At 66.2% G+C, this 112504-nt stretch carries 116 protein-coding genes, 1 tRNA gene and 1 pseudogene (1 of these 118 only partly in view); 61 read left to right on the top strand and 57 right to left on the bottom strand.

The window, feature by feature from the left end; translation table 11 throughout:
* Positions 1-1030, bottom strand: partial view of a 4Fe-4S binding protein gene (locus C1A30_RS32555; RefSeq protein WP_101952318.1) — the 5' portion only. 5 nt of this gene lie to the left of the window's left edge; only the first 1030 of its 1035 coding nucleotides appear in the window; its start codon is at positions 1028-1030; its stop codon lies off the left edge, out of view.
* A 113-nt stretch (positions 1031-1143) separates the two neighbouring features.
* Here C1A30_RS32555 and C1A30_RS32550 point away from each other — a divergent pair, with 113 nt between their 5' ends.
* Positions 1144-1668 (top strand): DUF6611 family protein, encoded by a 525-nt coding sequence (locus C1A30_RS32550; RefSeq protein ID WP_101952316.1) that lies wholly within the window; start codon positions 1144-1146, stop codon positions 1666-1668.
* 194 nt (positions 1669-1862) lie between these two features.
* Positions 1863-2189: a hypothetical protein gene (locus tag C1A30_RS35480; RefSeq protein ID WP_142392696.1), complete on the top strand. Its 327-nt coding sequence runs from the start codon at positions 1863-1865 to the stop codon at positions 2187-2189.
* On the opposite strand, the gene C1A30_RS32540 is transcribed toward C1A30_RS35480, so the two are convergent.
* Positions 2186-3034: an ABC transporter permease gene (locus C1A30_RS32540; protein ID WP_101952313.1), complete on the bottom strand. Its 849-nt coding sequence runs from the start codon at positions 3032-3034 to the stop codon at positions 2186-2188. The two genes, C1A30_RS35480 and C1A30_RS32540, sit on opposite strands and share 4 nt — an antisense overlap.
* Positions 3031-3981 (bottom strand): ATP-binding cassette domain-containing protein, encoded by a 951-nt coding sequence (locus C1A30_RS32535; RefSeq protein ID WP_101952311.1) that lies wholly within the window; start codon positions 3979-3981, stop codon positions 3031-3033. The genes C1A30_RS32540 and C1A30_RS32535 overlap by 4 nt, the downstream gene beginning before the upstream one ends.
* A gap of 99 nt (positions 3982-4080) precedes the next feature.
* On the opposite strand from C1A30_RS32535, the gene C1A30_RS32530 reads away from it, so the two are divergent.
* Positions 4081-5508 (top strand): lipase maturation factor family protein, encoded by a 1428-nt coding sequence (locus C1A30_RS32530; protein ID WP_101952310.1) that lies wholly within the window; start codon positions 4081-4083, stop codon positions 5506-5508.
* A gap of 5 nt (positions 5509-5513) precedes the next feature.
* Here C1A30_RS32530 and C1A30_RS32525 read toward each other — a convergent pair whose 3' ends face one another.
* Positions 5514-7148 (bottom strand): fatty acyl-AMP ligase, encoded by a 1635-nt coding sequence (locus C1A30_RS32525; RefSeq protein ID WP_101952308.1) that lies wholly within the window; start codon positions 7146-7148, stop codon positions 5514-5516.
* A 275-nt stretch (positions 7149-7423) separates the two neighbouring features.
* Complete coding sequence (locus C1A30_RS32515; RefSeq protein WP_101952307.1) at positions 7424-8398, bottom strand: 4-(cytidine 5'-diphospho)-2-C-methyl-D-erythritol kinase; 975 nt, start codon at positions 8396-8398, stop codon at positions 7424-7426.
* A gap of 68 nt (positions 8399-8466) precedes the next feature.
* Between C1A30_RS32515 and C1A30_RS32510 the strand changes: the two genes are divergently transcribed.
* Positions 8467-9264 (top strand): serine/threonine-protein kinase, encoded by a 798-nt coding sequence (locus C1A30_RS32510; RefSeq protein WP_101952305.1) that lies wholly within the window; start codon positions 8467-8469, stop codon positions 9262-9264.
* Here C1A30_RS32510 and rsmA read toward each other — a convergent pair whose 3' ends face one another.
* From rsmA to C1A30_RS32495, 3 genes are all read right to left on the bottom strand, one after another.
* Positions 9265-10200, bottom strand: coding sequence for a 16S rRNA (adenine(1518)-N(6)/adenine(1519)-N(6))-dimethyltransferase RsmA (gene rsmA, locus C1A30_RS32505; protein ID WP_235010410.1), 936 nt, complete (start codon positions 10198-10200; stop codon positions 9265-9267). It lies immediately after the preceding gene.
* On the bottom strand, positions 10197-11324 hold the full coding sequence (locus C1A30_RS32500) for a resuscitation-promoting factor (RefSeq protein WP_101952304.1): 1128 nt from the start codon (positions 11322-11324) through the stop codon (positions 10197-10199). The genes rsmA and C1A30_RS32500 overlap by 4 nt, the downstream gene beginning before the upstream one ends.
* Positions 11325-11407: 83 nt before the next feature.
* Positions 11408-12259 (bottom strand): TatD family hydrolase, encoded by an 852-nt coding sequence (locus C1A30_RS32495; protein ID WP_101952303.1) that lies wholly within the window; start codon positions 12257-12259, stop codon positions 11408-11410.
* 24 nt (positions 12260-12283) lie between these two features.
* On the opposite strand from C1A30_RS32495, the gene metG reads away from it, so the two are divergent.
* The 5 genes from metG to C1A30_RS32470 all read left to right on the top strand — a co-directional run bounded on the left by metG (position 12284) and on the right by C1A30_RS32470 (position 18504).
* The gene (gene metG / locus C1A30_RS32490; RefSeq protein WP_101952301.1) at positions 12284-13822 is read left to right on the top strand and encodes a methionine--tRNA ligase; all 1539 of its coding nucleotides are present in this window, start codon (positions 12284-12286) and stop codon (positions 13820-13822) included.
* Between the two features lie 67 nt (positions 13823-13889).
* Positions 13890-15191, top strand: coding sequence for an NtaA/DmoA family FMN-dependent monooxygenase (locus tag C1A30_RS32485; RefSeq protein ID WP_101952299.1), 1302 nt, complete (start codon positions 13890-13892; stop codon positions 15189-15191).
* Between the two features lie 60 nt (positions 15192-15251).
* The gene (locus C1A30_RS32480) at positions 15252-16442 is read left to right on the top strand and encodes an NAD(P)/FAD-dependent oxidoreductase (RefSeq protein ID WP_101952298.1); all 1191 of its coding nucleotides are present in this window, start codon (positions 15252-15254) and stop codon (positions 16440-16442) included.
* Positions 16443-16492: 50 nt separating this feature from the next.
* Positions 16493-17608: an FAD-dependent oxidoreductase gene (locus C1A30_RS32475; RefSeq protein ID WP_235010409.1), complete on the top strand. Its 1116-nt coding sequence runs from the start codon at positions 16493-16495 to the stop codon at positions 17606-17608.
* Complete coding sequence (locus C1A30_RS32470) at positions 17608-18504, top strand: RNA polymerase sigma-70 factor (RefSeq protein ID WP_101952295.1); 897 nt, start codon at positions 17608-17610, stop codon at positions 18502-18504. The genes C1A30_RS32475 and C1A30_RS32470 overlap by 1 nt, the downstream gene beginning before the upstream one ends.
* Here the strand turns inward: C1A30_RS32470 and C1A30_RS32465 are convergent.
* Positions 18494-18967, bottom strand: a complete 474-nt coding sequence (locus C1A30_RS32465) for an Lrp/AsnC family transcriptional regulator (protein ID WP_101953053.1) — start codon at positions 18965-18967, stop codon at positions 18494-18496. The genes C1A30_RS32470 and C1A30_RS32465 overlap by 11 nt on opposite strands.
* 101 nt (positions 18968-19068) lie before the next feature.
* On the opposite strand from C1A30_RS32465, the gene C1A30_RS32460 reads away from it, so the two are divergent.
* The gene (locus tag C1A30_RS32460; RefSeq protein WP_235010302.1) at positions 19069-21354 is read left to right on the top strand and encodes a pyruvate dehydrogenase; all 2286 of its coding nucleotides are present in this window, start codon (positions 19069-19071) and stop codon (positions 21352-21354) included.
* Between the two features lie 4 nt (positions 21355-21358).
* Positions 21359-22603 carry an aminodeoxychorismate synthase component I gene (locus tag C1A30_RS32455; protein ID WP_101952293.1) on the top strand — a complete coding sequence of 415 codons (1245 nt, stop codon included), beginning with the start codon at positions 21359-21361 and terminating at the stop codon, positions 22601-22603.
* Here C1A30_RS32455 and rsmI read toward each other — a convergent pair.
* Positions 22559-23395 (bottom strand): 16S rRNA (cytidine(1402)-2'-O)-methyltransferase, encoded by an 837-nt coding sequence (gene rsmI, locus C1A30_RS32450; RefSeq protein WP_101952291.1) that lies wholly within the window; start codon positions 23393-23395, stop codon positions 22559-22561. The genes C1A30_RS32455 and rsmI overlap by 45 nt on opposite strands.
* Before the next feature lie 24 nt (positions 23396-23419).
* On the opposite strand from rsmI, the gene C1A30_RS32445 reads away from it, so the two are divergent.
* Together C1A30_RS32445 and C1A30_RS32440 are read left to right on the top strand one after the other, a co-directional pair.
* Positions 23420-24958 (top strand): dolichyl-phosphate-mannose--protein mannosyltransferase, encoded by a 1539-nt coding sequence (locus C1A30_RS32445; protein WP_101952289.1) that lies wholly within the window; start codon positions 23420-23422, stop codon positions 24956-24958.
* Between the two features lie 136 nt (positions 24959-25094).
* Positions 25095-25922, top strand: coding sequence for a hypothetical protein (locus C1A30_RS32440; RefSeq protein WP_101952287.1), 828 nt, complete (start codon positions 25095-25097; stop codon positions 25920-25922).
* On the opposite strand, the gene arcA is transcribed toward C1A30_RS32440, so the two are convergent.
* The gene (arcA, locus tag C1A30_RS32435; protein ID WP_200828488.1) at positions 25919-27151 is read right to left on the bottom strand and encodes an arginine deiminase; all 1233 of its coding nucleotides are present in this window, start codon (positions 27149-27151) and stop codon (positions 25919-25921) included. The genes C1A30_RS32440 and arcA overlap by 4 nt on opposite strands.
* On the opposite strand from arcA, the gene soxR reads away from it, so the two are divergent.
* Positions 27150-27584: a redox-sensitive transcriptional activator SoxR gene (gene soxR, locus C1A30_RS32430; RefSeq protein ID WP_101952284.1), complete on the top strand. Its 435-nt coding sequence runs from the start codon at positions 27150-27152 to the stop codon at positions 27582-27584. The genes arcA and soxR overlap by 2 nt on opposite strands.
* 32 nt (positions 27585-27616) lie before the next feature.
* Entirely contained in the window at positions 27617-28213 is a 597-nt protein-coding gene (locus tag C1A30_RS32425) for an alpha-ketoglutarate-dependent dioxygenase AlkB (protein ID WP_101952283.1), read from the top strand.
* Here the strand turns inward: C1A30_RS32425 and C1A30_RS32420 are convergent.
* Positions 28210-28878, bottom strand: coding sequence for a DUF5642 family protein (locus C1A30_RS32420; RefSeq protein ID WP_101952281.1), 669 nt, complete (start codon positions 28876-28878; stop codon positions 28210-28212). The two genes, C1A30_RS32425 and C1A30_RS32420, sit on opposite strands and share 4 nt — an antisense overlap.
* A 28-nt stretch (positions 28879-28906) precedes the next feature.
* Complete coding sequence (locus C1A30_RS32415; RefSeq protein ID WP_101952279.1) at positions 28907-29557, bottom strand: DUF5642 family protein; 651 nt, start codon at positions 29555-29557, stop codon at positions 28907-28909.
* 100 nt (positions 29558-29657) lie between these two features.
* On the opposite strand from C1A30_RS32415, the gene C1A30_RS32410 reads away from it, so the two are divergent.
* Positions 29658-29966 carry a hypothetical protein gene (locus tag C1A30_RS32410; RefSeq protein ID WP_101953051.1) on the top strand — a complete coding sequence of 103 codons (309 nt, stop codon included), beginning with the start codon at positions 29658-29660 and terminating at the stop codon, positions 29964-29966.
* Between the two features lie 97 nt (positions 29967-30063).
* Entirely contained in the window at positions 30064-30765 is a 702-nt protein-coding gene (locus C1A30_RS32405; RefSeq protein WP_101952277.1) for an LpqN/LpqT family lipoprotein, read from the top strand.
* 4 nt (positions 30766-30769) lie between these two features.
* Here the strand turns inward: C1A30_RS32405 and C1A30_RS32400 are convergent, their stop codons facing one another.
* A complete protein-coding gene (locus C1A30_RS32400) occupies positions 30770-31585 on the bottom strand; it encodes a shikimate 5-dehydrogenase (protein WP_200828487.1) in 816 nt (271 codons plus the stop codon).
* Positions 31585-32583 carry a GNAT family N-acetyltransferase gene (locus C1A30_RS32395; protein WP_101952275.1) on the bottom strand — a complete coding sequence of 333 codons (999 nt, stop codon included), beginning with the start codon at positions 32581-32583 and terminating at the stop codon, positions 31585-31587. The genes C1A30_RS32400 and C1A30_RS32395 overlap by 1 nt, the downstream gene beginning before the upstream one ends.
* Positions 32584-32749: 166 nt before the next feature.
* Between C1A30_RS32395 and C1A30_RS32390 the strand changes: the two genes are divergently transcribed.
* Genes C1A30_RS32390 through C1A30_RS32380 form a run of 3 tightly spaced genes read left to right on the top strand, consistent with a single transcriptional unit; the run spans position 32750 to position 36604 of the window.
* On the top strand, positions 32750-34489 hold the full coding sequence (locus C1A30_RS32390) for an AMP-binding protein (RefSeq protein ID WP_101952274.1): 1740 nt from the start codon (positions 32750-32752) through the stop codon (positions 34487-34489).
* 24 nt (positions 34490-34513) lie between these two features.
* On the top strand, positions 34514-35767 hold the full coding sequence (locus C1A30_RS32385) for a glycosyltransferase (RefSeq protein WP_101952273.1): 1254 nt from the start codon (positions 34514-34516) through the stop codon (positions 35765-35767).
* A gap of 51 nt (positions 35768-35818) precedes the next feature.
* Complete coding sequence (locus C1A30_RS32380; protein WP_101953050.1) at positions 35819-36604, top strand: phthiotriol/phenolphthiotriol dimycocerosates methyltransferase; 786 nt, start codon at positions 35819-35821, stop codon at positions 36602-36604.
* Positions 36605-36606: 2 nt separating this feature from the next.
* Here the strand turns inward: C1A30_RS32380 and C1A30_RS32375 are convergent, their stop codons facing one another.
* Genes C1A30_RS32375 through pks2 form a run of 13 tightly spaced genes read right to left on the bottom strand, consistent with a single transcriptional unit; the run spans position 36607 to position 58600 of the window.
* Positions 36607-38793, bottom strand: a complete 2187-nt coding sequence (locus C1A30_RS32375) for an acyltransferase family protein (protein WP_101952272.1) — start codon at positions 38791-38793, stop codon at positions 36607-36609.
* Positions 38794-38828: 35 nt separating this feature from the next.
* Positions 38829-39662 carry a glycosyltransferase family 2 protein gene (locus C1A30_RS32370; RefSeq protein ID WP_235010300.1) on the bottom strand — a complete coding sequence of 278 codons (834 nt, stop codon included), beginning with the start codon at positions 39660-39662 and terminating at the stop codon, positions 38829-38831.
* Positions 39655-40227 (bottom strand): methyltransferase domain-containing protein, encoded by a 573-nt coding sequence (locus C1A30_RS32365; protein WP_101952271.1) that lies wholly within the window; start codon positions 40225-40227, stop codon positions 39655-39657. Before C1A30_RS32365 ends, C1A30_RS32370 begins: the two co-directional genes overlap by 8 nt.
* The gene (locus tag C1A30_RS32360; protein ID WP_101952270.1) at positions 40221-41258 is read right to left on the bottom strand and encodes a polysaccharide pyruvyl transferase family protein; all 1038 of its coding nucleotides are present in this window, start codon (positions 41256-41258) and stop codon (positions 40221-40223) included. The genes C1A30_RS32365 and C1A30_RS32360 overlap by 7 nt, the downstream gene beginning before the upstream one ends.
* The gene (locus C1A30_RS32355; RefSeq protein WP_101952269.1) at positions 41255-42169 is read right to left on the bottom strand and encodes a glycosyltransferase family A protein; all 915 of its coding nucleotides are present in this window, start codon (positions 42167-42169) and stop codon (positions 41255-41257) included. Before C1A30_RS32355 ends, C1A30_RS32360 begins: the two co-directional genes overlap by 4 nt.
* 15 nt (positions 42170-42184) lie before the next feature.
* Positions 42185-42859, bottom strand: a complete 675-nt coding sequence (locus tag C1A30_RS32350; RefSeq protein ID WP_101953048.1) for an O-methyltransferase — start codon at positions 42857-42859, stop codon at positions 42185-42187.
* A gap of 1 nt (position 42860) precedes the next feature.
* Positions 42861-44465, bottom strand: a complete 1605-nt coding sequence (locus C1A30_RS32345; RefSeq protein WP_142392695.1) for a PE-PPE domain-containing protein — start codon at positions 44463-44465, stop codon at positions 42861-42863.
* Positions 44466-44481: 16 nt separating this feature from the next.
* On the bottom strand, positions 44482-45546 hold the full coding sequence (locus tag C1A30_RS32340) for a polysaccharide pyruvyl transferase family protein (RefSeq protein ID WP_101952267.1): 1065 nt from the start codon (positions 45544-45546) through the stop codon (positions 44482-44484).
* Positions 45539-46267 (bottom strand): GAP family protein, encoded by a 729-nt coding sequence (locus C1A30_RS32335; protein WP_101952266.1) that lies wholly within the window; start codon positions 46265-46267, stop codon positions 45539-45541. The genes C1A30_RS32340 and C1A30_RS32335 overlap by 8 nt, the downstream gene beginning before the upstream one ends.
* A gap of 10 nt (positions 46268-46277) precedes the next feature.
* Positions 46278-47552: a glycosyltransferase gene (locus C1A30_RS32330; RefSeq protein ID WP_101952265.1), complete on the bottom strand. Its 1275-nt coding sequence runs from the start codon at positions 47550-47552 to the stop codon at positions 46278-46280.
* The gene (locus C1A30_RS32325) at positions 47549-50782 is read right to left on the bottom strand and encodes an RND family transporter (protein WP_101952264.1); all 3234 of its coding nucleotides are present in this window, start codon (positions 50780-50782) and stop codon (positions 47549-47551) included. Before C1A30_RS32325 ends, C1A30_RS32330 begins: the two co-directional genes overlap by 4 nt.
* A gap of 59 nt (positions 50783-50841) precedes the next feature.
* Positions 50842-52287, bottom strand: a complete 1446-nt coding sequence (locus C1A30_RS32320; RefSeq protein ID WP_101952263.1) for a condensation domain-containing protein — start codon at positions 52285-52287, stop codon at positions 50842-50844.
* Between the two features lie 46 nt (positions 52288-52333).
* Positions 52334-58600, bottom strand: coding sequence for a sulfolipid-1 biosynthesis phthioceranic/hydroxyphthioceranic acid synthase (gene pks2, locus C1A30_RS32315; protein ID WP_369974196.1), 6267 nt, complete (start codon positions 58598-58600; stop codon positions 52334-52336).
* A 1173-nt stretch (positions 58601-59773) separates the two neighbouring features.
* Here pks2 and C1A30_RS35885 point away from each other — a divergent pair.
* Positions 59774-60151 (top strand): enoyl-CoA hydratase/isomerase family protein, encoded by a 378-nt coding sequence (locus C1A30_RS35885; RefSeq protein WP_200828486.1) that lies wholly within the window; start codon positions 59774-59776, stop codon positions 60149-60151.
* A 133-nt stretch (positions 60152-60284) separates the two neighbouring features.
* On the opposite strand, the gene C1A30_RS32305 is transcribed toward C1A30_RS35885, so the two are convergent.
* From C1A30_RS32305 to C1A30_RS32295, 3 genes are read right to left on the bottom strand one after another with little or no spacing between them, the layout of a single operon-like run.
* Positions 60285-60995 (bottom strand): SDR family oxidoreductase, encoded by a 711-nt coding sequence (locus C1A30_RS32305; RefSeq protein ID WP_101952261.1) that lies wholly within the window; start codon positions 60993-60995, stop codon positions 60285-60287.
* A gap of 36 nt (positions 60996-61031) precedes the next feature.
* The gene (locus C1A30_RS32300) at positions 61032-61610 is read right to left on the bottom strand and encodes a hypothetical protein (protein WP_235010299.1); all 579 of its coding nucleotides are present in this window, start codon (positions 61608-61610) and stop codon (positions 61032-61034) included.
* Positions 61603-62958, bottom strand: coding sequence for a molybdopterin-dependent oxidoreductase (locus C1A30_RS32295; protein ID WP_101952260.1), 1356 nt, complete (start codon positions 62956-62958; stop codon positions 61603-61605). Before C1A30_RS32295 ends, C1A30_RS32300 begins: the two co-directional genes overlap by 8 nt.
* Positions 62959-63135: 177 nt before the next feature.
* On the opposite strand from C1A30_RS32295, the gene C1A30_RS32290 reads away from it, so the two are divergent.
* Complete coding sequence (locus C1A30_RS32290; protein ID WP_142392694.1) at positions 63136-63357, top strand: hypothetical protein; 222 nt, start codon at positions 63136-63138, stop codon at positions 63355-63357.
* Positions 63358-63476: 119 nt separating this feature from the next.
* Positions 63477-64286 carry an LLM class F420-dependent oxidoreductase gene (locus C1A30_RS32285; RefSeq protein WP_200828485.1) on the top strand — a complete coding sequence of 270 codons (810 nt, stop codon included), beginning with the start codon at positions 63477-63479 and terminating at the stop codon, positions 64284-64286.
* Positions 64287-64302: 16 nt separating this feature from the next.
* Here the strand turns inward: C1A30_RS32285 and C1A30_RS32280 are convergent, their stop codons facing one another.
* The 10 genes from C1A30_RS32280 to C1A30_RS32235 form a co-directional block, all read right to left on the bottom strand.
* Positions 64303-65172, bottom strand: a complete 870-nt coding sequence (locus tag C1A30_RS32280; protein WP_101953047.1) for an alpha/beta fold hydrolase — start codon at positions 65170-65172, stop codon at positions 64303-64305.
* Positions 65173-65285: 113 nt separating this feature from the next.
* On the bottom strand, positions 65286-65945 hold the full coding sequence (locus tag C1A30_RS32275) for a TetR/AcrR family transcriptional regulator (protein ID WP_101952257.1): 660 nt from the start codon (positions 65943-65945) through the stop codon (positions 65286-65288).
* A 91-nt stretch (positions 65946-66036) separates the two neighbouring features.
* Positions 66037-66966 (bottom strand): LLM class F420-dependent oxidoreductase, encoded by a 930-nt coding sequence (locus tag C1A30_RS32270; RefSeq protein WP_101952256.1) that lies wholly within the window; start codon positions 66964-66966, stop codon positions 66037-66039.
* Positions 66911-68020 carry a DUF4331 family protein gene (locus tag C1A30_RS32265; RefSeq protein WP_101952255.1) on the bottom strand — a complete coding sequence of 370 codons (1110 nt, stop codon included), beginning with the start codon at positions 68018-68020 and terminating at the stop codon, positions 66911-66913. Before C1A30_RS32265 ends, C1A30_RS32270 begins: the two co-directional genes overlap by 56 nt.
* Entirely contained in the window at positions 68020-68625 is a 606-nt protein-coding gene (locus C1A30_RS32260; protein WP_101952254.1) for a GNAT family N-acetyltransferase, read from the bottom strand. Before C1A30_RS32260 ends, C1A30_RS32265 begins: the two co-directional genes overlap by 1 nt.
* Entirely contained in the window at positions 68622-69152 is a 531-nt protein-coding gene (locus C1A30_RS32255; RefSeq protein WP_235010296.1) for a cupin domain-containing protein, read from the bottom strand. The genes C1A30_RS32260 and C1A30_RS32255 overlap by 4 nt, the downstream gene beginning before the upstream one ends.
* Before the next feature lie 17 nt (positions 69153-69169).
* A complete protein-coding gene (locus tag C1A30_RS32250; protein ID WP_101952253.1) occupies positions 69170-69940 on the bottom strand; it encodes an SDR family NAD(P)-dependent oxidoreductase in 771 nt (256 codons plus the stop codon).
* Between the two features lie 23 nt (positions 69941-69963).
* Positions 69964-70344 (bottom strand): nuclear transport factor 2 family protein, encoded by a 381-nt coding sequence (locus tag C1A30_RS32245; RefSeq protein WP_101952252.1) that lies wholly within the window; start codon positions 70342-70344, stop codon positions 69964-69966.
* 122 nt (positions 70345-70466) lie between these two features.
* Positions 70467-71879, bottom strand: a complete 1413-nt coding sequence (locus tag C1A30_RS32240; protein ID WP_101952251.1) for a PLP-dependent aminotransferase family protein — start codon at positions 71877-71879, stop codon at positions 70467-70469.
* A gap of 110 nt (positions 71880-71989) precedes the next feature.
* On the bottom strand, positions 71990-72586 hold the full coding sequence (locus C1A30_RS32235; protein ID WP_200828484.1) for a flavodoxin family protein: 597 nt from the start codon (positions 72584-72586) through the stop codon (positions 71990-71992).
* Positions 72587-72861: 275 nt separating this feature from the next.
* Here C1A30_RS32235 and C1A30_RS32230 point away from each other — a divergent pair, with 275 nt between their 5' ends.
* The 11 genes and pseudogenes from C1A30_RS32230 to C1A30_RS32180 all read left to right on the top strand — a co-directional run bounded on the left by C1A30_RS32230 (position 72862) and on the right by C1A30_RS32180 (position 82248).
* Positions 72862-73173, top strand: a complete 312-nt coding sequence (locus C1A30_RS32230) for a hypothetical protein (protein ID WP_101952250.1) — start codon at positions 72862-72864, stop codon at positions 73171-73173.
* Positions 73174-73311: 138 nt separating this feature from the next.
* Positions 73312-73500, top strand: a complete 189-nt coding sequence (locus tag C1A30_RS32225; RefSeq protein WP_235010295.1) for a hypothetical protein — start codon at positions 73312-73314, stop codon at positions 73498-73500.
* A 17-nt stretch (positions 73501-73517) separates the two neighbouring features.
* A complete protein-coding gene (locus tag C1A30_RS32220) occupies positions 73518-73964 on the top strand; it encodes a cupin domain-containing protein (protein ID WP_101953044.1) in 447 nt (148 codons plus the stop codon).
* Positions 73948-74412, top strand: coding sequence for a hypothetical protein (locus tag C1A30_RS32215; RefSeq protein ID WP_101952248.1), 465 nt, complete (start codon positions 73948-73950; stop codon positions 74410-74412). Before C1A30_RS32220 ends, C1A30_RS32215 begins: the two co-directional genes overlap by 17 nt.
* Positions 74409-75158, top strand: a complete 750-nt coding sequence (locus tag C1A30_RS32210; RefSeq protein ID WP_101952247.1) for an SDR family oxidoreductase — start codon at positions 74409-74411, stop codon at positions 75156-75158. Before C1A30_RS32215 ends, C1A30_RS32210 begins: the two co-directional genes overlap by 4 nt.
* Positions 75151-75534: pseudogene (locus tag C1A30_RS36280) on the top strand (cupin domain-containing protein); the annotation flags it as partial. The gene C1A30_RS32210 and the pseudogene C1A30_RS36280, both read left to right, overlap by 8 nt.
* Before the next feature lie 648 nt (positions 75535-76182).
* Positions 76183-78468 carry a LuxR C-terminal-related transcriptional regulator gene (locus C1A30_RS32200; protein WP_101952245.1) on the top strand — a complete coding sequence of 762 codons (2286 nt, stop codon included), beginning with the start codon at positions 76183-76185 and terminating at the stop codon, positions 78466-78468.
* An 84-nt stretch (positions 78469-78552) separates the two neighbouring features.
* Complete coding sequence (locus tag C1A30_RS32195; RefSeq protein WP_101952244.1) at positions 78553-80013, top strand: NAD(P)/FAD-dependent oxidoreductase; 1461 nt, start codon at positions 78553-78555, stop codon at positions 80011-80013.
* Positions 80004-80933, top strand: coding sequence for an NADP-dependent oxidoreductase (locus C1A30_RS32190; protein WP_101952243.1), 930 nt, complete (start codon positions 80004-80006; stop codon positions 80931-80933). The genes C1A30_RS32195 and C1A30_RS32190 overlap by 10 nt, the downstream gene beginning before the upstream one ends.
* Before the next feature lie 37 nt (positions 80934-80970).
* Positions 80971-81876 carry an aldo/keto reductase gene (locus C1A30_RS32185; RefSeq protein WP_101952242.1) on the top strand — a complete coding sequence of 302 codons (906 nt, stop codon included), beginning with the start codon at positions 80971-80973 and terminating at the stop codon, positions 81874-81876.
* 27 nt (positions 81877-81903) lie between these two features.
* On the top strand, positions 81904-82248 hold the full coding sequence (locus C1A30_RS32180) for a GNAT family N-acetyltransferase (protein ID WP_101952241.1): 345 nt from the start codon (positions 81904-81906) through the stop codon (positions 82246-82248).
* On the opposite strand, the gene C1A30_RS36550 is transcribed toward C1A30_RS32180, so the two are convergent.
* Positions 82242-82469 (bottom strand): hypothetical protein, encoded by a 228-nt coding sequence (locus C1A30_RS36550; protein WP_160112812.1) that lies wholly within the window; start codon positions 82467-82469, stop codon positions 82242-82244. The two genes, C1A30_RS32180 and C1A30_RS36550, sit on opposite strands and share 7 nt — an antisense overlap.
* 98 nt (positions 82470-82567) lie before the next feature.
* Here C1A30_RS36550 and C1A30_RS32170 point away from each other — a divergent pair, with 98 nt between their 5' ends.
* From C1A30_RS32170 to C1A30_RS32090, 17 genes are all read left to right on the top strand, one after another.
* The gene (locus tag C1A30_RS32170; RefSeq protein ID WP_101952240.1) at positions 82568-83344 is read left to right on the top strand and encodes an SDR family NAD(P)-dependent oxidoreductase; all 777 of its coding nucleotides are present in this window, start codon (positions 82568-82570) and stop codon (positions 83342-83344) included.
* Between the two features lie 17 nt (positions 83345-83361).
* Entirely contained in the window at positions 83362-83841 is a 480-nt protein-coding gene (gene msrB, locus C1A30_RS32165) for a peptide-methionine (R)-S-oxide reductase MsrB (protein WP_101952239.1), read from the top strand.
* Positions 83841-84371 carry a peptide-methionine (S)-S-oxide reductase MsrA gene (msrA, locus tag C1A30_RS32160; RefSeq protein ID WP_101952238.1) on the top strand — a complete coding sequence of 177 codons (531 nt, stop codon included), beginning with the start codon at positions 83841-83843 and terminating at the stop codon, positions 84369-84371. The genes msrB and msrA overlap by 1 nt, the downstream gene beginning before the upstream one ends.
* 126 nt (positions 84372-84497) lie before the next feature.
* On the top strand, positions 84498-85604 hold the full coding sequence (gene tal, locus C1A30_RS32155; RefSeq protein WP_101952237.1) for a transaldolase: 1107 nt from the start codon (positions 84498-84500) through the stop codon (positions 85602-85604).
* 56 nt (positions 85605-85660) lie between these two features.
* Positions 85661-87322, top strand: a complete 1662-nt coding sequence (gene ctaD / locus C1A30_RS32150; RefSeq protein ID WP_101953043.1) for a cytochrome c oxidase subunit I — start codon at positions 85661-85663, stop codon at positions 87320-87322.
* Positions 87319-87831, top strand: a complete 513-nt coding sequence (locus C1A30_RS32145) for a YetF domain-containing protein (protein ID WP_369974195.1) — start codon at positions 87319-87321, stop codon at positions 87829-87831. Before ctaD ends, C1A30_RS32145 begins: the two co-directional genes overlap by 4 nt.
* Entirely contained in the window at positions 87815-88111 is a 297-nt protein-coding gene (locus tag C1A30_RS32140) for a hypothetical protein (RefSeq protein WP_101952236.1), read from the top strand. Before C1A30_RS32145 ends, C1A30_RS32140 begins: the two co-directional genes overlap by 17 nt.
* 9 nt (positions 88112-88120) lie before the next feature.
* Complete coding sequence (locus C1A30_RS32135; protein ID WP_101952235.1) at positions 88121-88720, top strand: sulfite oxidase-like oxidoreductase; 600 nt, start codon at positions 88121-88123, stop codon at positions 88718-88720.
* Between the two features lies 1 nt (position 88721).
* Positions 88722-89462 (top strand): ferredoxin reductase, encoded by a 741-nt coding sequence (locus C1A30_RS32130; protein ID WP_101952234.1) that lies wholly within the window; start codon positions 88722-88724, stop codon positions 89460-89462.
* A 17-nt stretch (positions 89463-89479) separates the two neighbouring features.
* Positions 89480-89758, top strand: a complete 279-nt coding sequence (locus C1A30_RS32125) for a DUF6510 family protein (protein ID WP_101953041.1) — start codon at positions 89480-89482, stop codon at positions 89756-89758.
* A 10-nt stretch (positions 89759-89768) separates the two neighbouring features.
* Positions 89769-90839 (top strand): sodium:calcium antiporter, encoded by a 1071-nt coding sequence (locus tag C1A30_RS32120; protein WP_101952233.1) that lies wholly within the window; start codon positions 89769-89771, stop codon positions 90837-90839.
* 81 nt (positions 90840-90920) lie between these two features.
* Positions 90921-91433, top strand: coding sequence for a YkgB family protein (locus C1A30_RS32115; protein ID WP_101952232.1), 513 nt, complete (start codon positions 90921-90923; stop codon positions 91431-91433).
* 31 nt (positions 91434-91464) lie between these two features.
* Positions 91465-92385: an NADP-dependent oxidoreductase gene (locus tag C1A30_RS32110; protein WP_101952231.1), complete on the top strand. Its 921-nt coding sequence runs from the start codon at positions 91465-91467 to the stop codon at positions 92383-92385.
* A gap of 40 nt (positions 92386-92425) precedes the next feature.
* Entirely contained in the window at positions 92426-92776 is a 351-nt protein-coding gene (locus tag C1A30_RS32105; RefSeq protein ID WP_101952230.1) for a phage holin family protein, read from the top strand.
* On the top strand, positions 92776-93072 hold the full coding sequence (usfY, locus tag C1A30_RS32100; protein WP_200828482.1) for a protein UsfY: 297 nt from the start codon (positions 92776-92778) through the stop codon (positions 93070-93072). Before C1A30_RS32105 ends, usfY begins: the two co-directional genes overlap by 1 nt.
* Positions 93073-93076: 4 nt before the next feature.
* Positions 93077-93556 carry a hypothetical protein gene (locus tag C1A30_RS32095; protein ID WP_101952229.1) on the top strand — a complete coding sequence of 160 codons (480 nt, stop codon included), beginning with the start codon at positions 93077-93079 and terminating at the stop codon, positions 93554-93556.
* A gap of 64 nt (positions 93557-93620) precedes the next feature.
* On the top strand, positions 93621-94205 hold the full coding sequence (locus C1A30_RS32090; protein ID WP_101952228.1) for a sigma-70 family RNA polymerase sigma factor: 585 nt from the start codon (positions 93621-93623) through the stop codon (positions 94203-94205).
* Positions 94206-94218: 13 nt separating this feature from the next.
* Here the strand turns inward: C1A30_RS32090 and C1A30_RS32085 are convergent, their stop codons facing one another.
* Entirely contained in the window at positions 94219-94665 is a 447-nt protein-coding gene (locus tag C1A30_RS32085; RefSeq protein ID WP_200828579.1) for a hemerythrin domain-containing protein, read from the bottom strand.
* Positions 94666-94832: 167 nt separating this feature from the next.
* Between C1A30_RS32085 and C1A30_RS32080 the strand changes: the two genes are divergently transcribed.
* From C1A30_RS32080 to C1A30_RS32065, 4 genes are read left to right on the top strand one after another with little or no spacing between them, the layout of a single operon-like run.
* Positions 94833-95279, top strand: a complete 447-nt coding sequence (locus C1A30_RS32080; protein ID WP_101952226.1) for a VOC family protein — start codon at positions 94833-94835, stop codon at positions 95277-95279.
* A 60-nt stretch (positions 95280-95339) separates the two neighbouring features.
* Positions 95340-95987: a metalloregulator ArsR/SmtB family transcription factor gene (locus C1A30_RS32075; RefSeq protein ID WP_101952225.1), complete on the top strand. Its 648-nt coding sequence runs from the start codon at positions 95340-95342 to the stop codon at positions 95985-95987.
* Positions 95984-96430, top strand: a complete 447-nt coding sequence (locus C1A30_RS32070; RefSeq protein WP_101952224.1) for a hypothetical protein — start codon at positions 95984-95986, stop codon at positions 96428-96430. Before C1A30_RS32075 ends, C1A30_RS32070 begins: the two co-directional genes overlap by 4 nt.
* A gap of 22 nt (positions 96431-96452) precedes the next feature.
* Positions 96453-96869, top strand: a complete 417-nt coding sequence (locus C1A30_RS32065) for a group III truncated hemoglobin (protein WP_101953039.1) — start codon at positions 96453-96455, stop codon at positions 96867-96869.
* Here C1A30_RS32065 and C1A30_RS32060 read toward each other — a convergent pair.
* Positions 96832-97650, bottom strand: coding sequence for an ABC transporter permease (locus C1A30_RS32060; RefSeq protein ID WP_101952223.1), 819 nt, complete (start codon positions 97648-97650; stop codon positions 96832-96834). The genes C1A30_RS32065 and C1A30_RS32060 overlap by 38 nt on opposite strands.
* Before the next feature lie 73 nt (positions 97651-97723).
* Between C1A30_RS32060 and C1A30_RS32055 the strand changes: the two genes are divergently transcribed.
* Positions 97724-98119 (top strand): nuclear transport factor 2 family protein, encoded by a 396-nt coding sequence (locus tag C1A30_RS32055; RefSeq protein WP_101953038.1) that lies wholly within the window; start codon positions 97724-97726, stop codon positions 98117-98119.
* Positions 98120-98138: 19 nt separating this feature from the next.
* Positions 98139-98831, top strand: a complete 693-nt coding sequence (locus tag C1A30_RS32050) for a YafY family protein (RefSeq protein WP_200828481.1) — start codon at positions 98139-98141, stop codon at positions 98829-98831.
* Positions 98832-98849: 18 nt separating this feature from the next.
* Here the strand turns inward: C1A30_RS32050 and C1A30_RS32045 are convergent.
* The 5 genes from C1A30_RS32045 to C1A30_RS32025 form a co-directional block, all read right to left on the bottom strand.
* Positions 98850-98925: transfer RNA gene (locus tag C1A30_RS32045), tRNA-Ala, on the bottom strand.
* Positions 98926-98972: 47 nt separating this feature from the next.
* Positions 98973-99998 carry a gephyrin-like molybdotransferase receptor GlpR gene (gene glpR / locus C1A30_RS32040; RefSeq protein WP_101952222.1) on the bottom strand — a complete coding sequence of 342 codons (1026 nt, stop codon included), beginning with the start codon at positions 99996-99998 and terminating at the stop codon, positions 98973-98975.
* Between the two features lie 156 nt (positions 99999-100154).
* On the bottom strand, positions 100155-100808 hold the full coding sequence (locus C1A30_RS32035) for a GNAT family N-acetyltransferase (protein WP_101952221.1): 654 nt from the start codon (positions 100806-100808) through the stop codon (positions 100155-100157).
* A 20-nt stretch (positions 100809-100828) separates the two neighbouring features.
* Positions 100829-102094, bottom strand: a complete 1266-nt coding sequence (gene glp, locus C1A30_RS32030; protein WP_101952220.1) for a gephyrin-like molybdotransferase Glp — start codon at positions 102092-102094, stop codon at positions 100829-100831.
* Between the two features lie 39 nt (positions 102095-102133).
* The gene (locus C1A30_RS32025; RefSeq protein WP_101952219.1) at positions 102134-103045 is read right to left on the bottom strand and encodes a UTP--glucose-1-phosphate uridylyltransferase; all 912 of its coding nucleotides are present in this window, start codon (positions 103043-103045) and stop codon (positions 102134-102136) included.
* Between the two features lie 84 nt (positions 103046-103129).
* On the opposite strand from C1A30_RS32025, the gene C1A30_RS32020 reads away from it, so the two are divergent.
* The 3 genes from C1A30_RS32020 to C1A30_RS32010 all read left to right on the top strand — a co-directional run bounded on the left by C1A30_RS32020 (position 103130) and on the right by C1A30_RS32010 (position 104857).
* Complete coding sequence (locus C1A30_RS32020; protein ID WP_101952218.1) at positions 103130-103726, top strand: 5-formyltetrahydrofolate cyclo-ligase; 597 nt, start codon at positions 103130-103132, stop codon at positions 103724-103726.
* Between the two features lie 92 nt (positions 103727-103818).
* Positions 103819-104148: an FmdB family zinc ribbon protein gene (locus C1A30_RS32015; RefSeq protein ID WP_101952217.1), complete on the top strand. Its 330-nt coding sequence runs from the start codon at positions 103819-103821 to the stop codon at positions 104146-104148.
* 67 nt (positions 104149-104215) lie between these two features.
* A complete protein-coding gene (locus C1A30_RS32010; protein WP_101952216.1) occupies positions 104216-104857 on the top strand; it encodes an SAF domain-containing protein in 642 nt (213 codons plus the stop codon).
* Here the strand turns inward: C1A30_RS32010 and C1A30_RS32005 are convergent.
* The gene (locus C1A30_RS32005; protein WP_235010294.1) at positions 104851-105051 is read right to left on the bottom strand and encodes a hypothetical protein; all 201 of its coding nucleotides are present in this window, start codon (positions 105049-105051) and stop codon (positions 104851-104853) included. The two genes, C1A30_RS32010 and C1A30_RS32005, sit on opposite strands and share 7 nt — an antisense overlap.
* 129 nt (positions 105052-105180) lie before the next feature.
* Between C1A30_RS32005 and mscL the strand changes: the two genes are divergently transcribed.
* Positions 105181-105639: a large-conductance mechanosensitive channel protein MscL gene (gene mscL, locus C1A30_RS32000; RefSeq protein ID WP_101953036.1), complete on the top strand. Its 459-nt coding sequence runs from the start codon at positions 105181-105183 to the stop codon at positions 105637-105639.
* Here mscL and C1A30_RS31995 read toward each other — a convergent pair.
* From C1A30_RS31995 to rpmF, 7 genes are all read right to left on the bottom strand, one after another.
* Complete coding sequence (locus C1A30_RS31995; protein WP_101952214.1) at positions 105636-106271, bottom strand: MspA family porin; 636 nt, start codon at positions 106269-106271, stop codon at positions 105636-105638. The genes mscL and C1A30_RS31995 overlap by 4 nt on opposite strands.
* 165 nt (positions 106272-106436) lie before the next feature.
* Entirely contained in the window at positions 106437-107072 is a 636-nt protein-coding gene (locus tag C1A30_RS31990; protein ID WP_101952213.1) for an MspA family porin, read from the bottom strand.
* Between the two features lie 709 nt (positions 107073-107781).
* Positions 107782-108276 (bottom strand): molybdenum cofactor biosynthesis protein B, encoded by a 495-nt coding sequence (locus C1A30_RS31985; RefSeq protein ID WP_067811985.1) that lies wholly within the window; start codon positions 108274-108276, stop codon positions 107782-107784.
* Positions 108277-108356: 80 nt separating this feature from the next.
* Positions 108357-109733: a S1C family serine protease gene (locus tag C1A30_RS31980; RefSeq protein WP_101952211.1), complete on the bottom strand. Its 1377-nt coding sequence runs from the start codon at positions 109731-109733 to the stop codon at positions 108357-108359.
* Between the two features lie 145 nt (positions 109734-109878).
* Positions 109879-111354: a HAMP domain-containing sensor histidine kinase gene (locus C1A30_RS31975; protein ID WP_235010293.1), complete on the bottom strand. Its 1476-nt coding sequence runs from the start codon at positions 111352-111354 to the stop codon at positions 109879-109881.
* A complete protein-coding gene (locus tag C1A30_RS31970) occupies positions 111354-112040 on the bottom strand; it encodes a response regulator transcription factor (protein ID WP_101952210.1) in 687 nt (228 codons plus the stop codon). The genes C1A30_RS31975 and C1A30_RS31970 overlap by 1 nt, the downstream gene beginning before the upstream one ends.
* A gap of 94 nt (positions 112041-112134) precedes the next feature.
* Positions 112135-112308 (bottom strand): 50S ribosomal protein L32, encoded by a 174-nt coding sequence (gene rpmF, locus C1A30_RS31965; protein ID WP_067811989.1) that lies wholly within the window; start codon positions 112306-112308, stop codon positions 112135-112137.
* Positions 112309-112504 lie beyond the last annotated feature (196 nt).

The raw sequence follows: 112504 nt of genomic DNA, 5'->3' as shown, positions 1-112504 counted from the left end.
GTCCCCGGATCCCGCTGTCGACGACCTTCACCTGCTTGTGCGGGTAACGGCGTTCGGCGTGCTCCTTGGCCGCCGAGTTCGGCAGCACGTAGAGCGTCTCCTTCTTCTCCTGCAGCGGTTTGAGCACCAGGTCCATGAAACCCTTGCGATCCTCCAGATAGGGTTCGATGACGTCCTCGCCCGCCGGGCACACCGCGAGGCAGTATGCGGCCTTGTAGTTCGCCTTGAACGACAGGCTCTGCCACATCGATGCGTTCTCGGAATCGGTCACCCGCGAACGGAAGTCGTCGGCCGACGAACTGTCGGCAATGGTCTGCGCCCAGTCGGTGAACCCGCCCATGAACTCGCGGTAGTTGTGCACCGAACAGGCGACGAAGTCGAACTGGCCATCCTTCTTGATCGCTCCGACCGGGCAGGCCACGACGCACAGCTTGCACTCCAGGCATGGCGAATAGTCAAGCGGCTCACCGTAACTGCTGATCGGGGCGGCCACCAGAATGGTGCCGAGCAGGATGAAGTTGCCGAACTTCGGGTGGATGACATTGCGGTGGATGCCCATCACGCCAAGACCGGCGGCCACCGCCACCGGCTTGTGCGCCACCACCCAGATGCGCCCGGGGTAGCGGTCCATCTCCATCGGGAACGACATCGACGGGTTGATCGCCCGGTAGCCGGCGTCCTGCAGCGCGCGGGTGATCCGGTGGGCGGCGGCGTTCATGATCTCGCCGCTGCGGTGGAACTCCTGGTTAGCCACGCTGCGCGCGGTCGAGCGGACGTTGTCGCGATTCATCTTGACGACCAGCGCGACGTAGCTCAGCGTGCCCGGTAGCGCCGCCTCGACGTGTTCGCGCTCGCCCGCCAGATCGGGGTGCTCCACGCTGGCGAAGGAGACGTCGTCGGCGCCCGCGTCGAGGCACACCCGACGCAACCAGTCCGCGTCGATGACGCCAGGCCGCTCGGTCTTGCGGGACCGCACTTTGCGCACCGTCGGATGGTCGGCGAGCCGAGCCGGGATCTTCTCCACCGTCATGTTGAGTATAGTACACAATACTCAGCTGCTGGCGTTATCAATAAATCCTTCGCACGCGTAAAGAAACTGTTCAGACCGCACATCTACGGCGCGGGCGGGGGTACACCAGAGACATGAACGGCAAGGATCTGCTACGCCGGGGATGGGTGCGGTTGCTCGACGGTGACCGCCCGTGGGGGTCGATCGAGATTCGCCCCGACCGCTTCGGAGTCACGCGATACCGCCTGGTGGTGTATCCGCCGGGGATCAGCGATGCGGAACGGCGCCGCGTCCGGATCGCCCGCGGTTGGCCACTGTGGGGCGCGCTGGTCTGGGTGTTCTGCGAGATCTGGCTCAACCAGCTGACCGAGCCGTCGACCGCGGTGTGCATCTCGACAGCGCTCTTCATCGGGCTGGGGGTGGTCACCATGATGAGAGCAGGCGATGCGCGCAGACAGGTCAGGACGATCGGCGCCATGGTGCTCGCCGGCCACCGCGATCCGGTGTCGGCGGCAGTGCACCACAAGCTGGAGAACCTCGCAGGCACGCTGCTCGAGGCCGACGAACTGCTCGCGCGCGGCGAGATCACGCCTGCGGCCCACGAGGCGATCTGGTGGCGGGTGTACGACCAGATGAGTGAGACGCACGTCACTGCCTGAGCCAGCCGGTTTCCCAAGTCACACAGCGGCTTTCGACGACTTACGTGCCGATGCTGGCGGCTGGCTGCGAACCGGCCCACGCTTTGCCGCCAGCGACCCCCACGCCTGCGCGTCGTCCCTGCGCTGACTGCTGACCCTCTGTGCCTTGTGCCGCAACGGCTTTGGCGGCGCGCTCGCGGCGATAGTGTGCAGCCATGAGATTCGAGAAACCCCGCACCGCAACACTGTTCGTCCTCACCGCCGCGGCAATAGCGTTGGCGGTGCCACTGCCCACCGACGGAGCGATAGGACCCGGCGGCGGCTGCAACCACAACGCAGGACCGAACGAACGAGGCGACGTCAGCGGCACCAGCCACGGTGCGGTCGGAGGAGGCGGCACCGAAGGCACGACCGGGTTGTCGTCCGACGACGGCTGTCCCAGCAGCCTGAGCAGCGTCAGCGGGGCACGAGGACCCGCAGGCCCCACGATCGACTCCTCAACCACCGGGCCCGACTCCCGACCGCCCTCGGGTATTGGCTAACCGCCCGTCCGGCGCGCGTAGGCGCGCAATGCGAACGGCGCGAACACGGCGGTCAGCGCCACCGACCACAGAATGGTCGCCAGTATCGGATGGTGCAGCGGCAACTGGGCGGCTTCCGGCGCAGGCCCGCCGTTACCCCAGAGTTCGCGCATCGCCTGCGCCAATGACGACACCGGGTTCCACTCAGCGATGGCACGCAGCCACGGCTGCATCGGTTCGGTCGGCGCGAATGTGTTGGCCAGGAACGTGATTGGGAACAACACGGTGAACATGACGCCGTTGACCGCCTCGACCGACCGCATCACCGAGCCAATCAGAATGCCGAACCAGATCATGGCGAAGCCGAAAACCAGGATCAGCAGGAACGCCAACGCGGCCTCGGCGACGCTGCCGCGGATGCGCCATCCGATCGCGAGTCCCGTCACCGCCATCACCACGACGCCGATCGACGAGTGCAACAAACTGGCCACGCTGCGGCCGATCAACACCGACGACCGCGAGATCGGCAGCGAGCGGAACCGGTCGATGATGCCCTTCTCGACGTCGGCCGTGATGCCCGATGCCACCACGAACGCCGTGAAGACGATGGTCTGCGCCTGAATGCCCGGCAGCAGGAACTCGCGGTAGGAGGCACCGCTGCCGGTCGCGATGGACGCGCCGAAGACGAACGCAAACAACAGCACGAACATGATGGGTTGCGCTGTCACATCGCTGAGCATCTCTGGCATGCGTTTGGTGTGAATCATGTTGCGCTTCACCATGATCCACGACTGCTGGGCGATGTTGGTGGGATGGGTGCGCGCGGGCTGCAGCTCGATGCGCGTCTGCGTGGTGGTGGCGGTCATGGGCCTACCTCTTCTTCGGTGCGGTGTCCGGTGAGCGAGAGGAACACGTCGTCAAGGCTGGTCCGCGACAGCCCGATGTCGTCGACGTCGATCTCGCTGTCTCGCAGCCAGCCCGCGACGCGGACCATGTCGGTCAGGCCGTCGGCCGCGGCGGTCAACTGGCGGGCACCGGTGTCGACGAACACCTCCGCGCCGGTCTTGGCCAGCAGCGCCTGGGCGGCGGGCAGGTCGTCGGCGTTCGAGACGGTGATGACCAGGCTGGCGTTGCCCGCCTGCTGCTTGAGCTGCAGCGGCGAGCCTTCTGCGATGATCCGGCCCTTGTCGATCACCACGATGTTGTCGGCCAACTGATCGGCCTCCTCCAGATATTGCGTGGTCAGCAGCAGCGTGGTGCCGCCCTGCACCAGCCCGCGCAGCACCTCCCACAGGTCGCTGCGGCTGCGCGGATCCAGCCCGGTGGTGGGCTCGTCGAGGAACAGCACCGGCGGCGACGCCAGCAGGCTGACCGCGAGATCCAACCGCCTGCGCATGCCGCCCGAGTACGACTTGACCACCCGGTCCGCCGCGTCGGCGATCGAAAACTGTTCCAGCAGTTGATCGCCCAGCCGCGCCAACGCCTTGCGGCGGATGCCGTACAGGCCGCCGATCATCCGGATGTTCTCGCGTCCGGTGAGCAGTTCGTCGACGGTGGCGACCTGGCCCGTGAGCCCCATGCTGCGGCGCACCTTGTCGGGTTCGCAGACCACGTCGTATCCGGCGACGCGGGCGGTGCCGCTGGTGGGCAGGGTCAGCGTGGTCATCATCCGCACCGTGGTGGTCTTGCCCGCCCCGTTGGGCCCGAGCAGCCCGAGCACGGTGCCCGGCTGCACGGTGAAGCTGACGCCGTCGACCGCGGTGCTTTCCCCGAACTTCTTGACCAGGTCAACGGCCTCGATCGCGGGTGTCATGTGACCGACGGTATCGGCGCGGCACGACACACGGCCAATGGTTTTGTTTCCATGTCTCGTTTGCCTGACTGCGGGTACAACAGAGTCAGGAGTACCCAAATGAACGCGCAGTGGTTCGTTGCCCCTGAGTACTGGCTGGCCCGGCAGGTCCTCCAGCGCGGCATTGCGGTGGTGTACCTGATCGCGTTCATCGGGGCTGTGCGACAGTTCCGTGCGCTGATCGGTGAACACGGCATGCTGCCGGTGCCGCGGTTCGTCGAGCGCGTGCCATTCCGGGTGGCGCCGAGCATCTTCCACTTCCACTATTCGGACCGGATGTTCGCCGCCGTCTGCTGGGTGGGCGCGGCGTTGTCGGCGGCGGTCGTGGCCGGGGTACTCGATGTGGTGCCGCTCTGGGCGACGATCGTCATCTGGCTGGCGCTGTGGGTGCTGTACCTGTCGATCGTCAACGTCGGGCAGCGGTGGTATGGATTCGGCTGGGAGTCACTGCTTTTGGAGGCCGGCTTCATAGCGATCTTCCTGGGCAACGACGACGTCGCGCCCCCGCTGCTGACCATCCTGCTCGCCCGCTGGCTGCTGTTCCGGGTGGAGTTCGGCGCGGGTCTGATCAAGCTGCGGGGCGACCCGTGCTGGCGGGATCTGAGCTGTCTGGACTACCACCACGAGACGCAGCCGATGCCAGGCCCGCTGAGTTGGTTCTTCCACCATCTGCCCAAACCGCTGCACCGGGTGGAGGTGGCGGGCAACCACTTCGCCCAACTGGTGGTGCCTTTCGCGCTGTTCGCACCGCAACCGGTGGCGTCCGTGGCGGGCGCGATCGTGATCGTCACCCAGTTGTGGCTGGTGTTATCGGGCAACTTCGCGTGGCTGAACTGGCTGACGATCCTGCTCGGCTTCAGCGCCATCGCGGCCCCAGGCACCCGCACGCTGCCCGACCCGCCGCTGTGGTTCGCCGCGTTGGTGGTCGCGTTCACGGTGGTGACCGTCGTGCTCAGTTTCTGGCCGGTGCGCAACATGGTGTCGAGCCACCAGCGGATGAACGCCGCATTCAATCCCATTCACCTGATCAACACCTACGGCGCGTTCGGCAGCATCGGCCGCAGGCGCCTCGAGGTGGTGATCGAGGGCACCGACGAGGCCGAGATCACCGAGCACACCGTCTGGAAGAAATACGAATTCAAGGGCAAACCCGGCGACCCGCGCCGACTGCCCCGCCAGTGGGCGCCTTACCATCTGCGGCTGGACTGGTTGATGTGGTTCGCCGCGCTGTCACCCCACTATGCGCGGGACTGGATGGGGCCGTTCATCATTCGGCTGCTACGCAACGATCCGCCGACGCTGCGGCTGCTGCGGCACAACCCGTTCCCCGAGTCGCCGCCGCACTACGTGCGCGCCCAACTGTACGAATACCGGTTCACCACTTGGCACGAACTGCGACGTGACCACGCATGGTGGCACCGCACCCTGGTCGGCGAGTTCCTGCCGCCCGTGGCGCTCGGAAAATCGCCGCGAACGACCGCAAAATGACGTAGCTAGGTGACCAGCGAGACCGAGTTGGACCGGCGCAGCTTGCCCGACGACGTCTTCGGGATGCTGCCAGGGCCGAGCACGACGACGTTGCGCGGTCGCACGTCGACCTCGCTGACCACCTCGTGCGCGACCTGATGCTCGATGCGACGCACCTCGGCCGGGTCCTGCCAGTTGTTGGACTCGACGGCGACGGCGAACGTCTCGCGGGAGTGGCCGGCGTCGAGTCGCACCGCCACGGCGCAGCCCGGCCGCACGCCCTCGACGCGCCCGGCGGCCCGCTCGATGTCGGTCGGATAGATGTTGCGGCCGGCCATGATGATCACGTCCTTGACGCGGCCGCACACGATGATGTTGCCCTCTTCGGTGATGTAGCCGAGGTCGCCGGTGTCATACCAGCCGTGCTCGTCCTGCGCGGGGATGAAACCGCCCATGGTCATGTAGCCGGGCGTCACGCACTCGCCGCGCAACTCGATCACCCCGACACCGCGCGGCGGCATCACGCTGCCGTGCTCGTCGATGACGCGGGCCTCGAGGTCGGTCAGCAGCGGGCCCAGTGAGGCCAGCCTGCGGGTGTTGCCCTTAGTCGCCGGCACGGCGCGGCGCAGCGCGGCCAGCAGATCGGCGTCCACCTCGTCGACCACCAGACCGGCACCGCACGGCGAGAACGACACCGCCAGCGTCGTCTCGGCCATGCCGTAGGCCGGCAGGATCGCATCGGGCTTCAGGCCGAACGGCTTGCCCGCGTCCAGCAGGTCCTCGACGTCGGCGGGCTCGACGGGTTCGGCACCCGACAGCGCGAACCGCAGCGTCGACAGGTCGAACTCGCCGGGCTTGGCCTGGCGGCGCAGCCGCTTGGCGAACAACGCGTAGGCGAAGTTCGGGGCCGCGGTCATCGTGCCCTTGTACTTGTCGATGAGCTTGGCCCACAGCAGGGTGTCGCGCAGGAAGTCCATCGGCGTGACCTTGACCAGCTCGGCGCCGAAGTACATCGGGATGGTCAGGAAGCCGACCATGCCCATGTCGTGGAAGCAGGGCAGCCAACTGACCATGACGTCCTTGTCGACGTCGTACTGGGCGCCGATGAACATCGCCTCGGCGTTGGAGTAGATGTTGCGGTGGGTGATCTGCACCGCCTTCGGCGATCCCGTCGAACCGGACGTCAGCTGCATCAGCGCCAGGTCGTCCTCGTCGACGTCGATCGGATCGATCGGATCGGAGGCCAGCAGGTCGGTGATCGTGAGGACCTTGATGCCCTTCTCTTCGAGCACCGGGATGGCCACCAGGAACGGCTCGGACACGATGACGGCCTTGGCCTCGATCATGGCGATCACGTTCATGGTGTCTTCGGCCCAGACCACCAGGTCGGTGCGCGGTGTGGGCTGGTGCAGCATGGTCAGGCTGGCGCCACGCATCCACAGGCCCTGCGCTGTCGGCGCGATCTCGACCGGGAACCCGGCCAGCACGCCGACGGCGTCACCGAGGCCGATACCCGCCTGCGCCAGGCCACCTGCGATGCAGCGGGCGCGCTCGTGGACCTCACCCCAGGTGTGCCGGACGGGCTCATAAGGTTCACCGGTGACCATGCCCGTCTTCGCGGTCCGGGCGTTGTGGTACATCTTCTCGGTGAATCTGCTCACGCCAACCTCCTAGTGGGTCCCAGAGCAAACCTCTGGGTGTAATGCTCCCGCTGATAGAGGGCGCTTTCGCGTAGGCGCGCACACAATTGGGGAGCGGTTAGGTCTCGAATCGGGGATATGCCTATATATCCGAACAAGCCACCACCGGGGTTACCGGTGGTCGAAAAGGTCGCGCCCGATTCCTGACCGCTAGCTTTCACCGCGGATCATCTTAAGCAACTCTTAAGTAGCCGCCAAACTGACGCGATAAATGAGGCCTGGGTCACACCTGGCGGTCACACCGACGTCGACGGCGTCGGCACCACGCGGGCGCCGTGCACCGGCCCGCTGGCCACCCGCACCGTGCGGCACACCCCGGCACCGGCGAGTTGCGCCCCGACGTCGACGGCCTGCGACGCGGTCCGGCACAGGAACGCACACGTCGGTCCCGAGCCCGACACGATGCCCGCCAGCGCACCGGCCTCTTCGCCCGCCCGCAGTGTGCGGCGCAGCCCCGGGTCCAGGCTCAACGCCGCCGGCTGCAGGTCGTTGCCGAGCAGCGGCGCCAGCTCTGCCGGGTCACCCGACGCCAGCGCGGCCAGCACCGGCTCCGGATCCTCTAGCCGCGGCGGTGCGTCGCGGCCCGCGCCCGCGGTGTCGCGCAACCGGTCGAGTTCGGCGAACACCGCGGGCGTCGACAACCCGCCGTCGGCGAACGCCAGCACCCAGTGGAACGTGCTGCGAGCCAGCACGGTGGCCAGTTCCTCGCCACGGCCGGTGCCGAGCGCGGTGCCGCCGTGCAGCGCGAACGGGACGTCGCTGCCCAACTGGGCGGCCAGCGCGTGCAGGTCGCGCCGCGGCACCCCGAGTTCCCACAGCGTGTTCATCGCGACGAGCACCCCGGCGGCGTCGGCGCTGCCGCCGGCCATGCCGCCCGCGACGGGGATCGACTTCTCGATGGAGATCGCGACGTCCGGCGCGCGGCCGACGTGGTCGGCCATCAACTCGGCGGCCCGCCACGCCAGGTTGCGCTCGTCGGCGGGCAGCGAGTCCACGCCCTCCCCCGCCATCTCGAGCGACAACACGTCGGCCGTGCTGACCGTCACCTCGTCGAGCAGCGAGACGGCATGGAAGACGGTCGTCAGCTCGTGGTAGCCGTCGTCACGACGGTCGCCGACGGACAGATACAGGTTGACCTTGCCGGGGACACGCACGGTGACCGACCCGGTGGGAACCCACTCGGATGCGGTACTTCCGTCGGACGCGGACACGGCACGACACTAACGCCGCCGCTGGCTTCCGGCAGGCGAACCCACCCAGCAAAACCTAGGCTGGACAAGTGCTGTCCCCCGGCGAATGGTACGAGGGCTACGTCGTGGACGCGGTGCTGGGCCACGGCGGATACGCGACGGTCTACCGGGCGCACGAGGCGAGGAAACCGGGCCGGGTGGTGGCATTGAAGGTTCTCGACACCCATCATCGCCAGCCGGCCCAGATCGCGCAGTTGCAGCGGGGATTCGACATCGCGAAGAGTCTCGACCACCCGCACATCATCAAGACCTACGACAGCGGACCCGGTTGGCTGGCAATCGAATTGGTCAACGGTGGCACGGTGACCAGGCTGCAGGAGTTGCCCGACCGGCTTGCCGCACTGGCCCAGATCGCCGACGCGCTCGACTACGCCCATCAGCGCGGCGTGGTGCACTGCGACGTCAAGCCCACCAATATCCTGGTTTCGCAGCCCTTTTCCGAACGCGGCGCGGTGTTGATCGATTTCGGGATCGCCCATCTGATGGCCAAGGACGTCGGCCACCGGCCCACGCACGTCGTGGCGTCGCTGCCGTACGCCGCACCGGAACTGCTGCGCGGACAGACGCCGTCGGCGGCCACCGACGAGTACGCGCTGGCGTGCACCGCGTTCGAGTTGATCACCGGCGCACCGCCGTTCACCGCGAAGACGTCCTTCGAACTGGTCGACGAACACCTGCACTCGCCGCCGCCGAAGCTGTCGCGCAAAGTCGCCTGGCTACCTCACGCGTTCGACTCGATGATGAGTAAGGCGCTGGCGAAGAACCCCGACAACCGATACGAGACGTGCTCGGAGTTCATCGCGCTGATCACCCGCGCGCTGCGGTAGCTAGACGACGCGGATTTGCGGCTGCTCGGCAGGCTGCTCCTCGACCTGCTTGACCGCCTGCTTCGGGGCCGGTTCCCACTCGTCGGACCGCTGCAGCAGCCGGACGAAGTCCGCGACCGACAGCGTCTCGCCGCGGCGTGACGGGTCGATGCTCGCCGCCAGCAGTCGGCGGGCCGACTCGTTACCCGAACCCGCCCACTCCGCGAACGCGTTGCGCGACGTCTTGCGGCGCTGAGCGAACGCCACGTCGATCAACTCGAACACCTTGCTGCGGAAGTCGGCGTCGGTGGGCCACGGGGAGACCTCGTGCCGGTCGATGCGCACCAGCCCCGAGTACACCCGCGGAATCGGCCAGAACACCGTCGGCGACACCATGCCGTAGCGCCGGACGTTGCCGAAGAAGCGAACCTTGACGCTGGGCACGCCGTAGTCCTTGCCGCCCGGTTCGGCGGCAAGCCGCTCGGCGACCTCCGCCTGCACCATCACCATGACGGTGCGGATGGACGGGAACTCGGCGAGCAGATGCAGCAGCGCCGGCACCGCGACGTTGTACGGAAGGTTGGCCACCAGCGCGGTGGGCTGTTCCTCCACTTCGTGAGCCTGCAGCGTCAGAATGTCGCGGTTGAGCACCGTCAGCCGGTTGATCTCGCTGTGGGAGTGCTCGGCGATGGTCTTCGGAAGCTGCCGGGCCAACACCGGGTCGATCTCGACGGCCGTCACCCTGGCGCCCCTGTCGAGCAGGGCCAAGGTCAGCGATCCGAGCCCGGGTCCGACCTCCAGGACGTGATCGTGACGATTTACGCCAGAGGCCGAGACGATACGGCGAACGGTGTTCGCGTCATGAACGAAATTCTGGCCGAAAGATTTACGGGGCCTGAAGTCGATCTCTTTCGCCAGGTGCCTTATCTCGGTCCGCCCGAGGAGTCGAATAGTCAGCGCGCTCCAATCCTCCCGCTACAGACGGGCCACGCTCCCCACCCTTGTCGCGCCCGAGTAACCTCAGCAATCGCGATCTGTTCTTCTCTTGTCGCCAGATCCGCCCTCGGAGCATACCTCAGACCGCCTTGACGTTCCCAGGTGTTTTGATCAAATTGAACGCCACCGTAAAATCCGTTGCCAGTGTTGATGGCCCAATTACCACCGGCTTCACATTTCGCCAGCGAATCCCAAATACCGGGATTACTTACCGGGGGAACTTCTGTACCCGGTTTTGCACCGATCCGCGTCACCCCGTCGCGGGCCGGAACGACTACGACATTGGCTACTGGCAACTTGCCGGTCTCGACGCCGTTGACGCTCGCCACCGCAAAAGTCACGTCCTGCGTTCCCGGCGTGCCGGGGTCCTCGACGACCTGTCGGCTCATGTTCATCGTGGGGTCGGGAATCTGTTTGTTTTCGGGTTCAAGCGGAATCCGCTCGGTGACCTTGTCGATGCGGATTCGGGTCACCTGGATGGACATGTTGTCGACGATCGGCGACCACGCGGGCGGCACCACGGCGTCGTTCTGCTCGAGCGGAACACCCGCCGCTTCGAGCAGTCCGGCAACGTTCGGCGCCGCGATGTGAACCGTTCGGATGACGCCAGCGTCGTTGAGCTGCACCGTTTTTGCGCTCACCACGGGCAGCGACATACCCGCCAGCGGAACACGGCTACCGCGCGACGCCGCGGCCGGCGCCTTGTCCGACATCCGCAGTTGCGCCAGCGCCTCGTCGACCGTCGACGCGGTGGTCCACACCTGTCGGCTGTTCTCGCCGTCGAGCGAGAGCTGCAGCGGCCTGCTGCGGCGCAGCACGATCGACTCGGACTGATGTACGGGCGCGTTGGCGGCCGGGTAGAGGTCGTCGCGCTCGCCGACGTTGAAGCCGTTCTCCTTGACCACGTCGATGACGCGCGACTTCATCGTGGCAACCGTGATCTCGGAGCCGTCGACGGTCAGCTTGACGGTCTTGTGTGCGGCGACGGCGAAGCCGCCTGCGAAGGTGAGCGCGAGCAGCATCGCGCCGACCAGCAGGCGAAGCATCGGCGAGCGTGCTTCGTGGAGCTTGTTCAGAGTATTCAAGTGCCTGGTGTATCCCCGGATATCGGACGGTCGCCGGCCGGAGCCGACCCCCCCGTTCGATCACAGCACGGTAACGAATCGGTCTAGGAGCGGCAACTGGTGAGCCCATAGGCTCGGACGGCGGTCGTGGTACTTGCCTGGGCAATTACTTCTGCCGGGCGGTCGACGACTTCGGCGAGCGCCCTCACTGTGTAGGGCAGGCAGTACGGCTCGTTCGGCGCTCCACGATACGGGTGCGGGGTCAAAAACGGCGCATCGGTCTCCACGAGCAGCTGGTCGGGCGGGATCAGCGGGGCGGCTTCGCGCAGCGCTTTGGCGTTTTTGAAGCTGACCGTGCCGGCCAGACTGAGCAGCCAGCCGTTGGCCACACAGGTGCGTGCCATCGCCGCATCCGACGAGAAGCAGTGGAAGATGACCGTCTCGGGCGCGCCCTCGGCGGTGAGCACGTCGAGCACCTCGCTGTCGGCATCGCGGTTGTGGATCATCAGCGGCTTGCCGGTGCGCTTGGCGAGGTCGATGTGCCAGGCGAACGCGTCGCGCTGGGCGGCGGGCGTCGCGCAGCCGTCGAGCTTGCCCGGCCAGTACATGTCCATACCGGTTTCGCCGATCGCGACGACGCGGGGATGCTCGGCCAGTCGCTCGAGGACGGCCTTGGCTTCGTCGGTGAGCGCGTCGGCCCGCGTCGGGTGCAGCGCCACCGCGGCGTAGACGCGGGCGTCCCAGTCGGCCGCCTGGGTCGCCCAGCGGGCGGCCTCCAGGTCGTCGGCGATGGTGACGACGGCCTGCACCCCGACCGCGGCCGCGCGGTCGACGATCGCCGTGACGCTCGCCGCGTCCGTGGCGCCGCAGGCGTCGAGGTGGGTGTGCGCATCGATCAGCGGGATCAGCGGTTCGGGAGCCGGGGGCTGTGCCCGCTCTGAACGCTTCGAACTCACCTGGACACAATAAGGTGAGGACAAATGAGTGAGCCGTTCTACATCACGACAGCCATCGCCTACCCCAACGGCGACCCGCACGTCGGACACGCCTACGAATACATCGCCACCGACGCGATCGCCCGGTTCAAGCGACTCGACGGTTTCGACGTGCGCTTCCTTACCGGCACCGACGTCCACGGTCTCAAGATGGCCGAGACGGCCGCGGCAGAGGGCATTCCGACCGCGGAGTTGGCCCGTCGCAATTCCGACGTGTTCCAGCGGATGCAGGAGCGGCTGAACATCTCGTTCGACCGGTTCATCCGCACCTCCGACGCCGACCATTACGAGGCGTCCAAAGAACTCTGGCGCCGGATGAACGACAACGGCGACATCTATCTCGACGCCTACCAGGGCTGGTACTCGGTGCGCGACGAGCGCTACTTCACCGAGGCCGAGACGACCGTCGGCCCTGACGGCGAGCGCATCGCCACCGAGACCGGCGCGCCGGTGCGGTGGACCGAGGAGCAGACGTACTTCTTCCGGCTCTCGGCCTACGCCGATCGGTTGCTCGCCCACTACGAGGCGCATCCGGAGTTCATCGAACCCGAGGTGCGCCGCAACGAAGTGGTCAGCTTCGTCTCCGGCGGGCTGCGCGACTTCTCGATATCGCGGACGACGTTCGACTGGGGTGTGCCGGTACCCGACCATCCCGACCACGTCATGTATGTCTGGGTCGACGCGCTGACCAACTACCTGACCGGCGTCGGCTTCCCCGACACGTCGTCGGAGCTGTTCCAGCGGTTCTGGCCTGCCGATCTGCACATGATCGGCAAGGACATCATCCGGTTCCACACGGTCTACTGGCCTGCATTTCTGATGTCGGCGGGAATCGAGTTGCCGCACAAGGTCTTTGTGCACGGATTCCTGCTCAACCGCGGCGAGAAGATGAGCAAGTCGGTGGGCAACGTGGTCGACCCGCTGAACCTGATCGACACGTTCGGCGTCGACCAGGTGCGCTACTTCTTCCTGCGCGAGGTGCCGTTCGGGCAGGACGGCAGCTACAGCGAGGACGCGATCATCGGTCGCATCAACGCCGATCTGGCCAACGAGTTGGGCAATCTGGCACAGCGCTCGTTGTCGATGGTGGCCAAGAACCTCGACGGAAAAGTGCCGCAGCCAACCGATTTCACCGCCGACGACAAGGCGCTGCTGGACGCCGCGGACGCGTTGCTGGACCGAGTGCGCAGCCAATACGACGCCACCGCAATGCATCTGGCGCTCGAGTCGATCTGGTCGGTGCTCGGCGCGGCCAACAAGTACTTCTCGGTGCAGGAGCCGTGGGTGCTGCGCAAGACTGACGAGGAGCGGTTCCGCACCGTGCTCTACACGACGCTGGAGACGGTGCGCATCGCCGCGCTGCTGAGCCAGCCGGTGATGCCCGAGTCGACGGGCAAGCTGCTCGACCTGCTCGGCGTGCTCGACGATCAACGCAGCTTCGCGGCGATCGGCACGCGGCTGACGCCAGGCACTGCGCTGCCCGCGCCTGCCGGCGTGTTCCCGCGCTACCAAGCGGAGTCATAACAAGCGCAATCTCGGCGGTACGTCGCGGCAATCTCGCAGTAACGGTCGGCGACTTGTCTTGTCACCCATGACCGACATGTTTCATCTGGGCTGGTTTCTCAACTTCGTCGCCGACGAGTGGAATGGGAACTGGGGTGACGGCGGCCGCGACTTCACCGGCGACTTCTATGTCGAGCTGGCCAAGGATCTCGAGCGCGCCAAGTTCGACTTCGTGCTGATCGAGGACAAGCTGATGGTGTCGACGGCCTACGGCGGCACGATGGAACACGATCTCAAACACGGCGTGAACCCCAAGCACGATCCGGTTCCGCTCGCCGTGTTGATGGCCAACGCCACCACCCGCCTCGGCGTGATCCCGACGATGTCGACGACGTTCTACCCGCCGTTCCTGCTGGCCCGGTTGTGCAGCACCATCGACCACATCGCGCGCGGTCGGTTCGGCTGGAACGTCGTCACCTCAGGCGAGGACCGCTCGGCGCAGAACTTCGGCATGGACAAGCTCTACGAACACGACGAGCGCTACGCGCGGGCCGCCGAGTACATGGAAGTGGTCAGCCAGCTGTGGGAGTCGTGGGAGCCCGACGCGATCGAACGGGACTACACCACAGGCACTTACGCCAATTACAAGAAGGTGCACACGATCGACTTCGAGGGCAAGTACTACAAGGTGCGCGGCCCGCTGAACACCGCACCGTCACCGCAGTACCGCCCGACCATCGCGCAGGCGGGCGCGTCACCGCCGGGACGGGCGCTGGCCGCGAAGCACGCGGACACCATCGTCGCGCCCGCCAACGGCGTCGAGGCGATGCGGGCTTACCGCGACGACATCCACGCCAGGATGACGGCCATCGGCCGCGACCCGTCGGACTGCAAGTTGCTGTTTTTGGTTTCGCCGATCGTCGCCGATACGCACGACGAGGCGGTGGCCAAGGCGCAGCGCTGGTTCACCAGCCCGGCCTACATCGAGTACATGTTGGCCGAGATCTCCTCGATCACCGAAATCGACTTCTCCCAGTTCGATCTCGACGAGCCGCTGCCGGAGGTGTGGACGAACGGCGAACGCGGCACCCTGGAGAGCTTCGTGGCAAGGGGTAAGGACAAGACGCTTCGCGAACTGGTCACCAACTCCGGCATGATCGGCGGCAACGTGCAGTTCTGCGGCACCCCCGAGGAAGTGGCCGACGAGATGGCCGAGGTGATGACGGCGGTGGGCGGCGACGGCTTCCTGATCACCAGCCCGGTGATGCGGTTGAACCGCCGCTACGTCACCGAGATCACCGACGGTCTGGTGCCCGAGTTGCAGAAGCGTGGCCTCACCCGCCGCGAGTACACCAAGACGATGCTGCGGGATCACCTGCGGGAGTTCTGAGCGTGGTGTGATTCGGGTCACGCCCTGTCACGTCGCCGCGGTCGGCGGTGTCTTGAGGGCATGACTGATCACAACGGAAACACGAAGGTCGTCGTCATCGGCGGCGGCTATGCAGGAACGCTGGCGGCCAACCATCTTCGGATGCGCGACGACGTCGACATCACGCTGGTCAACCCCCGCCCCCAGTTCGTGGAGCGGATCCGGCTGCACCAGCTCGTCGCAGGCACCCACGACGCCACCGCGGACTACGGCAGCCTCCTCGGTGAGGGCATCCACCTGGTCGTCGACACCGCCACCCGTATCGACACCGCCAACCGCACCGTGCAGTTCGCCTCCGGCCGCGCGGCGCTGGACTACGACTACGTCATCTACGCGGTAGGCAGCACGGCAGCGGTGCCCGCCTCGGTGCCCGGCGCAGCCGAATTCGCTTATCCGATAGCCGAACTGGAGCCGGCACGTCGGCTGCGTGCCGCCATCGACGAGCTGCATCCGGACGCGCCGGTGACCGTCGTCGGCGCCGGGCTGACCGGCATCGAGGCGGCCACCGAACTCGCCGAGCAGGGCCGCAAGGTCACCCTCGTCTGCGGTGGCCAGCTGGGCCCGTACCTGTCCGAAGGCGGGCGCCGCTCGATGGCCAAGGTGCTGCGCAAGCTGGGCGTCACGGTGCTCGAGGCTGACGTCGTCGCCGAGGTGCAGCCCGACGCGGTGGTGTTCGCCGACGGTGCGATCCGCCCGAGCGCCGTCACCATCTGGACGGCCGGGTTCGGGGTGCCCGGCCTGGCCGCCGACAGCGGTCTGCGCACCGACGGCGCGGGACGGTTGCTCACCGACGAGACGCTGACCAGTGTCGACGATCCGCGGATCGTCGCCGCGGGCGACTGCGCCTCCCCGTCGGGTGAGCCGCTGCGGATGAGCTGCCAGTCCGCCTCACCGCTGGGCGCGCAGGCCGCCAACACCGTGCTGAGCCGGATCGCGGGCACCGAGCCTGCGGTCATCGACCAGGCGTTCAGCGGGGCGTGCATCAGCCTTGGCCGCAAGTCCGGCATCGTGCAGGTCGCCCGCAAGGACGACACGGCGGTCAACGTCTACTTCACCGGCCGCTTCGTCGCCCCCGTCAAGGAGGCGATCTGCAAGGGCACGCTATGGGCGCTGCGCCGCGAGGCCACCAAACCGGGGTCGGCGTTCTGGTTCAAGGGCGGACGGCACGTCGAGCAGGCGGCGCTGGCACCGCAGGTGGTGAGCGAGAAGTGAGAAGGCAGCGGAACCGAGTCGTCGTGGTCGGCGGCGGTTATGCGGGGGTGATGGCCGCCAACCGGCTTGCCCCGCACGCCGTCGTGACGATGGTCAATCCGCGCGGCGCGTTCGTCGAACGGATTCGACTGCACCAACTCGTCGTCGGGAACCACGACGCGGTCGCCGATTATTCGACGGTGCTCGCCGGCGACGTCCGACTCGTCGTGGATACGGTCTCCAGCATCGACGCGCCCGCCCGCGCCGTCGAAATGGCCTCCGGCGACGTGTTGGGTTACGACTACCTGGTCTACGCCGTCGGCAGCGTCGGGGCAGTGCCCGCATCGGTACCCGGCGCGGCCGAATTCGCCTATCCGATAAGCGAATTCGAGCAGGCGCAGCGGCTCGTCAACCGGCTTGCCGACGTGCCGACCACGGCACCGGCGGTGGTGGTCGGCGGCGGGCTGACAGGCATCGAGGCCGCGGCGGAGTTCGCCGAAGCGGGCAGGCCCGTGACGATGGTGACCGATGTGCTCGGGCCGACACTCGGCGCAGGCGGCCGCCGGTCGGTGGCGAAGCGACTCGCCAAATTGGGTGTGCGCGTGGTCGAGAACACCCGCGTGACGGCCGTGGCCGCGGACCGCGTCGTGCTCGACGGCAAGACCGAACTGCCGAGCGCGGTGACGGTGTGGACGGCGGGCTTCGGCGTGCCGGGGTTGGCGGCGGCAAGCGGTCTGGCCACCGACGAACTCGGCCGACTGCTCACGTCCGAGACGCTGACCAGCGTTTCGGACCCGCGCATCGTCGGCGCAGGCGACGCAGTGTCACCGTCGCGGTTGCCCTACCGGATGAGCTGCCAGGCCGCCCTGCCACTCGGCGCACAGGCCGCCGACACCGTGTTGAGCCACATCGCGAAAGAACCGGCCGCCAAGGTGAACCATGCGATGGCCGCCCAGTGCGTCAGCCTTGGCAGGCATGCAGGCACGTTCCAGGTCAACGACAAGGACGACTCACCGCAACGGTTCTACATCGGCGGCCGTCTGGGTGCCGTGGTCAAGGAGCAGGTGTGCCGCTATACCCTGAAATGGCTTCGCGGGGAAGCCGCGAAGCCGGGCACCTATTCCTGGAAGGAATGGCCGCAACGTTCCCAGCTTGTCGCCGAGGCCGCACAGGTGGAGAGAGTCTGATGACCACGCCGGATGACGAACACGCCGAACGATTCACCGCATTGCGGCCGCTGCTGTTCACGATCGCCTACGAAATCCTTGGCAGCGCAACAGAATCCGACGACGTGCTGCAGGAAAGCTATCTGCGCTGGGCGAAGGTGGACCTGTCGACGGTGCAGGACACCAAGGCCTACCTCGCCCAGCTCGTCACCCGGCAGTCGCTCAACGCGCTGCGCGCACAGTCCCGCAGGCGCGAGGAGTACGTCGGCCCGTGGTTGCCCGAGCCGGTGATGGTCGAATCCAAGGACGCCTCGACCGATGTGGTTCTGGCCGAATCGGTTTCGATGGCGATGCTGGTAGTGCTGGAGACGTTGAGCCCCGACGAGCGGGCGGTGTTCGTGCTGCACGAGGTGTTCGGCTTCAGCCACGACGAGATCGCCGCCACCATCGGCAAGTCGACGGTCGCCGTTCGACAGATGGCCCACCGCGCCCGCTCGCATGTGCAGTCGCGGCGCAAGCGGTTCGAACCCGTCGACCCGAAGCTGTCCATGGAGATCACCACGCGGTTTTTCACCGCGGCGTCCACCGGCGACGTCGACGCGCTGCTCGAGATGCTCTCGCCGGACGTGGTCTGGACCGCCGACAGCGACGGCAAGGTCAGCGCGGCCCGACGGCCGATCGTCGGCGCCGACCGGGTGGCCCGCGTGGTCGTCGGGTTGATGCGCATTGCAGGCGGGCAGGGCCGCATCGAGCCCGCCACCTACAACAACGCCCCTGCGCTGAACCTCTACCTCGGCGACAGCTTCGAAGGCGTGATCACGGTCGAGATCGTCGACGGCAAGATCACCCACTTCTACGCCATGCGCAACCCCGAGAAGCTGGTCGGCATCACCGTGCCGCGGGAGCTCAGCCGGTAGCGCAGCGCCGAATCAGCGGGGTGAGCCGGTAGTCCACCAGTTCGCGCATGACCAGCGCGGTGTTGGTGCGCACCACCCCGTCGATGGCCAGGATCTGGCCCGCGATGCGGTACAGGTCGTCGGCGTCGGTCGCGACCACCTGCACCAGCAGATCCGTTTGCCCGCTCAGGCCCTGCACCTGGATGACTTCGGGGATGCCGTCGAGCGCGGCGGCCACCTCGTCGAGAAGACGCTGGTGCACCTGGGTCGTGACGTAGGCGGTCAGCGGATAGCCCAACGATTTGGGCGACACCCGCCGCTCATGGGAATGCAGGCGCTCGTCGAGGCGAGTCAGCCTGGCCTGCACGGTGTTTCGGGACAGACCGGTCTGCTCGGCCAGCGCGACGGTGGTGGCCCGCGGATCGTCGTTGAGCGCGAGAAGAAGCCGCGCGTCCGTCGGGTCGAGTCGACCGGGGCTGGGCATGATGCTCACTTTCCACGCTGGGTCCAATGCACTGTCTGGGCATAATGCTCTATCACATGCGTTTTGATTGCGCATTCTAGCGGTAGATGCTGCACTGAAGTGTGCAAACTGCAACATCGCTTCTGACCGAGATCGAGCGCCGGGTGCTGTGGCTGTCCACCGCGATGATCCACCACGCCAACCGGGTGCGCCCCAATCCGTCGGGCCTCAAGGTCGGCGGCCACCAGGCGTCGAGCGCATCGATGGTGACGATCATGACCGCGCTGTGGTTCAACCACCTGCAGGCAGGCGACCGGGTGTCGGTCAAGCCGCACGCATCGCCGGTGCTGCACGCGATCAACTACCTGCTCGGCGAACTGGACGAGTCGTATCTGCCTCGGCTGCGCGAATTCGGCGGCCTGCAAAGCTATCCAAGCCGCAGCAAGGACCCCGATCCCGTCGACTACTCGACGGGATCTGTCGGCATCGGCGCCACCGCCCCGATCTGGGGCGCGCTGGCGCGCCGTTACGTCGAGTCCACGCTCGGTGGTGCGGGCACCGGTCGGCAGTACTCGTTGTTGGGCGATGCCGAACTCGACGAAGGAGCGGTGTGGGAGGCGATCCTTGATCCGGCGGTCGCCGAACTCGGCGAGATCGTCTGGATCGTCGACCTCAACCGGCAGTCGCTCGACCGGGTCGTGCCGATCCTGGCCGCTGACCGCCTGCAGCAGATGTTCGGCGCGGCGGGCTGGCAAGTGCTGACCATCAAATACGGCGGACTGCTGGAGGAGTTGTTCGCCCGACCGGGTGGAGGCGCGCTGCGGGCCCGGATCGACGCCATGCCGAACCCCGAATATCAGCGCCTGCTGCGCTGCGACGCGGCTCAGCTTCGCGAGCGGCTGCCCGACGGTAGCGCTGAAATAGCAAGTCTGCTAACGGAAGTCGACGACAACACGCTGCTGGAGGCCATCCGCAACCTCGGCGGACACGACCTGAGCGCCGTCGACGACGCGTTGCGGGCCATCGACGATTCCAGGCCGACGGTCATCTTCGCGTACACCGTCAAAGGCAAGGGATTACCGATCGAAGGCCATCCACAGAACCACTCCTCGGTGCTGTCCGACGAGCAATTTCGAACGCTGGCATCGGATCTCGGCGCCGATGTGGACGCGCCGTGGACCCGCTTCCCGTCGGACAGCCCGCAGGCCGACCTGTGCGCGGCGACCGCACGCCGACTGCGTCGCCCCGACGTTGCGCTCACCGCGCCACCTGCGATCCCGACCGACATCGGCCGCACACCGTCGGGCACCGCGACCACGCAGGCCGCACTGGGCCGCGTGCTGCTCGACCTCACCCGCGAGGCGCCGGACGCCGCCCGCCGGATCGTGACCGTCAGCCCCGACGTGAGTTCGACGACGAATCTCGGCGGTTGGCTGAACAAGGTCGGCGTGTGGTCACCCGCCGAGCGCGTCGACTGGTTCGCCGACGACAGCGAGACGATCCTGCACTGGCGCGAGAAGCCGACCGGACAGCACATAGAACTCGGCATCGCCGAGACGAATCTCGTTGGCGCCCTTGGAGAGCTGGGTGCGACATGGAGCCGGTGGGGCCAGCCGCTGCTGCCCATCGGGGTACTGTACGACCCGTTCGTCGCGCGGGCGCTGGAGCCGTGGTCGTTCGGCATCTACGCGGGCGGCCAGTCGATTCTGGTCGGCACGCCGTCCGGTGTGAGCCTGGCCTCCGAGGGTGGGGCGCATCAGTCGGTCACCACGCCGTCGATCGGACTGGAGCAGCCGGGATGCCTCAGCTACGAGCCCGCCTTCGCGCTCGACGTCGAATGGATTCTGCTGGACTGTCTGGCCAAGCTCGGCAGGGCCGACGGCACGTCGTCGTATCTGCGGCTGTCCACCCGCCCGGTCGACCAGACGCTCGCCGATGTGCCGGTCGATCCCGCGGCGCGGGAGCGGCGCCGACGCCAGGCCATCGCGGGCGCCTACCCGCTTCGCCGTGTCGACGAGCCGGCCGTGACGATCGCCGCGATGGGGGCGCTGGTCACCGAGGCGCTCGCCGCCGCCGACCGTCTCACCGCGGACGGCGTGCCCGCCGACGTCGTCTGCGTCACCAGCCCAGGGCTGCTCTTCGAGGCGTTACAGGCCAGGCGTGGCCGCGGGGACGCGCCGAGTTGGATCCTCGAGCAGGCGTTCCCGGTGCGACGGGCGACGCCGCTGGTCACGGTCCTCGACGGGCACCCGCACACGCTGGAGTTCCTCACCTCGATCAACGGTGTCCGCGGCACCGCGCTCGGGGTCAGTAAGTTCGGCCAATCCGGCGGTCTGGACGACGTCTACCGGTTCCACGGCATCGACGTCGACGCCATCGTCCACGCGGCGCTGGACGTGCTTGACTGACTGCGTGCGCATCGAGCGGCTCGGCGATTTGGGCAGTGCCCCCGAGGTATTGCGCACCGTCGCCGCGGGCGCGCAGCGGTGCGGACTGCCTGCGCCTGCCGCGCTGATCGGCGACTGGTTCGGGTCGGCTGCCGTCATCGCGCCGTCGCTCGGCGCTGTTCCTGCCGACCATGTGTTCGCGGTGCCGACGGGCGACTCCGACGGGCCGGTCGGCGGCGGCTGGTTCGGCTATCTGTCGTATCCGGACCCGGGCCTCGACGGCCTCGGCCCACGCATCCCCGAAGCGGCGGGCGGCTGGTCGGACTGCGTGCTGCGACAGGACCGCGACGGCCAGTGGTGGTACGAAAGCCTTTCCGGCGCAGCGCTTTCGGAGTGGGTGTCCGATGCCGTTCAGCACCGAACGCCCGTCGGCGACTACCACATCGCATGGCAGGCAGCGGACCGCAAGGCCCACCGCCGCGGCGTGCTCGAATGTCTGGAATCCATTGCGGCGGGCGAGATCTACCAGGCGTGCGTGTGCACGCAGTTCGTCGGCCGCATCGACGGCGCGCCGATCGACTTCTTCGTCGAGGCGGCAGCGCGCACCACTCCGGCGCGGGCGGCGTATGTGGCGGGTGAGTGGGGGGCGGTGGCGTCGTTGTCGCCGGAATTGTTCCTGCGGCGCCGCGGCGAGTCGGTGACGTCGAGTCCGATCAAGGGCACGCTGCCGCGGTCGGAGGATCCTGCGGCGCTGCGGACGTCGGTCAAGGATGTCGCGGAGAACATCATGATCGTCGACCTGGTGCGCAACGATCTGGGTCGCGTCGCGATGACGGGGTCGGTGACGGTGCCGGAGTTGTTGGCGGTGCAACCGGCGCCCGGCGTGTGGCATCTGGTGTCGACGGTGAGCGCGCGCGTCGGTATCGGCGTGCCGATGGCGTCGGTGCTGGAGGCGGCGTTCCCGCCTGCGTCGGTGACAGGCACGCCGAAACTGCGCGCCCGCCAGCTGCTGCGCACCTGGGAACCGCATCGACGCGGAGTGTATTGCGGCACAGTCGGTTTGGCGTCACCGGTGGCGGGGTGCGAACTGAATGTCGCGATCCGCACGGTCGAATTCGGCGCCTGCGGCAACGCGGTGCTCGGCGTCGGCGGCGGCATCACCGCGGACTCTGATCCAGACCGCGAATGGGACGAGTGCCTGCACAAGGCGGCACCGTTCATCGGATCAGTCGCGCGAGCGCAGAACGGCGTCGTAGAGCTCACGTCGTGACGGTGAACCCGGATTGGCCTCGACAACCTGCGCGCAGGCATCCTTCACCCGCGCGCCCGCGTCGACCAGTTCGTTGACTTCGGCCACCAGCGTCGCGATGTCAGCCCTGGGCGTGGCCCCGGCAAGGACGACGGTGATCTCGCCGAGCACACCGTCGCTCGCCCAGTCCGCGAGTTCGCCGAGCGTGCCGCGGCGGATCTCCTCGTGCGTCTTGGTCAGCTCGCGGCACACGACCGCGCGGCGCTCTGGCCCCAGTGTCTCGACGGCGGCCGCTAGCGTGTCCGCGAGCCGTCGCGGGGACTCGAAGAACACACACGTGCGCGGTTCGGCGGCCAGCGCCTTGAACCACGACAGCCGGGCCGACTGCTTGCGCGGCGCGAACCCCTCGAAGCAGAACCGCTCCGACGGCAGCCCGGACACCGCCAGCGCCGTCGTCACCGCCGAAGGGCCCGGCAAGCAACTGACCGGCAGGTCCGCCTCGACGCACGCCGTCACCAGCCGGTAGCCAGGATCGTTGATCAGCGGCATGCCCGCGTCACTGACCAGCAGCACCGTCGCGCCGCTGCGAATCTCGTCGAGCAGGGCGGGCACCCGCGTCGCCTCGTTGGCGTCGTAGAGGCTGAGCACCTTGCCCGCGGGCTTGACTTCCAGCGCCAAGGCGAGCGCGCGGGCCCTGCGGGTGTCCTCGGCGGCGATCACATCGGCGCTCGCCAGCGCCTTGACCAGCCGGGCGGAGGCATCCGACGGCTGGCCCAACGGCGTGGCGGCGATAAGCAGTCGGCCGGCGCTCATTCCCCACAGCCTACGATCGCACTCGTGACAGCTACCGCCACAGAAGCGCGCGCGGTCCCCGTCATCAGTCCCGCGCCCCTGGTACCGGTTGCTGATTTCGGGCCGGTGGACCGGCTGCAGGGCTGGGCGATGACCGCCGTGGTGACCGCGTTGGCGGCGATCACGCGTTTCCTGAATCTCGGCTCGCCGACCGATGCGGGCACGCCGATCTTCGACGAGAAGCACTACGCGCCGCAGGCCTGGCAGGTGCTGCACAACCACGGCGTCGAGGACAATCCCGGCTACGGCCTGGTGGTGCATCCGCCGGTGGGCAAGCAACTGATCGCAATCGGTGAGGCGCTGTTCGGCTACAACGGGCTGGGCTGGCGGTTCTCCGGCGCGGTCTGCGGCGTGATCCTCGTGCTGCTGGTCGTGCGGATCGGGCGGCGCATCAGCCGTTCGACGTTGGTGGGCGGGATGGCAGGCCTGCTGCTGATCTGCGACGGCGTCAGCTTTGTCGCGTCGCGCACCGCGCTGCTGGACGGCTTTTTGGTGGTGTTCGTGGTGGCGGCGTTCGGCTGCTTGATCGTCGACCGCGACCAGGTGCGCGAGCGGATGCACGTCGCGCTGCTGGAAGGCCGCATCGGCGAGACGCCGTGGGGTCCGCGGCTCGGCGTGCGGTGGTGGCGTTTCGGCGCCGGTGTGCTGCTCGGATTGGCTTGTGCGACAAAGTGGTCCGGGTTGTACTTCATCGTCTTCTACGGTCTGATGACCCTGGCGTTCGACATCAATGCGCGCAGGCAGTACCGGGTGCCCCGACCGTGGGTGGGCGCGTTTCGCCGCGACCTGGGCCCGTCGCTGTATGCGTTGGTGCTGATCCCGTTCGGGGTGTACCTGGCGTCGTATGCGCCGTGGTTCGCGTCGGAGACCGCGGTGAACCGGCATGAGGTCGGCAATTCGATCGGGCCGGACAGCGTGCTGCCGCTGCCCGATGCGCTGCGCTCGCTGTGGCATTACACACATGCGGCGTACAAGTTCCACGCCGGGCTGACCAACGCCGACGGTAACCACCATCCGTGGGAGTCGAAGCCGTGGACGTGGCCGATGTCGTTGCGGCCGGTGCTGTACGCGATCGACAACCAGAACGTGCCGGGCTGCGGCGCGCAGTCGTGCGTGAAAGCCGTGATGCTGGTCGGCACGCCTGCGATGTGGTTCATCGCGGTGCCGGTGCTGGCGTGGGCGGTGTGGCGGGCGTTCGTCAAGCGCGACTGGCGCTATGCGGCGCTGCTGGTGGGCTACAACGCCGGATTCCTGCCGTGGTTCGCCGACATCGACCGGCAGATGTACTTCTTCTATGCCGCGACGATGGCGCCGTTCTTGGCGTTGATCATCGCGATGATTCTCGGCGACATCCTGCACAAACCGAATCAGAACCCGGAGCGACGTACGTTGGGCCTGATCGCGGTGTGCTGTTATCTGGCGCTGGTGATCACCAACTTCGCGTGGATGTACCCGATTCTGACGGGTCTGCCGATCTCGCAGGCGACGTGGAACATGCAGATCTGGCTGCCGTCCTGGCGATGACATGTGCTTCGCGGTGCTAGGAGCATTTTCGACACCACGGTCGTCGAGAATGAATGCCCCGGGTTTTCCACAGCCCTGGTGTCGAATTCGGCCCTAGCACGCAGAACTGTCGGTCCCCGCCGAGAGCATCGGGGCCATGTTCCCGATCGTCGGCACCGAGGCCATCGCGGCCGGTGCACTCACCCGGGGCGCGCTTCGCTGGAACTACACAGTCATGCACCCCGACGTATATCAGCACAAGACCGCGCGAAAGACGTTGTATAGCAACACATTCGGGGCCTGGCTCTGGTCGGGGCGCAAGGGCATCATCGCCGGGCGGGCCGCGGCGGCGCTGCATGGTGCGCAATGGATCGAGGACACCGCGCCGATCGAGATGATCGCCAAGCATGGCCGCCGGCAGCCCGGCGTCGTGGTCAGGGAGGAACGGATCGAGGACGACGAGGTCTGTCACGTGGGCGAGCTATTGGTGACGACACCGGCGCGGACTGCTCTGGATCTCGGCCGTCACCTTCCCCGTGATGCCGCGGTCGCACATCTCGACGCCCTCGCCGCCGCCACCAGCGTGACACTCTCCCAAGTCAGGACGCTGACTGAGCGCTATCGAGGTGCGCGTGGCATCCCGGCGGCTCGGGAAGCGATCGCTCTTATGGACCGTGGTGCGCGGTCGCCGAGGGAATCCGCGCTGCGGTTGCTGCTCATCGACGCCGGCTTGCCGAGGCCGAGCACCGCCATCAGCGTCAGCGACGAATGGTGGGAGGCCACACTCGGGATGGGCTGGGAGGAACCGAAAGTTGGCATCGATTGTGAGGAAAGCCGGAGCGGGCTGAACGCAGCTCAGGACGTCGAGTGCCATGACTTGTTTCAGCGCGCAGGTTGGTTCCACATCCGCGTGCTGCCTGCGCAGCCGCGGACGGTCACTTTGGTCCGCGTCCGCCGCGCGTTACGGTTGCGGGGCTGGCGTTAGAGCGGGTCGCGGGCGGCCGGGCACGACATGCAGCGCGGCCCACCGCGGCCGGTGCCCAACTCCGACGCCGCGATCGGTAGCACCTCGATCCCCGCATCAGCAAGCCGCGCATTGGTTTCCGTGTTGCGCTCGTATGCGCACACCACACCGGGCGCCAGCGCCAGCGTGTTGTTGCCGTCGTCCCACTGCTCGCGCTCGGCGGTCACCGGGTCCAGCCCCGTCGCGATCACCCGCAGCTTCTCGATCTGCATCGCCTTGGCGGCGGCCTCCACGAACAACTCAGCGTCGTCGATCTGCACGCCGCCCTGCCCGTCGCGGTGAATCGTGAACGCCGACAACGTGTCAACGATATTCGGATACATGACCGCCGCGTCGATGTCGACCATCGTGCACACCGTGTCCAGATGCATCTGCGCGCGCTCCTGCGCGATCGGCACCGCCAGCACCGTGTGCGCCAGGTCGTCGTCGAACAGGCTGCGCGCCAACGCTTCCGCGCCCGCGGGCGTCGTCCGCTCCCCCACTCCGACCGCGACCACGCCCGGTGCCAGCAGCAGCACGTCACCGCCCTCGACCGGCGCAGACCGCGATTCATACGCTCGTCGCACGCCGAGAAACCGCGGGTGATGCGCATAGATCAAATCCGTCAGCGACGTCTCCCGGACCCGGGCAGGCAACGCCAGCGACGTGATCGCGACTCGCGGGCCGATCCAGAACGATGAGTCGCGGGTGAACAACAGATTCGGCAGCGGGTCGATGACGAAGTCCCCGCCGTGGTGCATCCGCCGCACCAACGACAGATCCCCGCCGCTGAGCGGCAACTCGTTGAATGTCATCCCCGCCATCAGCACCCGCGCCAGCGGCGCGGCGTCCAGCGTCCGCAGATACGTCGAAAGCTCCTGCGCCAACGGCAGTCCCAGCCTGCGCGAATCGACCGCGGCCGAAATCCCGTGCATCCGCGCCGCCCCGCTGTGCGACAGCGCCTCGGTGAGCAGATCCGCCAGCAGCAGCACCTCGACCCCACGCGACGCGAGCACCTCCGCGAACGCGTCGTGCTCCTCCTGCGCCTTGGACACCCACGGCAGTCCGTCGAACAGCAGCGCGTCGTTGTTGCGCGGGGTCAGCCGCTGCAACTCGGCGCCAGGGCGGTGCAGGATGACGGTCCGCAGCGTGCCGACCTCGGAGTCGCAGCCCAACTTCACACCAAGCACCTTAACTATGGTTGAGCTCATGGAGCTGATCCACGAACTCACTCCCGGCGAGATGTCGCAGCGCAGTGGCGTCGCCGTCTCGGCACTGCACTTCTACGAACGCGAGGGCCTGATCGCCAGCAAGCGCACCAGCGGCAACCAACGTCGCTACGCGCGGGAAACACTGCGACGAGTCGCCTTCATCCGGATGTCCCAACGCCTCGGCATCCCGCTGGCCCGCATCCGCGAAGCCCTGGCCACCCTACCGACCGACCGCGTGCCGACCAGTAAGGACTGGGCCACACTCTCGGCCGGCTGGCGGCAGGACCTCGACGACCGCATCCTGCACCTGCAACGCTTGCGCGACAACTTGGCAGGCTGCATCGGCTGCGGCTGCCTCAGCCTCAAGAAATGTGCCCTGACCAACCCCGGCGACAAGCTCGCCGAGCAAGGCCCAGGAGCCGTTCGGCTGTAGCGCTCGAACGCTTGTGCGATAGAATCGCGGCCATGGAGCTGGCGCTTCAAAGCTCTCTGTTCGAGCACGCCGAACGCCGCGACCTAGGAAATGGCGCGTGGGTCGAGGTGCGCTCGGGCTGGCTCACGGATTCCGAAGGGCTGTTCGAGGAGCTGCGTGACACCATCCCGTGGCGCGCCGAGCGCAGGCAGATGTACGAACGCGTACTCGACGTGCCGCGGCTGGTCAGCTTCCACCACCTCATCGACGAACCGGTGCCGCATCCACGGCTCAAGCAGATGCGCCGCAGGCTCAACGACACCTACGGCGGTGAACTCGGCGAACCGTTCACCACAGCGGGCCTGTGCCTGTACCGCGACGGCAACGACAGCGTCGCTTGGCACGGCGACCGGATCGGCCGCAGCAGCACCGAGGACACCATGGTGGCGATCGTGAGCCTCGGCGCCACAAGGGTTTTCGCGCTACGCCCAAAGGGCGGCGGCAAATCGCTACGGTTGGCGCATCGACACGGCGACCTGCTGGTGATGGGCGGATCGTGCCAGCGCACCTGGGAGCACGCGATCCCGAAGACGACGCGCCCGGTCGGCCCGCGGATCAGTATCCAGTTCCGCCCGCACGACGTCCGCTAACTCTTGACGGCAGCCACCGCCGCGGTCAGCAGGTCCCGCGCCCGCTGCGTGTTGACCGGCGCGACCGGCTTGCCGGGCACCACCAGCGGGTTGGCCGTGACGATCACCATGAACGTGCCGAAGCTCGCGGTGTAGTTGTACAACTCACCGGTGCGCGGCTTGCCGTCGACGGTGGTCTGCACCACCCGGTGCATCCCGAGCGTGTGCACTCCGTCGATGTGCGGCGCGTCCACCACCTCGACCAGCCCGCGCACACCCGGTCCGGTGAACCCGACCTTCTGGCAGTTCTGCGCGGGGTCCTCACGTGTCACCGGTTCCGACGTCTCGACCGCGATCGCGATGAACCGGTTGCCGTCGCCCTCGGCGGTCGTGGCCGCCATGTTGCCCTTCGCGCCCGCGGGCACCACCTGCTGGCTGGCCGCCTTCCCGCAGTCCGCCGGATCGAACGTCATCCCCTGCGGCAGCGGCTGCGGCCCCAGCAGTCGAGGGTCGATACCCGTCGGGCCGACGCTGGTCACCTTGAACTCCGACCCGAAGCTCGACTTCACGTTGGCCACATGGGCGATGTCCGCATGGGAGAGATCCTGGTCTGCGGATTGTCCGGTCGCGCACGCAGTCAACAGTCCTGCGCACGCACCGACAACGATCGCCATCCGGTTCGACATCGCCGCCAATGTACCTGCAGGCACCCGGTCAACCGCGTAACGCCGACACCGTTTTCACCAGCAAGTCCGACGCGAATTGAAGGCCGAGTTGAGGATTCGGTGACCCGGGATCGCGAACCACCGTGACGAATACGACGTAGTCGCCCAGGTACGCGGTGAACGTGTCCGCGTGCGAATGGGTTTCGGTGCCGCCCTCGACGACCGTGGTCATCGACGTCGCCAGCCCGACCGTCGCCGCCCCCGCGATAGTCGGCGCCGCCACGAACCCGACCGTGCCCGTGGTGTGCCCGGCCGACGTCGTCCACTGGGCGCAATCGTTGCGCAGCGCCGGATCGAGCGACGCCGCCGACGCCGCGACCGCCGCGTAGACGATCCCGCCGGGCCCCGACGCCGACCACCCTTTGGGCGCAGCCGTGCCGGACACCGGATCGGCCAGCGCGCCGCAGGGCTGCGGATCGGCGGTCCACTGCGGGCCAAGCCCCCACAACGCGAACGGCGCCGCCCTGGCCGGCAGCGTGGCAACCTCATATCCCGCGGGCAGTGCGGCGCGCACCTGCCCGATCCGCGCCGGATCGACCGCACCGGGGGCCGTGTCCGTCGAGACGGGCGGCGCCGGCGACTGACCGCACGCCGCCAGCCAGAGTGACGTCGTCGCTGCGAGCAAGGCAAACAGCCGCACGCCCGTTGATACCACAGAGATTGCTTAGAAAAAGCCTGCAACGTCCTGTGTCCGCAAAACGAATAACAGTTACCAGGCAAACAACAGAATGGAGACTGTCATGCGCGCAGGCTGGGGTGTGACAGCAACGATCACGGCGGGCGTCATGCTCGCGTCAGCAGGAATCGCTGCGGCGGAGCCCACTCAAGTGGGCAACGCCTACCAGACGATCGCCACTCTCGAGGACGAGGGTTACGACGTCATCATCGACCGCGTCGGGAATGCACCGCTGAACCAATGTCTGGTCACCAGTGTGCGCAACCCGCAGACGCAGACTCGGACTTTCTGGGTGGACGAGGGTAAGCGGCGTCGCCTCGTCACCGTCGTCGTCAGCAGATCCATCAACGTGACGCTGAACTGTGACCTCTAGCCGTTTGCCCTACCGGCGATAACGTGTCGATTTCCCGTGCGGCGGCAGTTTGCCGACCGTAGGCTACGCCCGAGATTTCCAATCGACAGGAGACCCAATGTCACGTTCACTTCGGGCAGGCCTGATCGCCGTGGCGGCGATCGCACTCGGGGTAGGGCTATCCGGCTGCGGATCGGACACCAAATCCGAGCCGACGTCCGCAGCGGAAACGTCCACCTCCGCCGCGGAGACCACCACCAGCAAGGCAGCACCGACGACGTCGGCGCAGGCCGCTGGGCAGAACAAGACGATCGTGGACTACATCAAGGAGAACGGCATCGTCGAGAACCCCGTGCATAAGGGAGATGCCGGCGCGCCGACCATCGACCTGCCGTTCCCGCCGGGATGGGAGGACGCAGGCAACCGCACCCCGGAGTGGGCCTACGGCGCGATCCTGGCGTCGGATCCGGCGTTCGCCCAGAACCCGCCGACGATCATCGCCTTGGTGTCGAAGCTGGCAGGCAACGTCGACCCGGCCAAGATCCTGGAGTTCGCGCCGGGTGAGATCAAGAATCTGCCCGGCTACGAAGGCGCGGAAGAGGGCAGCCCGAGCACGCTCGGCGGGTTCGACGCCACGCAGATCGGCGGCACCTACACCAAAGAGGGTGTCAAGCGCGCGATCGCCCAGAAGACCGTCGTGATCCCCGGCCAGGACGGGCTGTATGTGCTGCAGCTCAACGCCGACGGCACCGAGGACCAGATGGGCGCGTTGATGGATGCGACGTCCGTGATCGACGAGCAGACGACGATCACGCCTTGACCGGTCAGGCCCGCGAAACCGCCGACGCCTCTTTGATCTGGTCGGCGGTGGGCCGCACCCCGGTGTAGCGCTCGAATTGCGCTGCGGCCTGCAGCGCGATCACTTCGGCGCCGGTGATCACCTTGACGCCTGCCGCGCGGGCGGCCTTGATCAGCGGCGTCTCGGACGGCAGCGCCACCACGTCGAAGACGACGGACGCCTTGGCGATCGTCGCGTCGTCGAACGCCTGCTCGTTTTCCTCTGGGCCGCCTGCCATTCCGATCGGCGTGACGTTGACGACGATCGGTGCGGAGCGGGTGGTGTCGGCTGTGTAGTCGTAGCCCAGCCGGTCCGCCAGTGCGCGACCGGCCTCGGCGTTGCGTGCCACGATGATGCCCGAGTGAAAACCGCTGTCGCGGAACGCGGCTCCGACCGCGTTGGCCATTCCGCCGCTGCCGCGGATCAGCACGGTGTCGTCGGGGTTCAGCCCGTGGTCGTCGATGAGTTCCTGCACCGCAAGGTAATCGGTGTTCGACGCGGTCAGTCGGCCGTTGTCGTTGACGATCGTGTTGACCGAGTGGATCGCCTGCGCGGACGGTTCCACCTCGTCGACGAGCGGTATCACCGCTTCCTTGAACGGCATCGACACGGAACACCCGCGGATACCGAGTGCGCGCACACCGCCGATCGCGGCGGCGATGTCGGTGGTGGTGAACGCCTTGTAGATGAAGTCGAGGCCGAGTTGCTCGTACAGGTGATTGTGGAACCTGGTCCCGATGTTGCTCGGCCTGCCCGCAAGCGAGATGCACAGCGTGGTGTCCTTGGACAGCGGCGGTCGCATCAGCCGATCACCTTGACGACCTGTGCGGTCATGTTGCGGATCTGCTTGGTCAACTCAGGGGTGAACGGCGGATTCGGCGCCCTCGGCACGTTGATGTCGGTGGTGACGACGCCGAGGTCGTCACGGTGCCACTCGGCGCCGAAGCGGTCCAAGATCGCCCTCATTGGGTAGTTGTCGCTGAGCACTCGTGCGGTAAAGCGTTGCACGCCATGGTAATCCGCTGCCACCGCGAGTGCGCCCATCAGGAAGGTACCGATGCCTCTGCCTTGGTACGCGTCGCCGACGATGAACGCGACTTCCGCGGTGGTGGGGTCGACCTCGTCGCGCACGAAACGCGCGTCGGCGACCACAGGCCCGTCGAAACCATCGGTCATCACCCACACGAAGTGGTGGATGTAGTCGACCTCGAACAGGTACCGCATCAGCGATTTCGTCGGGTTGCGCGGCGTCTGGAAGCGGCGGTACAGCGTCTCGCTGGAGAACTCGACCTGGCCGCTGGTGGTGCGCTCGTTGTCGCCCGGCAGCACAGGCCGAAGATGCAACTGCGTGCCGTCGCGCATCCGCACCGGGATCGGTGTGAGGTAGGCCGCCAGCCGCTGACGGCCGATGCGCAGCAACTTGTCGAGCATGCCGGGCAGTTCGAGCATCGTGGCGAACGCGTCGCGATCGCCCACCCATCCGGTCAGCGGTTCCTTCGCGATCACGGTCGCCGTGCGGGGACCGTTGCGGAGCAACGCGATCTCCCCCGCGATGAGACCCGGCTCGATCTCGGCCACGGTGTCGTGGCCGTCGACGCCCGCGTGGGTCACCTCGGCGCGTCCGGATCCGATGATCAGGAAAGAAACGGCGAGTTCGCCCTGCTGCATCAGCACCTGACCCGCCGTCGCGACCAGCGGGCGCAATTGCGCGGCCAGCGGGACGAGGTCCTCGGTGGTGCAGCCCGCAAAGACTTCCAGCGCGGCCAGTTCGTCTGCACGAACATCTGTCAGGCCCGACACCTCACGAGGCTACGGCGTGCGCCGCGCGACGAGCAACTAAAGCGCAACCGACGGGTTTGCAGGACGAATCGTCGGTTTAATTACCCAACCGTCGAAACTGCGGATAGTGTGGCGTTGCTCGAATTCATGCCTGGCGCTGGCCAGAAGGAAGGTAACGCCCACAACCATGAGAAACTTCTCACTTCCGGCTGTCATTCGCGAGCGTGCCAGCCTGCAGCCCAATGACACCGCGTTCACCTACATCGACTACGAACGCGACTGGGACGGGTTTGCTGAGACGCTCACTTGGTTGCAGTTGTACCGGCGAACGCTCAATGTTGCGCACCAGTTGAGGTTTTGCGGCACCACTGGCGACCGGGCGGTGATTCTGGCACCGCAGGGCCTCGATTACATCGTGGCGTTTCTCGGCGCCATGGAGGCGGGCCGCATCCCCGTGCCGCTTTCGCTGCCGATGGGCGGCGCCACCGACGAGCGTGTGACTTCTGTGCTGGCCGACGCGTCGCCGACAGTCGTGCTGACGACATCGGCCGTTGTCGACACCCTCGCCGGTCACGTCCGGTCGGCGGACGGGACGCCTGCGCCGACGATCATCGAGGTCGACCAACTCGACACCGCGAACGCGCCGAGTCGCCGCGTCAACGGCAACGGCGACCCCAGCATCGCCTACCTGCAGTACACGTCGGGTTCGACGCGGATGCCCGCGGGCGTCATGGTCACCAACGAGAACATCCGGGCCAACTTCGAGCAGATCTGCGCGGCCTACTTCCTGGAGTACGGCAAGGTCGCCCCGGCCGACACGACGTTCGTGTCGTGGCTGCCCTTCTATCACGACATGGGCCTGTTCGTCGGTGTCCTCATGCCGATCCTGACCGGGCGTCCTGGCGTGCTGTTCAGCCCTGCGACGTTCCTGCAGCGGCCCGCACGATGGGTTCAGTTGCTGGCCAAGAACACTCGCGCATTCTCGGCGGCCCCGAACTTCGCCTTCGACCTGGCGGTGCGGCGCACCACCGACGACGACATGGCCGGCCTCGACCTCGGCAACGTGTTGACCATCCTGAGCGGCAGCGAGCGGGTGCAGCCCGCGACCATCCGGCGGTTCACCGAGCGGTTCAACCGCTACAACCTGCGCAGCAGCATGATCCGGCCGTCGTACGGGATGGCGGAAGCCGCCGTGTATCTGGCCTCCCGCACACCGGCGCAGCCGCCCGAAGTCGTGCATTTCGACGCGGAGAAGCTGTCGGCGGGCGAGGCGATTCGCACCGACATCACCGGCGGCGCAGTGCTTTTGGCGTACGGGATGCCCGATTCGCCGCTGCTGCGGATCGTCGACCCTGAGACCGGCGCCGAATGCCCACAGGGCAAGGTCGGCGAGATCTGGGCGCACGGTGAGAACATCGCCCCCGGCTATTGGGAAAGGCCCGAGGAAACCAACCGCGCGTTCGGGGCGACGATCTCGGCCCTGTCGCCCGACACTCCCGAGAAGCCGTGGCTGCGAACCGGCGACCTGGGCTTCGTGTCGGAGAACGAGCTGTTCATCATCGGCCGCATCAAGGACCTGCTGATCGTCTACGGGCGTAACCACTCCCCCGACGACATCGAAGCGACCATCAACGAGATCACCCGGGGCCGGTGCGCGGCGATATCGGTGCCCGGCGAGCGGTCAGAACAGCTCGTCGCGATCATCGAGGTGAAGAACCGCGCCGAGTCGTTCGACGACGCGATGGAAGCCTTCGGCATGGTCAAGCGCGAAGTGACGTCGGCGATCTCGAATTCGCACGGTCTTTCCGTCGCGGATCTCGTGCTGGTTCCCCCGGGTTCGATCCCGACGACGACCAGCGGCAAGGTCAGGCGCGCAGCGTGCGTCGAGCACTACCGGCACGGGCGCTTCGCACGCCTGGATGCATAGGCCGGGCCGGTTGAGTCCGCGCCGATGAGATTCGCGCTGGCGATTCATGGCAGTCGCGGTGACGTCGAACCCGTCGCTGCGGTGGGCCAGGAGTTAGCGCGCCGGGGACACGAAGTACGGATGGCGGTGCCGCCCAACCTCGTTGGATTCGTCGAATCGGTGGGGCTTCCTGTGGTCGAGTACGGGCCCGACTCGCAGGAGTTGATCGACGACGATTTCGTGCACAACTACTGGAAGATGCAGCCGTTGCGGTTCGTGCGCGCGTTCTCCGAATACGTCAGCCGGGGTTGGCAGGAGATGAGCGCGACGCTGAAGTCGCAGGCCGATGGCGCCGATCTGGTGTTGACCGGGACGATCTATCAAGGCGTCGCCGTGAATATCGCTGAGTACTACGGCATTCCGTTGGCGGCCCTGCACTTCTTCCCGCAGCGGGCCAACGGCCACCTGATTCCGCGCGCGCCCGCTGTCCTGACCCGGTCGGCGATTTCTGCGGTGTGGTGGTGGTACTGGCGCATGACCAAGAACGCCGACGACACGCAACGCCGGGAACTCGGCCTGGCGCGGGCCGTCGACTCGTTGTCGAAACGGATCACCGACAGCGGTGCGTTGGAGATCCAGGCCTACGAGCACCTATGCTTCCCCGGCCTCGCGGCCGAATGGCAGGACCGCTGGCCGTTCATCGGTGCTCTGACGCTGCAGTTGCCGACGGCCACCGACGCCGACGTGCAGTCGTGGATTGGTCGCGGTAAACCGCCGATCTACTTCGGCTTCGGCAGCATGCCGGTGAAGTCCGCGGCGGACACCGTCGCGATGATCAGCGCGGCGTGTGCGGAACTCGGTGAGCGGGCGTTGATCTGCTCCGGGTGGGCCGATTTCGGCGACATCCCGGAATCCGACGACGTGAAGGTCGTGCCGTCGGTCAACCACGGCGCGGTCTTTCCTGCCTGCCGTGCCGTCGTCCATCACGGCGGCGCCGGTACCACCGCTGCGGGCCTGCGGGCCGGTGTGCCCACCCTGATCCTGTGGGTGACCTCGGATCAACCGGTCTGGGCCGCGCAGGTCAGTCGGTTGAAAGTCGGTCACGGGCACCGCTTTTCCAGCGTCAGCAAGAAATCGCTGGTTTCCGACCTGCGGCGGATCCTGGCACCGTCGTACGCGGAACGGGCCCGCGCGATCGCCCGTGAGATGACCACACCGGCGGCCAGCGCCGCCGCCGCCGCAGACCTGCTCGAAGAGTCTGTTCGCATGAAACCTGTCAATACAATGAGTGAGGCTTGAGTGGCTACAGCACGCCCAATTGAACTGATGAAGCAGGGATTACAGCTGCCCATGGTGCTGAAGTACCGGCTGCAATCTTCGCCGTTGATCGGGAAGATCACGACGAAGTATCTGTTGCCGTACGGCACCCGCCAGGTCGGCAACGACGTGGTCTTCTTCAACTTCGGGTACGAGGAGGACCCGCCGATGGCGCTGCCCTTGTCGGCGTCCGACGAGCCGAACCGCTACGGCATCCAGCTCTACCACAAGACGGCCAGCCAGGTTGACCTCACCGGTAAGCGGGTGCTCGAGGTCAGTTGCGGCGCAGGCGGCGGGGCGTCGTACATCGCCCGCACGTTGGGCCCGGCCTCGTACACGGGTCTGGACCTGAACCCGGCCAGCGTCGAACTCTGCCGGAAACGACACCAGGTGCCCGGCCTGGACTTCGTGCAGGGCGACGCGCAGGACCTGCCGTTCGCCGATGAGACGTTCGACGCGGTAGTCAATGTCGAAGCGTCGCACCAGTATCCGGATTTCGCACGGTTCCTCTCGGAAGTGGCTCGGGTGCTTCGGCCGGGTGGACACTTCCTCTACACCGACAACTGCCGGAATCGCTGGGTCGGGATGTGGGAGGCCGCGCTGGCCGAGGCCCCGCTGCGGCGCATCTCGGAGACCGATATCAACGCCGAGGCGTTGCGCGGGTTGAAGGAGAACACGCGGCGGGCGCAGGCACAGCTCGGCCGCAGCATGCCTGGGTTCATGGCGAACATCCTCGGGCGCGGATTCAGCGTCATGGACTGGGATTTGCGCCGCGCCGGTGGCATCTCCTACCGGTTGTACTGCTTCACCAAGGACTGAGGTCAGTTCTGCGCGAGCGCGCGGTCGGCAAGCGCCTCCAGCGCCGGTGCCAGCACCCGGGAGTACTCCAGCGTCAGGTGCCCGGCGTCGACGTAGGCGAGGGTGTTGCCGATGATGACCGGGCACCGGTTCGCGGTGCAGAACAGGTCGGTCAGGTCGGCGTACTGTCCGCCGCCTGCCTTGACGGCCGCCTCTTCGGCGGCGATGCCGGGCCGGTTGAACGCGGTCGACATCGGCGGTGAGCACGCCGTCGCGTCGTCGAGGTGTTCAGACAGGCAGCCTGGCACCGCTGTGTTCAGCGCAGGCAGCGGGCCCAGCACCAGCACCTTGGCGCCGGTTTCGCGCAGTTGACGCACCAGGCGGGTCAGCGCGTTGTTCCACGCCGGATCGTATGAGGTGAAGCCGGACAGGAATCCGTGGCTGTTGGTGGCGGTGTAGGACCGGAATACGCTCACCATCACGAGCTTTGGATGTTCGGCGGTCAATCGGGCGATGATCTGGCGGCGCCAGTCCTCGCAGCGTTGCACCAATTCGACCAGTCGGCTGACGAGCGGGTTGGCGATCGGCAGGTCCATCATCGGGCAGGCGGCCTTGGCCATGGCCTCCATCCGCCATGGCCGCTGGGTGCCGATCTGCTGGAACGCGGGGATCCACATCGAGGCGTGTGAGTCTCCGACGATGGCCACCGTTGTCTTGGAGGCGGTATCGCCGAACGCGCACTCGGGTTGACCGCTCTGGAAGGGCGCCCGCAGGCAACCGTTGAACAGCATGGCCCCGACTTCGCCTGGCGCGTCGGCAAGCGGCGGACTCAGGTTCGACGGAACGGCTTTCAGATCGGCGGACGCCGCGACCGCCGCCTGCACCTGGCTGAACACGTCTGGCACCGGCCCCGGCCGCACAGTCAGCGGCGTGGTCTGTGCGCCCCGGCCCACCGGAACAGGCAGCGGGATCGACGAAACCCACAGCAGCAGCACCACACTCACGCACGCCGCGAGCGCCGAGCAGATGCCGCCGACGGCAAGGCTCTTTCCTGGCGACTTACGCAGGAACGCGGCGTATCGCAACGGGTTCTCGACGAACCGCAGTGTGAGCACCGCCAGCACGCCGGACAGGCCGAGCACCACCACATTGCCAACCAGCCCGAGCTTGTGGCCCAACAGGATCGGCACGAACACCAGCGCAGGCCAGTGCCACAGGTACCACGAGTACGACCACCGCCCGAGCGCCCGCATCGGCGCCACCGAAAGCAGCCGACCGCAACCGCGCGTCGGGACGGCGCACCCGGCGCCGATCACCAGCGCGGTGCCCACCCACGGCAGCAGCGACGCGGTGCCCGGATAGGGCACCGCTGGCGTCAGATAGGCGCAGGCGAACAGGATCAGGGCCAACCCGGCCGCGCCGAGAACCACGGCAACCCGCTGCGGAAGGCGGCGCCACTGGCTGGCCGTGAGCGCCACCAGCGCGCCACCTGCCAACTGCCACGCCCGCGTCGGCAGCGAGAAGTACGCCGCGAGCGGCATCACATAGGTGACCATCAGCGACAGCGCGAACGACGAGGCCGCGACCAGCGCGACGAGCACGATGTACGGCGTCTTCGACACGGGCGCATCGGTTTTCGCGCGTCGACGCATGCGCCGGACCAGCCACGCGGTGCCGACGATCATCGGCGGCCACAGCAGGTAGAACTGCTCCTCGACACCCAACGTCCAATAATGCTGGAACGGTGAGGCCAGCACGTTGTCGGCGAAGTAGTCGACCTGTTGGCCGATGAACCAGAAGTTGGGCACGTACAGCGCGCTGGCGATGCCGTCCATCAGCGCGGACTTGGCCTGCAGCGGCGGCAGCAGCAGGGCGGCGCCGATCGCGGTGACCACTCCCACCAACGCCGACACCGGGAGCAGTCGCCGGGCGCGCTTACCGTAGAACTTGCGCAGCCCGATCGTGCCGGTGGTGCTCACCTCACGCCAGAGTTGCCCGGTGATGACGAAGCCGGAGACGAAGAAGAAGATGTCAGGGCCGACGAAACCGCCACCGAGGCCGGGCATCGCGATGTGGAAGCCGAGAATCGCCAACAGGGTGAGCCCGCGCAGGCCCTCGATGTCCGGCCGGAATCCGGTCTCCACCGACTGCTGGCCCTGCGCTGTCTGCCGGGCGCTGGTGGTGCGGCTAACCGTGTCGGACTGGTGCATTCTCACCCAACTCTGTGTGTATGTGGACGCGACGACTAGTGGGCGGTGCAGAACCGGATCAACCCGTGCTTGCGCAGCAGGTAGAGCGCCGCCTTGTTGACCGAGCGCTGCCGGTTGTGCCCGCGGACATCGACCTCGCGGTGGACGACCTCGATGCTCGGATCGAAGTATCGCCGGACGCCGATTCGGTCCAACCGTATTGCCAGATCCTGGATCTCGTGTTCGCGCAGCGCCGGGTCGTATCCGCCGACGGCCTTGAACAGCTCCGAGCGGACGAGCATGTTCCCTTCGTGCACCCAGTAGGCCGGCGCAGGCGCCGGGGGCTCGAGGATGTTCGGCCACTGGGTCATCAGCGGCGCCAGCGCCTTTCGCAGCGCGCGGGCCAGCGGTGGCTTCGTCGTTCTGAGGCGATCGATCATCAGCTGAACCAAAGCGGTGGAATTGCCCCACAGCGAGAACACCGCACCGTAGTTGTCGAGTTCCTGGCTGCCGTCGGCCCGGCTGACCAGTCCGCCGATCAGTCCGACACCGGTGTCGGCGTATCGTGCGACGACTTCCCTGGCCACCGTGGGCGTTTCGGTGGTCTGCAGGTCCATGTCGGCGTCGATGAAGTGGATGATGGCCCCGTCCGCGACATGGTCGATGATCTGGTTGCGGTTGGCGGCCGCGCCCCTGTTGTGCCTGCTGCGGACGAGTGTGACGTCGCCACCGAACGAGGCCACCACGTCGGTGGTGTCGTCGGTCGAGGCGTCGTCGAGCACGAAGACGCCGTCGTAGGACTGCGCAAGCACCTGGGGCAGCAGCTTACGAAGACTGGTCGCCATGTTGTAGTTCGGAATGGCGGCCACCACGGGCGACTGTTCAACCATGGTGCTGCGAAAAGACAAACAGGCGTTGGTCTTTCCACGGCTCCTCTCGCTGCAGGACGAATCCCCGCTCGTCGAACAGACCCCGCAGTTCGTCGGCGCAGTAGCTGTTCATCCAGCCGTGGTTGAGCCGGCCGATGGACTCGAACCTGCTGCGCAGCCGGTTGCCGTCGGCCTTCGTGCAGGCATACGACAGCACGCAGAGCGGAAAGTTCCGGGTCATCCAGTCCAGCACGGACGGCACATCGCGCACGTATTCGAGCACGCCCATGACCACGGCGACATCGTAGGAATCCTCGCCGAGTTCGGGCAGCGGCCTCTCGTTCAGGTCGCACACGATCGTGCCTGGGCCGCGGTCCACCAGGTCGGAGGCGGTATACGTGCACGTCGGGTCGAGATACTTCTCGAGTACGCGCCTGGCAGCACCGAATTCGATCACGCGGCTGTGGTTGGGCACCATGGCCGCCGCCATCTCGGTCCGGCTCTCCCATGACGCGTAGATGCTGCGAGGGTCGGCCCAGCGGTCGTAGTCCGTCTTCTGACGCAGCGCGCCGGTCAATCTCAACATGTGGCTCCTAACTGATGACGAACGGCGGTGTATTCGTTGTCGAGTCGTCGTCGCAACTCGGTGACCGCAGCCTCGGTGCTGGCCCTGATCGCCGACGCGTCGGCGAGCGCGCTTTCGACGTGATCGACGACGGCGGCGCCCCGCAGCTTGTCCGTGCGGATCAGCGATCGCTCGTTGTCGATCGATCGCGCGAAGTCCCGGCACTTCGGCAGGTATTCGAGGGCGACGACAGGCGTGGCCGAGATCGCCGCCAGAATTCCGGCATGCAGCCTGCTGACGATCGCCACCGAGCAACGGGCGAGCTCGCGCGCGGCGGCCTCGGCGTCGGCGGGCATGACCACTTCCGCGTCAATACCGTTGAGCGCCAACCTGGTCCAGCGTTCGTCCGCGCGGTTCATCAGTATCCCGACGAAGCGGTAACCCTTCGCTGACAGCGCCGCGACGGCCAGCGATATCTCCTGCGCCACCGTCGCCGGATCCTGCCCCCACAGATCGTCGTCGCCGAAGCCGAGGTTCAGCCCGATCAACCCGTCCTCGACGACGACGTCGGGCCGCGGCAGCAGCAGCGCCGGATCGCCGGAGACCTCGACGCTCAGCCCGACCTCGGACAGCAGTTCCGCGCTGCGCGGTCCGCGCACCGAGACGGTGCGGAAATCCGAGAGGATCGGCTTCCACCGCTTCAACTCGTCGCCGTCCGAGCCGTATCGGCGCCGATCGAAGTCCGGGTCCTCGACGCCGACACCGATCGCGTAGCTGCCGTTGGCCTTGGTGAGCGCCATCCCGCGCTTCGCCAGTCGCCGGAAGTACTTGGTACCCACCAGCGTTCCGCCGCCCACCATCTGAACGCCGTTGCGCAGTGTCCGATTCGCACCGGTCGCCGCCGCACGCAGCACCTCGTGCCGGAACCGCGGCAGGTCCACGAATGCAGCCGAGGGCAGTTGCGCGCGTACCGCGTCGTAGATGGCGTCGTCTCCGAGATTGCCTCGCCCATGCCAGCCGAGATAGCCGACGACGGATGTCCTGCGGGTCATGGTGACGGCACCGCCGGGTCGGTGGGTGGTGAATAGTTCTCCAGATAGGACACGCGGCGGTTGGCACCGGTCAGCGACGGCAGCTGGAGCTTGTACGCGGGGTCGGGTTTGAAAGCCGGCGCACCGAAGGCGGCCCACAGGGTGGCGGCCCGCCCCTTCGACGGTCGAATGCCGAAGTCGCGGAGCAGATGTGAGGCGTACGGCAGGGCTGGGCCGACGAGCATGTTGCCCGAGTGGTTCTCTCCGGTGTCCACCTGGTAGACCGCGCCTGCGAACGGCAGCGGGTCGAGACGGCGGCCATGCTCCCGCCACCAGTCGAAGGCATAACCGTGCTCGAGCAGGTTCTCCAGCCGCTCGCCGAAGGCCGCCGCGATCTCCTGCTGGGTGGCCGACACGGTCAGGTCGGTCGGCACCTCGTAGGCGTCGAACGGGACGATGAACGACGTCCCGCAGATCCGGAAGAACTTCCGCCGCAGCGCGTATGCGTTTCTGGCCCGCGAATACACCCAGCCGCGGGTCACCACCCACCCTGGCCCGCCGCGGTGCGAATCCGTGAATCCCGCGATGTCGCGGTGGACGAAATCGTCGGCATCGAACGGCATCACGTAGTCCGGTTCGTACTCACGCGCCGCGATCAGGCCGACTGCGGTCTTGGTCCCTTTGTCCCAGATGACCGATGCGCGGCCGGTTTGCGGACCTTTGACCGCTGACGGCGGCGCGTAGTCGACCTCGACGAAGCGTGCGCGCTCCGGCAGTCCGAACGTCGGACGGCGGTTACCGACGATGATCACCACATACTCGTCCGAGGTCTGCCTGCTGATCGACGCGAGCGTGTCTCCCAACAGCGATTCGACGCGACCATAGTCCGCGGAGTTCTGCGGGTGACGCAGTGTGGTGATGAACGCCAACATGATTCGGTTGCCCCGCTAGCGGCACTCGGCCAGGCCGAGTCGGTTCTGGAACTCGACGGCTCCGGCCACCTGTGGTGAGCGCGCGATCTCCAACCAGGCTTCGCGCATGCCCTGCCCGTAGCTGATGTCGTCGAACAACACCAACCCGCCCGGCGACATCCGCGGCTGCAGGATCTGCCACTGCTTCATCACGAAGTCGTAGGTGTGGATGCCGTCGACAAGGGCCATGTCGATCTGTCCAGGGACATCGCCCACATGGTCCTCGAAAGCGCCGCGGGTCAACGTGAACCGGTCGGAGACCTCCGAGATGGCGCCTTCGGCGACTTGCGCCCACTCGTCGTTGATCTCGAAGCTGTACAGGTGGCCCCACCGGACTTCTTCGAGGCCCGCGGTGAAGTACATGCCGGACACCCCGAACCCGGAACCGAACTCGACGATCGTCGTGGGTCGGCGCTGCGCCACCAGCCACGCGTACAGGTCACCCTGCATCGGAGGCGAACTCACGTCACGCACCGTGAATTTCATACCGGGAAGGTCGTATTCGCTGGCCAACTTCTGCGGCCCGAGCCTGTCGTGGTTGGCGGCGGCCAGCGCCTCGATCCGGTCCTTGTGGGGCGCACGCGGGAAGCGGCGGGGTAGGTCGGTGATCGAACCGCCGCGGGACACCCATTTCATCTGACGGTTGAGCACGTTAGCGAGCATGACGCGGCCCTGCCTTCTTCGCGTTGTCGGTTTTGCCGGTGGACGCCTTGCCGGACTCGTCGGAGCGCGCGTGCCGGGGTTGGTGCTTGCCGTCGCCGTCCTTGGCGGGCTTCTCGGTGGCGGGCTTCTCGGTGGCGGGCTTCTCGGCGGCCGGCTTCTGGTCGGTTTTTGTGGTGCCGGACTTGTCCGAATCGGTCTCGGGCGCAGCTGTACCGGGCTTCTCGGCGTCCACAGGCGATCCGGCCGAGGTCTTCTCACTCGTCGACTCGGTGGTCGTGGCTTTCAACGCGGCCGCCTTCTCGGTCGTTTTCTCGGTCTTTTTCTCGGTCGTCTTGTCGGCCGTTTTCAGAGTCGTCTGCACGGCGGTCTTCTCGGTCTTCTCGGCGGTCTCGGTTGTCGCTGTGTTGTCCGTGGCGGCTGAGGTGTCAGGAGCGTCGGTTTCGGTGACGGCGGGACCGCCAACACCGTACGGCCCCGGTCGCACCGTGCCGAAGGGGCGGATGCCGATGGTGTCCTCGAACGCGTTGTCCAGTCCGGTCGGGATGGCGACGAGGAAGTCGGCCGTCAGCTTGACGGGGTTGGGCATGTAGAGCGGATTGAACGGAACCGGTTGGCCGGGGCTGACGGTCCGGTTGTAGCCCGCCTCGACGAGCACCCGCAGCGGCGCATCGAGCGCATCTGCCAACGTGGTTCCGACGACGGGAAGCGCTTGCACCGACGACAGCAGCGGAAGGATCGGCTGCGGAATCATGTAGTAGTGGGTGTCGCCGTACTGTCCTTGGTCGATGACCTGCGGGTCGCTGAGGCTGGTGTTGGCATAGTTGTAATGCACGTAGCTCGAGTACCAGTTGGCCACGGCGAACAGGTTGAGGGGGTTGACCGGTACGTCCGCCCAGACGTCGTACTGCTCGGCGATGTCGACGGTCTGGTACTGGGTGGTCGTCGGCGTCGACCCGTTGAAAGTGGCACCGCCGAAGATCAAACCCGCAGGCATGGTGAAGCCCTCGGGGCCGCGGGCCAGGAAGCCGCCGTTGGGCCGGTTGCCGTTTCCGATCAGCACGAAGGAGACGTCGGGGCCGCCACCGTTCGGGTATTGCGCTGCCAGGGCACGCTTTTCGAGTGTCGCGATGGTGGCGCTCTGCGAGTAGCCGAAGACCACGAAGTTGTCGCCGGGTGCGGGTGCGGCGGATCCGACGTCGGGGTTGTACTCGCAGTCGGCGCCGCCCTTGATGCAGTTGTCGAGGTTCGCCGTGCCGATGGCGATGGACTGGTCGAGCGACAGCGTGCCGTGTTGGGGCGCCCACTCTTCCGGGGTGATGACCGCGACCGGGTTGTACGACTCGCCCGGCGGCGGTGTCGCGACACCCGAAGGAGCGATGTAGTTGTCGACGGCCATGCCCAGGTACTTCTTGACGTAGGAGAGCGTGTCCTTGTCGGGTGACAACGGACTACCCGTGCCACCCATGATCAGCGCGGTGGTGGCGGCGATCGCAGTGGCGGTGATGATCGACGTCATCGTCGACGTCACCATCATCAACACGACGGCGACCAACGCGAACACGGCCGCCGTAGTTGTTCGAGCCAATCTCCTCACGCGCCAACCCCTCTCATCATCTATCACGCATACTTAATCGCGTTCTCACAGCGGAATATTCGTGTTGAAGGCGGCACCGCAACCGGTTGACTGCGGCAAGTTTGTCGGCCCTGATGCTCGACGAGTTCGCCAGCGCGTCCTCCACCGCCTCGACGACCGCGCCACTGCGCAGATTGTCGGTGCGCAGCAGTGAGCGTTCGTCGTCGATGGACAGCGCGAAGTCCCGGCACTTCGGTTGGTATTCCAGCGACAGCACAGGTGTGCCGGAGAGCGATGCCAGGATTCCGGCGTGCAACCTGCTGACGATCGCGACCGAGCAGCGGCCGAGTTCGCGCGCGGCGGCCGTCGCGTCGGGGGGCGCGACGATGTCGGCGGTGACGCCGGTGAGGACGGCCTCGGTCCATTTCCGGTCCGAGGAGTTCATCAGGATGCCGACGAACCGATGGCCCCCAGAGGCGAGCTGCCGCACCGCGGCCGCCACCTCGTCGACCACCTGCTGCGGATCGTGCCCCCAGAGATCGTCACCGAACCCGAGGTTGACCCCTATCAGGCCGTCTTCGGGGTCCACCGACGGCGGCGGGAGCAGCAACGCCGGGTCGCCGGACACCTTTACCGTCAGTCCCACGTCCGACAGCAGTTCGGCGCTTCTCGGCCCGCGCACCGACACCGAGTGAAACTCGGAAAGTATTGGCGCCCAGCGCTTCAGCTCGCCGTTGTCCGAACCGCTTCGCCGCCCGACGAAGACGGGGTCCTCGACGCCGACACCAATGGCACAGCTGCCGTTCTTCCTGGTCAGCGCCATACCGCGGTTGACCCACCGTCTCCAGTCGCGCCGCCCGACCAGTGTTCCGCCACCCAGAATCTGGGTGCTGCAGCGCAGCGACTGGCTCAGACCCGTTGCGGCCGCTCGGATTCGCTCGTGGGGAAACATCGGGAAATCCACGAACCTCGCGTCGGGCAGTTGCGCCCTGACCGCGTCGTAGATCGCGTCGTCGCCGAGGTTCCCTCTTCCGTGCCAGCCCAGGTAGGCGACCACCGGACGCGTCTTGTCGATCACGTCGACGCTCGAAGGCTCATGCATTGCCAAGACCGGCTGCCACCAGCAGGAGGCCTCCCACCGCGAAGATGACCGCGAAGATGGGCCTGGCACGCGCACGCACCCAGTCGTGCAGGGAAAGCATCAGCATCTGGCTTCTCGCGGGTGTCGCAAGGCAACTGACAAGCGGAATCTCGATGGCCGCCAACGCGACAACGACGAAGATCAGCGCCGCACCGACCTGTATGCCGATCTCCGCTCCTGAACCGAGGATGGCGACGAGCACCACGAGGTACTCGATGGGCGGCGTCGCGGTCACGGTGCCTGCCACGAACGCCATCCAGAACGCTCGATCCGACCCGCCGTTGTCGGCCAGCGAGGTCAGTCGCGCGACGGCAGGCGGAGTGGGCGGTCCGCCCAGCGGACTGCCGGGGGCGCCTGCCATCGCCATCGATCGCTGTCGCGGGAAGACACCCCTTGCGACGCAGACGGCGAGCGGCAACGCGAGAAGGCCAAGGGCGATCTGGACGTAACCCGCCGTGGAACTCGTCGTGATGGCGGCGACATGGTCGGCGAGCACCGGGGTCAGCTTCCGCAACACGGTCAGCAGGACGACGGCGGTGACGAGTCCCGACGTGATGGCGCCGAGCCAGTACGCCGACAGGCAACGCATCGGCCGTCGCTGCGATATCAGGACGAAGGCGATGCCGAGACGCATCGGGTCCAACGCCGCGATCATCGCCAGCGCCAATACAAAGCCCCACATGCCGGCCCCGCTACCTCGTCGTCGCTGATTGTGTTGTGCCGGTGGGCTGTGCCGCCTTCTCGAGGAGATCGGCGGCCATTCCGATGGCAGTGTCTGGTCTTGACATCCGGCGTGCGATCTCGTCCGCCCGTCGCTGGTATCCCGGTTCGAGGACGGTGCGCAGGTCGGCGACGAGTGTGCGCCGGTTCGAGCTGGAAAACCGCCGCGCGGCACCCACTTTCAGACGTTTGACAGCAGCGGCCCAGATGGGCTGGTCGGCGACGTCCCACAGGATCACTGTCGGCTTACCCGCCCGCAAGCCCGCGGCAGTGGTGCCTGCGCCGCCGTGGTGCACGACCGCCCGGCACAGCGGGAAGATGGTCGCATAGTTCACCGGTCCCACGAGCTTGACATGCTCGGGCGCCTGGATGCCATCGAAGTCGCCTGCGCCGCAATAGATCAGCGCACGTTCGCCCAGTTCCGCGCATGCCGCGCCGATCATGGCGACGGTTTCCGCAGGTGAAAGGACCGGCGTGCTGCCGAAGCTGAAATAGATCGGCGCGGTGCCTGCCGCGCACCAGGACGCCACGTCGTCGTCGGCAGCGGTGGCCAACTGCATCGTCAGCGCACCGACGAACGGCCGCCGCTGCCCCCACTCCGCGGCGAGGCCGGGGAAGCACACCTCGTCGTAGGCCTGGATCTCGAGCGCACCCTGGGCTGCCATCCGCTCTGCCGACGGGGCCGCAGTCCGCGGCAGGCCGAGTGCGCGCCGCTGCGCATCTTCGGCGCCCCTGGTGATCTGCCAGTACAGCCACCACGACGCCTTCATCATCGACCGGGTGAGCGGCGGCAACGCCGGCAGCGATGCGACACCGAGTTGGCCGTTGACCCGCACCGGGAAGTAGTGCAGCGCGGCCAGCGGAATGCCATGGTATTCAGCGACATTCGACGCGACACCCTGATAGGTGTGTCCGGTGAACAGTAGGTCGGCGCCCTCGGCGAGAGCGGTCAACGTGGCGCCCATCTCCGCCCAACCCTGCGCGTAGATGTCGGTGATGGCGCGCACGATGTTGCGCGGATGCTGGATCCTCGCGACGTTGCGGATGAAGTCCGACGCCGCCCCGAGCTGCTCCTGTGAGTCCGGCCCGTACGGGACGGCGGCCAGACCCGCCGAGGTGACGAAGTCCACCATGTTCGGCGCGACGGCCATCTGTACGTCGTGACCGCGACGTTGCAGTTGCAGACCAACCGCCGCGCACGGCTCGACATCGCCTCTGGTGCCGTGGACGGCAAGGACAAACCTCATCGGCGCACCTCGACGTGTTGCAGTGACTCGATGGCGGGGAAGTCAGGTTCGTCGAGATGGTCCTCACACCAGGCGATCGAGGTGATGTCGTCCTCGTCCTCGGGGTTGTCCGCACGAAGGATGTGATGCCCGTTGCGTGTATCCGACAGATCACCGAAGACCTCGTCGACGACCGGATCGTCGACGTGCCCGCGGTGTCTCTTGACGCGCACGGCACGCAACCGCTCGACCCACGACTGGGGCAGCCACCGGGTCGGCCACCAGTTGGCCTTGCCGACGATGACCGCCATGGCGGGCACGGTCACCGTGCGCACCAGGAACGTATCCAGAAGAATGCCAACGCCTATCACGAACCCGGCCTGCAGCATCGTCGTGATGCTGGCGAACATCAGGCCCAGCATGGACGCCGCGAAGATGAGGCCCGCCGAGGTGATTACGCCGCCGGTCGACGCGACGGTGCGGATCACCCCGATCCGGATGCCGTGCGGCGACTCGTCGCGGATCCGGGAGATGAGCAGCAGGTTGTAGTCTGCACCGACGGCGACCAACAGGATGAAGGTCAGCCCTGGCACGCTCCAGTGCAGTTCCTGTCCCAGAAGTTCCTGGAAGACAAGGACTCCCAGGCCCAGCGCCGAGAAGTAGGAGATCAACACCGACCCGATCAGATACAACGGCGCGACGATGGCACGCAACAGACAGATCATGATGAGCAGCACGATCATGATGGTCGCGACGATGAAGAACTGGAAATCGTTGTGGTAGTAGTCGCGGGTGTCCCGAAGGATCGTCGAGACGCCCGCCATCGAGATCTTCGCGTCCGACAACGTCGTGTTGGGTTGCGCGCTGCGCGCGGCCGCCTCGATGGCGTTGGTCTGGTCCATCGCGGCCGTGCTGAACGGATCGAGGTTGGTCTGCACCAGATACCGGATCGAATGACCGTCTGCCGAGACGAAAGACGCGGCCGCCTTCTTGAAGGTGTCCTCGGTCAACAGTTGCGGCGGCACGTAGAAGCCGGCCATCGAAGGGGCCTGGGCGTCGTTCTTCATCGCCAGCAGGAAGTCTGAAGCCTGGCTCAGACCTGAACCCAGCGTTCTGGTCTGGTCGACGAGGACCTGGACACCTTCTGCCAGCTTCTGGCTGCCGTCGGCCAGCGCGTCCGCACCTTGTTGCAGTTGGGCCAGCCGGTTCTGCAGCCCACCGGGCTGGTCCAGTCCCATCTTCTGCACGGCCTGGGTGGCGGTGTCGAGCACGCCGTGCAGACGCGTCACGGTGGAGTCGAGCGTCTGACTCTGCTGCGTCGACTGCAACGCCTGGGCGAGGTCGGCGAACCTGTCGAACGTTCCGTCGTTCATCGCGGTGACGATGCGCCGCAACTCTTCCCGCGAATTGCGGCACGACGGGTCGAGGTTGCATGTGAGGCTGCCGTCGAGCGCGGTCAGCACCGGAGGAGCCCAGTCGAAGCTGTCTTTGAGATTCGCGAAGTTCAGCCCGATCGCCTGGCCGAGCGAGCGCATGCCGTCGATGAGCTTGGCCGCGTTGTCGAGGTCCTGCAGTGTCGTTCCGCCGCCCAGTTCGGTCTGTACCGAGGTGAGCGCGTCGACCAGGACCTTGGCGGTGGCCATCGCCGAGGTCACCTGACCTCTGACCTGCCCGAGGCTGTCGGCGAGGGTGTGGGCACCGCCGGTGAGGGTGTTGAGGTCGTCGTTGTGTTGCTCGATCATTTCGGAGCCCTGGTTGAGCTTGTCCCCCACCTCACCGGCTTGATACGTCGCCTTCGCCTGTTCGAACGGTTCGCCCGTCGGCCGGGTGATGCCCCGGACGAGGCCGACGTCCGGCACTTGGCTTACCCGCCTTGCCATCTGCTCGAGGTCGGCGAGGGCCTGCGGTGACCGCAGATCGTGTGGAGACTGGATGAACAGGAACTGCGGCATCAGCGAGTCCAGCGGGAAATGCTTGGCCATCGCGTTGTATCCGATGACGCTTTCCACGTCCTGGGGCAGCGTCTTGCGATCGTCGTAGTTGTAGCGGACGAAGCTCGCGGAGGAGGCCAGGAAGATGAGCAGCAGCAGGCTGACGGCCAGGTGAAGTTTCGGACGACGCACGATGCGGATGCCCGACCGACGCCAGAAATTATTGGTCAGCGCACGTCTGGGCTTGATCCAGCCACGCGGCCCGGCGAGCACGATGATCGCGGGCAGCAGCGTCACCGCGGCGCAGAACCCTATCGCGATGGACAGCGAGATCGCAGGACCCACAGTGGTGAACACCGGGAGTTTGGCGAGGACCATCGCAAGGAAGGTCACCGCCACCGTGGCAGCCGAGGCGGCGATCACCTTGCCGATGGAGGTCATGGCTCGCGCCACGGCTTCCTTCGACTCGACCCCCTGCCGGACGTAGTCGTGGTAGCGACTGATCAAGAAAACGGCGTAATCGACTCCCGCGCCGATCATCACCACGCTCATCAAAATCAGGGTCTGCGGCGAGATGCGCAGCCCCGCCTCGGCCAAACCGGCCAGCACACCCTGCGCCGTACACAGCGAGATGACGATCGTGATCAACGGCAACAACATCGTGATCACGTTGCGGTAGACGACCAGCAGGATCAGCAGGACCAGGAACGCGGTCCCCATTTCGATGAAGTGCAGATCGTGCTCGCCGACGGCGGCCATGTCGCTGACGGTCGCGGCGGGCCCTGTGACGTTCGCGGTCAGGGTCGAGCCTGCAACCGTCTTCTTGACCATGTCGGCGACGTGGTAGTACGCGACGCGGCCCTCGGGTGAACCCATCGAGCCGACGAGGGTGACTGGCAGGCTCCAGGCCTTGTTGTCCTTGCTCTGCAACACTTCCCGCAGCGGCGGGGTGCTCAGGAAATCCTGAACCGACTTGACGTCGGCCTTGTCCTCCTGAAGCTTGGCGATGAGCGTCCGGTACGTCGCCTCATCCGCAGGCCCCAAACCTTTTTCGTTGGTCAGGACGACCAGCACGATGTTGTCAGAACCGGCCTCGTGGTACGCGTCGGTCATCGCCTTGGCGGTCACCATCACCGGCGCGTCGTCGGGCAGCTGGGCTACCTGCTGGCGCGCGGTGATCTCTGCCAGTGGCGGAAAGGTCACCAGCGGAATGATCGCGAACGCGATCCACATCCCGATCACGAGCAGCGGCCATCGCACGACCACGTTCGCTAGCCGCTGGAAAATCCCTTCTCCACCGGCTATCTCAGTCTTGGCCATCCGCGACGCGCCTCAATCCCTTGATCGGCTCCCTCTCTCTTTCCTGTGGCGCTACGTCTCTAGACGACGTTGCGCAGCGGCGCCACCACGTCGTAGCCCTCGGCGGCGCGGACGAACACGGACTTCAGCACCTCGACATAGCGGAGCACCGATTCCCGCGCGACCGGGTTGTTGGGGAACGACACCATCAGCGAAACCTCGTCGAAGAGCCGGATGAACGAGGAGTACAGGAAAGCCGGTGTCCTGCCGTCGATGTAGGCGGTCGCATTCGCATCCCGCAACGCGGAGGCGACGACGGCCGACAGCGGAGGAAGCCCCGCGTCCATGTAGTTCATCATCGTGTACTGCGGTCCGTACCTGCGCAGCCACGGCGCCAGCTCCAGCACGTGATCGAACGGCACGTGCGCCAGTTCGGCGTTGTCGTCGAAGGAGGCCTGCGTCGCCCGTGCGGTCTCCTCGAAGGAGGTCGAATCGATCGGCACCGTGATCGGAACGATCCCGGTGAACCAGCCCATCGTCGTGTACTCCTCGGGAGTACTGCGCTTGTCGATCGGCGTGAGCCCGTAGTAGGTGTCGGCGCCTGTCAGCTCGTAGTGCGCGATCGCGGCGCAGGCGAACAACCCGCCGCTGAACCGCACACCGGCTTCCGCGCAGCGTATTTCGAACTTCTCCGTCTGCTCCGGGTCGAGGAACTTCTCGACGACCAGGTCGCCGCCGCAGGCGATCGACTGGTCACCGAGTGGCAGCGGGAAGTCGGGCAGCGTGCCGCCGTTGCGCTCCGCGAACTCGATCCACTTCTTCACCTGCGGGGAATCGACGGTCAGGTTCGCGGTGTACTGCCGTTCACGCACACAGAAAGCGTCGTGGCTGCCAGTCGGCGGCAGCGGCACCGGGGCGCCGCCCGCCACGAGAGCGCGGTACATCGCCACGATCTCTGCGTACAGCCCGGTGATCAGGGCGGGATCGCAGTGCAGGTGGTCGACGATTACGTAGAACGCGAAATGCGTGTCGTATTGGATGACGCCGAAGCTGAAGCAATCCCACTGCAGCGGATCGGGCGTCGACATCAGCAGTTCGTGCCACTGCGTCGGGGTCAGCTGGCCGTGTCTGGTTGGCACGAACTCGATATCGCGCGGATCGGCGATCGTGTGGCGAACGATGTTCTTGTAGTCGACGTATTCGAACCAGCTGCGATAGGTCTCGTGCCGGCGAAGGTGCGCGTTGATGACGTAGGTCATCGTGCGAATGTCGCAGCGCCCAGGAACATCCCACGAGCCCATCACCACCCGCGAGTAGTCGACTCCGCGATCGGCGAACTCGACGAAGCCACGCAGGTGCCCGGCTTGCATGTACCCGATCGGTACCGGGCTCACCGGCGCGTGTCGCGCCTTCTCGCGCGATGCGGCTGAGCCGTGCCACGACACGACGGATCCGCTGCCGGGATCCCAGTCCTCTAATCTGCCGGTGACCAGGCCGACGCCCGCCGATCCGCCTCCTATGAACATTGCCTCTCCTCCACTCGAATACCTGGATCCACCGGACATTTCGACGTCAGGACCGCGCTGGAGCGGTGGGGGAAGACGCCAATTTCTCGCACAACAGTGAGGCCAAGCCCTGGATGGTGGTGATGTCCGCGGACGTGATGCGGACTCCCGTCTCGGCTTTGATGTGAGTACGCAGCTCGAGGTTTCCCAGCGAATCGAGCCCGTATTCGGAAAGGGGGCGGTCCGGGTCGATGGAGCGACGCAGTATCACGCCGACCTGATCGGACACCAAGCGCCGCAGCCGGGTTGGCCATTCCTCCTTCGGCATCGAGTTCAGTTCGTCGAGCACTCTACTTGTGTCCGTTGAACTTTGGCTGGCCACCTGCAGCCGCTCGGCGAACCGGCTGCGTTTGGCGAGCGCGGTGAACCATGGCGAACCCGAAAGCGGGGCATATCCGGTGTATGGCCGGTCGTGGCGCAGCAACGCCTGGAATGCGTAGGCGCCCTCCTCCGGGGTGATCGCCGTTTCCTCGGCTTCAGCCACCGCGGTGGCACGTCCCACCTCGGCCCATGCGCCCCACGCAATTGCTGTACCCGGAAGGCCTTGAGCCCGACGCCATTTGGTGAACGCATCGAGCCAGCTGTTCGCTGCCGCGTACGCACCCTGTCCCGGCGAACCCACCAGCGCGGCCGCCGAGGAGAAGGAGCAGAACCAGTCGAGCGGCTGCGAGGCCGTCGCCCGGTGCAGGTGCCACGCTCCATAGACCTTCGGCGCCCAGTCGCGTTCGATCAGTTCGTCGGTGATGTTCTGCAGCGTTGCGTCCTCGACAACGGCGGCCGCGTGCAGCACGCCGCGCAACGGAAGCCCGGTCGCGGTCGCCGCCGCCACCAATCGCTTAGCGGTACCGGGCGCGGTGATGTCGCCACACTCGACGACGATGTCCGCACCCATCGCCCGGATGAGATCGATTGTCTCCAGCGCCTTGTCACTTGGCTGGGACCGTGACGTCAAGACGATGCGACCCGCACCGGCCGCGGCCATCTTCTCCGCGAGGAACAGACCAAGCCCGCCGAGCCCACCGGTGATGATGTAGGAACCGTCGTTGCGCAGGATCTGCGCCTGCTCTGGCGGCACCACCACGCTGGCCTGGCCGACCCGCGGGATGTCGAGCACCAGCTTGCCGGTGTGCTGGGCACCGCCGATCACCCGGATCGCGGTGGCGGCGTCGGCGAGCGGATAGTGCGTGCTTTCCGGCTTGGGAAGCGAGCCTTCCGCGGTGAGCCGGTACACCTTCTTCAGCAGGTTGCGCACCTGTTGCGGGTGACTGACCGACATCAGCGCCAGGTCGACGCCGAAGAAGGCCAGGTTGCGGCGGAACGGGAACAGGCCCAGCTTGCTGTCGCCGTAGATGTCGCGCTTGCCGATCTCGACGAAGCGTCCGCCGAGCGCCAGTAGCTCAATCCCGGCCCGTTGCGCGGCGCCGGTTACCGAGTTGAGCACGATGTCCACGCCGCCGCCGTCGGTGTCCCTGCGAATCTCGTCGGCGAAATCCGTGCTGCGCGAGTCGTAGACATGCTGGATACCCATGTCGCGCAACAGTTGACGACGCTCTTCGCTGCCCGCGGTGGCGAAGATCTCGGCGCCGACCGCACGGGCTATCGCGATGGCCGCCTGCCCAACCCCGCCCGTCGCGGAGTGGATCAGCACGCGATCGCCGCTGCGGATTCTGGCCAGATCGTGCAGGCCGTACCAGGCGGTGGCGTGCGCGGTCGTCGTCGCGGCCGCTTCACCTTCCGTCAGGCCGGGCGGCAACGTGACGGCGAGATTGGCGTCGCAGGTGACGAAGGTGCTCCAGCAGCCGTTTCCGGAGAGGCCACCGACGCGGTCACCGACCTTGTGGTCCGTCACACCTGGCCCCACCGCTGTCACCACACCCGCGAAGTCGGTACCCAACTCCGGCAGCCTGCCCTCGAAGGTCGGGTAGCGACCGAACGCGATGAGGACGTCAGCGAAGTTGATGCTCGACGCGGTCACGGCGACTTCGATCTGACCTGGTCCGGGCGAAACCCGCTCGAAGGCAACGAGTTCCATGGACTCGAGATCACCAGGGGTGCGAATCTGCAGCCGGACGCCGTGACGCTCGTAGTCGACGTCTGCGGTCTGCCGCTCATCGGCACGCAGCGGAGTAGCGGTCAGGCGCGCCACGTACCACTGGCCGTCGCGCCACGCGGTCTCGTCCTCGTCGGACCGTGCCAGCAGTTGCTGTGCGAGTTGCTCACCACCGGTGCGGTCGTCGATGTCGATCTGGGTGCCGCGGAGTTGCGGATGCTCGGTGCCCAGCACCCGCATCAGACCGCGCAGCCCCGCCTGTTCCAGGTTCGCCTGCTCGCCGTCGCGGACGGTCTGCGCGTCACTGGTGATCAGGTACAGGCGCGGTTCACCGGGCACCTCCGGCAGTTCGCGGACGATGCGCACGACGTGACGCACGTACTCGCCGCCGCGGACCGCGAGTTCGTCGTCGAGGCTGCCGTTCCTGGGACCGGTCAGCACGACCACACCGTCGAAGCCGTCAGTGGCGAGGTGTTCGCGCAGCAGTTGGGTGTTGCGCTGATGGTCGGCACGCTGCGACCAGGACATCGACGTGCACTGTGCGCCAGCGGCTTTCAACGCGTCGGCCAGATTCGCCGCATTCGACTCCGCGGTCGCCGAGGTGCTGATGACCAGCCAGGCACCCGGATGGGCGTCGGCCACCTCCGGCAGTTCACGCTGCTCCCATTCGATGGTGAGCAACCGCTCGCCGAGCACCCGATCGCGCTCGCTGGCCTGCGACACGCCGGTGCCCATCTTCAGCCCGCGAACGGTGATCAGCGCGTGCCCGTCCTCGTCCAGGATGTCGATGTCGGCCTCGACGCCCGCGGCCCCGGCCTCGGTCACCTGCGCGTAGCAGTACCGCGCGCGGTTGGCGGGGCCGTAGGCGCGGAGGTGGCGGACCCCCAACGGCAGCAGCATGCCCCCGTTGGCGACTTCGCCGACGCTCGGATGTGCGGCCACCGACTGGAAGCACGCGTCCAACAACGCCGGGTGGACGAGGTAGCCGGCCTGTTCGGAGCGAATGGAGGCGGGCAGTGCCACTTCCGCGAGCACCGTCGCGCCACTGCCCTCGGCGGTGTAGGCCACGGCAAGACCGGCGAACGCGGGACCGAACACCAGGCCTCGCTTCGCCATCCACTGCCGGATCTGCTCCCCGTCGACCCGGCACGGGTGAGCCGCGAGCAGGTCGACGACGTCGCGCGACGCCGGAGCCTCGACGTCGTCGACAGCGTGCAGGACCGCGCTGGCGTGGCGCGCGTGTTCGCCGTCATCCGTGGACTCGACCGCGAACTTGGCGACTTCGCGGCCCTCCAGGGTGGCGACGGCGCCGACCGGGGTCTGCTCGTCGAGCAGCAGCATCTGCTCGAACGTGATGTCGCGAACCTCGGAAGCGTTGCCGTACACCGCATTCGCCGCGGACAGCGCCATCTCGCAGTACGCGGCGCCGGGAAGCGCTGCAGCGTTGTGGATCTGGTGATCGCCCAGCCACGGATGCGCGTCGGTGCCGACCTCGGCCTGCCAGACGTGGCGTTCGGGCTCCTCGTTGAGGCGCACGTGAGCACCCATCAGCGGATGCGCGGGAACGGTGCACCGGCCCTGCGCACGGGAGTCGCGCGCATCCCGCGACAGCAGCAGCGGACGGCGCGTCCAGGTCGGCAGCGGCGCGTCGACCAACTCGCCTGCCGGGTACAGCACCGAGAAATCGACTGCGGCGCCTGCGTTGTGCAGATCGGCCAGGAAGTCGAGCAGCCCGTTGGGCAGTTCCTGTTCGCGTCGCATGGCAGCGAGCGCGGCCAGCGGAATGCCGAGACTGCGGCCGTTCTGACCGACGGCGTGGGTCAGCAGCGGATGCGGCGACAGTTCGGCGAACACACGGAAGCCGTCCTCCAGCGCGGCCTGCATCGCCGCCGCGAAGCGCACCGTGTGCCGGAGGTTATCCACCCAGTAGTAGGCGTCGCACACCGGATGCTCGCGGGGATCGAACGAGGTGGCCGAGTAGTACGGGATCTCCGGGGTCAACGGGTTGATCTCGGCGAGCGCATCCGTCAGGTCGTCGAGAATCGGGTCGACCTGCGGCGAGTGCGATGCGACGTCGACGGCCACTTCGCGTGCCATCACGTCGCGCTGCTCCCATTCGGCCACCAGGTCGCGAACGGTCTGGGTGTCGCCACCGATCACCGTGGACTCCGGCGAGGCGACGACGGCCACCACGACGTCGCTGATGCCGCGAGACATCAACTCCGAAATCACCTGCGGAGCAGGCAGTTCGACCGACGCCATGGCTCCTGAGCCTGCGATCTTCGACATCAGCCGCGAGCGGCGGCAGATGACGCGCACCCCGTCCTCCATCGACAGCGCGCCTGACACCACCGCCGCAGCGGCCTCACCCATCGAGTGGCCGATCACCGCACCGGGCGCCACCCCGTACGCCTTCATCGTCGCGGCCAGCGCGACCTGCATCGTGAAGATGGCCGGCTGGACCTGGTCGATGGCAGTCACCGTCTCGGGCGCCGCGATCGCGTCGGCCACCGAGAAGCCAGCTTCCTTTGCGATCAGCGGCTCCAGTTCGGCAACGGCCGCAGCGAAAACCGGTTCGGTGGCGAGTAGTTGGGCGCCCATCGCGGCCCACTGCGAGCCCTGGCCGGAGAACACCCACACCGGCCCGCGATCGTCGCGGCCAACGGCGGGCTGGTACGGCGCGTCGCCGTCGGCGACCTCCCGCAACGCGGTGATCAATCCCTCGGAATCGCTTGCGACGACGGCGGTCCGCACCGGGCGATGCGCGCGCCTGCGCGCCAGCGTGTACCCCAAATCCTGCAGCGCCACGTGACTGTCGCGCGATTCGAGCCAGTTGGCCAGTTGACCGGAGGTCTGGCGCAGTTCGTCGGCGGATGTCGACGAGAGCGCGAACAGCAGCGATCCGTTCGGGGTGTGCGCATCCTCGTGCGTGGTCATGGTCTCGGGTGCCTGTTCGACGATGGCGTGCACGTTGGTGCCCGACATGCCGTAGGACGAGACCGCCGCCCGGCGCGGATGCTGACCCGTTGTCGGCCACGGGGTGTTCGTCTGCGGCACAAAGAGGTTCGTGTCGATTTCGGCCATCTGGTCGGGCAGCCGGTTGAAGTGCAGGTTCTGCGGAACCACACCGTGCTGCACAGCGAGCACGGCCTTCATCAGCCCGAACGCGCCGGCGGCGGACTGCGTGTGCCCGATGTTGCTCTTCACCGACCCCAGCGCGCAGGACCCCTGCACTCCGTAAAGGGTTGCCAGGCTCGCGTATTCGATGGGATCGCCCATCGGGGTTCCTGGGCCGTGGGCCTCGACCATGCCGATCGTGTTCGGGTCGACGTCGGCGCGCGCCAACGCCGCCCGGTACACCGCCATCTGCGCGTTGCGCGACGGCGTCGTGATGGTCTCGGTGCGGCCGTCCTGGTTCGCGGCCGTGCCGCGCAACACCGCGAGGATCCGGTCGCCGTCCCGCTGCGCGTCGGCCAACCGCTTGAGTAGCACGATGGCGACACCCTCACCGGGCGCGAACCCGTCGGCCGCGACGTCGAAGGCGTGGCAGCGTCCGGTGGGCGACAGCATGCCCGCCGCGGAGCCACCGGCGAACCGGCGCGGATCCAGCATCACGTTGGCGCCGCCCGCGAGGGCGAGGTCGCTCTCGCCGTCAATCAGGCTGCGGCAGGCCATGTGAACGGTGAGCAGACCCGACGAGCACGCGGTGTCGACGGTGATCGCGGGCCCGTGGAGTCCGAGCGCGTGCGCGATGCGCCCCGACGCGATGCTGAAGTTCGCGCCGGTGACCCCGTACGGCCCTTCCAGTACATCGGTGTTGGCTGCCAGCAATTCGTAGTCGTTTACTGTCAGACCGACGAACACGCCTGTCAGCGAACCGGCCATGGCCGTCGGCGTCAGGCCGGCGTGCTCCATCGCCTCCCACGATGCTTCGAGCAAGAGGCGGTGCTGCGGATCCATCGCAGTCGCTTCGCGCTCGCTGATACCGAAGAAGTCGGGATCGAAGCCGGAGACGTCGTCCAGGAACCCGCCCCACTTGCATGGCGACCGGCCCGGCACGCCCGGCTCGGGGTCGTAGAACTCGTCGACGTCCCACCGGTCCGAGGGGATCTCCGTGACCAGGTCCGCACCGCCTATCAGCGCGTCCCACAGCTGCTCGGGGGAATTGACTCCCCCAGGCAGCCTGCAGGCCATTCCGATGACAGCAATGGGATGTTGATCCACGTCAGAGTTACCTCTCGTCAGCGTCTGGCTTCGCAGACCCGGGTTCGAATTTTTGCAGGACTGCGTTTCTATTTACGGGAAAACGGGAAATTCTGTGGCTCAAGCCTGAGGCCAAATGAGGGCGACGGCAAGTCGGCAGCGGCTCCGCAGGCTATGCAGATGCGCGTCTGGAATTGCGACTGCTGAAAACCAATGTTGTCGTCCTTGCCACCCATAGCTGCCTAGTCCACGCACGTGCAATAGGCCTCTACCGGCTGCCACGCCTCCTTCTGAGACGTGGTCCAGCGATGGTGTAACCGCCGGTTCGGCAAAGTCCGCTGCTACGTCGACAGTCACAATAACCCCCTGTGATCGTCAGGCCTGCGCGCGCCCCCTCGGACAAGTCACCGCAAACATGCCGGTCAACGTATCAGTCGTTTCCCAGTTATGGGAAATGACTCCCAGCCACGCGATGCCTGTCTCGTTCGTCGGATGGACGGTCTACATCGCCAGCACACACTTGATGCGACACTAGCAAACTCGCCGTAGTGGCCGCACGGTGGTCTACAGCCCGCCGACCGTGCGGTTGAGGGTCGATCGCGACGACGATGCGCAGTAGTCGTCACCAGTGTGAATTGGCCGATCCCGGGGTACCTGGACCATGCATCGAAGCAGAGTATTGAAAACGGCGGTAGTCATATTTGGCAAAAGTATTGTTAAATGCTGGGAATTTGCTAATCAAGTGATCGGCATGTCCGGGTCGAATTGTCGCACAATAGACGAGCCGAGCAACATTTTGCTGAGCGTGTCTGAAGATTCTCATTTCGTCACGTGGTGACACCATCGAGTAAAACGTAAAGGTGTCCACGGCATCCAATGGCTACCGTCTGTTGCACACGTCGAAGTGCCCTTTTCGTCGTAACTGTGCGGCCCTACGCAGTTATGGCAAATTTTCATCGGTTGGCTGACGGCGGCGTACGCGCGCCGGGGGCGGTCGCCGCAACCCGGTGTGCCGTCGCCGGGATGCAAGATCAGCGAACAACGACGTGCCGGATCGCTTGGCGCAGTTGGGCAGACGAAGCGTCATCGACAAGGGCTATCGCGGCGATAGCGAAGTGCGATAACGCGACGGTCGATGGACGCGTTGCACGCCGTTAGGTTGGGGCACGACGCTCCGACCAACCAGAGGACGTGATGGGTAACAGCTTTGAGGCATACCGGGATGCCTTCCCCAACGCGCGGCTCACCCGCGATGACGCCGACGTGCTCGTCTTCAACGGAAGCACGCACGAACAGTTCGTCGAACTCTTCCACCGGGTGGGTGCGGACCGCGACAACCGCGTCGTGATTCTCACTGGCTCCGGCGACGCGTTCATGGACACCATCGCGCCCGACGGGTTCGACTTCTTCACGCCGACCGGCTACGACAAGATCTGGCGCGAAGGCAAGAAGATCTTGATGAACATCCTGGACATCGAGGTGCCGATGATCGCCGCGGTCAACGGTCCGGTGGTGCTGCACTCCAGGATCGCCCCCACTTCGACTTCGGGATCGTCCCCGGCGACGGAGTGAACCTGTTGTGGCCCGAGATCATCGGCAGCATCCGGGCGCGCCACTTTTGTTGACGCGCCAGATCCTGGACGCCGAGACGGCGCGCGACTGGGGCGTCGGTCCGCGCAGGTGTGATGGCTGTTGCGGCCCGAGTTCACGAAGCTCCGATGCTGCCGCCGCCGTCGACACGGATGATCTGGCCGGTCAGGTATCCGGCCTCGTTGTCGAGTAAATGGCTTATGGTGTGCGCGATTTCGTAGGGGTCCCCCACCCGGCGCACCGGAATACGTTGCAACATCGAGCTTTCCCGCTCAGAGCCTTGCGGACTGCGTTGCCGGTACAGCTCGGTCTCGACCGGACCGGGCGCCACGGCGTTTACGGTGATCCCCGTGGGGGCCAACTCCTCGGCCCACGTCCGGGTACACGCCTCCAGCGCCGCCTTCGCGGCACCGTAGGCGGTGCGTTCGGGCATGCCCAACGTGACCAGGCTGGTGATGTTGACGATGCGACCCCAGCCCGCGGCGAGCATGCCGGGCAGTGCGGCCTGCACAACCTGTACCGCCGTGCGCACGTTCATGTCGTAGGTGTGGAAGAGATCGTCGAGGTCCACTGAACCGATGGGGGCCACCGAAGCCAGTCCGACGTTGTTGATCACCGCGTCCACGGGTTGAGCCACGATGGTGCTCAGTGCTTGCGCGGTCGCCGCCCGGTCGCCGAGGTCGACTTCGAGGAACTCCCCCGTGAAATTCTCCGGCGCAGTGCGGGCGACCCCGATGATTTCATGACCGTCGTCGGCGAGCTTGTCCGCCAACGCTTTTCCGATGCCTTTCGACGCCCCGGTGATCAGCACCCGTCGTACGGTCATGTTGGCCTCCTGCGAAATCCCGACATTGTCCGAACTTCATTCAAGTCCGTGTCCGGCGCGCGAGGACGCCTGCGCGCCATCGCTTTTTCCGATGGCCGCCATAAGCGCCTGACGCCGACGCCCGTTACGCGCAAGGGTGACGCGGATGGCGTAGGCAATCGCGCTGAGCGCGAATATGACTGCGGTCAGCAGTAGCCAGCGTCCGAGGAACGGGTCCTGGGTCTGACCGGTGGCCGCCCAATACGTGAAGGCACCTTGTTTGATGATGCCAGGGAGAAACACCAACAGTGTGAGCGCCGCACCCATGGCCGGCACCCGCACGTAGTTCAGCGCAGGCACGCGGCTACGTGCCACCGGTGCACGGCGTCGGCGACGAGCGGACAACAGCACCCGGTCGACGGCCGCGTAGATCGGGAACAGGACGAGGTCGTGGGCGATGATCGCCGCGGCGAACCACACCAGGATCGACTGCCACCACACGTGGTGGTTCCACAACGCCTGCGGCCCGATGGTGACGACCACGTATCCGGCCAACGCGAATCCGGCGATCAGCACCAGCAGATGCAGCGGGTGGGCACCGTAGACAGTGCGCCACCATGTGATGGCCTTACGCATCGCCGCCCGCCTGGAAGGTGATGGATGACACCCACTTGGTGTTGTGCACGCCTGGCAGGGCGGGGACGATGATCCGCGCCGGGTAGCCGTGGTCGGGCGAAAGCTCAACGCCGTTGACCCGCAATGCAAGTAACGCGTCAGGGTGCCGCACCTGACTACCCTGCAAGGTCGCCCGGTTGAACGCCCCGAAGCGTTCGAGCGACGTCACGTGCGCGGAAGCCGGGGTGGCCACCCCGGCCAGCGCTGCCAGCTCCGCCAGCCGCACACCGCTCCACGTTTCGGTTGTCGACCAACCCTCCACGCACGCGATCGGCAGCCGGGCGGTGTGCTGAGGCATGGCCAGCAAGGCGGCGCGGTCCAACACCACGTCGTGGGGGCCACCCCGCAAGGTGAGCCGCCAACGCTCACCGGTGACCGCTCCGGTGATGCCGGCCAGCAGCGCCGTCCTGTTCACCTGGAAGTCGTTGGGTCCGTCACCGCGGGTCCGCCCGCGGGGCAGCAACAATGCGGCGCGACGGGTGAAGCCGCCCAACGTCTGTCCCGCGGTGATGACCGCCATGAACACCGCGCCCCCGCCGACCAGTGCCAGCGCGCCGCGTCGGCTCATCGTGGCCGGGGCGGGGTCGGCGGCCACCAGGCCGTCGGGTTCGTAGGGCTCGGGCCGGGTGTGCGCGACGTCGGTGCGCAGGACGTCGCGCCATGACAAGGACCGCAGCCCGACCCACATTCGCGGAATCTTGATCGCGATGTGCACCACGAAACCCGCAATGAACACCCACGCGCCGTAATAGTGAGCGGTGTAGAAGCTGAACCCGAAGATGTAGTCGTACTGAATGTTGAGAACGCCGGTGATGAGCTCGAACAGGATCCCGCCGACCAGCATCACCAGCGAAACCCGTTCCAGCAGTTGAGCGATCGAGCGCATCGGCGGCCAGACGAACAGCTTGGGGATGACCGACCACAGCTTGGCGAGCACGATCGGGATGATGATCAGCCCCAGCCCGACGTGCAGCCCCTGGGTCAGTCGGTACAGCCAGGACGGCGTGGTGGGCCAGTCGAACGTCGGCAACTTGAGCCAGCCGACGTCGCCGGGAATGGCCTGCCCGAACTGCGGGCCGTAGGCGATGTAGGACAGCAGCCCGGTGATGATCACGACCGGCAGCGCAATCAGCAGCACCGAACCCAACGCCGATGTCAGCCATAGTCCGCGCAGCGGGCTGCGCCACCGCTGCAGCAGTTTGATCCCCGGCGGGGGATGCGCGCCCAGCGCCGCCCACCGCCGGACTCCGAACGCGTACCGGTCGCTGTTGTCCGATGCGTTCGCATCGTCGAGTTCAGGTTCGTCCATCGTTTCGCCTGTGCCTTTGGTCTTTCCTCTATCCAAACTTGCGTCACTGCTCGACCGTCCGGTGAGACCTATCGACATAGCCTATGGCCTCAATAGGTGCGGCGAATGGGCTCAACGGCGCGGACATGCAAGGCTGCCGCAGCGATCGGACATGGGTGTTGATCGGCCACCGTCGAGATGGGTAAGGGAACGATGCAGTGCTCTGATGTCACCAAGATGGTGACGCTGCTGTTGGCCGGTGAGGAACCCGAGAGTCTGCTGCCGGATCACATCGACCACCACCTGAACCACTGCGGCACGTGTAGCGATTACCGGTTACGGCTGGTCGAGGTTCTCATCGCCGTCGGCTATCTCGAGCAGCACTGTGACGCCGATGTCGCGTCTCGCCCATCGAGATGACCAATCGCGGCCATCTGGCATCGCTATAGCCCCACCGGACTATTCACGTCGTCGCGGCCATTGAACGTGCACGTGATTGCACGAAGCCGCGATATCGCATTCTGACGAAAGGAAACCCCGTGTCTCATCCCATCCGCATCGCCGTGCAGCTATGGCCCGGCGGGGCCGCCGACTATCGGACGTGGCGTGACGCCGTGCTGCGTGCCGAAGAGCTCGGCGCCGACGTGATCTTCGGATACGACCACTTCCATCGTCCCGCCGTTGACATCGTCGACGGCGGCCCGAAGCTTCGGCCCGTGCAGCCCGACGTCGTGAACTTCGAAGGTTGGACTGCCCTGGCATCCTGGGGTGAGATCACCACGCGCGCAGAGATCGGCCTGCTGGTCACCGGGATGGGTTACCGCAATCCCGATCTGTTGGCCGACATGGCTCGCACCGTCGACCACATCAGCGGTGGACGCCTCATCCTCGGGCTCGGATCGGGTTGGTACGAAAAGGATTACACCGTATACGGGTACGACTACGGCACCGTCGCATCACGCATGGACGTGTTCGAGGCCGGATTGGCGCGTATCGAGAACCGGCTCCGGCACCTGAACCCGGCGCCAGTTCGCGAGATTCCGGTCCTGATCGGCGGTTCCGGGGAGCGCAGGACGATGCCGCTGGTCGCCCGCTACGCCCATATCTGGCACAGCTTCCTAGACATCGAGACGTTCCGCAAGAGATGCCAGCTTCTCGAGCGCCTCGCCGACCAGATCGACCGCGATCACACCAAGATCCAACGATCCGTGCAGTGGACCGGATCGGATGCCGCCAAGGAGTACGTGGCCGAAGGCGTCTGTCTGTTCACCACCGAGATCCATCCCGAGGGCGGTCAGTATGCCTTCGCCGAACTGAAAGACATGGTGGCCTGGCGCGACGCGCAGTGACCAGCGCTCGCCGACGTCACCCGTCCGTCAGTCGGAGGATGGCGTCGGCGATTTCGCCGGGGAAGTCCTCCGGCACGAAGTGTTTGGCAGGCAGCAACGTCGACTGCTTCAACCCGGCGGTGCGCTCGAGCGCGACGCCGTGTCGTCGCCACGGCAGCATGGTGTCTTTCGAACCCCAGATGATCTGAACGGGATACGTTGCTGTGCTGAGGGTTTGCGCATAGGTGTCGCGTTTGGCGGCGGTGAGTTCGAACCCGCGCATGATCTTCAGGAAGGCGCGGCCGTTGTCGTCGCCGAACAGCAGGGGCACCCAGCATTCGAGTTCGGCCGTTGGCACCTTTCCGCTGACCCCGACCAACCGCATGATCGAGGTGAACGAGTACGGCAGGCGCAGCGAGGCCAGCCACGCCTCGCCAATGCCCTTGTGCGCGAACGGTTCCATCGGCCACGGGCGATGGAAGGACGCCACGTCACCGATGGTGTTGAGCAACGTCATCGACAACACCCGGTCGGGAAGGGCGTTGGCCACCTCGAAACCGACCGGGCCGCCGATGTCGTGCAACAGCAGGTGGAAGCGGTCGAGTGCGAGTTCGTCGACGGCCGCTGTCAGCCAACGACCCAGTCCGCTCCACGAGTAGTCCGCACCGGCAGGTCGGTCGGCGAAGCCGAGACCGGGAAGGTCGACCGCGACGCCGCGCAGCCCCCGGTTGGCCAGTTCGGGCACCACCTTGCGGTACAGGAACGACGACGCGGGCACGCCGTGCACGCAGAGCACCGCCGGACCGTCGCCCGCTTCCAGAGCGAACGACGTGATGCCGTCGGCCACGAAGAACCGCCCCGACCGCCGGTGTGCCGCCAGGATCTGGTCGACTTCCGCCTTCGCCATCCGCACCTCCGCTTGACCACCCGATTTCTACCCCGCTAAACGAACGAGCACCCAGGGTTCCTCCGCTCTGCGCGATAGCCCGCGCCGATCGCCGCCATCAACCGTTTCGATGGTCAGCGCTTGCGGGGTTTGGGTCTCTTCTTGGGACGACGGGTCAGGCTCTCGACGTGGGCCAGCGCCATGTCGAGCGCAGTGGCCATCGGGGTGACGTCGTGATCGGCCTGAGCAAGCAGGTAACCACCCTGCAGTGCGGCCATCAGCCCGGTGGCCAGCGCGTCGGGATCGGCCGTGGCTACCAGGGTCCCGTCGTCCTGCATCCGCCGAAATCCGGCGGCCAGCAGCCCTTGCCAGGCCGCGAAGTGCGCCGACAGGGAGGTGCGCGCGTGCTCGTCCTGATCGGAAAGCTCGACCACCAGATTGCCGAGCGCGCAACCGTAGGCACCGCCACGCAGGTCAGCGGCCTGAATCAGGGCGTCGCGCCATCGCCGCAGACCGCTCATCGACTTCAACCGCTCCAGGCGCTGTTCTTCGCGCGTCAGGATTTGCTCGGCGCGCCACGCCACCACTTCGCGCACGAGGTCGGGTTTGCCGGCTGGGAAATGTTTGTACAGCTGGGACTTGCTGGTGCCTGTCGCGGCGCGCACGTCGTCGAGAGTGACGGCATTGACGCCGCGGATGTACATGAGATCGGCGGCCGAGGAGATGATCCGGGCGCGGGTCGCTTCCCCGCGCGCGGTCGTTCGGCGTCGGGTGGGACGCTCCCCGCTGGTCACCGGCGTGACACTACCGGCTGCGCTGCGTCAGTTGTGGACGAATGGGTCCATCACTGCGCCGCGCGATGGCTCAGAAGTTGATCATTTTCTGTCAGGCAGTGGAATGGAACGAGGCCGCGAGGGCCCATAGGTCCTCGGCTGTAGCAGAATCGGTCCACGCGAGTCCAGTCAGCACGACATCCGTGGCTCCGGCATCCAGATAGCGTTGTAGCTGACGCCTGACCGATTCGGCCGAACCGACCGCCGCGAGGTCTGCGGCACCGGCAATTCCCTCGCGCGCAATCACCTTTTGATAGGACGGGATGGTCTCGAAGAAGCTCAACCGCTGCGCCGCGAAATCCTTTGCCGCGTCCACGTCGTCCGACACGATGACAGGCACCTGCGCGATGATCCTGGGTTTCGGCCGTCCGGCGTCTGCGGCCGACTTCGCGATGGTCGGTTCGATGAACTCTGCGATAGTACGGGGACCGGCGAGGTACGGCATGGTGCCATCGGCCAGTTCACCGGTGACCTGCAACGCTTTTGGAGCCATTGCGGCCACGTACACCGGGACGGGCGTGCCCCCGGCGACGCCGACCGGCCATAGGGGCTGTGCGGTGATCTCGTCGCCGCTGAAATCCACCGCTCCTGTGTCGAAGACCGATCTCAGCACCATCAGGTGCTCGCGAAGGCGGGTGATCGCGTTGGGCCACGAAGTCCCGAACGCCTGCCGCTCCGGTTCGTGCCCGCCCAACCCGAGGCCCAGACTGAAGTTCCCGTGTGACGCGGCCTGCGCGGTCTGCGCGAGCGACGCGACGATCAGCGGGTGACGCGGGTTGATGGGCACCACCGAGGTGCCGACGCCGAGACCCGGCACGGCGGCACCGACCACGGCGGCCAACGCGATCGCGTCGTGATCGTTGTTCTGGCTCAACCAGACTTGGCGGACGCCGAGGTCGTGCGCGCGCGTGGCCTGAGCCACCACCTCATCGACGCGATTGGGTGCTTGTGGGTTGGGAAACAACACAATTCCAGTCGGCATGGTGCTCCATCTCCTTGCACATGGTTGGCTGACCGGCGGTGTGGGGCGGGCCGACATACGGGAACACGTCGAGTGGCCGTGAAACGTCTGAAGCCGCCCCGAGCGATCTTCCGGCGGCCAGGCTGGCCATCACGCCGAACGCATCGGTGTCCAGTGGGCGGCCGTTGATCGCCTCGGTGGTCAACGTCGCGGCCGTTCCCAGCCGGTAGGGCAGCGCCGTCGGAATCAGTCGCGCCGCAACCCCGATGGCGTAGGGCTCGCTGAGCCGCCCCAGTCCCGCGAGCGCTGAGAACTCCGCGACAAAGCGGCGAACGGGTCCGGCGAACAGTTTGACGTCGTGCAGAGGACCGACCTGGTTGTAGCGGTCGACCAGAGGCTGGCGCCATGACGACAGAAACAGTTGGCTGAAAAAGGGTATACCGCAACGCGATACCTGCGCTCTGACGGTTCGTCCGCACAGGCTGATCGACGACCACATCGCGACCTGCCCATCGCCTATCAACGCGTTCGGCACTTCCAGCGCGATCGCCATGACGTTGCGCCTGCTGATGTGGTCACACCGCGCCCCGTATGCGGCGTCGTCGAAGCACCGTTCCTCGTAGAACGCGTTGAGCATGGCCGACACCGCGGAGCGGTCGGCAGCCCACATGTCGCCGACCAGGCCGGCGAAACCGTCGATCGTCCCGACGTGCCGGACTGTGTTCAACTCCGCCGAGAACACCGGTTTTCCGGTGACGAGGTGGGCGGGTTCGGCGGCGAGATCGGCGCCGGTCACGAAATGCACCGTGAACTCTTGACGTCCGTGTTCGCTGCCGTCGACCGGGTCGGTGAAGCGCACCTGAAATGCGGTGTCGTCGCGACCATTCCCGGTGGTGTCGAATCGGAATTCGTACAACGCGGCCGGATGGAACGCCGCAGATGCTGACAACGCGCCCTCGGTGCAGCAGGTCATCACCATCGCCGTGCGGTCCGGCGCGGCGTCGAAAAGATACACGTCCGCGATGTTGAGTCGCGGGTCGCGGGCAGCACGTCGAGTATCGAAGTGATGGGACATCAAAGGCGCACGCCCGCAGTGGGTTCGGGATAGTCCAGGTCGGCGGCGGTGAGTCGATAGATTTGCAGGGTGAGGCCGTAGTATTTGTCGGTCTCGCCGACCCACTCCATTCCGACGCGCCGTGCGGTGGCGACACCGCGACTGTTGCCAGGCCGCACAACGGCGAACACCTCGGATATCCCGCTGGCGAAAGCCTGATGCGCCACCGCATGACCCGCTTCGGCTCCGTAGCCGTGTCCCCAGGCCGCCGGTGCGATCTGCCAGCCGATTTCGAGGTCGGTGCAGCCGGGTGGCAACGGCAGCAGGGAGACCGCTCCGATGACGCGGCCATCCTCACGCGTCTCGACCGCCCAGTGGCCCAATGCCCGTCCCGCTTCGTCATGTTCGGTGATCCATCGGGTCAGCAGTCGCCGCATATCGTCGTGATCGGCCACCCCCGGCACCGCCGGGGTGAGCCAGCGCGCGACTTCCTGCCTGCCGAAGATCGTCAATGCGACGTCGGCGTCGCCATCCGTCCACGGACGCAGTCGCAGGCGCTTGGTGATCAGCTCGTCGGTACCCGGCACGATCTGGACGTGGGTACCCTGGCTTGCCCGGCCTGTCATATTTCTTCACCGGGGAACTTCACGTCGAAGCGTTCGCACAGTGCGGGGACACTGTGCACGTCCATCTCGAGTCCGTATCTGGCACACAGTTCGTCGAGGGCCTCGGTCGATACCTTCTGCACGCCGCCGAAGGCGGCAAGGTCGTCGAAGAACCGCTCAAAGCCTGCGGGGGAAATGATCTCGAGAATGCGGGCGGGTTCGTCGCCCGCATTCCAGAACGTATGCCACTGCCCTCTTGGCTTGAAGATGAAGTCACCTGGTCCGCCGTAGATCACCTGATCGCCGAGCAGGGCGCCGACGCGTCCTTCGATGATCCAGCTGTACTCGTCTTCGTTGCGGTGCCGATGCAGCGCCGACGCCAGCGCTCGGGGTGACATCGGATGCTCCAGCACGGAGAAGCGCCCTTCTGCCGCGACGTTGTCGAGGATGTGGCGCACCCCGATCGTTCCGAGGAACACCGACTTTCCTTCGTCACGGCCGACCGACTTGGCGGGCGGGCCGCCCGGCCGCAAGATGTCGTCTGTCATTGCGATCCCTCCGAGGGTCAGTTGCGGCCCGCCATCACACCGCCGTCGACATTGAGGATCGCGCCGGTGATCCAGCTTGCTTGTTCGGACAGCAGGAAAGTGATGGCGTTGGCGACGTCGGCAGGTGTGCCGATTCGTCCGAGGGGATGAAGCGGTGCGAACGTCTTGAGCGTCGCGTCGATCTCGTCCTTCGGAATCCATTTCTCGACAGCGGGGGTCTTGACGGCCGCAGGCGCCACCGCGTTGACGCGGATCTTGTGCTCGGCAAGCTCGATGGCGAGGTTGTGGGTGAGCGCATGCAACCCGGCCTTTTGCATCGAGTGCCCGACCGACGGCGTCACGCCGATGGCTTGGTGGGCCCACATGCTGCCGATGTTGACGATGGAACCGCCTTCGCCGCAGGCGATCATGCCCTCGACGACGGTCTGCGTGAGGACGAACAGGGCATAGTTGATCTCCATGTAGGAGTCGTAGTCCTTGGCGTCGTATTCGAGAAACGCCTTGGGGATGAAGAATCCCGCCGCATTGACCAGCAGGGTGGCGTCGCGGTGCTGCTCTGTGAGCGTGCGTCGTACATCGGCGACGGCTTTGCGGTCGGTCAGTTCGGCGGCGATCCCCCACGCTTGACCCCGCCGGTCGGTCAGCTCGGCCACGGTGTCGTCGACACGGTCGATCGAGCTGCCGATGATCACCGCGCTGCCACCGTGATCGACGACGTCGACCGCGACCTGTCGTCCCATGCCGGCACTTCCGCCGACCACGATGACCTTCTTGGCCTCAAAATGCATGTGCAGCTTCCTGTTCGGAGGGCTCAGGCGCCGGGAGCGATCGCGCAGGCTGCGACGCAGACCCAGCTGCCGTCACGCTTCTGATAGGTGTCCGTGTACAGCGCGTCTTGCTGGCCGCCATCGGCGAGCATGGTGTATGTGGCGCGAGCGTGGATCAGCGCAACGTCGCTGAGGATGCGGATGTTGACGTCGTGCACCGCGAGATCCTTGAAGGGACGGGGCTTTGCGATGTACTCGAGGAACTCTTCGCGGTTCCGGGTGACGCCAGGGGTTTGAATCAGGAAGTCTTGCGCGAGGAACTCGCTGAACCGCTTGACATCGTTGAACTGGTCGGAGTGGATGTAGTCCTCGTTGAGCTTTGCGAGTATCGCCAGATCCTCGGTGGTCTGCATGGTGTCGGTCACAGCTGCTCCCTCTTTCGACGATGCGTGCGCGGCGTCATGAGACTGCAGCGTCGCGGGGTGAGCTGTCGTCACCCCGACCACCGAATCACCCGGGTGAGGAGGGCTTTTCGCCGTTACCCGGCTCAGGGCAGCAGTCGAATCAGGGCGTCCAAGGCTGCCGACCATGCGCTTGGCGCGGGCGCAGCGAACCCGACCACCAAGCCGTTCCGGTTGCTGCAGGCATCGGGATGGCGATACCGATGAAGCCCCTCCACGCCGAGCCGTCGCCATGCGCGCTCACGACACAGCGTGCTCTCGTCCGCGTCAGCTAGTTCGAGCATCACCTGCAGGCCGGCGGGCATTCCGGCCACGGAGGTCGTCGGTGACGACCTGGCCACGGCGGAGACGAGTTGCTCACGGCGACGGCGGTATTGGGCGCGCATGGTACGGATGTGCCTGTCATAGCAACCGGACACGATGAACTCGGCCATCGCCAACTGGTCGACGAAGCTGCACGTCTCTTCGAATTCGCCCCTCTGCCGGAGCACCGCATCGACGAGTCTGTCCGGCAACACCAGCCATCCGAGCCGAAGCCCAGGCGCCAGCGACTTACTCGCCGTGCCCATGTAGATGACGCGGCCGGGATCGATGCCCTGCAGGGCGCCGACGGGGCTGCGGTCGTAGCGGAATTCGCCGTCGTAGTCGTCCTCGATGATCACACTGCCGGTGCGTCGTGCCCAATCGACAACCGCAGCGCGGCGCTCGGAATGCAGCGGCACGCCTAGCGGAAACTGGTGCGACGGCGTGAGCAGCACCCCGCCCGTGTCGGCCATCCCGTCGAGTGCCGCCACATCAGCGCCATGGGCGTCCACTGGCAGTGGCGGACAACGTAATCCCGCGCGGGCAAGCGACGGCCATTGGGTGAACAGGCCGAAGCCCTCGACGGCGACGGCGGCGACTCCGTCGTCTGCCAGTGCGCGTGCCACGAGGCTCAATCCTTCTGCGGCGCCGCTGGAGATGACGATGTTGGACGGTCGGGCCCGGACACCGCGCGCGCGGGCGAGGTACTCGGCGAGGGCGTTGCGGAGCTCTGGCCGCCCCTGCGGGTCGGTGTACCCGAACGCCTCGGACGGAGCAGCGTTCAACGCGCGCTTGACCGCACGACTCCACTCGGTGCGTGGAAACGAGGACAGGTCCGGATGCCCCGGTCGCAGATCGTGGTCGAATTGAGGCTGCCGCCAGCGTGTACGCGGGGCGGCGGCGGACGGCACCACTGCGGCCGCACGCGGGGCAACCAATGTGCACGAACCGTATTGTGACGTCAGCCAACCCTCGGCGATGAGTTCGGCGTAGGCACTTGCGACGGTGTTTCTCGCGACACCGAGGTCGGCGGCGAGGGCGCGACTCGACGGCAACTGGATGCCCGGCACCAGTCGCCCCGAACGGATCGCGTCGCGAATCGCGTCCATCACACCGTCACGCACCCGTCCGCCCGGGCGATCCAGGTGCAGATCCAACCCAGCGACCGAGACCGCAGATCCGCTCTTCGCGTCCATGTCAGTGCTCGTGATCGCTACCCACGTCGGCGGTCCCGTTCATGGCGTCATCTCCCTGGAAAAGCGGTATCAACACTACGCCGCAGCATCGTCGCAGGTAATTGCTGGTGTTACTGCTTGGTGAAGTCGACATAAGGGGTATTCGGGGTCCTCCCGGCGATCAGGAAGGTGGCGAATCGCTGCCCGAACGCCGCCGCGGTGGCCAAGTCCGCCGGTGACATGGCGTTCGGGTCGTCGAACGGGGTGGTGGCCATCGCGCCGCTATAGCCACCGATGTAGTTCATGCTTTCGCGGGGAGCGGCCTTGTCGTACGCGACGGCGGGTTTCATGCCGGAGCCGATCCACACCATGCCCTGTTGCATTGCCAGCGTCCAGAGGTAGGTCAGCGTGGAGAACTTGTCGCCACTCATGCCGGTCGAGCTGGTGAAGCCGCCTGCGAGTTTGTCGCGCCAGGCGGTGTTCCGCCATGCCCGGATCGAGGTATCGGCGAATCGTTTGAACTGCCACGACGGTCCGCCCATGTGCGTGGGGCAGCCGAAGATGACGCCGTCGACGGCGGCCAATGTGCTCCAGCCGGTCTCGTCGACAGTTCCGTCCTCATCGATGCGGATCGGATGCACTTGCGCGTCAGAGGTTCGCGCGCCATCGCAGATCGCCTCGGCCATGCGCCAGGTGTGTCCCGCGCGTGAATGAGCGACGACAGCCACGGTTGCCACGTTGAGTTGTCCTTTCGCTGGAGCCATCACGGCTACGTCCCGACGCTGTGCGGTCGAGATCGGACACCAACACCATAATGGACGAATTAGTCCGCATAATTCAGCCCCGCTTTGAGTCGGTAGCCGTCATCGGTAGCCTTAGGGACTAAATAGTCCATGCTTGACGTCAATAGCGGTTGGTTGGCACGAAAACGGGGCCGTACGGCATTGATAACAGGTAGAGCGCGGTCCACTGTAGGGCGCGCGGAAGCGTCAGGAGCATCATCATCGACGGCGATTACGACGACATCAGGCCGGATGGCACGTTGGGGCCCAGCGAATCCCTGGATTCCGACCAGGTGCGCAACGACGACGGGGACATTGTGGTCGACGCACCGCTGCGCTGGATCTCGCCTGAAGACAACCTGACGCTGGACCGCCGCCTCGCTGCCGAGGAGCCCGAGGTCGGCTACGCCGAGGATCCCCCGCTGTGGCCAAGGCGGCACCGCGGTCAGATCAGCGGCAGCCCCCACGACGGCGCATCGTTCTACCGCGTGGCCCGCGAAGAGTTGGACGAGGCCGCCGAGGACGGCGGCTGATCGGTGTTATTTCCCTCACCCGGGTGAATTGGTTCGCCGGGTGATGACGACTCACCCCCACTCGGCGAATGCTGGCTCGACAGAGCGAGCGGAGGGTAAGTGCAGCCGACCATGTACCAGATCTGCATTCGAGGGCGCGTGAGCGAGCGGCTTGGATCCGCTCTGGAGGGGATGCGACTCGAGTCCCGCGCGGCAGAAACCGTGTTCACCGGCGAAATCCGCGACCAGTCACAGCTCTACGGACTGCTCGACCGGGTCCGCGATCTGGGCCTCGAGCTTGTCAGCGTCCAGCCGCAATCCGGGGTCGAGCCGACGGTCGCCGAGTGAAGGGAAGCAACCGACAGATGGCCCTGAAAACACTGCTCGCTGCGATGGTCGCGGGCGGGATACTCGCTCCTGCGGCATCGGCCGAGCCTGCACCTCCAAATCCGGGTCAAAGTCCGGTTGTCCGTGGGGTTTTCGACCAGCCGACCAACATTCCCGGCAAATCACTTCAAGGGGTCACAGTCAGTTATCCGCCCGGCGGGAAGAGCGCCGCGCATCACCACGCACCGTCGGCGTTCATCATGGCCTACGTGATCTCCGGGGCGATCCGCAGCCAACTCGAGGGTGAACCCGCCCGTGTCTATCACGCCGGCGAGACCTGGAGCGAAGCTCCCGGCGCGCACCACACGATCAGCGAAAACGCCAGCGCCACCGAACCCGCTGAACTGCTGGCAGTCTTCCTGATCGACACCGGCGACAATCCGCTCACCACCGACGACGCCGCAGACAATGAGCCGCCGCGCTAGCGACGAGAAACGCCGTGGCAAACCTGGTTCCGTCACCGTAGTCCGGACAGCACTTCGGCTATCGCTGGCGGCGGCATTTCTATCCGCCGTCGCTGACCGATTCGGTTGGTGGAAACCGTTCGGGCAGGGCAGCTGGGGCAGCATGCGGGCGTTCGCGGACTATGCCCACCAACTTGTTCCGTTCGCTTCCGGATGGTTGTTGACTGTCATCGTGTGGGCTGCCACCGCCACCGAAACGATCCTGGCGGTTCTACTTCTGACCGGCTGGCGCCCGCAACTCGTCGGCGCGGCGACGTGCCTGGTGCTCATCGTGTTCGGCGCAGCGATGGCGGTATCCCTCGGCGTGGAATCACCGCTCAGCTACAGCGTCTTTTCCGCAGCAAGCGCGGCCGCGGCCTATGCCGTCCTCGGCGCGCCGCAAATTCCAACATTGAAGGGTTCCTCATGAAGATCGTGGTCATCGGCGGGCGCGGGCTCATCGGCTCCAAAGTCGCGGCCAATCTGAACGCACAGGGGCACAACGCGGTCCGTTCCTCGCGCCGGTCGGGTGTCGATGCACTCACCGGCGAGGGCCTCGCCACCGCCCTTGCAGGCGCCGACGTCGTGGTCGACGTCGCCGATTCACCGGTGTTCGACGACGAACCCGTGATGCACTTCTTCACCACCACGACCAAGAACCTGCTGGCTGCGGAACGCAATGCGGGAGTCAAACACCATGTCGCGCTGTCGGTGGTCGGCGCGCAGATCATGCCGGACAGCGGTTACAACACAGCGAAAGCGGCCCAGGAGAATTTGATCAAGGATTCGGGCCAGCCCTATTCGATTGTGCGTGCGACCCCGTTCTACGAGTTCGCGATCGGCTTGGCCGACTCTGCGACAGACGGAGATGTCGTCAGGTTGCCGCACGCGTTGTTCCGCCCGATCGCCGCCGACGATGTCGCCGCTGCCGTCGCCAGCGCGGCGGCAGGGCAGCCCACCAACGGCGTCACAGAGGTCGCCGGCCCCGAGGCCATCGGGATGGACGACTTCGTCCGCACCGCGCTCGCCGCCAACGCAGATCCCCGCCGGGTCGTGACCGACGCCCGGGCGCCGTACTTCGGAGCGGTGATCGACGATCACACCCTCGCCCCCAACGAGAACGCCACCATCTACACCACGCGGTACGCCGACTGGATGACCGCCGAACATGCCTGAGCCGCAATCGGAATCATCGATAAGCGTTGTGCAGGACGTGCGACCACCGTGGATTCCCGGCGATGCCCGTGTGCTGACGGTTCTGATCAAACATCCGCCCGGCTCACCCGGCTATCCGCCACATCGGGTCCGCGGCGGTCCGGCGTTCGGCTACATGATCGACGGTGAGATGCTGTTCGAGCTCGAGGGGCAGGCGCCACGCGTCCTGCGCGCAGGAGACGCGTTCTGGGCGCCGGGCGGCGACCTGATCCACTACCGGGACGCGAACAATCGCGACGATGTCGCCTGCAGCTTCGTCCTCACGATGTTCCGCGCACCCGGGCAACCGTTGCTCGAACCGGTCCCCGAAGAGGAACTGGCGGACCGAAAGGGACTGCACGCCACGCAGTTCGAGGACACCAGCGCACACCGATGGCGTGCGGAAACCCGTGAGCTCGTCTTGACGGAGGCCACCGCGACAGTGGCCGTCCACCCGGCGCCGTCGGGCGGGGAGATCTCGATCGCCCTGACAGGCAAGGCGCTGTCGAACGACCTCCTTCTCGCCGACAGCGGCAACATCGCACTGAAAGCCGTCGGCGAGGCCAGCCACCCGATGAGAGTGGTGCCGATGCGCCTCGACATGCTCAGCGAGCTGCCGACCATCCGTGTGGTGGGACTGGGCATCACCGAGCCGACCGAACTGCGGCTGGTGATCGAATTGACAGCACGCAACCCGCACATCGACGCCATGTCAGTGATCACGTGCGAATGTGATTCCGTTCTCCTCGACCCACAGATGCCGGTCGCGCTACTGGATTTTCAGTTGCAAGGGTGATGCGCACCGCATCACCCTTCGGCGCAGCCAAAGGCTGCCCCGCGAGATAACTCATTGTGCGAGTAGCCATGGGCGGCCAGGCTTTGGATTGATGCCGAATAACAGTGCAACGCCGACCTGCCGGGCGGTACGGGAATGGGGCGACTGGCCCAATCTCGCCGCATCCAACTGGCCCACGATCGGCGCGGTGCCGCGATTAGCGTTTGACGCATGCTAGTCCGTGGCAGCACGAAGATCTCTGATCTGCCGTGCGTCACACCCACTGATGGCGGCGACCCTGCGGTGCTGCTCGCCGCCAAGTCCGCGCCGCCGGCCATCCGGGCTCAGCTCATTGAACGGGCAGCTCTCATCCAGACCCTTTCGGCGGAACCCGCTCGCAAGCTCACGTTGCTCAGCGCGCCTGCGGGCTGGGGTAAGACAACGCTCCTGGCGCAGTGGGTGAACGGCGCGAATGACCGCTGTCGGTGCGGCTGGGTGTCCCTCGACGCGTCGGACAATGACCCGGCCCGATTCTGGGCCTGCGCCATCGCGGCGCTGAGCAAGGCCAGCCCTGGCGTGGCCACGCGAGCGTTCGAGCTCATCACGATGGGCGCCGACCTCCGACAGGTGGTGCTGCCGACGCTGCTCGACGAGTTGGCGGCCATCGACTACGAGGTCGTCCTGATCCTCGACGACTATCACGTTGTCGAGAATCGGAGCGTGCACGAGCAGGTGGGTTTCGTCATCGAACGGATGCCCCCGACTTTCCGGCTGGTGATCGCCACCCGCTCGGATCCGGTGCTGCCGTTGGCGCGGCTGCGGGCCCGGGCCGAGTTGCTGGAACTGCGGGCCGAAGAGCTGCGCTTTCACGCAGGCGAAGCCGCGGACCTGCTCGACGGTGTGCTCAGTTTCAAGTTGTCCGACGCACACGTCGAGCTCCTGTTCCGCCGTACGGAGGGGTGGGCCGCCGGCCTGTATCTGGCAGGCCTCTCGTTGGCAGGCCGCACAGACGCGGCAGCGTTCATCGAGAACTTCGCCGGCGACAATCGTCACATCGTCGACTACTTGGTCGCCGAGGTGCTCGACGGCCAACCGCCTCACATCCGCAGCTTTCTGCTGCGGACCTCGCTGCTGAGCAGGTTGAGCGCGCCGCTGTGTGACGCGGTGCTGCAAACGAGTGGCAGCGCGTCAGTGCTGGAGACCATCGAGCGGGACAACCTGTTTCTGATGCCCCTGGATGTGTCACGGCGCTGGTACCGATATCACCAGCTGTTCGCCGACTTGCTGCGCACAGAATTGCGTTGTAGCGAGCCGACTTTGATCCCGATCCTGCACCAACGGGCCGCAGCATGGTTCGCAGGCGAGGGCTTCATCGACGAGGCTGTGCACCACCTCGTCGCTGCCGGTGACATGCTCGGCGCGGCAGACCTGATCGCCACCAATTGGGCCACCACCTTCAACGTCGGCCGTCTGTCGACGGTGTCGGGTTGGCTGGACGCGTTGCCGGTCGAAACCGTGTCAGGTAACGCGCAGTTGAGCATGGCCAGGGCATGGATTGCGCTGGGCTGGGGTCGCCTCGACGACGCGGACCGTTGGATCGACGCGGTGCCAGCCGCGCGCGCAGGCGATACGACTGATGTCGACAACGTCGATGCGAAGCTCGTCGTGCTGCGCGCGTTGCACCGTTTCAAGTCCGGTGACCTTGCTGCCGCCCTCGATACAGCGCGACGGGCCGCCAGTCTCGACCTCGGCGATGCGCCGGTGGCTGGGCCGATTGCGTATTGCGTTTACGGAGCGTCGCTGTATTACTCGGGCTGCACGCACGACGCCGAAGCGGCATTCCGCGCGGCCGCGGCACTGGCCGAGAAAGTCGGTCATCTGCTCGCGCACCGATACGCGTTGGGCTATCTCGCCATGATCTCGGCCCACCAAGGGCATCTGGTCGATGCCGAAGACCTGATCCGCCGTACGACCGGCAGCACCAGGGGGATGGCCGACGAGGAGCACTTCGTGGACATGATGGCGTCGCTTGTCACGGCGATCATCCTCGACATGCGCGGTGACGCGGGCGCAGCCGCTGAAGCCGCCGACATGGCCGTCGGGTTTGCCCGACGCGGCGCAGGAATCCTCGAAGTGGCCAACGCGCTGTTGATCCGGGCCGAGATTCTCGGACGCCGCGGCGAGCATGTGAAACGCCGAGCCAGTCGCAACGAGGCGGCCATGCTGCTGCGCGGCTGTGCCGACGGCGGCATCGTTGCCAAGTCGCTCAGCACGGCGCGCCGCCCGAAGGTGGTCGACATGGGCCCGTGCAACGCCACGATCGCAGAACAGCTGACCGCCAAAGAGCATGAGGTGCTCGGACTGCTGGCGACCAAACTGTCGCGCCGCGAAATCGGCCAGCGGCTTTACGTCTCGCTGAACACCGTGAAAACCCACCAGCGCGCCGTCTACCGCAAACTGGGTGTCGAGAGCCGCAGCGCGGCGGTGACCCGAGCCCGCGAGCTTGGCTTGCACTAACCCGGGTGAACATGCGGGTGGGGTGATGACCGGCGTCGAAGGTTGAGCCACAGTGAAAATACGGCTGATCTGCGCACCGGAAGGATGGATGTGAGCGAGAAGGAACTCGACGTCGTCGTCATCGGCGGCGGGGTCGGCGGGGTGGCCGCCGTGCGGAAACTCGCATCGTCCGGGCTTGCCGTGGCGCTCGTCGAGGATCGTCTGGTCGGTGGTGAGTGCCATTACTGGGGCTGCAACCCGAGCAAGTCACTGCTGCGCTCGATCGAGGTGCTGAATCTCGCTAAGGCGGTTCCTGGTGTGCGAGAGGCTATCTCGGATGTGCGTCTCGACGTAGCCGCTGTCTTCGCCAAACGCGACTGGCTGATCGAGCAACTCTCGGATCAGGACCGAACGGCGTCACTGCGCCAGGCCGGGGTAGCCGTGTTCCACGGGATCGGCCGGTTGCGCGGTGAACGGACAGTGCACGTGACGCATGCCGATCACACTGAAACCGTCTTGGTTGCGCGCCAGGCGGTGGTCGTGGCGACCGGCACGCGCCCGCATATGCCGGAGATACCTGGGCTGGTGCAGGCGCGCCCGTGGACCAATCGTGACCTGGTCACCATGACACGAGTGCCCCCTCGCGCGCTGGTGGTCGGCGGCGGACCGGTCAGCGTCGAATTCGCGACCATACTGCGCGGTTTGGGCTCGGCCGTGACGCATCTGGTGCGTGAGGACGTTCTACTCGACGGCTGTGAACCCGAAGCCAGCGAGTTTGTCGCGGAGTCGCTGCGACGCCAAGGCGTCGACCTTCATTTCCGGACAGAGTTGTCCTCGGTAACCCGCTCCGTGGCGGGCGGCCCGGTGGCCGCGACGTTCCACGACAAGATCATCGAGGTGGACGAGATCGTGTTGGCCGCCGGACGGTGCGTCAACACCGACGACATCGGACTGGAATCCGTTGGTCTGCAGAGCGGCCGACCAATTGCGGTCAACGACCACCTACAAGCGGTCGGTATCCCCGGCGGTTGGCTCTACGCCCTTGGCGACACCACGGGGCGCGCGCGACTGTCGCACATCTCGACCTACCATGGCCGTCTCCTCGCCGATATCATCGCGGCCCGTGCGGCGGGGCGAGACCCCGACGAGGACAAGCTGATGGCCCGTGATGTCGGCAATATCGCGCAGGTCATCTTCACCGAACCGCAATTGGTCAGGGTGGGTCGCACCGAAAGCCAGGCTCGTGCACAGGGATTCGCGGTGCGGACGCGAACTGCTCGTTATCCCGGCACCCTGCGGTTTCTGACCCTCTACCGTGACGGCTTCGAAGGTTGGGCGAAGCTGGTCATCGACGCCGACACCGACGCACTGCTCGGGGCGACGTTCGTCGGCCCGCAGTTCTCGGAACTGGCCCAAGCCGCCACCCTGGCGGTCGTCGCGAAGATCCCGGTCGGTCTGCTGCGCCATGTTGTCGCGCCGCATCCGACAGTCAACCAGGTCTGGGATCTGCTGCTGGCCGAGGAGTCGTTCGCCACCGTCGCATCCGAGGCAGTGCCATGCGGGTAGCGGGAGTCCGCTCGTTGGGTGGCCAGGTGAAGATCCTCGACGTGGACGAGCCGCGACCGTTGGCAGCGGACGAGGCACTGATCGAGGTCCGCAGCGCCGGAATCGGCAATTGGGACAACATCGTTCGCACCGGCGATTGGGACGTCGGCATCTCGCCACCGATGGCGCTTGGCGTCGAAGCTGCCGGGGTCGTCAGGGGCGTCGGCGCCCGGCCGAACGGCTTCAGTGCGGACGACGAGGTGCTGTGCCACGTCGCGCCGCTGCGCGAACAGGGAATGTGGGCGCCGTTTGTCATCGCACCCGTCGAAGCGCTGGCCCATAAACCCGCCGCGGTCTCGTGGGACACTGCGGCCATCTTTCCGGTGCCAGCGTTGACCGCTGGACAAGTGGTCGACGAGGCGTTGGCCCTTCGCGGCGGAGAAACCTTGCTTGTGCACGGCGCCGGCGGCATCACCGGTGGCCTCATTGTCCAACTGGCTGCGCTGCATGGGGTTGATGTGCTCGCCACCGCCAGTCCGCGCAGCGCGGACCGGGTCCGCGGGTATGGCGCACGTGAGGTGCTCGACTACCGCGATCCGATGTGGCCGCAGCACGCAAAACTGTTGGCGGAGGGAGATATCGGCGCCGTCGCTAACGCCGCCCGCGGCGGCGCCGCCATGGCGATGACCGCACTTTCCGACGGTGGCCGGCTGGCGACCATCACCGGTGATCCACCCGAATCCGTCCGCAGCATCAGCGTCACGGCTGTCTACGTTCGTCCCGACGGCGTTCGACTCGATTCGTTGGCCGCGCTGCTGAACGAAGGCCGGTTACACATGCCGACCCCGCGGTCGTACGGCCTGGCACGGGCTGCGTCCGCCCTCGCGCAAGTCGTCGCGGGCCGCGAGCCCACCGGGGCGGTCATCAGGACCGACAGCTGACCAGGTGGCCGTCGACGCCACCGAGAAAGGTCTTTGTATGAGAAGCGATCACCCCACCGCCGCGGCCGCTGGCACTTTGGAACTCGGCGGCCGCCTCACGGTCAACCGACTGGGGTTCGGCACGATGCGACTGACCGGGCCCGGTAACTGGGGTCTGCCCCGCGACCCGCATCAGGCGGTGGCCGTGCTGCGCCGTGCGGTGGAGTTGGGTGTCACGTTCATCGACACCGCGGACTCCTACGGCCCGTTCGTCGCCGAGGAGTTGATTCGCGTCGCTCTGTACCCCTACCCCACCGACCTGGTGGTGGCCACCAAGGCCGGGTTCCTGCGGACCCGTCCCGACGCGACCAACACGCCGTCGCCGGCATCCTGGACGCCGCTGGGCAAACCCGAGTATCTGCGCCAGCAGGTCGAAATGAGCCTGCGCAGGCTCAACACCGACTGCATCAAGCTGTTTCAGTTGCACCGCGTCGACCCCGCCTATCCCCTCGACGACCAGGTCGGCGAGCTCGCCGACCTCAAGGCTGAAGGCAAGATCGAACTGATCGGGCTGTCCGAAGTCGGCGTCGATCAGCTCGAGGCGGCGCTGAAGATCACCCCGATCGCCTCCGTGCAGAACATGTACAACCTCACAGCGCGCGACGCCGAGCCGCTGGTAAACGCTTGTACCCAAAGGGGTATCGCGTTCATCCCGTGGTTCCCGTTGGCCGCCGGTCCGCTGGCGACGCCCGATGGACCATTGGCAAAGATCGCGGCCGCACACCAGGCCACGCCATCCCAGTTGGCGCTCGCTTGGCTGCTCGCCCGTTCACCGGTCATGTTGCCGATTCCCGGCACTTCCTCGGTGCCGCATCTCGACGAAAACATCGCCGCCGCAGCGGTTTCACTCACCGATGACGACCTCAAGACGCTCGACGACCTCAGCACCGTCGCCGCCGGCTAAAGGAGATAGACCTTCGTGAATTCAGCCATGCAAATCACCGATAACCAGGCCAAGAGCTGCTACGAGGGAGTCATCGACGACCAGGTAGTCGGCGTTGTGGTCTACAAGCGGATTCGTGGCCGCGTCGTCATCCGCCACACGGTGATCGAGTCCGAATTCCGCGGCAAGGGCCTCGGTGCGCAGTTGGTCCGGTCTGTCCTCGATGATCTGCGTCAGCGCGGCGACAAGATCTCGAACTATTGCGGATTCGTCGCCGACTTCATCGCCGAGAACCCCGAGTACCACGACCTGGTCGACGCCGACCGTCCCGGCGTGACCGCGCCGCGCGAACTGCGCGGTCAGGAGGGCGTCGCACCGGCGCCCTTTCAGTAGTCACGACCCGGCAATGAGAGTCCGCGACGCCGCGGTGTGATGGCGGTGGCGGTGATGGTGTCGATGGTCGCCTTCCTCGACAGCACCGTGGTGAATTTGGCGCTGCCTGCCACGACACGTGACCTCGGCGGCGGAATGACCCGCACAAGAGGGTCATTGACGGTTACCTGCTGGCCCTGTGCCGCGATCGCGCCGGTGCGCAACCCGCCCTTCCGAGTCACCCGGGTGAATAGCGCCGCGGGTGAAGACAGCTCACCCCAAGCGTAACGAAGCTTGAGCCCCAACAGACCGGTTATTCATCCTTCGAAGGAGCTGATTTATGAGCACAGAGTTCAGTGGCAAGAAGATCGTCGTCGTCGGCGGCAGTGCGGGCATGGGGCGCCAGGTCGCGCTCGACGTCATCGATCGCGGCGGCAGCGCAGTGATCATCGGACAGTCAAAGGGCCGCGTTGATGACACCGTCGCTGAACTGACCGCCCGGGGCGGTCAAGCCTGGGGCATCGCCGCCGAGCTGACCGACCGAACCGCAGTCAGCGATATCCAGCGCGTACTGTCCGGACAGCACGGCGACGCGACACTGATGGTCAATGCGGCCGGCTATTTCATTCCAAAGTCGTTCCTGGACTACGACGCCCAAACCTACGATTCGTACCTCGATCTGAACTACGCCCAGTTCTTCCTGACCCAGACCGTGGTCGCGGGCATGGTTGCCAACGGTGAGGGTGGCTCGATCGTCAACATCGGCGCCATGTGGGCGCATCAGGCCATCGGCGCGACCCCGGCGTCGGGTTATTCCATGCAGAAGGCAGGGCTGCACGCCCTCACCCACAATCTGGCCATCGAACTGGCCGGCCACCAGATCCGCGTCAATGCCGTCGCACCCGCGGTGGTGAAAACGCCTCTCTACGAACGCTTTGTCCCCAAGGACGAGATCGACACCACGCTGGCGACGTTCGCGCCCCTGCACCCGCTGGGCCGCGTCGGCACCCCGGTCGACTTGGCCAACGCCATCACGTTCCTGCTCTCCGAGCAAGCCAGCTGGATCACCGGCGCGATTCTCAACGTCGACGGCGGCGTCATGGCCGGCCGCAACTGAGCCAAGGGGGCACACCGATGCACGACTATCACAAGAATCCGAATGCGGTCGCCGGGTTGAGCCCGGAGCAGTACTACGTCACCCAGGAAAGCGGCACCGAGCGGCCTTTCACCGGTGAATACCTGGACAACCACGAGCCCGGCATCTACGTCGACGTGGTTTCGGGTGAGCCGCTGTTCGCGTCGGTCGACAAGTTCGACAGCGGTACAGGCTGGCCTAGCTTCACCCGACCCGTCGACACCGACAACATCGTCGAGAAGTCCGACCACCGACACACCATGGTGCGCACTGAGGTGCGCTCACGCCACGGCGACAGCCACCTCGGGCATGTATTCACCGACGGACCGCCATCCAAGGGCGGCCTGCGCTACTGCATCAACTCCGCGGCGCTGCGCTTCATCCACCGCGACAACCTCGAAGCCGAGGGCTACGGCGAGTACCTGACGCTCTTCGGCAAGGCGCACCAGGCCGATCCCGAGCTGACGGAGCCGCGGTGATGACCACGAAAACCGCGATTCTCGCAGGCGGATGCTTCTGGGGCATGGAGGACCTGTTTCGCCACCTACCGGGCGTCGAGTCCACGAGGGTCGGATATACCGGCGGCCGAAACGAGCACCCCACTTATCGCAACCACCCCGGACACGCCGAGGCGATCGAGATCGCCTACGACCCCGCCAAAACGGATTACCGCGCCCTGCTCGAGTTCTTCTTCCAAATCCATGACCCGACGACCAAGAACCGTCAAGGCAACGACGTCGGCACCAGCTACCGCTCGGCGATCTTCTATACAGACGACGACCAGAAGCGCATCGCCTGCGAGACCATCGCTGATGTCGAGGCATCGGGGCGGTGGCCCGCCGCGGTGGTCACCGAGGTGACGCCGGCCGGCGTCTTCTGGGAAGCCGAACCCGAACACCAGGACTACCTGGAGCGCTACCCCAGCGGCTACACCTGTCACTACGTGCGGCCGGAATGGAAACTGGCTTCCCGCAGTGGATCTGGTGCCACTGAGTCGCAGAATGGCTGAGCGCCGACTCACGCGCGATCGGCAAATGCTGGCCGCCGCGTACTCGCCGGTTGTCACGTTCGCGATCGGGCTGATCGCTGCACGAGTCTCGAGCATGCGACGACATCCGTCCCAGGCAACAGCGCGATGAAGCAGAACCTCATCCTGAGCGCGCTGTCGGCGGCGGGAGTGTCGGTCTGGTTGGACCACCTGTCCCGTGACCGCCTGGAGTCGGGCGACCTGCAGCGACTGATCGACACCAGAAGCGTCGTGGGCGTCACCACCAACCCGTCGATCTTCGCGCAGGCGATCTCCCAAAGCCAGGCCTACACTCGACAACTCACCCAATTAGCCGAGTGCGGCGCCGACGCCGACTCAGCGATCCGCGCGGTCGTCACCGACGACGTGCGGGCAACGTGCGATGTGCTCCGGCCGCAATGGGAGACCTCCCTCGGCGTAGACGGACGGGTATCGATCGAGGTCGATCCGCGACTGGCGCACGACACCGAGGCGACGGTCAGCCAGGCCGCGGAGCTCTGGAAGATCGTCGACCGGCCGAACCTGTTCATCAAGATCCCCGCTACGCCGGCCGGGATGCCAGCCATCACCGCCACAGTGGCTGAAGGCATTTCAGTCAACGTGACACTCATCTTCTCGGTCGAGCGCCACCGCCAGGCGATGAATGCGTACCTCGCCGGATTGGAAGCCGCACAACACGCCGGGCGGAACCTCTCCGCAATCCATTCGGTGGCGTCACTGTTCGTCTCCCGGGTCGACACCGAGATCGATCAACGCCTGGAAGCGATAGGCACCGACGCCGCAATGGCGCTGCGCGGACGGGCCGCGATCGCCAATGCCCGCCTGGCGTATGCGGCCTACCAGGACGTGTTCGAAGCCGGAACACGTTATGCCGCACTCAATTCTGCAGGCGCCAACGTCCAGCGACCGCTGTGGGCATCCACCGGGGTGAAAAACCCGGCCTATTCCGACACCAGGTATGTCACCGAACTGATCGCACCGCACACCGTCAGCACCATTCCTGAACAAACTCTCGAGGCCGTCGCTGACCACGGCGTCATCGTCGGCGATTCCATCACCGGCACAGCGAGTTCGGCCCAAGCGGTGCTCGACGACGTCAGCGCCGTCGGCGTCGACCTCGCCGACGTCTTCGCGGTGCTCGAGAACGACGGCGTCGCCAAGTTCGCAGCGTCCTGGCGCCAACTGCTCGCCGCCTACGGGAAATCGGACCGTTGACGACCCAGGAGCATCTCACTGACGAACTGCAGGTTCGCCGGCCGTTCCCCGCGCGGATGGCCCCGAAAGGCGCGCTTGTCTACAAGCTGATCACCACCACCGATCACAAGATGATCGGCATCATGTACTGCGTCGCCTGCTTTGCGTTCTTCTTCGTCGGCGGATTGATGGCGCTGTTGATCCGCACCGAACTGGCCGCGCCGGGCCTACAGTTCCTGTCCAACGAGCAGTACAACCAACTGTTCACCATGCACGGCACGGTGATGCTGCTGTTCTACGCGACCCCGATCGTGTTCGGGTTCGCCAACCTGGTGCTGCCGCTGCAGATCGGCGCCCCCGACGTGGCCTTCCCGCGGCTGAACGCGTTGTCGTTCTGGCTGTTTCTGTTCGGCGCCCTGATCGCACTGGGCGGCTTTCTCAGTCCCGGCGGGCCTGCCGACTTCGGTTGGACCGCATACACCCCGCTGTCGAATGCCATCCACTCCCCCGGCGCGGGTGGGGATCTGTGGATTCTGGGTCTGATCGTCGGTGGTCTTGGCACCATTCTGGGCGCGGTGAACATGATCACCACCGTCACGTGCATGCGCGCCCCGGGCATGACGATGTTCCGGATGCCGATCTTCACCTGGAACATCTTGGTGACCAGCGTCATCGTGCTCGTCGCGTTCCCGTTGCTGACCTCGGCGTTGTTCGGACTGGCTGCCGACCGGCACCTGGGTGCGCATGTCTTTGACCCGGCCAACGGCGGTGTGTTGTTGTGGCAGCACCTGTTCTGGTTCTTCGGCCATCCCGAGGTGTACATCATCGCGCTGCCGTTCTTCGGCATCGTCACCGAGGTCATTCCTGTGTTCTCCCGAAAGCCGATCTTCGGCTACATCACGCTGGTCTATGCCACGCTGTCGATCGCCGCGCTGTCGATCGCGGTGTGGGCACATCACCTGTATGCCACCGGCGCGGTGCTGTTGCCGTTCTTCAGCTTCATGACGTTCTTGATCGCGGTGCCGACCGGCATCAAGTTCTTCAACTGGATCGGCACGATGTGGAAGGGCCAGTTGACGTTCGAGACACCGATGCTGTTCTCGGTCGGCTTCCTGATCACCTTTCTGCTGGGCGGTCTGTCGGGGGTGCTACTGGCCAGCCCACCAATCGACTTCCACGTCACCGACTCCTACTTCGTGGTGGCGCACTTCCACTACGTGCTGTTCGGCACCATCGTGTTCGCCAGCTACGCCGGCGTGTATTTCTGGTTCCCGAAGATGACCGGGCGGTTATTGGACGAGCGGCTGGGCAAACTGCATTTCTGGCTGACCCTGATCGGCTTTCACACCACCTTCTTGCCGCACCACTGGCTGGGCGCCGCAGGCATGCCGCGCCGCTACGCCGACTATCTGCCCACCGACGGGTTCACCACGCTCAACGTCGTGTCGACGATCGGCGCGTTCATTCTCGGCGTGTCGATGCTGCCGTTCGTGTGGAACGTGTTCAAGAGCTGGCGCTACGGCGAGCCGGTCATGGTCGACGACCCCTGGGGTTACGGCAACTCGCTGGAGTGGGCCACCAGCTGCCCGCCGCCGCGGCACAATTTCACCGAGCTGCCCCGGATCCGTTCGGTAAGACCGGCGTTCGAGCTGCACTATCCCCACATGGTGGACCGGCTACACGACGAAGCCCACGTTCGGCGCTCTCACCGCGCGACGCCAGGAGTGACCACGCGATGACGGATCAGATGAACGGGGCCGTGCATGCCCTCATCGGCGATCTCCCGACTGTTGGTGACGTTGCGATCAAAACCGCGGCGCTGTTTCTGACCGCGGCGATCCTGTTCCGCTTCACCGAACGACGCATCCTGGCGGAATTCGCGCCGTTCGACTGGATCGCCGCTGTCGCCGCCGGCGCCATCGTCGGTCGTGCAGCCACTGCCACCGACACCGGGTGGCTGCAGGCGACCACCGCGCTGCTGTGTCTCCTGGCCGCCCACGCACTCCTGACGCGTCTGCGCTTGATTCCCGCCCTCTGCCGGTTCATCGATCCGCCGCTGATGGTCCTGATCGCCGAAGGCGAAGTGAACCAACGCAACCTGCGCCGTTCCGGTCTGACGACCGCGGATCTGAAGGCGCTGCTGCGCGAACACGGGCACGCCAACGCCGACGGTATTCACCTGGCCATCCTCGAAACCAAAGGGGCCATATCCATTCTGGATGGGAGATGTCATGTCGAAAACCCTTGATCGCGTTCGCCTGGTGCGTGTCGTCGCGGGCGCAGCGATTCTTGTCGGCGTGGTGGCGTCGATAGCCAGTTGCGCCGGTAACGGATCCAACGAGCCGTCGACCACCCAGTCGCCGACCCCGACGACAACCACCACCACGCAGACCACGCCCCCTGGCGCGCCAACACCCGCGCCGACGGAAAAGAGCATCAACCCCACCGGAGGAAACCGGTTCACACCGACGGTCCACGCACCAGCGCCGCCAACGGCCATCCCCGGAAACCGCGAAAACACCGGATAAGGAGCACCAATGACTGTTGTCAACAAGGGATTTGGTGGACGCCGCACGCAGTCGGCACGCCAGTTGCCGCCCGGACAGCACTTGACCACGGACTTCCCAGTCCTGCAAGCAGGCCCGACTCCGCGGATCGATCTCGACCAATGGCAGTTCACCATCCGCGACGAACGCGGCGGCGAACACGTATGGGACTGGGCCAAGCTGAAGCACATGCCAAGTGAGCGGCTCACTGTCGACATTCACTGCGTCACCACCTGGTCGAAGCTGGATACCAGGTGGGAGGGCGTTTCGCTGGATACGCTGTTCGAATCGGTCGACACCACTGCCGAATCCGCATTGGTCGGTTCGTACGGCGGTTACACCACCAACATCCCGGTGGCAGATCTGCTCGGCGGAAAAGCGTGGATCGTCTATACCTATCAAGGCGAACCGCTCACCCCGGTGCATGGCGGCCCGGCGCGGTTGCTGGTGCCACATCTGTACTTCTGGAAGTCGGCCAAGTGGGTGCGGTCAATCGAGTTGCGCGAGAGCGACATACTGGGTTTCTGGGAGGGCTTGGGCTATCACAACTACGGAGACCCGTGGCAAGAGCAACGCTACGCCGGGGATTGACGTGGGCAATGGCTCGACACCGAAGTTGCGGTGGCAGATTGCGCGGGTGGTGGACTCGGTGCCCGAAACCGAATCCGCCCGAACGATCGGACTGGTGGTGCCCGGCTGGGGCGGCCACTTGGCCGGCCAGCACATCGATCTCAAGCTGACCGCTGCGGACGGGTACAGCGCACAGCGCAGCTATTCACTGGGCAATCCGGCCGACGGCGACCGCATCGAACTCACCGTGCAGGAGATCGTCGACGGAGAGGTGTCGCCGTATCTCATGACGGTGCGTCCTGGCGAGGAAATCGAGCTCCGCGGGCCCATTGGTGGCTGGTTCGTTTGGCGACCGGTCGACGGGACACGCAACCTGTTGGTCGCTGGCGGATCGGGGATTGTGCCGTTGATGGCGATGCTGCGGCAGCGGATAACGGTGGGCAGCGCGGAGTTTCGGCTTGTCTATTCGGTGCGCAGTCCGGCCGACGTCTTCTATGCCGAAGAGTTGCGCAACCTCGAGCGCAACTGTGATTGGCTGCAGGTCGCCGTGCTCTACACCCGGGCAGCCCCGCCGCAGACGGCGCGACCCCCCGGCCGGATCGACTCCCGCGACCTCGAAGCGCCAGGATGGACGGCCCAGGACGGATTCCGCACCTATGTCTGCGGCCCAACGGGATTCGTCGAATCCGTGACCACGAAACTGATCGATCAGGGCCATTCGCCATCGGTCATCCGCACCGAGAGGTTCGGGCCGAGCGGCTAGGCGAGGAAGAAGGAATGATGACAGAACCGACGCACGTCGATGGTAACGCCGCTGCGGGTGCATTCGCAGGGGTGGTCGGATTCGATGTCACGACCGCGACGGTGAAGTGCGCCGGGTGTGGTCAGGTCGCGCCCTTTGCCGAGAGTCACGTCTATCTGCGCGCCCCTGGCATCGTTGTGCGTTGCGCGCGGTGCGACCACGTCCTGGCCCGGCTGGTGCAGACCGAGGCGGACGTGTGGCTCGACCTGGGCGGCGCCCAGTCCTGGCGTATCCGGTTGCCTGCCCGCGGATGGTGAGCCCGACGCGATGAGCGGTTGGCCGTTGTGGCTGTCGGCGGTGATGTTTGCCGGTGCGGCAACGGCGATCTGGGCCGCGGGCATTCAGTTGTCGGACCAAACCGACGTGCTGACGACGCGGCTGGGCCTTGGCTCGGCGCTTGGCGGCCTGATCCTGTTGGCGATCGCCACCAATCTGCCCGAGATCGCTATCGTCGCCGCCGCCGCGACGGCGGGCAATATCGGTGTCGCAGTGGGCAATATCCTCGGCGGCATCTCCATCCAGACGGTGGTGCTTGTGGCCCTCGACGCGTTCGGAGTGCACGGCTGTAGACCGCTGACATATCGGGCCGCGTCATTGGTGTTGGTGTTGGAGGCCGCGGTGGTCGTCGCCGTGTTGGCCATTGCGGTCGCAGGCACCCAGATGCCCGCGACGCTGATTACAGGGCGGCTCACACCGGCCCCGCTGCTGATCCTGGTGGTGTGGGTGCTGGGCCTCGTTCTGGTGCGACGAGCGGGCCGGTCGTTGCCCTGGCAAGAGTCGGGCCAACCCCCGGACGGTCAACAGCAGCCCCGCGGGCATCGCACCGCGATGACCGAACAGCAGGCCACCGCCGAGGGCACCAGTACAGCCAGGGCCGCGGTGAGCTTCGGCCTCGCCGCCGTCGTCACGTTGATCGCCGGAGTCGTGTTGGAGCGCAGCGGCGACGCCATCGCTGACTACACGGGTTTGTCCGGCGTGCTGTTCGGTGCGACCGTGTTGGCCGCGGCGACCTCGTTGCCGGAACTGTCCACCGGCCTGAGATCGGTACGGCACGGCGACTACCAACTTGCCGTATCGGACGTCCTCGGCGGAAACGCCTTCCTGCCCGTGCTGTTCGTGCCTGCGACGCTGCTGTCGGGGCAGGCGGTGTTGCCGGCAGCCCAGCGCACCGACATCTATCTCACGGCGCTGGGAATGGTGCTGACGCTGATCTACGCGGTCGGCTTACTGTTTCGGCCCCATCGCCGCGTCGCCCGGTTGGGTGTCGACTCGCTGGCCGTCGCCGTCCTGTACGGGCTGGGTGTGGTCGGATTGTTCACCGTCTCGAACATGCGGTGATCGCGGTCGCCTCATCTCACCCGGGGTGAGATGAGGCGACGGGTGAAGACAGATCACCCAGCGTCCGCAGATAGTGATCACATGTCACAGAATCTGGCCACTGCAACCGCGGTCGATGTGCAAACGAGCTCTCGAACCAGAGAAATCGCGGCCCTCGTCGCCCGCTACGGTCTCGTGATCGTCATCGCCTGGTTCGGCGCCATGAAGTTCACTTCCTATGAATCCCAAGGCATCTCGCATTGGGTTGCCAACAGCCCGTTTTTGAGTTGGTTCTACAACTTCATGTCCATCGACGGCTTTGGCCGCTTGAACGGGACGATCGAACTGATCACCGCCGCACTGTTGGCCGTCAAACCATGGTGGCCGAAGGTCTCTGTGGTGGGCGGCGTATTCGCCTCGTTGTTCTTCGTGATGACGCTGAGTTTCATGGTCTCCACCCCTGGCGAAGGCGAGGCGTCTGCAGGCGGCTTTCCCATTCTGTCCGCCGACGGCGAGTTCCTGATGAAGGACATCGCGCTGCTGGGCCTTTCACTCTTTCTACTCGCGGACGCAGTCGACGCGGCCCGCAGACAACGGACGATCTCCACCAAGTGACCACAACAACCCACCGCAGAAGGGACGCGCAATGCAAGCCATCACTGTCTCGGACCGTGACGCCGGTGTCGCCGGCCTGTCGCTGACAGATCTGCCGTACCCGCAGCCGGCGACGAACGACGTCGTCGTGCGGGTGCACGCCGCGGGTTTCATTCCGGGGGAACTCGACTGGCCGGACACGTGGACCGATCGCGCGGGCCGCGACCGCACACCGAGTGTGCCCGGCCACGAGTTGTCCGGCGAGGTGGTCGAGTTGGGCTACGGCACCACGGGTTTGAGTGTTGGTCAGCGGGTGTTCGGGCTGGTTCCGTGGGACCGCAACGGCTCGCTTGCGGAGTACACCGCCGTCGAAGCCCGTAACCTCGCCCCGCTGCCGATCGACATCGACCACACCACCGCCGCCGCACTGCCGATCTCCGGACTGACCGCCTGGCAAGGCCTGTTCGACCACGGCCACCTCACCACGGGGCAAACGGCCCTCATCCACGGCGCAGGCGGCGGCGTCGGCTCTACCGCGGTGCAACTCGCTCGTGAGGTCGGTGCGCGCGTCATCGGCACCGGCAGGACCGCGGACCGGGAGCGAGCGCTATCGCTCGGCGCCCACGCGTTCATCGACCTCGAGAACGAAAAACTGGAAGCTGCAGGGGAAGTCGACGTGGTCTTCGACGTGATCGGCGGAGATGTCCTCGCCCGCTCTATTGCACTGGTGCGGGCAGGCGGAACGCTGGTCAGCATCGCCGAACCGCCCAAGACGCAGCCGCGCGACGGACGCGCGATCTACTTCGTCGTCGAATCCGACAGCGCCCGCCTCACTGACCTCGCCGCGCGAGTGCGGGATGGACGTCTCCACCCGGTCATCGGCGCTGTGGTGCCGCTCGCCGAAGCCGCCACCGCATTCGCTCCCGAAAAGCGCGTCCCGGGCAAGACGATCCTTCGTGTTGCAAAGGACTGACAGGGCGTCGGAACGCGCTAGCCATTTCGTCGTTCATGCAGTGGCGCTCCCAGTGTCATGGGCGATCGGACTGCTGGCGGCGGCGCGGATCGTTCCCGGAATCTCGTTGTCGGTAGGCGGTTTCGCCGTCGCCGTAGTGGTCTTCGCGGCGGCGCAGGCGATTCTGTTGATACCGATGTCGAGGTTGCCGCACTGGTATGTACCGCTGCTCCTCGGGAGCACCGGCTTGGGTGTGACGATCGTGGCTTTGATCCTCGCGTCGACGCTGACGCGAGGACTCACCATCGCCGGCGTGGCATCCTGGCTGGCTTCGACGATTGTGGTGTGGCTCGTGACGACGATCGGGGCGATCACCCTGCCGGAACTGGTCATCCACGGCGGGGGGCGGTGATGGGCGACACGCACGACGATCCGACGGATCACTCACGGACCACCCAACCGCACGCCGGCATCGCGATGAAGGACAACTTCATCTGGCCGGGGTTGATCCTGCTGGTCGTATCGATGTTCGGCGTGATCGGCGCGGCAGCAGCCGCCGCGTACCGCCATTACGAGTGGTTGCCCACCATGATTCTGATCGCCATCCTCGGCACGGTCGCCGGTGTGCTGTGGCTGGTCGTCGAAAATCGCCGGGTCACCCGCATCGAGGCACAGTGGAAGGCCAGGCAGCAAGGCGGTCGAGCCTGACACCATGAAGATCGGTGTCGCCCTGGCCGTCTGTGCCGTGTTGATCGTCATCGCCGGATGTGCAGCGACCGTTCGTCACATGGGAACACGGGCGCCCAACACCTCCCTGGACAGCGTCGAGATCGACGACTCGCCAGTGGCACTTCCGCGGACCGAACTTGTCACATGTGTGCAACTGGGCCCGAACGACTACCTGTTCTCGTGGACAGGATCGAATCAACTCGTGCCACGCCGTCCGTTGGAGGAGACCGAAACCTCGAGTCAAGTCGCTGTCGATTTCGCCGCTGAAACGTACGACGTGCGGTCACTGGATCTGCGGCTGTTCTTCCGCGGCTCCAACCTTCAGCTGCACGAACCCGCTGAACCCTTGCGGCTTGTGCGGTCTGGTCTGGACCGCTACCTGTTGGCGGGCATGGCCGAGGACCAGCCCTCCGAACAGCCGTCCTTGTTCTATGTGCGAATTGAATTGCACTGCGTGACATAGTCACCCGGGTGAATCGGCGATCCGGAGGATTACAACTCACCCGGACTGTAGCCAGGATGTTCGCATGGCAACAGTCGACCGTCCAGCAGATAGTGACTCGCCGCTGACTTCGCGCGAACGGGAGCTCGCTGCGCGGTTCGTCGACGACGCACTCCCTTACCTGGACCAACTCCAAAAATACGCCCGCCGAATGACGCGCAACGCCGTGGACGCCGAAGATCTCGTGCAGGAAACGATGCTGAGGGCGTACGCCGGCTTCAACACGTTCACCGAAGGAACCAACCTTCGGGCGTGGCTGTTTCGCATCATGACGAACAGTTACATCAATTGCGCGCGTCGTGCGCAACGTCGTCCAAGCGAGTACCTCACCGACTACTTCACAGACCAACAGCTTGCCGCCCTGGATCGACATTCGCGGTCAGCCGAAGTCGACGCGATCGCAGCATTGCCCGACGTGGAACTCGCCGAGGCCATGGCGACGCTGCCACAGCAATTTCGGCTGGCCATCTACTATCGCGACGTCGTGGGTCTGCAATGCCGGGAGATCGCCGAGATCATGGCGTGCCGCGAAGGCACCGTCGTGTCGCGGCTGAACCGCGGCCGGCGGCGCTTGCGAATCTTGTTGCAGGCAAGCCACGAAAGGGCATGAGTGTGCGCAGCCCCTATGGGCGGCTGATCATGCGCCGGTCTGGGTGCGCTTCACGCCAGGCAGCGATTGCCTGGTCCCACTCATGGCCGTCAAGCGTCGTCAGCGACGCCGGGAAAAGGCCATCTTCCTCCTTGGCAATGTGCTCATAAAGGTCGAAAACGGCTTTCCGGATCCGGTCCCGGTCTGCCGGATCCGTCAGGTCGACCGTGCCGAGCAGCTCCTCGAGTTCCCGGTGTTCGCGCACGAGCGGCGTGATGTGCTCGACGAACAGTTCGTCTCTGCTCAGCACGGCGAACAGCCCGTTTTCCTCGCCCCGCCAGTGGGATCGCAGCTCGTCGGCCATGGCGGCCAACAGCTCACGGGCCCGCTCGATGTCACCGGCGTCCAACGCGCGTATCGCCGCGCCGCCGTGGTTCATCGCGCGCTCGTGCTCCGCGATGTAATCACGCAACAGCGGCATCTCGCGGCATCCGCAGTACTGACACACGACGAACCTCCCCGCCCGGTAGTCATCCCCCCGGCGAACCTGCATTTTATACAACGTATGATTGTAAAAACCAGTGGGGAGTTCGTCGGAGTACCCGCCCCGGCGACGTCAGCTCGATCAGTCCTGGTGAGGAGCACGCAATGGAAACCAGCAGCGACGACCGATCGCCGCAACCCGAGGTCGGCGCCCACGTCGCCTCCTGCGTAATCCGAGTGACGAACCTCGACCGGGCCGCGAAATTCTACTGCGACGTGTTCTCGTGTCGGGTGAGCATCCGCGAGGACGATATGGCCCTGCTGTTGGCGCCCAATGGTTTTCAGATCTATCTCCACGCGGGGCGGACATTTCGGCGGCGCGGTCTCGGCACCCTCGGCGTCGCTTACCTGATGTGGGCCACTGACAGCCAGTCCGATTTGCAGCTCATCGCCCAGCGGCTGCGTGCATTCGATCCCGCGGTATTCACCCACACCGAGAACGAGGTGACCTTCGTGGAGGGCCGTGATCCCGATGGCAGGCGGATCGTGATCGCCCATCCGAGCCCTCATCGGCTATCTCGCAGAGTGATCGCCGAAGGGTTTCGCGGCTGAGCGGTGTGATCTCTACAATTCGTCTAGTTTTTACAATGAATTTTTGTGTAAACTCGGGTCATGACATACCGGGGCCGACGCCAGGACGTGTTGGCGGCGCTGCGGGCCACGGACGCCGCGTTGAGCATCTCCGACATCGCCGAGCAGCTAGGGATTCATCCCAACACCGCGCGGTTTCACCTCGAGGCGCTGGTGAAGTCCGGAAGGGCGCAGGCCGCTGAGGTCGACCGCACCAAACCCGGCAGGCCCCCGCTGATGTTCCGCGCGGTCGCGGGCATGGATCCAGGCGGTCCGCGTGACTATCGGATGCTGGCCGCCATCCTCGCCGAAGCGCTGGCGGGTCAATCCCAGCCGGCACGCCGGGCGGTCGCCGCCGGACGCGCCTGGGCCAGCCACGTCGCCGCGCCTGGCAGAACGCGCAGCCGCCGCAAGGCAGTCGATAGGCTCACCGATCTGCTGAGCGATCTGGGGTTCGCGCCGGAAAAGCCTTCCGCCACGACGGGTGCGGACGAGATCGGGCTGCGCAACTGCCCGTTTCTGGAGGTGGCAGGTACCCGCCGCGATGTGGTTTGCCCGGTGCATCTCGGGCTGATGCAGGGCGCGCTGGAAAGCTGGGACGCCCCCATCACCGTCGACGCGTTGACCCCGTTCGCCGAACCGGATCTGTGTCTGGCGCATCTCGCCCCGGCCGCAGGAGCCTCATCATGAGCACCGCTCACGCGGTCGCGGTCGCGGTCATGTTCACCTGGTTGGGCATGGTGTTGGCGATCTCGTTCATCGAGGCGCCGCTGAAATTCCGGGCCCCGGGGGTGTCGCTGCAGATCGGACTGGGAATCGGCAGATTGGTGTTCCGCGCACTGAACGCCGTAGAAGCCGTCTTGGCAGTGGTTCTGCTGATCGCAGTCGGCTATCGGCCACCGTCGACGACCGCTGTCATCGCAGTGGGTGTCGTGGTGGTGGCGCTCGCTGCCCAGCTGGTGGTGGTGCGACCGCGTTTGGCGCGCCGCTCGGACCTGGTCCTGTCCGGACCCGCCGCGGCCACGTCCGAAGGCCAGGACCGCCGCTCGCGGGCCCACTACGGCTATGTCGCACTGGAGTCGGTGAAGGTCGTCGGTCTGATCATCGGTGGCATCGCGTTGCTGGCCGCCTGACGAGCTCGAGGAGAAAGCCAACATGGCTGCCCCAGCACCACCTTCACGCGATCTTGCCGACCGCACGGACGTCGAGTCGCTGTTGCGCCGCTTCTACGGCGAAGCGTTTAGCGACGATCTTCTCGCCGAAGCGTTCGCGGACTTGTCCTCGCGCGGCCTCGACGACCACCTGCCCGTCATGTGTGATTTCTGGGAGACCGTGTTGTTCCGGGCTGGACTGTATCGGCGCAATACGCTCCAGGCGCACCGGCCCATCCATGACCGCACACCCTTGGCGGCAGCGCATTTCGCGCGCTGGCTGACCCTGTGGACGACGACCGTCGACCAGATGTATCGCGGCCCGATCGCCGACCACGCCAAGATTCAAGCCGCCCGAATCGCCATGGCGATGCACCGTCGCCTCACCGGCGTCCGAGAGCTCGGTCAAGCAAACGCGTGAGGGCACCGAAGCCCGCGAATGAAGTGGCGGTGTCTCGCGGTTGCCTCGAAATCATGCCGCGCGCAATCAATTCGACGGTCGCAGCGACTCCGCATGTTTGCGACAGCAGCAGTGCAATCAGCACGAGGATTTGAACCGCGGCGGCCTGCGCGGCTGATCCTGTGCTGAGCAGCACGCCGACGAAGGCGCCCGGAAGCGTGACGAGGCCGACGGTTCTCGTCGAATCGAGATTGGGCAGCAGTGCGTTGCCAGCAGTCTGTCCAATGATTTCCATCCGCGAGTCACGCTCGCTCATGCCAAGGCTGAGGGCCGCCTCCACTTCTCCGATCCGCAGTCTCAGCGCATCCAAAGCCAAACGCGCCGAGACGGATACGGCAGTCATGGTGTTGCCCAGCACGATTGCGACGATGGGTACGACCGCGACACCGGTCAGCGGAACGACGCCGGAAAGCAACAACAACGGCAACACCGCGATCATCCCGAGCGCGAGAGAGACCATCAGTAATGGGGAACCCCGGCTGGCCTGGCTGCGCTGGGCGGCGGTCCTGCTGGCGACCACAAACATCACCGCCAAAACGAGGACCGAGGACCACAACCGGGCGAGTGCGGCGGCAAGCACGGTCGCGATGGCAGCCAATTGCACCGCCGCGCGGATGGCTGCCCACGGCACAGTCCACGGCGATCCGAGTGCAGTCAACCAGTAGATCAGCGCGGCAGCGATGACCATGACGACGCATACGACAATCAGCGCGGGACTCAGGACCGGCTGCGAGGAGAGCATGCGTTTCAGTGTCCGCAACGCGGCTGACAAACACCGACATACCGTTGTCGCGGCGGTGTCTGACGCTGGTGTCATGAACGAGAACACGAGCATGGTAGAGACAACTTCGGATGCGACGCTGGCGGTGTGGTTAGAGATGTGGAACGCCGACAGTGCGATTGCGCGTCGGATCTGCAGTGCGGATTTCCGGATTCATTTCCTGGTCTCCGACGCCGATGGGTCGAACCCGTTCGATGACGTGCTGGGCGCCGAGAGTTTCGCTCGGGTCCTGGATCGGTGGCGCGAGGGGCATCCCGGTGTGGTGTTCACCGAGGTCGCCCGGGCCGTGGACGGCACGCACGGGCGGATGTTGTGGAACATGCAGGTCTCCGAGGTTGCCGTGGGCGGGATCGATGTCTTCGACTTCACCGAGGAGGGGCTGATCCGCGAGGTGTGGTCGGTGAACGGGACCCGCACGCACCTGACCTGAGACCGGGCAAACTCGACTCATGAAAAGAGCCGAGCGGTTGTACGCGCTGGTCGACGTGCTCCGAGGATCGCGCAGGCCGTTGTCGGCCGCCCGGCTCTCCGAGGAGTTCGCGGTATCGAAGCGCACGATCGAGCGTGACATCCAGTCGCTGCAGCTGGCTGGCGTCCCGATCTACGCCGACCACGGGGTGTCGGGCGGGTATTCGATCCTGCGGGAACACTCCCTGCCGCCGCTGAATCTCACGGTGCCGGAGTCCCTTGCGGTGCTCGCGGGCCTGGGTTTGGTGGAGACCTCGCCGTATGGCGCGGCGGCGCGGCGGGCACGGGCGAAGGTGCTGGCGATCAGCCGCGAGGATCAGCTTGCGCCGGTCGACGAGGCGTTGGCGTCGATGTTCGTCATCGACGCCCAGCCGCCGTCCAAGGCGGCCGTCTCGCTGATTCCCGAGGCGATCGCCGCGCGCCGGGTGGTGCGGTTGGACTACACCTCCAAGGACGGCCAGACCCACACCACGCGGGATGTGGAGGCGATGGGCCTGCTGCGCGGCGGGGACGCGTGGCTGTTCGTGGGGTGGTGTCGGCTGCGGGAAGGGATCCGCGGATTTCAACTCGACCGAATCCGGCACCTCGAGATCACCGCAGAGGTGTTTGAGGAACGCGATCCCGCGGTGCTCGACACGGACCTGTCGCGGTGGCGCACTCGCCGGCTCGGCTGACCGTCGAGCCGGCATTTTTGGTGGAGCTAAGGGGAATCGAACCCCTGACCTACTCGATGCGAACGAGTCGCGCTACCAACTGCGCCATAGCCCCTGATACCGGTAGCACAGGCTACCAGCCGCGAGGTCAGCACCGAAAATCTATTGCCCTGCCGCCCGCGGAAGGTCGAAGTCGCCGGCGAACGGTGCGTAGTCCAGGTGCTCGAAGATGGGGTCCTCGTCGTCGATCTCGAGCACCACCGAACCCGGCCTGCGCAGCCGCGACGGCACCACGTCGAACTCGCGGTCGTCGGTGTTCTCCACGCCCAGCCGTGAGCGCGCGATCCGCTGGGCACGCCTGCGGCGCAGCCGCTCCTCGATGCGGGTCTGACGGCGCAGATACGCCAGGTAGAGGATCGTGATGGCGCCGAGCGACCCGCAGGCGTACCACGCGACCGGCGTCAACGCGATCGCCGCCGCGGCGGCCACGATGATCGCCAGCGTCAGCGCCGTGAGCATCCGCTTGCGGAACTTGTACTTGCGGGCGTCGATGCTGGCCGCCCTGGCCTCCGCTCGCCGCCTGCGCGCGGCACTGATCGAGTCGGCGATCTGCAGATCGGTCTCCGACGGCGCTTCCAGGCCGGAGGAATCATCGACGTATTCGTACTCGTCCTCGGTGCCGTCGGACTCCGGCTCGTCGTACTCGGCCGCCGGCTCCCCGGCTTCGGGCTCCTCGGCTTCCGGTTCCTCGGCGAATTCGAGCGGCAACTCGTCGGCCTGTTCGGGTTCCTCGACGACCCTGATGGCCTCGGTCGCCGACTCCCCCACCGGCAGCGCACCGGAGTCCTCGTCGACAATGTCCACGTCGAGATAGTCTGGCTCGCTGTCGATTTCGGATTCGACGACCGCCGCGCGCACGACTGCGCGTTCCTTCGACTCCTCGTGCATCTCGTCGTCGAGGTCGTCGTCCTCAGCGGGTTGCCAGTCCGGATCGCTGTTGTGTCCGGCCGCCGGCCTGCCACGCCGCAGCAGCCGCGCCCCGCGGCTGGTGTTGAGCACCCGCGTCGCCAACGCCACGTCGCTGGTGCGACGAACGGCGTCGCGCTTGCTGATCAACATCGGAACCAGCACGAAGAGCCAGAGCACGACAAGAGAGATCCAAAGAAGGGATTGGGGGATGCTTGGCATGTCGCCTGCTCCTTTCCCCTACAGGCTAGGTCCGTGACCAGCGCATCCAGGGACGGCGCGCCGAGTCAATTACACACCTGTAATTCACAGCTGACAAGCACCACCAGCAACAAATGTCACATTAGTAACAGCGTTGGCCGCTTCGCTGCCGCCCGATCACGCCCAGGTTGCGTGACCCTCGCGCACCAACGCCGACGCCGCCGACCCGTTGAGTTCCTCGACGGTGACGGCCACCAGCAGGTGGTCGCGCCACGCCCCGTCGACTTCGAGGTAGCGCCGCAGCAGCCCCTCCTCGCGGAAGCCCACCTTTGCCAGCACCGCCCGGCTCGCCGCGTTCTCGGGGCGCACCGTCGCCTCGACGCGGTGCAACATGACCGGACCGAAGCAATGGTCCAGACCCAACGCCAGCGCGGCCGTCGCGACCCCGCGTCCGGTCACCGAACTGGCCACCCAGTATCCGATCCACGCCGAGCGCAGCGCGCCGTGCGTCACGTTGCCGATTGTCAGCTGACCGGCGAACTCACCGTCCACCTCGATGACATACGGCAGCATCCGGCCCTTGCGGGCTTCCGAGCGCAACCCGGAGCACACCGACGGCCACGACGAAACCGCATGCCGCACATCCCAATTCACGTCAGTGACCGGCTCCCACGGCTCCAGATGCGCGCGGTCGGCCAGCCTGATCCGGCTCCAGTTCGCCGCGTCGCGCAGCCGCACCGGCCGCAGTCGCACCAGCCCGCCCGGCACCCGCAGCGGGCCGACGGGCATCGGCCACCCCGGATGTAGTGAGCTCGAACGCCAAAGGTTCATGACGGACCGCCGGTGTCGATTCAGCCGCGCTGAGCCAGAAAAGCGACGTCGACGATCTCGCCGGTGCGGATCTGCTCGGCCTCGCTGGGAACCACCACCAGACAGTTTGCTTCGGCCAGCGTCGCCAGCAGATGCGACGCCCCCGGCGCGCCGCCGAGGGCCTGCACCAGGTACTCGCCGGTGTCCTGGTCGCGCATCAACTGGCCGCGCAGATATCCCTTGCGGCCCGCCACCGAACTGATCGGCGACAGCGTGCGGGCCTGCACCACCCGCCGCATCGGCTGACGCTTGCCCAGCGACAGCCGGATCAACGGCCGCACCATGATCTCGAACACCACCAGCGCGCTGACCGGGTTGGCGGGCAACAGGAACACGGGCACGCCGTCCGACCCGAGTTGGCCGAACCCCTGCACCGAACCGGGATGCATGGCGATGCGGGTGACTTCCATCTCGCCGAGTTGCGCCAGCACCGAGCGCACGCCTTCTGCGGCGGCGCCGCCCACCGCACCCGCGATCACCACGACCTCGGCCCGATTGACTTGGGTCTCAACGACTTCCCGTAATTCCTTGGGGTCGGTGTCGACGATGCCGACGCGGGTCACCTCGGCACCCGCGTCGCGGCCCGCCGCGGCCAACGCATAGGAGTTCACGTCGTAGACCTGCCCGTTGCCAGGTGTCCGCGAGATGTCGACCAGTTCACCGCCGACGCACATCACCGACAGCCTCGGCCGCGGATGCACCAGCACTCGTTCACGGCCGACCGCCGCCAGCAGGCCCACCTGGGCAGGCCCGATGATCGTGCCCGCCCGCACCGCGACGTCGCCGGGCTGCACGTCATCGCCTGTGCGTCGGACATAGGCGCCCGAGCGCACGCCGCGCAGCACGGTAACCCGTGATTCGCCGCCGTCGGTCCAGCGCAGCGGCAACACCGCGTCGGCAAGGGTCGGCATCGGCGCGCCGGTCTGCACCCTTGCGGCCTGCCGCGGCTGCAGCCTGCTCGGTGTCCGCGCACCCGCTTCGATCGAGCCCATCACCGGCAGGCTGACCTCGCGGTCGCTGTCCTCGCCGTCCTCGTCGCCGTCGGAGCCGCCACCCACGCCGAGGACGTCCACACTGCGCACCGCGTACCCGTCGATGGCCGCCTGGTCGAAGCCCGGCAGCGGGCGCTCGGTCACCACTTCCTCGGCGCACATCAGGCCTTGGGCCTCGGCGATGGCCACCCGAACCGGGCGTGGCGCCACCGCGGCGGCCGCTACCCGGGCCTGCTGCTCCTCCACCGAACGCAACTGCGCGCCTTTCTGCCGTTCAGGGGCCCGTCGTGGCGTCTAGCAGTCGATCAGCCCCAGTCGCTCCACCAACCACCGCCGCAGTTCGGGACCGTAGTCGTCGCGCTTCAACGCAAAGTCAACCGCAGCCTTGAGATAGCCGCCAGGATTTCCGAGGTCGTGTCGAGACCCGCGGTGCACCACCACATGGACCGGATGGCCTTCTCCGATCAACAGCTCGACCGCGTCCGTCAGCTGGATTTCGCCGCCCGCGCCCCGCGGCACGCGCCGCAACGCATCGAAGATCGCCCGGTCCAGCACATAACGTCCGGCCGCGGCGTACAGCGACGGCGCGTCCTCGGCTTTGGGCTTTTCGACCATTCCCTTGACGCGCAACACGTTCGGGTTGTTGGTGTCGGGAACAGGTTCGACGTCGAAGACGCCGTAGGCGCTGATCTCGTCGGGCGCCACCTCGATGGCGCACAGCACCGAGCCGCCGCGTTTGGCGCGCACCTTCGACATGGTCTCCAGCACACCGGTCGGCAACACCAGGTCGTCGGGCAGCAGCACCGCGATCGCGTCTTCGTCGTCGGCCAGGTTCTGCTCGACGCATCCGACGGCGTGGCCGAGGCCCAGCGGCTCGGCCTGCACCACCGATTCGACCTTGATCAGCGCCGGTGCGCGACGCACCTTTTCGAGCATCGACTTCTTGCCGCGGGCCTCCAGCGTGCCCTCGAGAACAAGGTCTTCGACGAAGTGCGCGACGACGCCGTCCTTACCCTCCGAGGTGACGATGATCAGCCGCTCCGCACCGGCCTCCGCGGCTTCGGCAGCCACCAGTTCGATGCCGGGTGTGTCGACGACGGGCAGCAGTTCCTTCGGCACGGTCTTGGTCGCGGGCAGGAATCGCGTCCCAAGACCCGCAGCCGGTACGACTGCGGTGTACGGGATCGGTACCTCAGGCCGTGTCATCGTTCACACCCTAACGCCCTCGTCGTGGATGGGCCGCGAAGCCGTCCGTTAGATCTGTTTTGCGGCGGCTGCGAAAAAGCTGCCATGGTTGTTCCCGTGGCGGGCCCCACCAAATCCGAACTGCGTGCCGAAATCCTGCAGGCGCGCCGCGGCTTGGCACCGCATCTGCACGACGCCGAGGCAGACGCACTGTGTGCGCATATGCGTTCATTCATCACCTCTTCCGTCACGGTCTGCGCATATGTTCCTGTCGGATCCGAACCCGGTTCGGTCGGCATGCTCGATTCGCTGCTGCGACACCAGGTCCGGGTGTTGCTGCCGGTGGCCCGCCACGACGGCGCGGGTGTGCCGATGCCGCTTCAGTGGGGCGAGTACTCCCCCGGCGCGCTGGTGGCCGCGCCATTCGGGTTGCAGGAGCCGGCCGAGCCGTGGCTGGGCGCCGAGGCGATCGGGGTCGCCGAGGTGGTGCTGGTACCGGCGCTGGCCGTGGACCGCAGCGGGGTCCGGTTGGGCCGCGGCGCTGGGTTCTACGACCGTTCGCTGCCGCTGGCCGCAGCGGCGGCGCGGTTGGTGGCCGTTGTCCGCGACGACGAACTCGTCGACCGGTTGCCTGCCGAACCGCACGACGTCCGGATGACGCACGCGCTGACGCCGCACGGCGGCCTGGTCGCACTCGGCTGACGAGTTCGCGCAGGGAATGATCCAGCCCACGTAGCGGTTCTAGCACTTGAGCCGGTAGAGTGCTAAGAAGTTTGACCACCTCGGAGGTTTCTGTGCCCACCTATTCCTATGCGTGTACAGAGTGCGGCGATCGGTTCGACGCAGTGCAGGCGTTCAGCGACAGCGCGCTGACGACTTGCGCCAAGTGCAACGGCCGGCTGCGCAAGCTGTTCGGCAACGTGGGAGTGGTGTTCAAGGGCAGCGGCTTCTACCGCACCGACAGCCGCGAATCGGGCAAGAAGACATCCTCCGGTTCGTCCAACGGCTCCTCGTCGGAGTCCACCAGCTCTTCGTCGTCGTCGTCAGACAAGGCCGGTTCTTCTTCCAACGGTTCGAGCTCCAGCAGCACGAGCGCGGCGCCCGCCGCGGCCGCGTCGAGCTAGCCGAAGTTATCCACAGGCGGGCCGCATGGCCGCGCTGTCAGCGTGTTGGGCCGCCTAGGTTGGCGGCATGGGGGACTCACTCAATCCGTCTGTGCTGAGTCGGCTGCTCGCCGCCAGGCCCGACTGGTCACGCACGCTCGCCGCTCGCCGGGTGGCCGCAGGCGCTCTCGTCGTGCTCGCCGCCGTCATCGCGCTCCGCTCGAACCCCCAGGGTGAACGCGCCGACGTCGTCGTCGCGGCACGTGACCTCGCCTCCGGCGTCGCGCTGACCGCCGATGACGTCAGGATCGAAAACCGTTCTGCCACAATGGTTCCCGACGGTTCGCGGTCGGACGTCGGCGCCGTGGTCGGTGCCACCCTTGCCGGGCCCGCCCGCCGCGGTGAAGTGCTGACCGATGTCCGGGTGCTGGGGCCGCGGTTGGCGGAATCGGTCGCAGGCCCGGACGCGCGTATCGTGCCGCTGCCGCTGGCAGAGAGTGCTGTCCTCGATCTGGTCCGCCCCGGCGACGTGGTGGACGTGCTCGCTGCGGGCTCGGACGCCGACAGCCAGACACAGTTGGTGGCGACGAACGCTGTCGTGGTGGTCGTCTCGGAGAAGCCGAAAGGCGCGGGCGGCGACCGCGTGGTGCTGGTGGCGCTGCCCGGTCACGCCGCCAACAAGGTGGCCGCCGCGACACTGCTGCAGACGGTGACGCTGACCTTTCACTGATGCGGTGCGGGCACCGGCGTGGTCGTCGGCGCGGCGGCGCCGTGCTGGATGGCGTCCATCACCATGTCGGCCAACTCGTCGGACGTCGAGGTGGTCGCCGGCCCCGGCGCGGGCGAGGGTGTGGGTTCGGCACTGGCCGTCCCGATTCCGAGCACCGCGATCCCGACCAGCACAGCCGCCAACACCAAGCGCACGGATCCTCCTGTTTCCCTGCCGGACAGTTCAATCCGCGAAGCTAGCAGCAGAGTGCGTCCGCTGCAGGCCCAACGCGACTAACGTCTGCCCTTGTCAGGTAGCACCGAATGCAGGAGGGATTCGAGCGCATGTTGAAGGGGTTCAAGGAGTTCCTGTCCAGAGGCAACATCGTCGACCTCGCCGTCGCGGTGGTGATCGGTACCGCGTTCACCGCTCTGGTCACGAAGTTCACCGAAAGCATCATCCAACCGCTGATCAACCGAATCGGCGCAGGCGGCGATGCCGACTACGGAATCCTGCGCATCAACATCGGCGGGGGTCAGACGATCGATCTGAACGTTCTGCTGTCAGCTGCCATCAACTTCATCCTCGTCGCCGCTGTCGTCTACTTCCTGGTCGTCGTGCCGTACAACAGGCTGCGCAAGAAGGGCGAGGTCGAGCAGGCGCAGGACACCGAACTCAGCCTGCTCACCGAAATCCGCAACATTCTGGTCGAGACGAACGGCCAGGTCGGCAAGCACGTCAGCGGCCCGGGCACCGGCCCGAGCCCTGACACTGCGAAGACAACCAGCGCCGACAGGAGTTAGTTCATGTTCCAGGGCTCGCCGTAGGTGGTGACGCTGTCGCCGGCCTTGGAGATCAGCCGAGCGAACGGACGCAGCAACACACCACCGGCAGCACCGGTCACAGTGCCGTGCGCGTTGGACACCGCCACCTTGCCGTGCGGACCCGACACGTCCACCGAGAACGTCGCAACCTCCTGGATACCCGGACCGTTGCCCAGGTCAGCCGAGATCGACACACCCGGGAACAGGTTCGGCGTAATCACCGAACCCAGCGGGTTGAACGCCGGGAACAACGACGCGTCGTCGAGCAGGATGTTCGGCGTGGTGTAGCTGAAGTTGATACCCACACCCAGCGACCACGGGAAACCAATCTGGTAACCCAACTCCAAGGTGCCCTCGAACTCGTCAGCACCCGGGCCGGCCACGTTGTACACCGCGCTTCCGGAGTGGAACCACTCGCGAGTCAGCCGGTTGCGGTCCAGGGGGAACACACCATTGAGGAAGGTGTCCCACTGCTGGATCGTCAGCGTCCGATCCTGGCCATCAACCAGGCTCAGCTCGTTGTCCAGACCTGCGTGAGAGGTGCCCGTACTCACGAACAAAGCGGCCAGCGCCGCCACCATCGCGACGAACACCCGACTGATTGCCTTCATCTACTCCCCATCTGTCCAGGCCTGGCGGTTACAACGGGTGATCGCATGTCGTGATGCAACCGTTACAGATGTTGTAGCTGACTTCTCTCGTTACTGTGGTGAAACGACGAAACAGCCCCCGGCGAAATCGCCGGGGGCTGCCTCGTCTACGCCCTGAGCTGGGAGTTAGTTCATGTTCCAGGGCTCGCCGTAGGTGGTGACGCTGTCGCCGGCCTTGGAGATCAGCCGAGCGAACGGACGCAGCAACACACCACCGGCAGCACCGGTCACAGTGCCGTGCGCGTTGGACACCGCCACCTTGCCGTGCGGACCCGACACGTCCACCGAGAACGTCGCAACCTCCTGGATACCCGGACCGTTGCCCAGGTCAGCCGAGATCGACACACCCGGGAACAGGTTCGGCGTAATCACCGAACCCAGCGGGTTGAACGCCGGGAACAACGACGCGTCGTCGAGCAGGATGTTCGGCGTGGTGTAGCTGAAGTTGATACCCACACCCAGCGACCACGGGAAACCAATCTGGTAACCCAACTCCAAGGTGCCCTCGAACTCGTCAGCACCCGGGCCGGCCACGTTGTACACCGCGCTTCCGGAGTGGAACCACTCGCGAGTCAGCCGGTTGCGGTCCAGGGGGAACACACCATTGAGGAAGGTGTCCCACTGCTGGATCGTCAGCGTCCGATCCTGGCCATCAACCAGGCTCAGCTCGTTGTCCAGACCTGCGTGAGAGGTGCCCGTACTCACGAACAAAGCGGCCAGCGCCGCCACCATCGCGACCAGCACCCGACTGATTGCCTTCATGTTCTCCCTAGCTATGTCGACGCCGGACCGGCAAGTCCGCCGTGTTGTTGTCCGTGAGTGGTTCCAACCGCTAAACCACACACGACGCGCGAGTGACATGTGACGCAAATGAGAGACCTCACATGCTGCTCTTACGTTTCGCTCATCGTTGACACGAGGAACATAACGGGGAGGCATCGCCCCGGCAACGCGTGGGGGACATGAACGCAGATCTCGCCAGTCGCCGATGCGGGTTTGCTGTCGCTTCACTGAGGGGTTCCGGGGGCCCCCGGGAGGCGCGTAGTGCCACCGCAGCGAGACAACACGGTCGCAATCGCTGCGCACATGCGCGAAAGCGTGCAGGTGCCGCCGACCACCTGGCATTTTCCGCGCTTAAAGGGAAATCACAGGTCAATCATGGTGAGGCGGAATATTGTCCCGCAACCACTGGTCATGCTCAGCGGCTTCGTCCGGCGAAAAAGTGTTCGCCTCGTCAACGGATAACTCGCGCAACGGATCCCCGAAGATCTTGTTAACTGCATCTCGGGTGCGCTATGAAGGATCAGTCACAATGGCATTCCTGTGTGACGAAGATCACATTCCCGAACGGATGACGATTCACATGCTTGTAACCGCCGGTACGGCGTGGAAATTTGCACGAAGCGTCCCGCCACCGACCACGACGCCGAATGAGCGTCGCGGCAGCGGAACCGCAGTGAGACCAATCTGGTTAGATCTCCAAGCTGGATAGCTGGCCGATGATCTGGACGGCCAACGGATTCAGCGTCGCCATGCCGTCGCGAACGGCGGCGCGGGAGCCCGCGAGGTTAACCACGAGGGTGCTGCCGGAGATGCCGGCAAGCCCACGCGATACGCCGGCATCGACGATGCCGGCCGAAAGGCCCGACGCCCGCAGGGCCTCGGAGATGCCGAGCAGTTCGCGATCCAACAGATCACGAGTCGCCTCAGGGGTGACGTCACGCGGGGTGACACCGGTGCCGCCCACCGACACCACGAGGTCCACGCCCCCGATGACGGCCGTGTTGAGCGCGTTGCGGATCTCCACTTCGTCGGAGGAGACCACCACGACGCCGTCGACCACGAAGCCCGCCTCACCGAGCAGCTCGGTCACCAACGGTCCGCTGTGGTCTTCCTCGCCATGAGCGGTGCGGTCATCGACGACGACAACCAACGCCCGGCCCACCAACTCCCCTGGCTGTTCCATGAGTGCAACCGTATATGCCGGAAGGGACAGCGGCGCGGCCACTCTGAGAGTGGGCGATCCCGTCGGCCCCACCGTGATGCTCACTGCTGCGCCTTACCGAGAGTGACCTGGACGGTCTGCGGCTTACCCGACTGATCCAGGTAGGTCAGCGTGACCTTGTCGCCGGGCGCCTTCGATCGCACGGCTGCCACCAGCGCGTCGGCGCTGCCGATCACCCGGTCGTCCACCTTGGTCACCACGACACCGCTGGGCAGGCCCGCGGCAGCCGCCGCGCCGCCATTGGTGACCTCGACGATCTTCGCGCCGTCCACGGCCGAGTCGTTGCCGACCTGGACGCCCAGTGAGGCGTGCGACGCGGTGCCGTTCTGGATCAGCTCGTCGGCGATCCGCTTGGCCTGGTCGACCGGGATCGCGAAACCAAGCCCGATGGAGCCGCTCTGCCCGCCCTGGTTGCCCGCGTCGGCGCCCAGGGTGGCGATGGCGGAGTTCACGCCGATCAGCTCGCCGTTCATGTTGACCAGCGCGCCGCCGGAGTTACCCGGGTTGATCGCGGCGTCGGTCTGGATGGCGTCGAGCACGGTGTTCTGGTTCTGCGCGTCGCCGCCCGCGGCCACCGGCCGGTTCAGTGCGCTGATGATGCCGGTGGTGACCGTGCCTTCAAGGCCGAGCGGCGAACCGACGGCAACCACATCCTGGCCGACCCGCAGATTTGCCGACGAACCGAGCGTGATCGGCGTCAGATTCGACGCATCCTTGGCGCGCACCACCGCGATGTCACTGCTCGGGTCGGTGCCGACCACCGTGAACATGGTGGTGCGGCCGTCGGCGAAGGTGACCTTCGTCTGCGCGCCCGCCGGGCCGCCGCTGGGACCGCCGAGGCCAGGGGGCAGCGGTGGTGCGCCGGGGCCGGTCTGGGCGGCGGCGACGACGTGGTTGTTGGTCAGGATCAGGCCGTCCGAGGACAGGATGATGCCGGAACCCTCCTCGGACTGCCTGCCGAGATCGACTTCGAGCTTGACGACGCTGGGCACCACCTTGGCCGCCACCTGCTCGACCGAGCCTGCGGGCAGGCTGGCCGCGGGCACGCTGGGCGCAGCGCCGGTGACACTCGAGGCCGCCGACGGGCGGTCCGGCTGTGCCAGCAACGCGACGCCGCCGCCGATGCCGGCGGAGACGATCGCGACGGCGATCGCTCCCGCGGTCAAAGCTCCTGCGCGCGAACGCTTTTGGGGTGGCTGCGGCATCGACATGGTGGAGGACTGCGGCGCGCCGCGGTACGGGTCGTAGTGCGTGCGGAACTGCTGCTGCGTCGCGTAGCGCCAGTCATACGGCTGCTGGGGCTGCTGATACGGACCGGGCCGGTGTGCACCGGGGTATCCGGGCGCCGCGTGCTGCTCATGGCCGCCCTGGCGGTGTCCCGGCTGTGGCGGAGGCGAGTACCTCGGGTGGTTCGTCATGTGGCTGCGGTGCTCTTCCTGGAGTAGGTTCCGACATCTTTAGCAACGACACATACAGGCTCAGGGTGCCCAGTTGGGCTGAGAATCCACTTAGAGAACTTTCGGGACATGCCCAGACTTCCCCCCGTTGTACAACGCGTGCCCATCAAGCATTCTCGGCGCTGACCACCGGTTGGTCGGCATCGATGGGGTGTGTCGCGGGAAGCGGCCGACCGGGCAGCACCACGTGGATCGACGTGCCCGGCGGTTGGCCACCGGGCACCGTGTCCTCGACCCGCAGCGAGCCGCCGTGTTTGACGACAACCTGTTTCACGATCGCCAACCCGAGGCCCGAACCCGGCATCGCCCGCGCCGACGTCGAGCGGTAGAACCGCTCGAACACCAGCCGCCTCTCCTGCGGCGGTATGCCAGGCCCGAAGTCCGACACCACCAACTCGGCGTGCACCGGGTCGATCTGCGTGAGCCGGACCACGACCCGTCCACCGGGTGGGCTCCACTTCGCGGCGTTGTCGAGCAGGTTGAGCACGGCGCGGGCCAGACCGCCGCCGTCGCCGTAGACCTGCCACCCGATGGCGGAGACGTCGAACTCAATGTCGTTGCGGCGCCGCCGAACTCGCTCCAGCGAGCGGTCCACCACCTCGGACATGTCGACGGGCTCGTGGACCACCGCGCCCGCCTCGTCGCGGGTCAGGTCCACCAGGTCGCCCACCAGCGTGGACAACTCCTCGATCTGCGCGATCACGTCGGCGCGCAGCTCGGCCATCTCCTCCTCGGGCAGCCGCGGCGCGCCGGGGGCCATCGACGCCATCAGCAATTCGACGTTGGTGCGCAACGACGTCAACGGGGTGCGCAGCTCATGGCCCGCATCGGTGACCAACCGGGCCTGCCGCTCGCGGGACTCGGCCAGCGCGCGCAACATCATGTTGAAAGCCTCTGTGAGGCGGGCAAGCTCGTCGCTGCCGAACACCGGGATGGGCCGCAGATCGTCGGTCCTGGCCACCCGTTCGGCGGCCTCGGTCAGCCTGGCCACCGGTCTGAGCCCGGCGCGGGCCACCGCCCCACCGGCCATCGCGGCCACCACCACGCCGAGGCCTCCGACGATCAGCAACACCGTGCCCAGTCGCTTGAGCACCTGGCTGGTGGGCGCCAGGCTCTTGGAGATCAACAGCGAACTGCCGTTGGTCAGGTGCAGCGCCAACACCCGCTGATGGTTGACGGTCCGCAGCGACATCAGCAATTCGCCTTGTACGACGTCTTTCTCGGGCTCGCCGAGCGGCAGCGTCTGCCCCTCCTGGTTGGCCGTGTAGATCGACCGGCCCGGATTGACCAGCATCGCGTTGACGTCCGAGTACGCGGTGCCCTCGATGGCCTTACCGGGGTCGGCGGCCAGTGAGCCGCTTTCGATCAGCAGCCGTGCCCGGCTGTGCAACTGGTTGTCGATGTCGTCGTAGAGCGCACGGGAGACCACCGCGTAGACCGCGACCGCCATCAGCACCACGACCATTGCCACCATCGACATCGCGAGCAGCATGACGCGCCAACGCAGCGACAACGAGCTGGCCGTGGCAACTGGCGGCCGCGACTTCACGCGCGGCCTGAACCCGAACTTCTGGGCTGACATCAGGGCGGTGTTTCACGCAACACGTAACCCACCCCGCGCACGGTGTGGATCAGTCGCGGCTCTCCTTCGGCTTCGGTCTTGCGGCGCAGATACCCGACGTACACCTCGAGGGCATTGCCGGACGTCGGGAAGTCGAATCCCCAGACCTCCTCGAGGATGCGGCTACGGGTGAGCACCCGGCGCGGATTGGCGATCAGCATCTCCAGCAACGCGAACTCGGTGCGGGTCAGGCTGATCGGCCGGTCGCCACGGGTGACTTCGCGCGTCACCGGGTCCAGGGACAGATCCGAGAAGGTCAGCGCGGGCGACTCCGCACCGTCGTCGGGCGTGGTCCTGCGCAGCAGCGCGCGCATCCGCGCCAGCAGTTCCTCCAGCGCGAACGGCTTGGGCAGATAGTCGTCGGCGCCCGCGTCGAGGCCTGCGACGCGTTCGGAGACCGAATCGCGAGCGGTGAGCACCAGGATCGGCAGGTCGTCGCCGGTGCTGCGAAGCTGACGGCACACCTCGAGGCCGTCCAGCCTCGGCATCATCACGTCGAGGACGAGGGCGTCGGGCCGGTCGTTGGCGATCGCGTCCAGGGCTTCGCGGCCGTCCTGGGCCAATTCCACCGAATATCCGTTGAACGAAAGCGACCGGCGCAGAGATTCGCGCACAGCGCGATCATCGTCGACGACAAGTATGCGCACAGCCACAGTGTCTATCTATCACCTGAGACTGGCCTGAGAGGCGCGCCGCGGAGCCGGCTTGACCGGCGACATTGCGCCGGGCGCGCGTCCACAGTTAGCGGCGGTCGAGGTCGATCAGGCCGAGGCGGGCGGCCTTGAGCAGGCGCCGCGGCACCTTGTGCTGCTGACCGGCGACGGTCACGTTGACCAGTTCGGGACGCTTGGCTTTCCACTGCGCGCGCCGGCTACGGGTGTTCGCGCGCGACATCCTGCGCTTGGGCACAGCCATGATCGAGCTCTCCTTTATAAGGGGTACAAAGTGCGCGCCACGCATGATCCGGCGTCGCAATTGCTCTTCAGGATAGCCGGTGAGCTGCATAGGCTCCAAAACAGGGAACGCCTTGACGCGAAACCGGAGGTACCGTCTAACCTACCGGTTGGTTGGGTCGATGACGACGACGGGAGAGCGCGTGGCCTCATCGCTG

The organism is Mycobacterium sp. 3519A (genome assembly GCF_900240945.1).
GTDB lineage: Bacteria > Actinomycetota > Actinomycetes > Mycobacteriales > Mycobacteriaceae > Mycobacterium.
Note: the sequence above shows the minus strand (reverse complement) of the source record. Positions and strands in the feature narration are given on the sequence as shown.

Coding starts and splice junctions, on each gene's coding strand:
- C1A30_RS32265 (WP_101952255.1), bottom strand. CDS start 68,020: ATGTCCCATCACTTCGATACTCGACGTGCTGCCCGCGACCCGCGACTC.
- rpmF (WP_067811989.1), bottom strand. CDS start 112,308: ATGGCTGTGCCCAAGCGCAGGATGTCGCGCGCGAACACCCGTAGCCGG.
- C1A30_RS32120 (WP_101952233.1), top strand. CDS start 89,769: ATGAGCGGTTGGCCGTTGTGGCTGTCGGCGGTGATGTTTGCCGGTGCG.
- C1A30_RS32095 (WP_101952229.1), top strand. CDS start 93,077: ATGAAGATCGGTGTCGCCCTGGCCGTCTGTGCCGTGTTGATCGTCATC.
- soxR (WP_101952284.1), top strand. CDS start 27,150: ATGGAGCTGATCCACGAACTCACTCCCGGCGAGATGTCGCAGCGCAGT.
- C1A30_RS32360 (WP_101952270.1), bottom strand. CDS start 41,258: ATGACCCGCAGGACATCCGTCGTCGGCTATCTCGGCTGGCATGGGCGA.
- metG (WP_101952301.1), top strand. CDS start 12,284: ATGAGTGAGCCGTTCTACATCACGACAGCCATCGCCTACCCCAACGGC.
- C1A30_RS32485 (WP_101952299.1), top strand. CDS start 13,890: ATGACCGACATGTTTCATCTGGGCTGGTTTCTCAACTTCGTCGCCGAC.
- C1A30_RS32115 (WP_101952232.1), top strand. CDS start 90,921: ATGTCACAGAATCTGGCCACTGCAACCGCGGTCGATGTGCAAACGAGC.
- C1A30_RS32320 (WP_101952263.1), bottom strand. CDS start 52,287: ATGTTCATAGGAGGCGGATCGGCGGGCGTCGGCCTGGTCACCGGCAGA.
- C1A30_RS32170 (WP_101952240.1), top strand. CDS start 82,568: ATGAGCACAGAGTTCAGTGGCAAGAAGATCGTCGTCGTCGGCGGCAGT.
- C1A30_RS32125 (WP_101953041.1), top strand. CDS start 89,480: ATGACAGAACCGACGCACGTCGATGGTAACGCCGCTGCGGGTGCATTC.
- C1A30_RS31975 (WP_235010293.1), bottom strand. CDS start 111,354: ATGTCAGCCCAGAAGTTCGGGTTCAGGCCGCGCGTGAAGTCGCGGCCG.
- C1A30_RS32060 (WP_101952223.1), bottom strand. CDS start 97,650: ATGCTCTCCTCGCAGCCGGTCCTGAGTCCCGCGCTGATTGTCGTATGC.
- C1A30_RS32025 (WP_101952219.1), bottom strand. CDS start 103,045: ATGACACGGCCTGAGGTACCGATCCCGTACACCGCAGTCGTACCGGCT.
- C1A30_RS32055 (WP_101953038.1), top strand. CDS start 97,724: ATGAACGAGAACACGAGCATGGTAGAGACAACTTCGGATGCGACGCTG.
- C1A30_RS32305 (WP_101952261.1), bottom strand. CDS start 60,995: ATGACCGTACGACGGGTGCTGATCACCGGGGCGTCGAAAGGCATCGGA.
- C1A30_RS32010 (WP_101952216.1), top strand. CDS start 104,216: ATGGGGGACTCACTCAATCCGTCTGTGCTGAGTCGGCTGCTCGCCGCC.
- C1A30_RS32390 (WP_101952274.1), top strand. CDS start 32,750: ATGAGAAACTTCTCACTTCCGGCTGTCATTCGCGAGCGTGCCAGCCTG.
- C1A30_RS32090 (WP_101952228.1), top strand. CDS start 93,621: ATGGCAACAGTCGACCGTCCAGCAGATAGTGACTCGCCGCTGACTTCG.
- arcA (WP_200828488.1), bottom strand. CDS start 27,151: ATGAGCTCAACCATAGTTAAGGTGCTTGGTGTGAAGTTGGGCTGCGAC.
- C1A30_RS32440 (WP_101952287.1), top strand. CDS start 25,095: ATGTTCCCGATCGTCGGCACCGAGGCCATCGCGGCCGGTGCACTCACC.
- C1A30_RS31990 (WP_101952213.1), bottom strand. CDS start 107,072: ATGAAGGCAATCAGTCGGGTGCTGGTCGCGATGGTGGCGGCGCTGGCC.
- C1A30_RS32535 (WP_101952311.1), bottom strand. CDS start 3,981: ATGACACCCGCGATCGAGGCCGTTGACCTGGTCAAGAAGTTCGGGGAA.
- C1A30_RS32530 (WP_101952310.1), top strand. CDS start 4,081: ATGAACGCGCAGTGGTTCGTTGCCCCTGAGTACTGGCTGGCCCGGCAG.
- C1A30_RS32240 (WP_101952251.1), bottom strand. CDS start 71,879: ATGGACGCGAAGAGCGGATCTGCGGTCTCGGTCGCTGGGTTGGATCTG.
- tal (WP_101952237.1), top strand. CDS start 84,498: ATGAAGCAGAACCTCATCCTGAGCGCGCTGTCGGCGGCGGGAGTGTCG.
- C1A30_RS32375 (WP_101952272.1), bottom strand. CDS start 38,793: ATGCACCAGTCCGACACGGTTAGCCGCACCACCAGCGCCCGGCAGACA.
- C1A30_RS32295 (WP_101952260.1), bottom strand. CDS start 62,958: ATGGACGAACCTGAACTCGACGATGCGAACGCATCGGACAACAGCGAC.
- C1A30_RS32470 (WP_101952295.1), top strand. CDS start 17,608: ATGACCACGCCGGATGACGAACACGCCGAACGATTCACCGCATTGCGG.
- C1A30_RS31995 (WP_101952214.1), bottom strand. CDS start 106,271: ATGAAGGCAATCAGTCGGGTGTTCGTCGCGATGGTGGCGGCGCTGGCC.
- C1A30_RS32540 (WP_101952313.1), bottom strand. CDS start 3,034: ATGACCGCCACCACCACGCAGACGCGCATCGAGCTGCAGCCCGCGCGC.
- C1A30_RS32250 (WP_101952253.1), bottom strand. CDS start 69,940: ATGCATTTTGAGGCCAAGAAGGTCATCGTGGTCGGCGGAAGTGCCGGC.
- C1A30_RS32550 (WP_101952316.1), top strand. CDS start 1,144: ATGAACGGCAAGGATCTGCTACGCCGGGGATGGGTGCGGTTGCTCGAC.
- rsmI (WP_101952291.1), bottom strand. CDS start 23,395: ATGAGCGCCGGCCGACTGCTTATCGCCGCCACGCCGTTGGGCCAGCCG.
- C1A30_RS32465 (WP_101953053.1), bottom strand. CDS start 18,967: ATGCCCAGCCCCGGTCGACTCGACCCGACGGACGCGCGGCTTCTTCTC.
- C1A30_RS32380 (WP_101953050.1), top strand. CDS start 35,819: ATGGTGCTGAAGTACCGGCTGCAATCTTCGCCGTTGATCGGGAAGATC.
- C1A30_RS32480 (WP_101952298.1), top strand. CDS start 15,252: ATGACTGATCACAACGGAAACACGAAGGTCGTCGTCATCGGCGGCGGC.
- C1A30_RS32255 (WP_235010296.1), bottom strand. CDS start 69,152: ATGACAGACGACATCTTGCGGCCGGGCGGCCCGCCCGCCAAGTCGGTC.
- msrA (WP_101952238.1), top strand. CDS start 83,841: ATGACCACGAAAACCGCGATTCTCGCAGGCGGATGCTTCTGGGGCATG.
- C1A30_RS32260 (WP_101952254.1), bottom strand. CDS start 68,625: ATGACAGGCCGGGCAAGCCAGGGTACCCACGTCCAGATCGTGCCGGGT.
- C1A30_RS32220 (WP_101953044.1), top strand. CDS start 73,518: ATGGCCCTGAAAACACTGCTCGCTGCGATGGTCGCGGGCGGGATACTC.
- C1A30_RS32195 (WP_101952244.1), top strand. CDS start 78,553: ATGGATGTGAGCGAGAAGGAACTCGACGTCGTCGTCATCGGCGGCGGG.
- ctaD (WP_101953043.1), top strand. CDS start 85,661: ATGGCCCCGAAAGGCGCGCTTGTCTACAAGCTGATCACCACCACCGAT.
- C1A30_RS32355 (WP_101952269.1), bottom strand. CDS start 42,169: ATGTTGGCGTTCATCACCACACTGCGTCACCCGCAGAACTCCGCGGAC.
- C1A30_RS32475 (WP_235010409.1), top strand. CDS start 16,493: ATGGCCGCCAACCGGCTTGCCCCGCACGCCGTCGTGACGATGGTCAAT.
- C1A30_RS32145 (WP_369974195.1), top strand. CDS start 87,319: ATGACGGATCAGATGAACGGGGCCGTGCATGCCCTCATCGGCGATCTC.
- C1A30_RS32405 (WP_101952277.1), top strand. CDS start 30,064: ATGTCACGTTCACTTCGGGCAGGCCTGATCGCCGTGGCGGCGATCGCA.
- C1A30_RS32075 (WP_101952225.1), top strand. CDS start 95,340: ATGACATACCGGGGCCGACGCCAGGACGTGTTGGCGGCGCTGCGGGCC.
- usfY (WP_200828482.1), top strand. CDS start 92,776: ATGGGCGACACGCACGACGATCCGACGGATCACTCACGGACCACCCAA.
- C1A30_RS32050 (WP_200828481.1), top strand. CDS start 98,139: ATGAAAAGAGCCGAGCGGTTGTACGCGCTGGTCGACGTGCTCCGAGGA.
- C1A30_RS32325 (WP_101952264.1), bottom strand. CDS start 50,782: ATGGCCAAGACTGAGATAGCCGGTGGAGAAGGGATTTTCCAGCGGCTA.
- C1A30_RS32365 (WP_101952271.1), bottom strand. CDS start 40,227: ATGTTGAGATTGACCGGCGCGCTGCGTCAGAAGACGGACTACGACCGC.
- C1A30_RS32110 (WP_101952231.1), top strand. CDS start 91,465: ATGCAAGCCATCACTGTCTCGGACCGTGACGCCGGTGTCGCCGGCCTG.
- C1A30_RS32070 (WP_101952224.1), top strand. CDS start 95,984: ATGAGCACCGCTCACGCGGTCGCGGTCGCGGTCATGTTCACCTGGTTG.
- C1A30_RS32180 (WP_101952241.1), top strand. CDS start 81,904: ATGCAAATCACCGATAACCAGGCCAAGAGCTGCTACGAGGGAGTCATC.
- C1A30_RS32425 (WP_101952283.1), top strand. CDS start 27,617: ATGGAGCTGGCGCTTCAAAGCTCTCTGTTCGAGCACGCCGAACGCCGC.
- C1A30_RS35885 (WP_200828486.1), top strand. CDS start 59,774: ATGGGTAACAGCTTTGAGGCATACCGGGATGCCTTCCCCAACGCGCGG.
- C1A30_RS32270 (WP_101952256.1), bottom strand. CDS start 66,966: ATGCCGACTGGAATTGTGTTGTTTCCCAACCCACAAGCACCCAATCGC.
- C1A30_RS32080 (WP_101952226.1), top strand. CDS start 94,833: ATGGAAACCAGCAGCGACGACCGATCGCCGCAACCCGAGGTCGGCGCC.
- C1A30_RS32200 (WP_101952245.1), top strand. CDS start 76,183: ATGCTAGTCCGTGGCAGCACGAAGATCTCTGATCTGCCGTGCGTCACA.
- C1A30_RS32300 (WP_235010299.1), bottom strand. CDS start 61,610: ATGCGTAAGGCCATCACATGGTGGCGCACTGTCTACGGTGCCCACCCG.
- C1A30_RS32085 (WP_200828579.1), bottom strand. CDS start 94,665: ATGCCGCTGTTGCGTGATTACATCGCGGAGCACGAGCGCGCGATGAAC.
- C1A30_RS32370 (WP_235010300.1), bottom strand. CDS start 39,662: ATGGTTGAACAGTCGCCCGTGGTGGCCGCCATTCCGAACTACAACATG.
- C1A30_RS32330 (WP_101952265.1), bottom strand. CDS start 47,552: ATGAGGTTTGTCCTTGCCGTCCACGGCACCAGAGGCGATGTCGAGCCG.
- C1A30_RS32020 (WP_101952218.1), top strand. CDS start 103,130: ATGGTTGTTCCCGTGGCGGGCCCCACCAAATCCGAACTGCGTGCCGAA.
- C1A30_RS31985 (WP_067811985.1), bottom strand. CDS start 108,276: ATGGAACAGCCAGGGGAGTTGGTGGGCCGGGCGTTGGTTGTCGTCGTC.
- C1A30_RS32215 (WP_101952248.1), top strand. CDS start 73,948: ATGAGCCGCCGCGCTAGCGACGAGAAACGCCGTGGCAAACCTGGTTCC.
- C1A30_RS32035 (WP_101952221.1), bottom strand. CDS start 100,808: ATGAACCTTTGGCGTTCGAGCTCACTACATCCGGGGTGGCCGATGCCC.
- C1A30_RS32335 (WP_101952266.1), bottom strand. CDS start 46,267: ATGTGGGGCTTTGTATTGGCGCTGGCGATGATCGCGGCGTTGGACCCG.
- C1A30_RS32190 (WP_101952243.1), top strand. CDS start 80,004: ATGCGGGTAGCGGGAGTCCGCTCGTTGGGTGGCCAGGTGAAGATCCTC.
- C1A30_RS32185 (WP_101952242.1), top strand. CDS start 80,971: ATGAGAAGCGATCACCCCACCGCCGCGGCCGCTGGCACTTTGGAACTC.
- C1A30_RS32385 (WP_101952273.1), top strand. CDS start 34,514: ATGAGATTCGCGCTGGCGATTCATGGCAGTCGCGGTGACGTCGAACCC.
- C1A30_RS32140 (WP_101952236.1), top strand. CDS start 87,815: ATGTCGAAAACCCTTGATCGCGTTCGCCTGGTGCGTGTCGTCGCGGGC.
- C1A30_RS32420 (WP_101952281.1), bottom strand. CDS start 28,878: ATGTCGAACCGGATGGCGATCGTTGTCGGTGCGTGCGCAGGACTGTTG.
- C1A30_RS32280 (WP_101953047.1), bottom strand. CDS start 65,172: ATGGCGAAGGCGGAAGTCGACCAGATCCTGGCGGCACACCGGCGGTCG.
- C1A30_RS31980 (WP_101952211.1), bottom strand. CDS start 109,733: ATGACGAACCACCCGAGGTACTCGCCTCCGCCACAGCCGGGACACCGC.
- C1A30_RS32340 (WP_101952267.1), bottom strand. CDS start 45,546: ATGCATGAGCCTTCGAGCGTCGACGTGATCGACAAGACGCGTCCGGTG.
- C1A30_RS32290 (WP_142392694.1), top strand. CDS start 63,136: ATGGGTAAGGGAACGATGCAGTGCTCTGATGTCACCAAGATGGTGACG.
- C1A30_RS32135 (WP_101952235.1), top strand. CDS start 88,121: ATGACTGTTGTCAACAAGGGATTTGGTGGACGCCGCACGCAGTCGGCA.
- mscL (WP_101953036.1), top strand. CDS start 105,181: ATGTTGAAGGGGTTCAAGGAGTTCCTGTCCAGAGGCAACATCGTCGAC.
- C1A30_RS32210 (WP_101952247.1), top strand. CDS start 74,409: ATGAAGATCGTGGTCATCGGCGGGCGCGGGCTCATCGGCTCCAAAGTC.
- msrB (WP_101952239.1), top strand. CDS start 83,362: ATGCACGACTATCACAAGAATCCGAATGCGGTCGCCGGGTTGAGCCCG.
- glpR (WP_101952222.1), bottom strand. CDS start 99,998: ATGCCAAGCATCCCCCAATCCCTTCTTTGGATCTCTCTTGTCGTGCTC.
- C1A30_RS35480 (WP_142392696.1), top strand. CDS start 1,863: ATGAGATTCGAGAAACCCCGCACCGCAACACTGTTCGTCCTCACCGCC.
- C1A30_RS32410 (WP_101953051.1), top strand. CDS start 29,658: ATGCGCGCAGGCTGGGGTGTGACAGCAACGATCACGGCGGGCGTCATG.
- C1A30_RS32400 (WP_200828487.1), bottom strand. CDS start 31,585: ATGCGACCGCCGCTGTCCAAGGACACCACGCTGTGCATCTCGCTTGCG.
- C1A30_RS32065 (WP_101953039.1), top strand. CDS start 96,453: ATGGCTGCCCCAGCACCACCTTCACGCGATCTTGCCGACCGCACGGAC.